Here is a 115,343-nt window from a genome sequence, read left to right as displayed (position 1 = left end):
AATTTTTTTGTAGCGCTTTTAGGGAATTCATTTTTACCGTGTGTCCTTTGAGCGAAGCACCTTATTGTATCAATGAAATCAGAAAGAATACTGGAACTGATAGCCCGGAAATTGGGACGAGCGGCAGGTCCGGATGAACTGCAGGAACTGGAAGCCTTGTTGGTGCAGCATCCGGAATACCGTTATGTAGAAGAGGTGATTCATGCTATTGGAGGTAATAGGCAACATATCGAAACACCTGTTGAAGAGCAGGATATCATGCTGACAGGATGGGAACAACTTTCGTCCAAACTGGAGGAGGGCGTACCGGAAGTAAAACGCCGGAAGTTTCCACTCAAAAGTGCATGGCTGGCAGCGGCAGCAGTACTGCTGGTTTTATTGGCAGGTGGTGGATGGCTATGGAAAAAACAGCACACCGGTGGCAGGGCTGCTGGTGAAGAGGTTGTAAAATATGAGATAGTAGCTGGCAATGGCACACTCAAAAAAGCAGTGTTGCCTGATGGCACACAGATCTGGTTGAATGCCGGCAGCAAGCTTACCTATACCAATGACTTCATGGGGCTGGCACGTGAAGTAAAACTGGAAGGAGAGGCGTTTTTCGATGTAACGAGGAATCACACCAAGCCTTTTATAGTATATACGGATCACCTTACCGTCCGGGTATTGGGGACCGCATTCAATGTAAAAGCGTACAAGGGCGATCGTAATGCAGAAACAACGGTTATTGATGGAAAAGTACAGGTGATTATGGGAAATAACCCGGATAGAAAAGTGATCCTGTCGAAACAGGAAAAGCTGATCATGCCATTGGAGGCTGTTCCCACCAATCATCAGCAGGAGATGAGACCTGTGAATGCTTTGAAATACCAGGTACAGGAATTACCCATAAATCGCCAGGACAGCAGCCTGGTAATGGAAACAGCCTGGCTCAACCAGAAGCTGGCATTTGTGAATGAAACTTTTGAAGAAGTAGCGCATAAAATGGAAAGACAGTTTGATGTGCATATCCATTTTGAAAATGAAGCGCTAAAATATGAGGTATTAGCCGGTGTGTTTGAAAAAGAAGGCGTTGACAAAGCTTTACGGCTATTACAAATGACCACCGGTTTTCGTTACCGGATAGAAAAAAAGGAAATATATCTTTTTAAATAAAGCACGGCGACGTCAGTTTAAAATACCATGAATCATGCAGCCAGGGGCTGCAGACAGTGAGCGATTACATTTTATCAACACAAAAAAGTCCAGTATGAAAAAACAACTTCACTACCTGATTACATAGTGGTCGGCCTTTAGCTATGCGATAATATAGGCTGAAGGCAATAAAAAAAGGGAAGAGGTGGCACTCTTCCCGGAAAAAAGGCTATGCATTTTCAATAGGAGTAAGCAGCTTATCAAACAATACTTGCTCCTGATTACAAACCTTTCTAAAACAAATCTATGAAAAAAAGAAGATTTGGGAGGAATTCCTGTGTATTCCACCTGGCAATCAAACTATTCCTCATTATGAAATTAAGTTTTGCCTTAGTGCTGTTGACTTTTTTGCATACTTCCGCTAATGTTTTTTCTCAGGAGAAATTTACACTCCGCTTTGAAAAAACAGAGGCAGACAAGATTTTTGCCAAAATCCAGAAAGAAAGCGATTACCGTTTTTTCTATAATTACGGCTATATCAAAAAACTGGGAAAAATCGATTTGCAGGTCAAAGATGCAGCCTTATCTGAAATTATGAAACAGGTATTGGATAGTACCCTGTCTTATAAAATAGTGGATGAGAAACTGGTGGTGATTTCTCCCAAAGGGGAAATAGACAGACAGGATAAAATCACGGGGAAGGTATCAGATGCCAATGGTAATCCGCTGATTGGCGTATCTGTTAAAGAAAAGAATGGCAAAGCCGGTACGGTAACGGATGTTAATGGCCAGTTTTCTTTAACGGCTGCCAACGGTACCATACTGGTATTTAGCTACATGGGATATGAAGCACAGGAAGTAATGGTGAATGGCAATGCACCATTGGCGGTTACATTGATCGAATCTACCAGCGGACTGAATGAAGTAGTAGTGGTGGGATATGGTACACAAAAGAAAAAGGATATTACGGGTGCGATTAGCTCTGTAAATGGAAAAGACCTGCGTAATATACCGGTGAGAAGTGCGGCGGAAGCATTACAGGGAAAAGCAGCCGGTGTAATGGTGACCCAGAGCAGCGGCAGCCCCGGATCACCTGCGATTGTACGTATCCGTGGTATCGGTTCCATTCATGGTAGCAATACACCATTGTATATAGTAGATGGTTTGCCACAAACAGATATTGCCTGGCTGAACCCAACAGATATTGAGGCTATGGACATCCTGAAAGATGCTTCTACAGCTGCTATCTATGGCGCCAGAGCCTCTAATGGTGTGGTGATTGTTACTACCAAAAAAGGAGACAAACGTGATGAGAAAATGCACGTTACTTTTGATACCTATACAGGTATACAGTCTGCCTGGAAACGCCCGCACATGCTGAATGCAGAAGAATTTATCCAGTATAAAATCAGGGCTGCCAGTGCAGTAGGTGCGGCGCCTCCTCAGGATTTTGCTACTCCTCAGAAAATTGCAGAGGCACTGAAATTTGTTGAATCCAATACCGGTAGCCGTAATGGTACTGACTGGTGGAAGGAAATCATTCAGGAAAATGCACCTATTCAAAGCTATAACCTGGGTATCACTGGTGCTGGTAAAAACCTTACCTATGCTACCAACCTGGGATATATGAACCAGAAAGGTATTGTAAAAGGATCAGACTATGAGCGTATCTCCTGGCGCACCAATGTAGGGGCAGATATCAGTCCAAGGGTGAAGTTCAGCAGCAATATCGGCCTGATCTATGAAAGTCGTCGTAATGTGGATGAAAACAATCCTTATACTGGTACCATTTTCAGCGCGATGACAGCGGATCCCATCACACCGGTATTCCGTAACAACCTGAAAGATGTGCCTGATTTTTATAATCGTATTATGGATGGATATGAGGGTAATAACCCTTTTTCACAATACGGAGGTATATTATATACAAACAAGCCTAACCCTGCTGCGCAGGTAGAACGGATGCGTCAGAGCAAATGGGAAGGTATTGCGATAAAAGGTGGTGCCAGCCTGGATGTAAAGATCATTGACCCACTTACTTTTAGAAGTAATTTCGGATTGGATTTATCCCGTGGCTTATCTAAAGGATTTACACCATCCTATCGCCTGAATGCTTTTGACTACCAGACCAACAATACCGTAAGCAATTCCTCTTCCTGGAATAATTACTTTGTATGGGAAAACACCCTTACCTACGATCAAACCTGGGGTAAACACCATGTTACCGCATTAGGTGGTATTTCGGCAGAGCTGACCAAAGGGTTGAACTATGGTGCTTCTAAATCCGGCATCGTTAATAACGATGAAGATATGCGCATCATTGATGCGGGGACCATCCTGCCCGGCGCTTCCGGTTATACATATGCTAATTCTCTCCAATCCTTTTTTGGACGTGTTAACTACGTATATGCCGACAGGTATATCCTGGCTGCCAATATCCGTCGTGATGCGAGCTCTTATTTTGACCAGGATTACCGTTGGGGAACTTTCCCTTCTGTATCAGCCGCATGGCGCTTTACAGAGGAGGACTTTATTAAGAATGCGGGTCTGAGCTGGCTCACCGATGGTAAATTAAGGGGAAGCTATGGTACAATAGGTAATCAGAATGTAGGTATTTCAGGTGCTTATCTGTCTACCTATGGCAACCTGCCTATTCCTAACCGTTATCTTTTTGGTGATAACAATACCGGGTACCTGGGAGCAGGCCGCAGTGGTATTGGCTTGCCTACCCTCCAATGGGAAACTTCCAAACAAACGGATATCGCATTGGACCTGTTGTTGTTTAATGGTAAACTGGATGTAACCATTGATTACTTTAACAAAAGGATTAATGATATGTTGCTGACTGTACCAATGCCAACTACCATGGGATACCCTGGTGATCCTTGGTCTAATGCAGGAAGCATGGAAAATAAAGGATGGGAATTATCCGTTGGCTACAACAATAAAGTGGGTGATTTCACCTACGGCATTAAAGGAAACATATCCACTTTCAAGAATAAGGTGCTGACTTTAGGTGGTGGTGAACCGGTGATCGGAACTGCTCACCTGAACGAAGCTATCACCAGAACAGAAATAGGTATGCCGGTAGGTTACTACTTTGGCTGGATTGCGGATGGCATTTTTCAGAACCAGGCAGAAGTAGATAAGAGCCCGCAAAAAGGCGTTTCTACACCGGGTGATATCCGTTTCAGAGATATAAATGGTACTGATGCCAATGGTAAAGTGATTGCTGGCCCTGATGGTAAACTGGATGCGGCGGATCGTACTATGATAGGTAATCCATGGCCCGACTTTACTTATGGCCTGAATATGAATTTCGGATACAAAAACTTTGACTTGAGCCTGTTCTGGCAAGGATCACAGGGTAATGATGTAATGAATATCCTGCGGTATGATACAGAGGCTGGTACTGGCTGGTACAACGCACCAAAAGGATTCCTGGAAAAAGCCTGGAATGGAGAAGGTTCTACCAATAAGTACTATAAAATTTCCAACAATGCAGGGCTGAATACCAACATATCCAGCTATTTCGTGGAAGATGGGTCTTACCTGCGGTTGAAAAACGTACAGCTGGGATATAACTTCCCGGAACAATGGTTGAAAAGTGCGCGCATCTCGAACATACGGTTATACGTAGGTGCACAGAACCTGTTCACTTTTACAAAGTATACCGGACTTGATCCTGAAATGGGAAATGCCAGCCCGCTGCTGATGGGGATAGATCAGGGGTATTTTCCACAGGCACGTACGTTCCTGATTGGCGTAAATGCCAGGTTCTAGTTTAATTGTTCAATCACCAAATCGATTAATCATGAAGAAACTCATATATATTATATCATTCGCAGCACTTTTGCTACCTGTATCCTGTTCAAAGGATTTCCTGAACCGGCCACCTGTGGGAAAACAAACGGATGAAAGTTTTTACAAATCTCCGGGTGCGGGTTTTAAAACCCTGATTAACTGTTATCTGGGATTTTACAATTTCTGGGGATACCAGGCAGCCTTGGCTGAGTTGGGGAATATGGCAACAGATGAAAGTGATAAAGGCGGATCAGATGCTGGTGACCGCCCGTTTGTAACCGATCTGGGTTTTGGCCGTACACAAAGCAGCAATGAAACACTACAGGGATTCTGGGCTGCCTGCTATAAAGCAATTGGAAATTGTAATGAAGCATTGGAAAAGTTGCCGGATGCTCCGCTGCTGGACGATAAAGGCAATCCGCTGGATGAGAATATCAAGAAACGTTACCTCGCAGAAATCCATTTTCTGAGGGCTTATTACTATCTGGACCTGGTGCGGATCTTTGGTGGTGTGCCGCTGGTTACTAAAACCATACCTGTAGACGACCGTAATAAAATCGTAAAAGCTACTACGCAGGAAGTATTCCAGTTTATCATTACCGAAATGGAAGCCGCAGCTGGAGATGCTGCATTGCCTTCCCGCAACCAGCTGCCAGCAGCTGAACTGGGTCGCGTAACCAAAGAGGCAATATGGGCGGCACAGGCAAGGGCTTACCTCTTTTTTGCAGAAGATGATAAAGCATTGTATGCAAAAGCAAGAGATGCCGCTAAGAAAGTAATCGACTCAAAAGCATTTTCACTGGAACCAGACTATCAGAAATTATTCCTGGCAGATGCTTACAAGAGTAAAGAAGTGGTATTCCCGATCATTTTTGGGGATAATCCTGGTGCCTTTATCTATGGTACTACTTTACCGGTATATTGCTCTCCGCGTAGTGCCGGTGGATGGGGTTTTGACTGTCCTACCAAATCATTGGTAGATGAGTTTGAGCCTAACGACCCGAGGGCATTATTCAGCATATTGGATCAGGGAGATGTATTCCCTAATCCAACCGGAAATGAGAAACTGGATTTTTCTACCTATCCTAACACCGGTCACCATAACCGCAAAATATTCCTGCCGGCCAATCGTCGCGGACAAGGCTGGGGAGATGATGCCTACACTATGCACCTGATCCGTTATGCAGATGTATTACTGATGTATGCAGAAGCGTTGCTAGAAAGTGGTGGTAGCAAGCAGGAAGTGGCAGATTATATCAATGATATCCGTCACCGTGCCAGCACCTCTTCACATACCGATGTGGAAGCTATAAGCCGTATCAGAACAGTAGCTAATACGCCTTTGCCAATCGTAAGTGCCGGTGCCGACCTGCGCAAAGCAGTACGGCATGAGCGCAGAACAGAACTGGCATTGGAATATGGCCGTGTGTTTGACCTGATCCGCTGGAACAACTATGTGACAACTATGAAAGATTATTCTACCAAACCATATTCTGGTGGTAAGGGAGGCAACTTCCGCCCACCGGCATCTGGTAACAAATATGTATTCCCTATTCCGCAAGTTGAGATCGACCGCTCCGGTGGGTCTATCAAGCAGAATGAAGGATATTAATAGCGGGGTGATAAACACACTCCGGGGACACTGGCTGTAGCTAAAAAGTAGCTGCAGTCAGTATCCTTTTATCTTTTTATAGAACAGTATATTAAAAAACACATGAAAAAACTTTGGCTGCTATTTTTACTACCACTGCTGGCAGCATGCAGTGCTAAACGATCTGCGACCCGTATACTTTGTTATACCAAAGACCCGGGAAGTGCCTGGGTGAAAAATTTGGACGATGTTGGGAAAAAGGAAGGTTGGCAAATAACACTGACGGATAACCGTATTTATTTCCAGGAAGATTCATTGAAGGAATTCAGCGCAGTATGTATGCCGGTATCCCTGGCCGACAGTCTGGATTACCGGAATGCACCGGCCCTGAAACGTTACCTGGAAGCTGGTGGTGGAGGTATAGTAGCAGTAAAAGATACAACTGTAAGCGTAAGAGACTGGCCATGGCTGAAAAATTGTTTTGATACGCCGGAAGGAACGGAAGGCACTCAGGACAAAGGCCGTGTGTTTGTTGCGCCGGCTGCTGCTGATGCAGCCCTGTTTCAGAAAGCCTTGTCTTATGTAGTAAATGGGAACCATTATCCCGACTATAAGCAGGCTACTACCATGGCGCCTCCTGATTCCAGCAGGTATACCTATATGGTGCTGGACCAGGGGATGGATGAACCCATGGAAATGTGCATTCTGCCGGAAGGTAATGTAATGTTCATTGAACGTAAGGGTGGGGTAAAATTATACGACGCCCGCGCCAGACAAACAAAAACGATCGGACACTTTGATGTATTCAGCGGGATAGAGGACGGCCTCCTGGGCGTGGCCCTGGACCCTAATTTCCAAAAAAATCATTGGGTGTACTTCTACTATGCTCCTGCTGGGGAGAGATGGTATAGCAAATTAGTACGCCTCGAAATGCATGGCGATACCCTGAACATGGCTTCCGAAAAAGTATTACTGGAAATACCTACACAACGGAAATACTGCTGCCACTCTGCCGGTTACCTGGCTTTTGGTCCTGGTGATCTTTTGTACCTCTCTATCGGTGATAATACCAATGCAGAAGAAACAGAAGGATATACGCCTGTGGATGAAAGGGTGGGGCATGAGCTGGCCGACAACCAGGCAGCAGCGGCTAACAGCCAGGATCTGAGGGGTAAAGTGATCCGTATAAAGCCAATGCCGGACGGTACTTATGAAATACCGGATGGTAACCTCTTCCCCAAGGATGGTTCTAAAGGAAGACCGGAGATTTATGTAATGGGTTGCCGCAACCCTTACCGTATTTCTATAGATATGAAAAACGCTTTCCTATATTGGGGAGATGTAGGGCCGGATACCAAAGTACCTTCCGTGGAAGGAGGTACACTGGGCAATGACGAAATTAACCAGGCCAGAAAACCAGGTTTCTTTGGATGGCCTTATTTTAATGGTAACAATGAAGCCTATCCGCTTTGGGATTTCGAGAAAAAAGTAGAACGTCCTAAACAGGATCCGCAGCATCCGGTTAATAACTCCCGCAATAACACGGGTATAAAGGAATTACCACCTGCTACTCCGCCATTGATCTGGTATGGAAAAGGTGCTTCTGCAAAATTTCCGCTGGTAGGCCGGGGCGGTGCTTCCGCAATGGCAGGGCCTGTTTATTACAGCGACCGGTTTAAGGATGCGCCTTATAAACTGTCTGAGTACTATGATGGCAAACTGTTTATCTATGAATGGATCCGTCACTGGATCATGGCGGTTACCCTGGATAAGGATGGCAACTATGTACGTATGGAACCTTTCCTGGAAAATATTCCATTCTCTGCACCTATCGATATGCAGTTTGCGCCGGATGGCAGCATTTACATGCTGGAATATGGTACCAACTGGTTTGCCAAGAACTCGGATGCTAAACTGATCCGCATTACTTATTCTGAAGGCAACCGCAAACCGGTAGCTAATATTACGGCAGATCACCAGTATGGGGCAGCTCCGTTGGCGGTAAAACTTTCTTCCAGTGGTTCTGTGGATTATGATAAAGAGGATAAGTTAAAGTATACCTGGGAAATAGAAGGTCAAAAGATGGAAGGAGAAGAAGTAACACATACGTTCTCCAAACCCGGTGTTTATTCCGTGAAATTAACGGCTACTGACAATCATAATGAAGCAGGTGTTTCTACACTCGATATCAAAGTAGGGAATGCACCACCGGAAGTAACCATAGAAACCAAGGCCAACAGAAGTTTCTATTGGGATAATACACCGCTGGATTATAAGGTGATTGTGAAAGACGCGGAAGATGGTACGATTGATACCAATCAGGTACATGTTGCGTTTGCTTATATGCCGATAGGGAAAGATCTGGCAGTGGTATTGGCGAATAACCGTACAGATGTCAACACAAAATTTGCCAAAGGTGCTGAAATGCTGAAATCACTGGATTGTAAAGCTTGTCATACTGCCAACAGTACTTCGGTAGGTCCGAGCCATCAGGATATTGCACATAAGTATCCTAATACGGAGGCCAATGTGAATAAACTGGCGCAGAAGATCATCGAAGGGGGTAGTGGCAACTGGGGCACACGTACCATGTCGGCACACCCGGATCTGTCTAAAGAAGATGCAAAAGAAATGGTGCGTTACATTCTGTCATTGGCGGATGGTAACAGCTCTTTGCCAAAACAGGGCACTATCCGTTTAGCCGAACACATCGGAAAAGGTAATATGGGAGCTTACCTGTTATCTGCCAGCTATACAGATAAGGGAGCCAATAACATTGAGCCATTAACAGCCCGTGCGCATATTATGCTGAATAGTCCGTTTATGCAGGTAGAGGATGCAGATGAGATCAAGGCAGGGTTAACTACCATTACTACAGCGGGATTGTGCTTTGCTTATGTGGTAGATGGGAATATGATGAAGTTTAAGCAGCTTTATCTGGATGGTATCAAAGGTGTAAAATATAATATTCAGCCTCAGGGTATTGGTGGTACGATTGAAATGCGCCTGGATAAACTGGATGGCCCGGTAGTGAGTACAATTGATATACCGGCAGGCAGCTCTCCTGATGCAGTTACAGGTTGGAAATCTGTTGCTGCAGCAATGAAGCCAACTGCAGGCTTACACGATGTATATTTTGTGTTCAAAAGTGCTGGCGGCAATGCTGGCAGACTGTTTAACATAGACTGGGTTTATTTTGATCGTGCAGAATAGTAAAACGGACAAAATAATCAGTATCTTATTCATGATTAAAGCTCAAACAACCTATGTTATTGTCCGTTAGATTACGTTTGTCAACGCTGATGCTGCTGGAATACTTTATCTGGGGCGCCTGGTATGTAACTATGGGCACCTACCTGCTAACATCCTTAAAGGCGGATGCGGTGCAGGTAGGTGTTGCCTACGCCAACCTTTCCATTGCAGCGATTATTTCTCCCTTTTTTGTTGGGCTGGTAGCCGATCGTTTTTTTTCAGCGCAGAAAGTACTTGCGGTGCTGCACCTGCTAGGAGCGGCTACTCTTTATTATATCAGTACCGTAGATAATTTTAATGACTTTTGGTGGCTGATCCTGCTGTATACACTTTTGTATATGCCTACTATGTCGCTGGCTAATTCCATTTCATTCCGCCAGATGGCAGATGCAGGAAAGGAATTTCCTTCTGTACGTGTATTTGGCACCGTAGGATGGATTGCTGCAGGATTACTGATCGGGTACATGGGAATTGAAAGCTCCGCGCTTACTTTCCAGATTGCGGCGGGTGCAGCTGCTCTACTCGGGATATTCAGTTTCTTTCTGCCTGATACCCCTCCGGGCAAGGGTAGTACGAAACTATCTGCCATCCTTGGGTTGGATGCATTGGTGTTATTTAAAGACCGTTCATACAGCATATTTTTCTTAACAGCAATTGCTATTTGTATTCCACTGGCATTTTACTACAGTTTTGCCAATCCTTTTTTAAATGATGTGGGCGTGCCTAATGCGGCTGGAAAAATGACACTGGGGCAGGCTTCCGAATTTTTATTTATGTTGCTGATGCCTTTACTGTTCAGACGGCTGGGAGTGAAGAAAATGTTGCTGCTGGGGATGTGTTGCTGGGTGGCCCGTTATGTATTATTTGCTTCTGGTGATAGTGATGCTGCCATGTGGATGCTGTACGGAGGCATTATTTTACACGGTATCTGTTATGATTTCTTCTTTGTAACCGGTCAGATCTACACGGATAATAAAGCGGGATTGGCTGCTAAAAATGCGGCACAGGGTATGATCACTTTTGCTACTTATGGCGTAGGCATGCTGATCGGATCCTATGTATCCGGTATGGTGGCCAGCAGGTTTTCTGCAGAAGTGAATGGAGTAATGGAGTATCAGTGGCAGTATATCTGGCTGGTACCTTCAGGTATTGCAGCCATTTGTTTTATCATGTTTGCACTGCTTTTTAAAGATGTGAAAAAGGAAACGCCGGCAGCTGTTCCTGAAGAGAAATCTTACGTATAGTGTTGGGAATGCTGGTAAACAAACAATTTTATCAAACAGGCAGTAAAAGACTGCATAAAAAAATACTATGACACAATATTCACAGGGCCGCCGCCAGTTTCTTAAAGCGGCAGCATTAACAGGAGTGGGTATAGGATTGGGTAGCCAGGTAAATTCCCTTTTTGCCAAAAGCAGGGGCGAAGCAGGTACCAGGGTAGGTATTATTGGGCTGGATACTTCACACAGTGTGGAGTTTACCAAAATGTTGAATGATGCCAATGCAGATCCTGCATATGGTGGATTTAAAGTCGTGGCTGCCTACCCACAGGGTAGTAAGGATATCCCTTCCAGTGTAAAGACAATTCCGGAATACACAGAAAAGGTAAAGGCATTGGGGGTGGAAATCACAGATTCTATTGCCTCCCTGCTGGAGAAGGTAGATGTGGTATTGCTGGAAACCAATGATGGCCGCCGTCACCTGGAACAGGCATTGCCGGTTTTTAAATCCGGAAAAAGAGTCTTTATAGATAAGCCTATTGCCGCGTCCCTGGCGGATACCAAGGCGATCTTTAAAGCGGCAAAACAATACAATGTACCTACATTTTCTTCTTCTGCCTTACGTTTTATCGATAGTATACAGCAAGTGCAAAAAGGGCAGATCGGAACGGTCAACGGGGTAGATATATTTACACCTGCTCCTACTGAAAAAACACATCCTGATCTTTTCTGGTATGGTATACATGGTGTGGAAATGTTGTTTGCATTACTGGGCACCGGTTGCCAGCAGGTGACAAGGGTATATACTGAAAGCACTGACCTGGTTACTGGCGTATGGGAAGGCGGACGTATAGGCAGCTTGAGAGGTACCCGGAATGGTACCTACGCTTTTGGTGGTAATGCATTCGGGGAAAAAGGAAATGCGGTGATCGGTAATTTTGAATCGTATAAGCCATTGGTATTACAGATCACCGAGTTCTTTAAAACAGGTGTGGTACCGGTAAGGCCGGAAGAAACGCTGGAAATGATCGCTTTTATGGAGGCTGCGGATGTGAGCAAACGTAAAGGCGGTGTTCCTGTAAAGCTGATCCGTCCTTATTAATTGAAGACTGCGTAGTTTTAGTTTAGTGTATATTTTACAGGCGTTTGTGCCAGCTTGCATCAGCTGTGTACAAGCGCCTTTTTAATAATTTTCCATACACATACGCAGGTATTGGCGATGTTTATCCGGACCAACAGGCATATTCCCAAATATCTCTTTCGCTACTTCATAAGAATAAAAGGAAGGCGAAATTTCTTCTCCATTCAGATAATAATGATTTTTATCCATGGCAAAGGCATTATATACCGGATGTACTTTAAAGGTCTTATAATCTACAGGTAAGGTCTCCAGCTTATATTTATAATAATATACCCTTTTGCCGTCAGTAATATACTTTGATTGCCCGTATACCTGCATACTGCCCGGTTTTACCTGGTAGATGGGAGAGAAAAGATAACACAGTAGCTGTCCCTTCAGATAATACCCGCCTCCCAGCAGTTTGAGATGCTTTTCCTTCAGGTCTGCATCCGCAGGTACTACATTGGCCCTGTCATACATGTCCCGTGTAATAAAATAAAGACTGTCATTATTTTTTACCAGGTAACAACCACTGATAGAATCCATCACGCTGATCATCCCAAATGTTTTCCGGTCCATTTTAGTAACGTGCTCTACATATCCGCCAATGCTGCCAAAGGTGGGCATGAAATAGAGCGCACGCTCATCAGCGCCTATAATTGATTTCATCCGGGGAAACAGGTTAAACTCCTGGTATAGGTTTTCCTGGCTGGCCAGGCAGAAAAAAGAGGCAGGGTCTGCTTCCTGCAATATATCAGTGTAATAATACACCTGGTACTTATCTTTTGAAAAAGGACCTCCCAGGTATTTGAAGGTGGCAATATCCCTGGGTCGGAGAATCTGGGTACGGGTGCCGCGTAATCCAAATGCACTGGTGCTGGTAAACCTGACATACTTATCGGTCACTTCTACAGAAAGGTTAGACTGGGCCTGGAGCAAAACGGGCAAACAACAAAGTAGAAAAGTAATGGAACGTATCATCATACTGTAATAAAGCGGGTATCTTGCAAAATACAGACTATTGCCTGAATACAAATACCGGAAAATAGTTATTTTAGCCCTATCCCGATAATTAAGCGGCAACCTGCTTCCTGCCCTTCCCCACATCCAAAATGAATTGTCAAAATTTTGTAAAAATGTTTTTTTGTGTTCCGAAGAAAGTATAGTGAATGGTGAATATTAAGGTATGTATTGGTTAAAATAGTATATACTTTAGCAGAGAATTAACAAATACACCACTTGTAGCAAGGAAAAAAGAAAAAATAAGTTGTCGCTTTTATCAACCAGTAGAGAATATTAAATAAACCATTATGTAGAAATTTCACCTGATCCCTTCACATATCAACTAAGGTATGATAAGGTTGTCATGCCTGTAATTACTTAGTCAGCCATCATATTTTAAAATGCCAAATAACCTGTTGCAATAGCGGGCAGGATATCTATTGCTTTCATGTAACCACATAATATGGACAAATTATACCAGTTCCCTGTATGGGGAGCAGTCTTATGTTTTGCCTTTTCAGGCGCGCTGAAGGCGCAATCAGTACAGCCACAGACTTCACGGAACAAGGATACGGCTACCGCCAATCTGAGCGACTTTAAAAAGTTTTCCGTAAAACCTGCTGCAGCTGCTACGTCAACGCTGGACCTGTCTACCGTTACCTCTTTACCTTTTACTGGTGTAGACCAGCTGATGAATGGCAGGGTAACGGGTATTGACGTACGTAATAATAGTGGTGAGCCCGGCTTACGCAGCTTGAACTTTATCCGGGGGATGGGTATTATTCCCCTGACAAATAAAGACCTGTACTATGCACAGCCACTGATTGTATTGGATGGTATTCCGTTATTACCGGATTATCCGGGTGCTTACGACCTGAAACGTTTTGATTATAATAAGCCGGGATCTGAGATCAGCCGGCTTGCAGGCATTGCTGCCCATGATATTGAATCACTGAAGATCCTGAAAGATGCCGGTGCCCTGGCTATTTACGGGCCGCAAGCGGTAAACGGGGTTATCCTGATCACTACCAAAAAGCCTGCGCCGGGTAAGCAGCAGGTAAATGTGAATGTATATGCAGGCATAGCTACGCCAGGTACACAGCCGGCCATGTCGAATGCCAAATTTGAACGTGATTTCCGTCTGCCCTTTTATCAGCAATATGCGGGTGCGGAAGAGTGGCGGAACTTTCCCACTTTCCTGGCTGATTCTACAGATGCCTATTACTTTGGAAAGGCCAACTGGCGGGATAATTATTATCGTAATGCTTTTCTCTATGGTATCAATGCGGATATCCGGGGAGGAGGATCAATGGCTAATTTCCGCTTTGGACTGGGTACACAATCAGAAGATGGTGTGGCGGATCAGACTGCTTTCAAAAGATACAATGTATCCTTTGGGTTGAATCTGTTACCCATGAATAACCTCAAGATCACTACCTGGATCAGTGCTTCGTTTATGAACAGGGACCGCAACAGGTATCTGCGCGACAGGTATGCGGAGATAGAATATATGCCTAACCTGGAGTTCCCACTGTCGCCAGACAAATCTTACCTGGCACAGTATGAAACCGATTTAAGCAAATCCTTTGATAAAAATAAGGCCAACTCGCTGCGTGGATATGTACAGGGGGAAATTGCCCTGGGGTCATCCTGGTTGTTCAGCACCAGGCTGGCAGCAGATTATCAGCAGGATTTCCGGGATGTATTTTATCCAAGGGCTTTATTTGATAATACAAACTTCATTTCTAACTATGCTGCGGTAGACCGCCGCCTGTTAATAGAAAACAGGTTGAAGTACCTGGGCGACTGGGGAGCGCATCAACTGGCCTTTACATTGGGAAACAACCTGCAATGGGATTCCTACCGTTTTGAATATGACAAAGGATACAAGGGCAGCACGGACGTGATCAAAATCTACAAACCTAATGGTGCGTCTCACATCACCGAGCTGTTGTTCAACTACCTGGATTATTCCAAACAAAACCTGATCAGTGTATTCGTGGATGCACAGTATACTTTCCGTAATAAATATCACCTGATGCTGCACCTGCGCAATGATGGTTCTTCCAATTTCAAGTATAATCCCTGGTTCCCGGGTTATACAGCAGGAGCTGCCTGGGATATGCAGCAGGAAGAATTTGCAAAGAGCAACAGGTGGTTAAACCAATGGACATGGCGTCTTAGTTATGGACGTATCGGCCGTTTGTATGTAACAGACAATTATGGCTATGGCCCTTATATGACGGTGGATGCCAACTGGGCAGGATCTCAGAATATGGCTACTGTAATGGGATACAGTTATATCAGCAGATCCTACAGCAATGGTTTTAATGCATATGATACCGACTGGCCTTACCAGAATATGCTGAATGCCGGATGGGATATTTCCATGCTGGACAATCGTATTGGTATTGCAGTAGATGCTTATCGTAAAGATGACAAAAACCAGTTGTTCAGAATACCTGTTTCACACGAATATGGTTTTGATGGTACCTATCAGAATGGGGTACATATCCGCAACAGCGGGGTAGAAGTGCAGTTGAGCGTGGCGCCGGTGCGTACAAAAGACCTGGAGTGGAACAGTATTTTCCGGATCAACCGTAATCATAATAAACTGGTTGCACTGCCGGGAGTACAGGACAGGTTGATGGCAGGGGGCAGGCAGATTCGTGTGGGTGGTCCGGTAGATGGTTACTGGCTGCTGGATAACCAGGGTATTTTCGAATCGGATGATGCCGTTCCTGAAAATCCGGTTACGGGTAAGAAGCTCTCTTATAAAGGTATCGCCTTGCAAAAAGGTGATCCGAAGTGGGCAGACACCAATGGCGATTATATCATTGATGATAACGACCGGGTATTGATGGGACAAGCTTCTGCCGGTTGGAACGGTGGTTGGGAAAACAATATCCGCTGGAAACAATTTAACCTGCAACTGTTATTTACCTGTGCCTGGGACAAAAAAGTGATCAATGAAGAACTGGCAGGACGCTTCGACTTTGTAAACAGGTCGGCTCCGGATGATATCCGTTCCATTAAGGAACAATCTTTCTGGACCTTGCCTGCCAGTTACGATCACATCCCCCGTTACAATCCCTGGAGGGCAATAGATCCTTATCAGGCTGGCCAAAGTCTTTTCCTGGAAAATGCGGCTTTCGTAAAACTGCGCAGCGCACGCTTATCTTATGATATGGCCGATCGCGGTTTTTTCCAAAAGCATAAGTTTAATATGGCACAGGTATATGTAGCTGCCACCAACTTATTTACACTTTCCGGATATAAAAGCGGAGATCCCGAGCTGACAGACTTCCGTGGATATAATACCGGCTACGGGTTGCCTATTCCCCGCTCATTCACCGTTGGTTGCAATTTTAATTTTTAAGTAAAAAGGAAAGCTATTATGATAATCAGGAAAGGAACGGTTATAGTGTACCTGCTGGGTATTTTTATTTTCAGTAGCTGCCAGAAAATGTTAGATGTAACACCTGAGCACCTGGTAGAAGATAAAAACTTCTTTCGCAATGTAAATGATGCCAGAGCCGCTACCATGGGTAATTATGCACTGTTGCGTGCAGCCCTGGCTCACGAAAAAACATATTGGACACATGGAGAAATACGGGGAGGTGATTTTGCGGTAGAACAACGCCCGGATCTGATGGCTGTATTGCAAAATAATCTGCTGGCCAGCTATCCGGCTATGGAGGAGTGGAGCGACTGGCGCCGGCTGTATGCGGTGATCAACCACGCTACTTTGTGCATTGAGCGTTTACCGGAAGTAAAGGCACAGGATATACGCTACAGCGAAAAACAATTACGTGTAGATATTGCCCAGGCAAGAGCAGTACGTGCATTCGCTTATTTTTATATGGTAAGGATCTGGGGAGATGTGCCTTTGATTACTACTACCAACAGCGAAAATTTTGAGCTGCGGAGCCGTACGCCTAAAGAAGCGGTACTGGACTTTGTGATCACCGAATCGCTGGAAGCTGCTGCACAATTACCCTGGCTGTTTGCTGCCAGCCAGCCGGAACAACCGGAAGATATTTACAATGGTAATGGCGTGAATTTCTGGCGGAGCGGACTGGCTACCAAAGGTGTAGCCTATGACGTGGTAGCACATGCTTATGCCTGGAGAGGGGATTACCTGAAAGCCTATGAATACTGCAGCATCATCCAGAATAATATGGGATTATCCCAATACAAGCCTACTACTACCGACCTGCTTACCAGTGTATCCAGTTCAGGTACTTTCAGCGGGCGCGATAACAATGTGATCTGGGCGCTGAGCTTCCGCTTTGACAACCAGGAATATTCCCGGGCAGGTTGTATAGAAGACTGGACTTTAAGACTGCCTTTAGTACCTAAATCCTATGCAGAGATCTATGTGCCGAAAGATACTATCCTCAGTGTTTTTGACGAAGAAAAGGACCAGCGGGCAGTGAGCTACTTTGCTAATATCAATGATGGACAACCCATTTTCAGCAAGATCAATAAAATAGATAACTCTGTAAAAGGACCTGTATTCCCGGTGTATGCTTCTGCTATTGTATTATTCCGGTTGGAAGAACTGTATCTGTTAACTGCTGAAGCTGCCATGCAGATAGGCTTACCGGATCAGGCGGTAGAGAACCTCAACAAGGTACGCAGCTCCAGAGGATTGCCTGATTTTGAGATCGCTGATGGTGACGTCATCGAAGCCGTTTTTAAAGAGCGGAGAAGAGAGCTGATGGGAGAAGGCTGGCATTGGTATGATCTGATACAGTTTAAGAAAGTACCTGACTATACTAAAATAACAGCCGACCAGGTGGCGGCCGGAGCAATATACTGGCCGGTGGCGTCAGGAGCTTTGCAGCAAAACCCACAACTGATACAAAATAATTACTGGAAGTAAACCTACGGGAATGAACAAACGGATCATACACATTTTTACCGCTGTAATAATATGGGGCTGTGTTTTGCAGGCTTGCAAAAAAGAAGCCAGCCCTTATGAACAGGATACACCTGTAGTAAATATCAACCAGAACAGCCTCGATTTTCTGAAAGCACAAACAGGTACGTACGACAGCCTGTTGTATATACTGCATAAACTTCCGCAACTGGAAGATAGTTTGATCAATCATTCAGTGACGTTTTTTGCGCCACAGGATATCAGCATCCTTACTGCTATCCAGAACATTAACGTAACACGCACCAGGAGCGGTAAGGCTGCCTGGATCATTGACAGCGTACCATTGCCGGTATGGGATACATTGATGCGCAGATATATGGTGGCCGGAATCGTTACGCCGGATTCCATCCGTTTTGCAGATGGGGTAGACCTGGTTACGATGAGCGGATACTGGCATACCAGTGAAGAAACAGGAGATGATGTTTTTTCGCCGTATAAAATGCATGCCGACCTGGTAAAACAAAGTACCTCCGGCAGTACCAGTACCAACAAACAAAGGATACAGTTCAGCGACAAAAACTTTTCCCGTTTCAGAACAGACTGGTCTTCGTCTTACGTTAAAACGTCCAGCCTGATCACAACGAATGGGGTGCTGCATCTGCTGGAACCTAATCACGTATTCGGATTCAGCTCCTTTGTTACATTCATTAACCGTTAATTGACCTATACAATATGTACCACAAGCAATCAATATCATGGAAAGGTGCAATGGCAGCTATGTTGCTCGTGAGCGGGTGGATGTCGTGTACCAAAGTGCCTGCTGAAATGGATTACCTCAGTGAAAAAGCCAACTTCAACCGCGACAATTTTGATCCGGTGATGGGGCGTACAATGATCTACCAGGGCATTTTCAATTCAGACCAGTCTACCCGCCCGCTGTTATTTACACTCACCAATTTCAGGCATGCTGCTGATAGCAGCGCTGCACCGGAATTAGGCACGCTCGTAAAAGTGAAAGAGTGGAAAGAAGCCTATACAGGCAAAGAAAACTCTTTGCAGGAAATATATGATAAGCAACAGGAAGCAGAACATCCTGTGCTGGATATCAGGAAAAACTCCGGTGAGATCATCTTCTGGCAATTCAGTGATACCAATCTGATCAAACCACAACCGGGTGCAGGATACCTGTTTGATATCAAAGTGGAAAACAATGGCAACAGCCGCGTTTTTAAAAATAATACCCTGAACCTGTTCCGCCCCAGGGCATATTCGCCGTCTGATAATATAGACGCGGTATCAGGCTGGCAAAAGTATAAAAGTGATGGATCCCCGGTGGTGATCAATCCAACAAATACCAGTGGGGTAACAATGGATAACAAGCTGATCACAGATACTTCTGTTGCAGTTTACTTTCATAAAAAAGGAAATGGGAATTCTCTTTCGTTCAAATTCTATGATAAAGATTCCACCGTCATTAATCCGCTCATGTTTAATAAGACCCGCTGGGACAGCCTTTATTTCTATAATAGCCGCGTACAGGGGGATTGTAAGATCGGATTTAATCTGCGTGTCACAGAAACCGGTGTGACGTATGATGTGCCTTATCCTTATCCGGCTGTGGGAGCTGCCCAGGGAGAACGGGTTAAACTGGTGTTCAATTATAACCGCCTGGCATTTGGAAACCGGCGGGTAACAGAAGGCTTCACATTCGAGTTCGCCATTTTTGAACCGGGAGATTGGGAGATCATCTTCAAATACCGTCACCAGACTCCGAAGTTCGAAAATGACTAATTAACCGGCACTTTAAAAAAAACTACATGAACAATATTTTAAAAGCTGCAAATATGTTGTGCTACAGGTTACTATGTTGTATGTGCCTGATGTTGCCACTGGCAGCGATGGCGCAAACAGATGGTGCTACTATCACTGTAACGGGAACGGTTACTGCCAAAGATACCCGGGAGGCAGTACCGGGTGTAACTATCAAATCAAGGCTGGCCAACAAAGGCCTGCTGCTTACAGATGCAAATGGTAAGTATAGTGTAAAGGTGGCATCAAATGATATTCTGATCTTCTCTGCTATCGGTTTTCAGGCGCAGGAAGTAAGTGTGAGAGGCCGCACTAAAATAGATATACAGATCAGCCCTTCCGTAAGTTCCTTAAAGGAAGCAGTGGTAATCGGTTATCAGCAAAAAACAAGGGAAACAGTAACGGGTGCGGTGACCAGCATTTCCAGCAAAGACATTCAGGATGTTCCTGTAACCAGTGTGATAGAATTGCTGCAGGGAAAGGTAGCGGGGCTGAATGTGCAGAATAATACCGGCGCTCCCGGCTTTCGTGGTAGCGTAGCCATCCGCGGTATTTCCCAGTTGAATGTGAGTGGTACCGGGAATAACCAGTTCCTGTCGCCCAGTTCTCCATTATATATTATTGATGGGGTGCCTGTTGATGAAAACGGAGCTTTTGATATGGCCTTCAATCAGGGAGGTCCTGGTACCAGCCCCCTGTCACTGATCCCACCAGAAGATGTAGAGTCTATCGATGTATTGAAAGATGCGGTAGCGACCTCCCTGTATGGGTCCCGTGCAGCAAATGGGGTGATTGTGATCAACACTAAACGGGGTAACTCTCCGAGGCCTGTGATTACCTTGCAGAGCCAGGTGTTTTATAACATGACCCCGCCATTGCGTGGTACTATCGGTGGGATGGGGGAGCGTAACTTCCGTATCAACGCTATTGAAAAATATGGCGGACTGGATGATTATTATAACATCTCCCGGACCCCGTTCCTGGCAGATAGTCTGAATCCGTTTTACAATAATGCTACCGACTGGCAAGGCATATTTTTCCGGAATACCTACAACCAATCGCATAACCTGAGTATTAAAGGTGGTTCTCCACAGCTGAACTATAAGGCGAACCTGGGATATACCCAGAATAAGGGGATCATGAAAAATACCGGCTTTAACAGGTATAACCTGAACATGCAAATGCATTATGAGCCTACGCGTAAGCTGCGGATGGATGCGAATGTATTTACCGGCTGGGGACAAAAACAAAGAGGAAATGGCGGTGGCCTTTCTGATAACGGGGCAGGAGATGCTTTTAAATCTTCTTTGCTGCCTGCACCTTCCTTCTTTGTGGCCATCCCGGAATACATAGGACTTGAAACAGCTAAAGATGATAATAATACCATGAACATGCGCTCCAATGTGAGCGTAGATTATGAACTGTTGAAAGGATTACGCGCCAGCAGTTCCCTGTCTTATGAGTATTATACCGATACCCGCGACCAGTTTAAACAGGCGCTGGCCAACAACAACAGCACAGCACTTATCTCTTTTACCGGACGCCGCGATCAGCTGATTAACCGTAACCAGCTGAACTATAGTATGACACTGAACAAAGTACATAACTTTTACTTCAGCGTATTTAATGAAATAATGCTGAAAAACCAGCAGAATATGTACCGGAAACTGTACAATGGGCCCAGCGATTTTTACCTCGGTCCATTAGGGTTTAAGGCAAATGACAGTACCGGTTTGTATGATGTGATCAAATACCGGGAAGCGTCTATTGCAGGTATGTTCTCCTATAACCTGAGCCAGAAATATGTATTGGATGTTTCTTACCGCCGCGATGGTAACTCTGCTTCCGGTATAGAAAACCAGTTTACCACTAATCCTTCTATCGGAGGCCGCTGGAACTTCTCCAAGGAGAAATTTCTGGAGCCGCTGAAATGGCTGTCCTATGGATCAATCCGTTTTACGTATGGTATCAACAGCCGCCCGTCAGCAGATATCTTTGCTTCCCTGGGCGAGTTCTACCAGTCTGGTACCTACAACAACTACCCACGTATTTCACCGGTGTTCAGCAATATGCCTAACCCAAGATTGGATGCAGAAAAATCCAAACAATGGAACTTCGGGGTAGACCTCAATTTGTTTAAAGACAGAATCGCAATTAACTACGACCGTTATGCCAAAACAACGATCAACCTGGTACGTTCCGTATTCCTGCCTACTAGCACAGGGTATGATAATGTAAAGATCAATGGTGCCAGCCTGCTGAACTATGGTCATGAGATAAACCTGACGGTAAGGCCGTTAAGCCCGAAAAGCAAGGTACAGTGGACCATGAATATCAATGGTGCGATCAATCAGAACCGCCTGCTGAAGATAGACGGAGATGCCAAACAATTCATCTATTACGATTATGACAACTACCAATGGCTGATCCTGAAAGTAGGACGTAATATTTTCAACAACTATATGTTCCAGAGTGAGGGGGTGTATGCATCCGATAAGAATGTACCGGTAGATCCTGTTTTAGGTACCCGTTACTCCACTATCTCTCCGGGCGGCCAGTTCAAGGGAGGTGACCCCATCTGGAAAGATGTGGATGGCGACTACCGGTTGACTGATGAAGACAGAACGATTGTGGGCGATCCATTACCATTAGTCAATGGAGGGGTATCCCAGAGTATCACCTGGGGAAGATGGAACTTCTCTATGTACGCTTCCTTTATCTACAAACGCAGTATTTACAATAATGCCTTCGCATCTATGCTGAGCAGAGCAGGAGATCCGTTTGATTCCAGGTATAGTATTCCTGACGTAGGGAAATACAATTTCTGGAGAAATCAGGGGGATGTCACCACGTATCCTACACTGGATGATTACACCAAGATCCGTGATGTAGCAGCTTATCGGTATGATCAGAGTTTGTTCCAGGAGGATGGCTCCTACTTTAAGATCAATCAGATCACCATCGGCTATACGATAGATCCGAAAGCACTCCGGGCGGTAAACCTGAGCAGGGTACGTTTTTATGGCACCCTGTACAATATGGCCATCTTCTCTCCATATTCAGGACCTAATCCGGAGAACGTCAGCGATCTGGGTAAAGACCGTGCAGATTCTTATCCAATTGCCAGAAGTATTACCCTGGGTTTAAATGTTGAGTTTTAAAAGTACAGTTGCTATGCGTAGAATAACTTATTTCATATTATCCGCAGTAATGGTCTGCAGTACCATCTCCTGCCAGAAATTCCTGTATGTGGAGCCGATAGACAGGCTGTCTTCTACTGCCTTCTGGAAATCGGAGTCGGACGTAAGGGCAGCGGTGGGCAACTGCTATGCTTTGTTGCTCGACAAGCTGGGAAAAGAAGGTACCATCTATATCACCGCAGGCGATGTACGTGCAGGTTGGGTAGCTTATGATAACCTGACCAAGAACAACCTGTACAAACTGGCGATAGCTCCAAATAAGCTGAAGGATATAGGAGCTTATCCGGACAACTGGAACCTGAAAGGTATCCTGAACTGGAAAGGTTTTTATAAAGTAATTGCCGCTTGTAATGTAGCTATTGCCAACATACCGGAAATACCGGATAATATCATGTCAAAAACTATCCGGGACCAGTATGTGGGAGAAGCCTTGTTTGTAAGGGCATTCACTTACTTCTACCTGGTAAAATTGTATGGAGATGTTATTTATACTACCGATCCGGTAGACCCTACACCTAAGCCGAGGGAAAATTTTATGGTAGTGCTGGATAAATGCATTGCAGATATGGAAGAAGCAGCAGCACACCTTCCCTGGGCCTATAATGATCCTACCGACCGTGCAGTGAGGGCTTCCAAAGGCGCTGCACTGACGGTAATGGCACACATGAACATGTGGAAGGCTGGATTTGATCCGGCTAATAAGGAATCCTACTGGAATAAAGCAGAAGCAGCTACCAGAGAAATTGTAGAGAAAGGAGTATATAAATTGCTGCCTATGGATAAGGATGAATTCCATGCCATTTTTAAAGGAAAATCTGAAGAAGGGGTATTTGAGTTTAACCTGGATAAAAACTATAATGAGTCATTACGGTTTGCTACGTTTGCCAACTGGATGCTGCATGACCCCTACTATTTCTATTCAACTTCTGACTGGTTCCATTCTGTAAAATTCTTTAAACAATTTTATGGAGAAGATATTTCCGGTAATCCTGATAAGCGGATGCGCAATTGGTTTTATAAACCTGAATTAGGAAATGTAGAAACCATGTTCCTGAAGTATTCAAATGTAATAGATAAGAACAACTTCATTTTTGATGATAACCTTATCATTTACAGATACCCTGATGTGTTGCTGTTGAGAGCGGAAGTGCTCAATAACCTGGGCAAGGCACCCGAGGCGATCCTGCTGTTGAATATGGTACGCGAAAGATCTAATGCAGTAGCATACCCCAATGATCCGAAAGATAATGAAAGACCTTTGGGAGATATCATTTTGAAGGAAAGGATCCGGGAGCTGGTAGGAGAAGGGCATATCTGGTTCGACCTGGTAAGAACCGGAAAGGTAATGGATGGTTATTTTACAGAGTACCCCATGAGCAAATCTGATTTTGACGCAGGAGCTTGGACCTGGCCCATCCCCGCTGAAAACGGGATCCAAAACCCTTATTTTAAATCAAATGAATTCTGGAATAACTAAATATAGCAGTATGTACCGTAATATGTCGTTTATACTTTGCAGTTGTATCATACTGGTTTTTGCTTCCTGCAAAAAAGAGTATTTCAGGGATACCGGTACCCACAAGGGTGTTTTTGCCGGTAATAGTGTACAATATCTGGGAACGAATCCCCTGTTGTTCGACACCATTGCTTATGTTGTTAATAAATCAGGACTGGAAGAAGTACTCACTAAAGACCAGGTTACTTTTTTTGTTCCTACAGACCGCGCTATAAAACAGGCGATGGATATGCTGAATGATTACCGGTTTACCATCGGGAAAGATAGTGCGCAGATGAGTAACATACCGGCGGTGGTATGGCGCAAATTCCTGAGCCGGTATATCATTCGTGGTAAATACATGGCACGTGATTTTGCCCGCCGGGATGAACTGAAACTGGAAGCATTTCCGGGACAGTTTTTTGAAACGCTGGATGGCTTTGTGATGAATATCGGACTTATTTACAGCAGTTATGGTGGCGTAGATGCAGTAGGGCCAAGAACTTTGCGGCTTACCTATATATATGACCTGGCAGAGCCAACCAGAGGCCGCGTGCTCTCTGATGTAGCTTCTTCTGATCTGCAAACGGATAATGGGGTAGTGCATGTATTAATGGATGGGCACTTTTTTGGTTTTGATACGAAAGATTTTATCGAAACGGCCGAACTCTATTTAAATTAAGATTTACGAACCTGACTGACCTGATTGAATTATGAAACGAATATATATTCCACTATTTGCCGCTGCTGGCTTTCTGTTTATGCCAGGTTGCACAAAAGATGATTTCAAACCTAAGAATCCGTACGAATCGGATAAGGTGCCTTTGGGGATCACCTTCAGCAAAGAACTGGTGACGCCTGAGGAAGGCGCTCCGCTGGGTGGAGAGGTGACCTTATCCGGTAGTGGTTTTCTGAAATATAAAGATTCCCTGACCGTAAAATTTAACGGGGAGAAAGCAGAGATCCTGAACCTCACTGATGTGGCGATCAAGGTAAAAGTACCTGCCTGGGCAAGTACAGGTATTATATCACTGGTGGTAAACGGGGAAGTACTGCTGGGACCTGATTATCAGATCCAGGGTCTGCTGCAGCAGGAAAGCAGCTTTAATGCCAAAATAGGCTCCAATGGTGTGATAGGTGATGTGTTGCAGCTGTCTGACGGGAAATTTATTTTTACCGGTTCCTTTTCTGACTATGGTAACTCCTTTTCCAAAGATGGGATTAATAATATCGTATGTGTAGAGCCTGATGGTAACCGCGACAGATCTTTCCGCAGTGGCCGCGGAGCTACAGGTGCTATTTACAGTATCAGGCAGCAGCAACAGGGAACCAACAGGGGCAAGTTGATCATAGCAGGCGATGTTACTTCCTATGCCAGGATTGGAACAGAAAAAAGAAATTCTCCGGTAAACCGTATTACCCGCCTGAATGAAAATGGGAGCCTCGATACCTTACGTATACAAACCTATACCAATAGGGATACCATATTACCTGCTTTTGCAGGCGGGGTAGATGGTGGTGTCGCAAAAATCAAGATACTGCCGGATGACAAGATCATCGTAGCAGGTACTTTCAGGTATTACCTGCGCAATATTTATGACCGTCCTTCCAGTACCCTGCAGGATACTGTTGTCACAGATTCTATCAGGATCCCTACTATCGTCAGGTTACTGCCGGATGGTAATATCGATTCTTCTTTCAATTACCTGCCCGGACAAAAGAAAGGAAAAGAAGGTGCCAACGGGCCAATATTTGATATGCATGTTCAGGCAGATGGCAAGATCATCCTCGTAGGAGAGTTCACTAAATTTAACGGAACAGGGGCCAACAGGATCGTAAGGCTTTTGCCGGATGGTACCGTGGATGGTTCTTTTAATGTTGGTGCCGGCGCAGATGGCACAATTGCTACTATTTGTGCCACTACATCCGGTAAGTTTATATTGGGTGGTTTTTTCAGCAACTTCAATGGTACTGCTGCTCCTCGTATCGCAGCAGTGGATGGCACGGGTAAAGTGGATGCAGGGTTTAAAATTGATGGCACAGGTCCGGAAAGTGTAGTAAGCAATATTACAGAGCTTGCTAATGGTGTGTTGGCGGTAAGTGGTTCCTATAGCCGTTTTAACGGATTGAACCGCAAAGGCCTGGTATTCCTGAAAAGTAATGGAAGCCTGCATGAACAACTTAATACCGTTAGTGGTACAAATGGTTCCATCATTGGATTTTTTCCTGTTGGCAACAGCTTTTTCGCAGCAGGTGGGTTCACCAAATTTGACCGGATCCCCTGCGGAGGGATTATCCGCCTCAAATACTAAGCGCTGTTTTGTTGAATTAAAATTAAAGAGATCTCCATATGCGTAATAACGTATCTAAAATAATAGGACAGGTTGCAATGGCAGGAGTACTGCTAACAGGATTGTTTTCCTGCTCCCGGGACATACCTGCATTAAAGGAATATGGTACCAGCAGTGATTCACTGAACTTTCAGCTGGCCCAGCGTAAAATAATGGTGATAGGGGTGGATGGCGCTGTGGGAGATGCCGTAAAAAAAGCGGATGCGCCTAATATGCATGCTTTTACCAAACATGCGGTATATAGTTATGATGTACTGGTGGATACACCTACTACCAGTGCCACTGCGTATACTTCTTTGTTTACCGGCGTGCGGGTAGAAAAACATCAGGTAAAAGACAATACCTTCAGTGGTAATAACCTGGCAGAATATCCATTGATATTTGATTACCTGAAGGCGGCCAACAGTAATATCAATATTGCAGGTTATACTACCTGGAATCCCTTATTTTCCCAATACTTACTAGCAGGTGCTACCAGGAATGTCAACTTACCGGGCAATGATGTTGCCATCAAAGACAGTGTGGTCAATTTCCTGAAAAATGGCACACCGGATATGGTATTCTGTAACTTCAGCAGCGTAAATAAAGCCGGATTGGATTTTGGATTTGGGGATGCTTCTTCAAAATACATGCAGGCAATTACCAGGGTGGATGAATATATTGGCAGCATTTACGCGGCTATCCGGGAGCGGGAAATAAAATACAAAGAGGATTGGGTAATCCTGATCGTGAGTGATCACGGTGGCAATGGTACCGAGGTAGGAGGAACTACGGAAGAAGAAAGAAATACTTTTTACATCTCTTACAACAAGAATTTTAATGCCCGCCAGCTGGCCAAATCATCTTTGAATACGGTCTTTGCCCGTTTCGATAACTACAACTCCGGGGCTAATAGCGGTGACCCTGTTTTTAATCCGGATCAGTATTCCCAGTTTACCATAGAGCTTAAAATACGCACCAACCGTATCCTTTGTGATGAAGCGATCGCTTCCAACAAGGACTGGGATAGTGGTGGTAACCCAGGTTGGCTGATTTGCCTGCAACCAGGAAGCCAGGGCTGGAGATGGCAAACCGGTAATGGTGCAGGAAGCAGAAAAGACCTTAATCCGTCGGTACCGCCATTGAGCGATAACCAATGGCATCATATCGCGGTAGTAATGGATAATGCGAACAGTAAAGTGTCGCTTTACCAGGATGGCAAGTTCTATCTTACCTCCGATACCCATAAAGGGCCTTTAAATTCAGGGAAAGCAAAAACCATTTCTATCGGAGAAGATATTACCGGCCAATACAGCACTTCCTGGTGCTCAGGAAGTAAGTCTGCCATGCAGCTGGGAGATGTCCGCTTCTGGAAAACAGGCCTGGATAGTGCCACCATCCGTAAATATTCCTGCGGTCCTATTGATGAAACACACCCCAACCTGGACGACCTCGTTGCCAGCTGGATGTGTAATGATGGCACAGGTACAGTAATCCGGGATCAGGGGACTGCACACAAAGACCTTGACTTTTTTGGAGCGCCCACCTGGGAAGATATTGAAGCGGGTTTTTGCGGTACTACTTTCCCTAAAAAGTTTCCGCTGCCATCTGACGGTACCATTTTGCTGATGAACTGGATGAAGGCGCCGGTAAAAGATAGCTGGAAGATGGATGGAATTATTACCTTGCCGGATTTTTATTAGTACTTTGCTTCCGGAAACAAACAGCCAGGTTTCCGGAAGATTGTAAAATCAGAAAAGCTGTTTACCGAATGGTGATCCAGGATAATCTTGCTGAAAGGCTTTTTTATAACGCTGTACATCATAGCGACCACCAGGCGTTTGGTCAGTTATATACATTGATCAAACCTGCTATGATGGATTTTGCTATTGCCCTGGTAAAGGAGAGATGGGTGGCGGATGAATTGGTCCAGGATACTTTTGTAAACTTTTGGAAACAAAGGGCAACGATTACAGAAGAGGTGTTGAACGCGAAATTATACTTCCTGTTGAAAGTGAAAGCAGCAGGTGTTAACTACCTGCAATCTGTACGGAAGCAGGAAGTGATAGATATGGAGTTGCTGGATACCAGCCACTTGCAGCTGATGCCGGACCCGGAACAACTGTTTATCAATGCGGAAATAGGCCGTATTATACAACAGGCAGTAGACGGTTTACCCGGGTTATGCAAGCTGATCTATACCATGGTAAGGGTAGATGGGCTGAAATATAAGGATATCGCTTTTTTACTCAATATGCCTGCAAAAACGGTTGAATCAAAAATGATGCAGGCAGTAAAGAGCATGGGTGAAGCAGTTAAGTTATCTTTGGGGGAGCGGATCACCTGATTGATGCAGGGATCCGGATTTTGTTTTAGGAATTTTTAAAGATGAGTGAATTACATTCAGAGCGTGTTTGGTTGCTGATGACCCGTAAACTGGGTGGTGAGGCAAGCCAGGAGGAGTTGAAGGAGCTGGACCAGCTGCTGGCCCGGTATCCGGATATGGCATTTACATATGAGTTGCTGACTGCTGTAGAAGTAAAGCGGGACTATAATCCCGTGTCAGATCCTGCGCAGGACAAGGTATTCCAGCTGGTAAATGAAGCCGAAGAGGGGGCAATAAAAGAAAAGATGGCGAAGGCTACCGGCGGCCTTACCCTAGCGGTACATCCTCCTGCTCCGGCAACAGTAACTCCTGTTCCGCCGGCCCGGTCAAAAGGTATCCGTTATTTAAGCTCCCGGGCACGTTGGGCTGCTGCTATGATTACACTGGTAATAGGTACCGCTGCTGCTGTTTATTTCCTGCAACGCCCTTTTCACCCTGCTTTGCATCAGAACCAGGTTACTACAAAAAATGCTTCCCGCACCAGCCTCACGCTACCGGATGGTACATTGGTATGGTTAAATGTAAATAGCCAGCTGCATTATGCAGACGGCTTCGCGGAAGGTAACAGGCTGGTGAAACTGGAGGGGGAAGCCTACTTTGAAGTAGCGGCAGATGCGGCACACCCATTCCGGGTACAAACAAATATGATGGATATACAGGTACTGGGTACGGCTTTCAATGTAAAAGCCTATCCCGGCGACCATCAGGCAGCAGCTACTTTGATTACCGGTGAAATTGTAGTATCATTGGAAGGACAAGGTGAAAAGAAAATATCCCTTTCTCCTAAAGAGAAACTTACCGTATGGGAATATCCATCCAAAACGGGCGACAGTACCGCTACGGTAAAATACCAGGTAGCTGCTTTGGGGGAAGAAGGGGCAACTGAAGTGCTGGAAACAGCCTGGATGCGCAACCGCCTGGCATTCCGTCAGGAGCCTTTTGGAAAGCTGGCCAATCAGCTGGAAAGATGGTATAATGTAAAAATAGTATTCGAGAATGATGCGCTTAAACAACAGCTGTTTAGCGGTAACTTTGAAAAAGAAACAGTCACAGAAGCAATGAAAGCATTGAGCATGGTTATCCCTTTCCAATACACACAGCGGGGGGATACACTCTTTATTAAACCGTAACAGCAATTAATCACCGGCCGGATAGGGCCGGCAACTGATAGTCAACCATACGTTTTGTAGGATGCAGTGGGGATCAACCAAAAGCTGCCCTTTAATTTCTCAGGATTGCTTGTGTATGCCAGCTTTATGAAACGGGCTTTTATACTTTTATCCCTTTTATTTTTGAACGCTTCCGCAATGGCGCAGCGGCTGGAGGTGCATTTTCAGGAAGTGCACATAGAAAAAGTGTTCGACTTCATCGAAAAAAAGACGGATTACCGGTTCCTGTATGATGCCCGTGCGATGAAAGCACATCCCCTGGTGAGCCTGGATGTACAACAGGCCGATATAGGGGCATGTATGGAGCGCATATTGGATAAAGCCTTTGTTTACAGGATCCTCAGTAACAACTTGGTCGTGGTCACTGCCAGTACAGAAAATGTACAGGAAATAACCGTCACCGGACAAGTGCTGAGTGCCGATGACCAGCCATTGGAAGGCAGCAGCATACGGGTAAAGGGACTGACAAAGGGATGTGTGACAGATGCACAGGGCCGGTTCAGTATCACAGTGCCCGACAATGTACAGCTCCTGGTGTCCCGCATTGGCTTCCAGCAAATGATAACACCGGTGAAAGGGAAGATGCCGCTCCAGATCAAACTGGCCTATAATGAACCTGGCCTGCAGGAGGTAGTCGTAACTTCAATGGGCATACGTAAGGAAGCAAAAAAGATCGGCTACGCAATCAAACAGGTAAAAGGGGAAGAACTTCAGGCAGTACGCACGGCCAATCCGGTGAATGCGCTGGCTGGTAAAGTGGCTGGCCTGCGGATCAATTATAAACCCGGCTTTTTCGAAAACCCGGATGTTTTACTCCGGGGTGAACGCCCCATGGTGGTAATAGATGGGGTGCCTGTATCTACTGATTTTTATGATGTAAATCCGGACGATATTGCTGATATCACGATTCTGAAAGGACCAGCAGCGAGTGTGCTATACGGCTCTTACGGCCGTAATGGTGCGGTGATGATCACTACCATCCGAGGCCCTGTAGCGGCAGAAGATAAGCTGGAGGTAGTGCTGCATCACCGCAGTACCTTCCAGGCAGGCTGGGTAGCTATACCTTCCGTACAAAATGAATATGGCAACGGCAATAATGGAAAATACCTTTTCAAAGACGGGAAAGGAGGAGGAATCAACGATGGGGATTATGTGTGGGGGCCAAAACTTGATCAGCGGGATCCCTCCACACCCAGTGGATATGTGGAAATCCCACAATGGAATAGTCCGGTAAATCAGAATGGAGAACTGGTACCCCTGCCCTGGATATCAAGGGGCAAAAACAACCTGAGCAACTTCCTGCAGCTGGGTATGCTGGAAAACCTGGGGGTAATGGTGGCTGCCAGAAATGACAGAAGTGTGCTGCGTTTTTCCCTGGATCATTTATATCAACGCGGACAATTACCTTATACACAATTACACAACTCTTTTGCTGCCATCTCTGTTAATTACAAACTCAGTTCCAAACTGAGTGTAGATGCAGTCATGAACTACAACCGGCAGTTTTCTCCTAATTATCCAAGAAGGGTATATAGTCCCGTGAACCAGATCTACACCATAATTTTATGGATGGGCGCAGATGTGGGGATCAATGATATGAAAAACTACTGGAAGCCCGGACAGGAAGGTATTCAGCAGCGCAACTGGAATTACTCCTGGTATAACAATCCCTGGTTCATGGCTAAGGAACATACACAATCCTGGGAGCAGGATAAAACGTACGGCAATGTTTCACTGAACCTGGATGTGCTGCCGGGGCTGCAATTGAAACTCCGGCAGGGACTTACCGTTACTGGTAAGCAACTGGAATTACACACGCCTAAAAGCCTGATTTATTATTCAGATGATACCCGCGGCAATTTTCAGCTTACACAGGAAAATATGCTGGATGCTACCACCGACCTCATGGCGGCATATACACGCCGGTGGGGAAAAATAGGGATGAGTGCTAATGCAGGGGTGAACATGTATTATTTTAAATACCGTCAGTTTTATGCAGAAACAGATGGCCTGAATGTACCCGGCCTCTATAACCTGGCCAATTCTACCCGCCCCGTTTATTCCAATAATATATTCTCCGAAAAAAGGACTTCCAGTGCTTATGCTACCACTGATATTGATTATGGCAACTACCTGTTCCTGAACCTTTCCGGCAGGATAGACCGGACCAGCACCCTGCCGCTGCAACACAACACCTACTTTTATCCGTCAGTAGGAATTAGTATAGTACCTACGGCTATGGCAAACTTCCCCGAAGGAATCAGTTTTATAAAATTAAGAGCGGCGCTAGCCAATGTATTTCATGATCTGCAGCCTTATCAGTTGTATGGTACTTACGATAAGGCGGAGCCCTATGGAAGTATCGGGATCTATGATTTTTCAGGTGATTTGCGTAATGCAGATATACGCCCTATGCAATCCATCGCTTTTGAAACAGGCATGGACCTGTTGTTCCTGAAAGGACGCCTGGGCTTAAATATGACCTATTATAATACCTGGGATAAAAATGATATTATCCCTATTAATGTATCTACCACATCAGGCTTTGACACTTACCTGGTAAATGGTAATGAATACCGGCGCAAAGGGCTGGAAATAGAATGGATGGCCCGACCGGTGGCAGGTAAGCACTGGCAATGGGAAAGTAACTTTAACTGGAGCATGTACCGCCGCTACCTCAAAGATGTATATCGCACGGCTGAAGAAATAGCAGCGGGTAATGAAACCACCCTGAATGGTATCAGGATAGGCGAACGCATGGATATTGTAAGGGGCACCCGCTGGATGCGCACCTCTTCCGGTGCATTGGTAATAGGCAAGGACGGTTTGCCGGAGAAAGACCCGGTACCGCATGTATTAGGATATATGAATCCTGACTGGGAGCTGGGCTGGAGTAATAAAGTAACCTGGCAACGCTTTACCCTTTCCTGGAACCTGAATGTCCGGATGGGAGGGTTGATTGCTTCTACTACTTTTTTTAAACTGTGGGAAAGTGGCCGGCATCCGGATGCAGTAGGGCCGTTACGGGATGCTGCTTACCGGGGCGAAACCTGGCTCGCTCCCGGAATGAACGTGGTAGGTGGTGAACTGGTAAGGGATGTGGCCGGCAATGTAATTAAAGATACCCGCATCTATACGGAAAATCAGTATGGTGTAAACTGGATCCTGTATCAGCAGGTATATAACAGGGATGTGGACGAACAATATACTTTTGATGCTTCCTTTTTAAAGCTGCGGGAACTGGCATTGGCCTATAAATTCACCGCACCCAAAAATAACCGTAAGTGGCTGAAAGGAATGACACTTACACTTACGGGAAGCAACCTGCTGTTATTATGCAAAGTACCTTTTGTAGATCCGGATGGTGTAACTGACAATTATTTGCAGGAGCCATCACAGAGAAACATAGGGATCAATGCACAATTTAATTTTTAGTAAAATGTAAAAGCTGTAATGAAAGCAAAACAACATAGAGAACGGGCGGTAAAGCGGGGTGCAAAAAAATCCTGGCTGGTGTATGGTTTGCGGCAGCTGACCTTTTCATTGCTTGTTGTTGGTTTATCGGGTGGATGTAAAAAGGCGACAGACTATTTACTGGATCCCAATAAGCCTATTCATATCAGCCCCTCCGGGATATTGCCAGCTATAAGCAGGAATGCTTTTTCCAATAGTGGCGGAATGGCAGATGTGGCCATGCGTTACCTGGTGAGAACAGATTTGCCGGAAAACTATGAAAACCTGGCATGGGACGTTGGTAGTTATAATGATTATGGGGTTTTGCGGTTGGTAAATAAACTGCAACAGGAAGCCCTGTACGAACATAAAGAACAATACCTGGGTATCGTGAAGTTTTTCCGCGCGTATTATTTTTTCAGGATTACCCGGATGTTTGGAGATGTACCATACCGGGAAGCGCTGAAAGGAGAAGACGGTAGTGCCGGCCCGGGACGTTTAATGCCGGTATACGACCGGCAGAAGGATATCGTATTAGGTATATTGCAGGAGCTGGAAGAAGCAAATGAATTAATGCGGAGCAAATCGGGCACTGCTGTGGAGGGGGATATTACCTATGGGGGAAATCTGGATAAATGGCGGAGGCTGGTCAATACCTTTGCACTGCGTGTACTGATGCAATTGTCGGTCAGGGAAAATGACCCTGCATTACAGATAAAGCAACGGTTTGCTAATATAGTGAATGATCCTGTCAAATATCCGTTGATGCGGAATATTGAGGACAATGCAGCATTCCGGTATCTCGATGAAATAGGCAACCGCAGCTCTTTTTATAATAACAGTGGCCTTATTTCAGGCTCCTACCGTATGAGTGCCAGCTTTGTCAACCAGTTAAAGGAGTGGCAGGATCCCCGTTTATTTCTGTATGCAGACATTACCACTAATGCTGCCCAGGCCGGGCTCCAGCCAGGTGATTTTAATGCCTATGGCGGTGCAGAGGCCAGTATGCCGCTTACAGAAGTAAAAGACAGTGTGGCGGCCGGGAATGTGTCTAAAATAAATGCACGTTATTACAGCCAGCCGGTCATTGAGCCCTATGTGATGCTGGGGTACTGGGAATTGATGTTCCTGCTGGCAGAAGCAGTGGAAAGAGAATGGATTAACGGGGACGCGGCGGAGTATTATGCTAAAGGTGTCCGCGCTAATTTTGAATATTATGCGTTACTGCCCTCAGCAGATAATTACCTGCAGCAGGAAAAGGTGCAATACAAAAAAGCGACAGGCATTCAGCAGATAAACATGCAGAAATATATTGCCTGCTTTTATCAGTCGGGTTGGGAACCCTTTTTTAATTACCATCGTACCGGCGTTCCGTTTATAAAGATAGGTAAGGGACAGGTAAGGGATAAAATGCCTTTCCGCTGGCTGTATCCCAGAAGTGAATCATTGCTGAACAAAACCAATCTGCAGGCAGCGATACATAATCAGGGATTTGTCCAGGATGATGTAGAAGGAAAGTTATGGATGTATAAACCTTACTGATTCCCTTAGTTGTTATCCGGGTGGTTAGCAATCCCTCCGGGCAGATAAATAGTGGTAGGGGCGGTTCTTAAAGTAAAATAAAAACGGCTGCCTTGTCCTACCTCACTTTCTATCCATATCCTACCGCCATTTTTTTCAATAAAGTCTTTACAGAGGATAAAGCCTAATCCTGTGCCTTGCTCATTTTCTGTACCTCTTGTGGTAAAAGAGGCCTGGTTCATCAATTTATCCAGGTTCTCCGGGGGAATACCAACGCCGGTATCCTGAATACAAACCGTGGTAAAATCCGGGGCCGTGGTGGCGGATAAAATGATGGTATCCCCATTGTTACAGAATTTAATGGCATTGGTAACCAGGTTGCGGATGGAGGAGTGGATCATCTCAGCATCTGCAAATACCTTTGTTTGTTCCGGGATCTCATTGAGCAGCTGAATCCCTTTCTTATGTGCTTTGGTTTCAAAAAAGAGATTGTTCTTTTCTGCTACGGTATGCAGGTCAAAAACTGTTTGCCGCATAATATCTCCTTTCAGCTGGCTCTTTGACCAATGCAGCAAATTTTCCAGCAGGTCATAAGTGTAACCGATATTGGTATGCAGCAGGGGAATAAAGGATTTAAATTCTTCTTCAGTAAGTATCTCCTCATCCATCAACCGCAGTATTTCCCACAGGTTACCCAGCGGGGTACGCATATCATGCGAGATAACAGAAAAGATTTTGTCTTTTACCTGGTTGAGTGCCAGCAGCTCTTCGGCCTGTTGCTTTAGTTTTAATCCGGCGGTTTTCTGATCGGTAATATCCTGGAACAATAATATGGCTCCGGTATAGATGACGCTCTTTTCAAAAAAGGGAGAGATCTTTACTTCATAATAGCGGTTTTCCGGTTCATCGGGAATGGTAATTTCCACAGCTCCGTTTACATGCTGTGCTACCAGTTCCTGCAGGGGATGGTGGCCGGGAAACAGGGCCTGTATCTTTTCACCAATGATCACGGCCGATTGCCTGGCACTGATATGCTCCATTTCTGCATTCATGTAAATGATACGCTTAAAGGCATCCAGTACCAGCACCCCTTCCTCCATTACTTCAATTACTTTTTCGCGTGCTATCGGGATAATATCAAACAACTTGAAGTGCAGTAGTCCTATACTGATGATAAATCCGGTAATGATAAATGCGTAAGGGGTAAGGTCAACATGCCCCAATGGTCTTATATCCATCAGGTACATGACGTTAATACCCCAGGGTACCAACGCGCTCAGTAAAATGGTTTTGTACTGTTTTTGGTAAATGGGATCTGCTTTTCGGAAGCGGATAAGCATCAGGTATATGCCCCACGCCAGCATCATATAAAAGTAACCGGTGAAAATGTAATACCAGGGCCCCGGCGTAATATCCAGTAGTGGAAAAGGTCCGCTATTATCTACTTTGGTAGCAGTATAATGGAAGTGGTGCCACTTATTGGTCCACACCAGGATGATCGTAAATAACGGAGGGGTAAAAAGAAGGTAGAGTAATTTATTATGCAGCCATTTTTCCTTTCCGGTAAACTTTATGATGAAGATCATCCATATGACCGGAATCAGCGCAATACCGATATATTCCACTTTAATGAGGAAAAGCATTTGCTCCAGGGTGGTGCTGGCCAGCTCTGCTCCGTAGCCAAGTACCCATACGGCTAATGCTAACATCAGGATACCAAACCACCTTACTGTCCAGCCCAATCGCTTTAATATCAGAGCAGACATATAGATAGTTGCCAGCCCGGCTAAAAGAAGCGCCAGCGAAAATGCATTCAGCTTAAAGGTCATTGGATAGAGATTGGTACTTGTGGCACCAAAGATAGTATTTAGCGGGATGTATTTTAGTGAGGATCAGGATAATTGTTCCAGGATAGAAAGATAGAGTGTAAAAGTAATACTCCCTTTCAGTTCCTTTTTCAGGAATTTAAGCGCTTTGTTCATATGTCCTTCTACTGTACTGGTGCTTATCTGCAGGTGTACGGCTATTTGTGACAGGCTCAGTCCCTGTTCTCTTTTAAGGGTATATACCAGCCGGTTTTGGGGCGGTAGTTTTGCTACTGCCTGCCGTAGCAGGGCCTGGTATTCTTTTACATATAGTTGTTCATCAGCATGGCAGCGTACCGGCGCTGCCTGTTGCATAGCTGCCTGGTATTTCTTTTGCCGCGCTGCTTTCCGGATGGCATCTATCAGCAGATGTTTGGCATAAGTACATAATAAAGGCAGTACGGCTTCATCAGATTGTACCTGTGGAAGATTTTCCCATAACTTCAGGTAAGCCTGCTGTAAAATATCTTCTGCCTGTGCCTGGTCGGGGGTAAACTTGCGGATATAAGAGAAAAGCCTGTCCTTGGTGGAAAAGAAGATTGTTTCAAACCGGGCATGCAAGCTTTGGGTGAGGAGCATAAATTTTATTCAAATTTAGACGCAGGAGGTTTTCTTCCTGACAAAGATTCATAATTAACCGCTTGCCTGCATCATATCTGTAATAATTAACAATTAATTTACCTGTTGCGTTTGTTGTTATTTGCCGTAATACAAACCTTTAGGGAAATATTCATTTTTGTGAAACACCCGCCCGCCCTCCTGCAATACAGCTTCCTGGCTGTTATGTTCACATTATTGATAGGTAGTACCGGATGCTCCAGAAAGGAGGCCCTGCCGGAGCCCGCGCCTGCTGATTCGCTGGGCCGCATTAATCAGTGGTTGCTGGATAGCATGCGTGCTTTTTATTATTGGAGTGAGGAGATCCCGGCAGCACCGGATTTTAAGCAGGCTACACCATTGTTTTTTAAAAGTTTACTGAGCACGAACGACCGCTTTTCATGGATTACCAACCAGCAGGATGTTATACCTGACGGAAATAGTTATACCAACTACGGTTTTCATTATGCATGGGTACAGGTGGCAGGATATGACGGGTATGTTGGGGTGGTTACTTTTGTAAGCAGGTTTAGTGCAGCCGGTGAAGCGGGCTGGACACGGGGAATGTATTTCACTGCGGTAAACGGAACACGGGTTACTGCGCAGAATATGGAACAGGCCAACACGGTGCTGCATACTTCGGGAAATGTGCGTGTTACCATGGCGGCCATCGTTGACAATACCGTACAGCCGGGGAATGAGGTAACATTATCTCATATCCTTTTCGGAGAAAACCCTTTCCAGCTTACCAGTACTTTTACCGCAGGAGGGATTGCTACGGGGTATCTTTTTTACAACCAGTTTAGTGAAATGCATGATGACGATATGCTGGCGGTGTTTGACAAGCTACGCCGTGCGCAGGTAACGGAGCTGATCCTGGACCTGCGTTATAACCCCGGTGGCAGTGTACCGCGCAGCGCAATGATGGCAGTTATGATCGCCACGCAGCTCAAAGAAAATGATGTGTATGCCATATATGAAGGGAATAAAAAACTGGGGCGCCGGGAACGTACTTTGAAGGAAGTATTGCAAACAGCCAACAGTACAGCTGGTAATGATTATGCACTGCTCAAAAAAAGATTGCTGCCCCTGCAGCGCATTTTTATCCTCACCACCGGGGGTACTGCTTCTGCCGCTGAAATGCTGATCAATAACCTCCGGCCTTATATCACCGTAGTGCAGATAGGCGCTACGACTACCGGTAAAGATGAAGCCAGTTTTGTGATCCGCGACGGACGTGTCCCCCGGCAGATTCCCTGGGAGATCCATCCTATTGTATACAAACTCTTTAATAAGAATAACCAGGGGGCCTATCATCATGGCCTGGTACCGGCATATCCGGTAAATGAATTGGCGGCGCTGCCATTGTATGCTATAGGGAGCAGTAAAGACCCGCTGATCAGGAAGGCGCTGGAAATGATTTATGGTATGGATATTCCGGAGGGAACACCATTACGTCAACTGCCGGAAATACCTGTCCGGGTAGTATATGCTTCTGCTGCCGGACAGGCAAAAAATGCAATGGTACAGGTAGCCCGGTAATGCCAATGTTAAGGGAACATTAATTGTAAAAAAAGGATAGAGGAAGGAAAGTAGTTGTTCGTGCTAACAATATGGAATACGAATTACTCATGCGTTTTTTTAACGGGGAATGTACCAGGGAGGAAGTAGTAGCAGTGGAAAACTGGCTGGCCACAGCGGAGGAAGAGTGGAGCGTTATGGACCGTTTGCTGGAGGATGCCTGGCAGGAACCGGCTTCCGCAACATTAGGAGATGCGGATAGCCACCGTATCCTGGAGGAGATGAAAAGCAAACTGGTAGTACCCCGGCAAAAGCGGGTAACCCCCATGCGTGGCCGTATTTTAAAAGCTATGGCCGCAGCTGCCAGTATAGCCGTGATGATAGCGATAGGAGCTGGATGGTGGTACCTTAAAAAACAGCCGGTGGGCAAAGCAACACAGCAGCTTGCGGCTACCTGGCAAACTATAAAAAACGAAACAGGAAATACCCGCAAGCTGGTAATGCCGGATGGTACAGCGATCTGGTTAACGCCCTACAGCACCTTGTCTTATAACATCCCCTACGGTACCATCAGCCGTAAGGTACAACTGGAAGGGGAGGCTTATTTTGAAGTAGCACCGGATGAGCAACATCCTTTTACAGTATATACAGGTAATATCACCACCAGAGTACTGGGTACCACTTTTAATATAGAAGCCTATGCCGCAGAACCTGCTATCCGGGTATCACTCACCAGTGGAAAAGTGATGGTGAGCAATACGGATAGCCTGCAACAGCAGCAATCGCAGGTGCTGGAACCCGGGCATATGCTGGCTTGCTATCGTGGAACCCGGAAGATGGAATTAATGCAGCTGGCAGTAAAAGACAATTCAGTATGGACCAAAGGATACCTGGTGTTTAATGATATCCCATTGGAACAGGCCATCCTGCGGGTAGCCAGAAGATATGGATGGACCGTAGGCTATGCAGGCAATAAAAACCAGCTGCCGGAGAAAAAAGTAACGGCCATATTCCGCCATGAAACAGGCCTGCAAATCATACAGAATCTATTATTTGTTCATGGATATCATTGTTCATTAAATGGTAGCAACCTGCTGATAACACCGTAACCACCTTTACTTATTTACTTCATCTACTCACTATAATCAGTTAATAATTATGGATAGGATTTTTATGCAAAAAAGTGTAGGCATTATAACGAATGGAAAGCAATGGTGGCTGCTGGTAATACTGCTGCTGCAATACCGTATAGGCTATACACAAGCTGCATTTTCATCTGTAACAGACAAAGTAACCTATGCAAGTGCAAAAACCGATGCGGCGGCTTTATTGCAGGCATTACAGTCCCAGACTACCTATACTTTTTCTTTTGATAACAGTACGCTGAAAACATATTATGTTTCATCCATTGATTTTAAAAATGCACCGTTAGGACAGGTATTGCAATACTTACAGCGGCATTATGGCTGGCAGTTTGCGATAGCCAATAAGAACATCTCTGTACAGCAGGGAACCATACCGCGCCGGGTAAATGGCCGTATCAGCGGGCAGGTGCTGGATGCCCGTACCAGCGATCCTGTACCGGGGGCTACCATTAAGGCTGGTCTTAAAGGAACCACTACGAATGTCACCGGGGAATATGACCTGGAACTGCCGGAAGGTAATCACCAGCTGCTGATCAGCTCCATCGGTTATACCACCAAAAAGATCACCGATGTGAAAGTAAAGGGTGGGGAAGTGGTTGTGCTCAACATGGCATTGCCTGTGCAGAAAGGTACGCTGAAAGGGGTGGAGGTAGTGGCGGCCGCAAAAAAGGAATCGGTAACGGCATTGTATTTAAAACAAAAGAATAATGCGGCCATGAGTGATGGCATCAGTGCCGAACAGATCAAAGTAACGCCGGATAATAATGCGGCACAGGTACTGAAAAGAGTGAGCGGGCTTACCATTCAGGACAACAAGTTTGTAACCGTACGTGGCCTCAGCGACCGTTATAACAATGTTATGCTCAATGGTGCTGCATTACCCAGTACAGAACCTAACCGGCGTAATTTTTCCTTTGATATTATTCCCAGTGCACTCATTGATAATATCGTAGTCAATAAAACTGCCACACCGGATATGCCCGCAGAATTTGCAGGTGGGCTGGTACAGGTTACCACAAAAGATATTCCTGATGAAAACTATGGGAGTGTCACTATCGGCAGCGGATATAATACCAACAGCATTGGCCGTAATATGTACAGTACGCCCCGGGGCAAAAATGATTACCTCGGCTTTGATGATGGTAAGCGGGGATGGTGGCTGAAAGACTGGGACCGATTTGCCTACAATAAATATCTCCGGGAAAATAATACGGCTCAGATGGGAGAGATGAACCGCCGTATTCCCAATAACTGGGGGCTGCGCAGGTATGCCTACCATCCGGTACAAAACTACCAGTTCAATGGCGGACGCAGGATCGCTTTTAAAAACGGCGGGCGTATAGGCATCACGTTAGGCGTTATGTACCGGCATGAAGAAAATGTGGAAGACGAAGAACGGAGAACATACACAGGAGATCAGAATGACTTTGCCGGTGCATCTTATCATTTCAGTAGTGCCCTGGGTGGGATCCTGAATATCGCCTATCAGCAAAAGGCGCATAAGATCGCGTTTAAGAATGTATACAACCGGCTTTTTACCAATGAAACAAATGATTATACCGGTATTGCCAAAGGATTCGGCCCGGAAAATGTGCATACCTATTCTAATGTTACACTGATCAATGATATTTGGCAGCGCCGGCTGGAAGGTACCCATGGGCTGGGCCGCAAAGGGATTAAACTGGAATGGAATGCAGACTGGGTCAGCGTGCTGCGTGATCAGCCGGATTCCAGGAACTCCCTGGGCTTTAAATTTCCGGGAGATCCGGAAGGTTTTTACAGCCACCTCGTATCAGATAAAACAGGTTTCCTGGGAAGAGGATTGTCCCTGTTTAATTCCAGACTAAAGGAAACCAGGTATAACTGGGGAGGCAGCCTCCATATTCCATTTCAGCTGGGAGGTACACAACAGAAAATAAAAGCAGGATACGCCGGCACTTACCGGGAAGCAGATTTTGTGAGCAATGGTTTGATCGCAGTAGGAGATCCTGCTTCCAATGGTGATGAGACCTTCCGCAAGCTGATCACCTTATTGCCGGACTATGAGCTGCTGTCGCCCCAATACCTCAAACCCGGCGGGTTGTATTATTATCCGGCCGGTACCCATGCGGTGAGTGGAGGTGGTGTAGGGGATGCCTATAACGGCCTGCAACAGCTGCATGCAGGCTACCTGATGCTGGACCTGCAACTGCTTCGCCGTATCCGTTTGATCGGAGGAGCACGCATGGAACATAACCGGTCGGAAGTGAGTACGGTTAGTTATAATCCTGCTACGGGAGCGCCGGTGGATTCCCTGGTATTATATAACAAGCAAGATTTTTTGCCTTCGGTAAACCTGGTATATAGTATTACATCCAGGATGAATATACGTGCGGCTTATGCGGAAACACTTTCCCGCCCCGACTTCAGGGAAAGAAGCCCGTTTATTTACTATGAGTTTAAGGAACGTGCGGAGTATAAGGGCGCCTATGGTCTCAAAGATGCGCGGATCAAAAATGCTGACCTCCGCTATGAGTTTTATCCTGCTTCCGGCGAGGTACTCTCAGCCTCCGTGTTTTACAAAAAATTTGAATCACCGGTAGAGCTGGTGGTTGGTGGCGTACCAGGCGGCGCACAGGTGTTCTATTATTTCAACCTGCGCAATTCTACCAGTGTAGGTGTGGAAGTGGATTTCAGAAAAACACTGGGATTTCTTCGTCCGGGATCGGAGTTATGGAAACATTTCGTGATCAGTGGAAATGCTTCCTGGATGAAAGCAAATGTACGCTACAATACTCAGGAGATGCTGAATGCAGCGAATGGAGTAAGCGGTGGAGCCTGGAAGGAGTTGCCACCGGATTCCAGGGACCGGCCTTTACAGGGACTTTCTCCTTATGTGTATAATGCAGGGCTGGGATATAATGGAAAACCAATAGGCGTTCAGGTGAGCTATAACCGGTATGGACCACGTATTGTAGCCGGTGGATTATTACCCTATATGGACCAGTATGAAAATGCCAGGGATGTACTGGACCTGCAATTGAACGCCCGCTTGCTGAAAGATCACCTGGAAGTAAGGTTAAATATCAGCGACCTGCTACAGCAAGCCTTCATTATTTATGATAACGTAACACTGAATGAGCAGGGGGGAATTCCCGGCAATTCTGCTGATGCCAGGGATAATGTAAATGATGATCCGAAGGGGACAAGGTATAATTCCGCGCTGGATTTTACCAGGTATAAAAGCCGGAGGGGTACTAATGTGAGCGTGAATGTAACCTGGCACTTTTAAGTATTTCATTGCACCATAGAATAAACCATTTCACTTCACTTCACATCCAAAAGTTTAACCATGAAAACAAAAGTTGTTTATGCCGTTGCTTTAGCTGTAATAGCTTTAGGAGCTTGTAAAAAAGACACACAGCCTGTTGCTGAGCGTCCACTGGATGCTGCCACCATTATATTACCCAATGGTGGTACATTGCCTAATGTAGTAAATGCAGGTGATATCCTTCAATTGAATGCAGGGGGCACCTATATTCTTGACGGAAAATGTTATATAGACAGCCTGGCCAAAATTGTAATTGGTAAGGGCGCTACTATTAAAGGAGTGAAAAAAGGTACGCCTCAGGCGGCTTCTGCACTGATCGTCTGCCGTGGTGGTATGATCGATGCAAAAGGAGATTCTATCAGCCCTATTGTATTTACCTCCAACGAACTGAGCAAGGCTTCAGGCGATTGGGGTGGTATTGTTGTCCTGGGCAAAAGTACCGTTAACAAAGTGAATCCCGCTATTGAAGGCGTTGATCTGCCTTCATTGCCTGTTGGGATTGACAATGTAAATTATGGTGGTAATACACCTGCCGATTCTTCCGGCCGCCTGGAATATATAAAGATCCTGTTTGCAGGCGCTTCCATTTCCCCTAACAATGAATTGAATGGTCTTACTCTGGGTGGGGTAGGCAGCCGTACTTCTGTTCATCACATCTATGTTTATGCAGGTGCGGATGATGCTTTTGAATTTTTTGGCGGTACCGTAAATGCCAGCTATCTCATTGCACATTCTCCTAATGATGACTGCTTTGATTTTGATTTCGGGTACACCGGAAAGATCCAGTATGCATTATCTATTCTGAAAACAAATGCTAATGTATTTAATGCAGATGCAAATGGGATCGAATCAGATAATGATAACCCGCCATCTTCCGATATTCCTTTTACCCGTCCGGTTATTTCCAACATGACGATTATCGGTGGCAGCACCGCTGCAGTAACCGGCAGCCTGCATGGCAACCGTTGGAGAAGGAATTCTACTTTACAAATGCGTAACAGCATCGTAATGGGATATGGTACTTCCAGTCTGGCAGGTGTTGTTTTCGAAACCGGTGCAGTAAATACCAATTTCCAGAAAAACCTGGTGCATTCTTTTGGTGCGATCTCCAACACAGTGCTGAATGCCAACAACAACCAGTACATCACTGGTGCTACTGCTAATGACAGCATGCGTTTGAGAGCGCCATTTGGTAACTGGGATGTAGATCCGGCTACTGGCCTTACTACTTCTTTCACCTTCGATGCCCGTCCGGTAAGAACCGGTATTCCTGCGGCACTGTCGCCGGCCAGACAAGGTGCAGACTTTACCGTAGTACCATTCACTACCGGATTTGACATCGTTACGTACAGAGGTGCATTTGATCCAACCTTGCCAACTGCTGCCGGCTGGACCAAATTTGCCTTGTAAGCGTACCTGCTTATTTGTTACTATCTGATTTATATGAAAAAGGTGCAATGATCTTATAACAGGCAGCCGGTATCATACCGGTTGCCTGTTTATAAAACCAAAAACGAACGTTACCATGAGGCGTATTGCTTTACACAGATTTACATGGACAGGATGGCTGTCTGTAGGGTGCATCATACTTGCGGGCCTGTTGGCCTGTAATAAGGAAGGAACGCTTGTGGCGGCTCCGGATGTTACCATTTTAGGGATCACCTTTAACTCGGCCAAAGCCAATATGCAATATTCGGCCTGGCTGGATGGGGTAAAAATTGCTGATAGTGTAAGCACCGGCAGGCGGATTGATAAAACAATCATCCGGAGTGCCGCTGCTCAGCATATTGCGGTAAAGGGCCTTGATGGCACTACTATCATCGATACCACACTCAACTTTGCAAAACCTGCTGCAGAATATATATACCTGGACCTGGATGCTTCGGCCACAGGAACAGGAAAATCACAGCTGATCGAAGCGGGTGGTGCCACCAGCACTATCCATCCCGATAGCTGCCGCCTGGCCGTGGTGATTAACCTGCCCAGGATTACCGAACCGGTAGATATTGTGCTGTACCAATACGATCTGGCAATGGATACCATTAGCCAGACGCCTGCTTTCACTTTCCATAAAGTAGTGCCCAACCAGTTAAGTGGGTTTGGGACCCTGTTGTATAACTCCGCCAGCGTGGGGTATGCCATGTTGGTGCGCTACAGCCGGAATGGAGAACTGGTACCGGGAATCTTAAACAATACCGGCTTATACAATGACCCCGACCGCTACCTGAATGCCTATATCACCCCCTGCGCCCAGCACAATACCGGCGTGAAAACCAATGTAACCTCGATTGTGAGGCTGCTGGAAGACAGCGATTACTTTTTTACCGGTTGTGTAACGGTCCTGTAGCCGTTCCCGCCACATATACAAAGGCGTTACCTGCTGGTTACCAGTAGGTAACGCCTTTGTTGCTTTTGGGGTGACAGTATCATAAACCCAGAATACTACCTTCTTAAAGGCCAGATAAAGCCAGGATAAAGCCTATCTTTTTAAGTAGGTCTTATCTGGGGTTTATATAGGCTTCATATAGGCTTTATATAGGCTTTATCTATAAGGAAAGGTAGTGCCAGCAAGGGGTTAATGGTATGTTTGAATGCAAGTTGCCCACTGGGAGAGGGTTAACGGTTACAAGGAGGGAGGTGTTTGGGGCATAAAAAAAGGGCCAGCCTGTCAGGCCAGCCCATTTATTATAAAAACGGTTGATCAGTTATCACAATATCCAGCTGAATTTATATTCCAGGGAAGGCACCGGCATCCTGGAAGCTATTCTGGTGAGGCGATCAGGCAGCCTCATCAGATAGTCCCGGGCCTTTTCGCCTGTTTCGTCCAGGTTGCCCATTGTTTCCAGTTGCCAGTCTTTGAGCAGGGTTTTTAAGATATCTACATAGTCGATAGCCGTATACACACCTAAACGCTGTGCCGCATTGGAGAAATGGTCAAAAGTGGAGCCTTTGGCTTCCCCTGTTTCCCGGAGGAAGTGGGCAGGCATTACGATCTTCTTTTTCATCATATCTTCAAAAGCGATCATAGCTTCGTTAGGATCCACTTCAAAGATGTGGGAAACGAAGTCCTTGTATGCCTTGGCATGACGGGCTTCATCCGATGCAATGGTAGCGCACATCCTGGAAAGCAGTAAATCCCCGCTTTTTTTGGCCATGGAGGCTACCCGGCGATGGGATATATTGGTGGCCAGCTCCTGGAAGCTGGTATAAATAAAGTTACGGTAAGGGTCCCGGTCGGTACCGATGTCAAATCCATCTGCGATCAGGTATTGGGTAGAAGTTTGCATAGCCCGCATATTAACGCGGCCGGATAAATATAAATAGGTATTTAATGCATCCCCGTGACGGTTTTCTTCAGCGGTCCAGAAGCGGATCCATTTCATCCATCCCCCTTCTTCATCTTTAGAAACACCTTCTACCATCGCCAACCAGGATTCATAGGTAGGTAAGGCTTCTTCTGTTATGGTGTCGCCGATCAGTACGGCATAAAGATCATAAGGCAGTTCCCGCGCATTCCCCTGTAATTCTCTTACTGCTTCAAAAAAGTTATCATGGCTGGCATCTGGTAACAGATCAGCTGGTTGCCAATTGGTTTCAATTGGTTTCAAATAAACATGCATTTTTTCAAGCATATATTTTTCTATATGCTTCATCACCTCCCTGCGGGCATTGTAGTTAATATTCATCAAAGTCCTGAATTTGGCAATACAAAGTTAAGATCATGTGTGGATACCGGTACTATTTTATTTAAGAATTGATAAAAGATTACTAATATTGATGTATATCTATTTGATTATTAAATTTTTAATAACTTTTTAGAAATTTATTCAAAACGCGGACCTGCTTAAAAACTGCCGGTTACCGGATAAGTAACAATATCTTCTTAACTTCACCCCTTAACGGGTAAAATTCAACCTATATCTCGTCACACATGATGGATGTTGCTGCAATTATACAAACAACGAATGACTTCCTGGTTGCCGAATTTGAGGCAAACCCGGCGGAGCTGACCCCTGATGCAGATATGAAGGCTACACTGGAGCTGGATAGCCTCGATTATATCGACCTGGTGGTAGCGGTGGAAGCGCATTTCGGTTTTAAGGTAAAACCGGAAGACTTTCAGCATATTATTACTTTCCAGCACTTTTATGACTATGTAGCTGCCCGTGCCAGGCAGTTGGTGTGATACCCTTCCCCCACTTAAAAAGGCGTTAGCAGGCCCCCGATTCCAAATATTCTTCTGTAAATTGATTAATGCGATTAGCGTGCTATATGAAAAAACTGGACTTAAAACCGTATTATGATGTTACCATTATAGGTGCCGGCGTGGGAGGATTAACGGCAGCAGCTTTACTAAGTAAAGCAGGATTTTCTGTTTGTGTACTGGAAAAAGAGCCTCATGTGGGCGGTTATCTGGCTGGTTTCAGAAGGAAGCATTTCCGTTTTGACACGGCTATCCACTGGCTTAATCAATGTGCACCCAAAGGACTGGTAGGTAAATTATTTGATATCCTGGGTACGGACCATCCGCAGGCCGTGCCTCAAAAACGAATCCGGCTATATAAAGGGAAGGATTTTGAGTACCTGCTTACCAATAATCCGGATGAATGGAAGGCGGAGCTGATCGCTGCATTCCCTCATGAGAAAAAGGGGCTGGAAAGATTTTTCAGGTCGGCCAAAAGATTGGGGAGATCATTTGATAACTTCAGCAGCGTATTCCGCTCGGAAGAAACGATGACCTTCCTGGAACGGTTGAAGAACAAGTTCCGGCTACTCGAATTTGCCCTCCCTTTTATTCCCTATATTACATATACCGGTGAAAAAGGATTGCACAAAGGGCTTAATAGTTTTTTTAAAGACGAAGGACTGCATAAAATATTTGAAGCAGAAACAGAATTGTTATCCTGTCTGGTACCCATTGGCTGGGCCTATTATGGCGATTTTCAGAGTCCGCCAAAAGGAGGGGGGCAGGTGATCCCCGAATGGTTGCAGCACGTGGTGGAGTACTATGATAATGCTGTTTATTTCAAATGTAATGTCACAGAAATTCTGATGGAGCGCAACACCTGTACAGGGGTAGCCTTTGAACGGCACGGTACGATCCATAATGTGAACAGCAAGTATGTGATCGCGGCCTGTGATGTAGAAACGCTCTATGAGAAAATGCTGCCGGAATATGCTGTACCGGCAAAGCTGAAAAAGAAATTAAAACATGCTGAGCTGTATAGCTCCTCCGTTACCATTTCGGTAGCGCTGGACTGTCCGGCGGAAGCATTGGGATTTAATGAGGAGCTGGTACATCTGGCCGGAGAAAATGTACATCATGGGGCTGTCAGTACCGGAGATCCGTTGCGCAGTGAAATCAGTATACTGGCCCCTTCGGTGAGGGATAAGTCGCTGGCACCGGAAGGGCATGGCACCCTTACCTTGTTTATGCCTGCTTTTATGGATTATAAAGATAACTGGCATACAGAAAAAGATGAGCAGGGAAATTATATCCGGGGAGAAAAATACAAGACACTTAAAAATGAGATTGCGGAGATCATGATCCGCAGGGTAGAAGAAAAGGTAGCACCGGGATTACGGTCGCACATCCTTTTTTATGATGTAGCTACACCGGTTACCCATTGGCGTTATACCGGCAACCGGGATGGTACCATGATGGGCGCCAAGCCGGGCAAAGCCAATATGCAGCATAAAGTAGCGCATTACCAGACACCGGTTAAAAACCTTATCCTGGGAGGGCATTGGGCAGAGCTGGGTGGTGGGGTACCTATTGCCGTGAAAGCTGGCTCTAATGCCTCGTTACTGATCTTTAAACAGGAAAATAAAAAAGCTTTTCGTACACTGGCAAAATATATGGATGGCAAAATAGATAAGGATACCTTGTTGCAGGCCGGGTGTTTCAAACCGTATGATAATTCCTGGGTGCAGGTGGCTACCCCGGCGCAGAGACATGCCGGCCGTATGGCTGAAAAAGAAGATTCTTAGTATGTTTTAACCTGTAAATGTTTTTGTTATGGCAAAAGCCGTTGTAAAAAAAACAGCAAAGAAGGCCGACATCAAGTACAGTGATAAGTCGGCCGGACAGGACGTGCTCCTCCCCATATTTGACCGCCTGAAACAGCTCCTGGGTGGTTTTGCCAAAGATGGGTTGGTGGTTACCGGTGACAGTGGCGGCCAATATCATATAGGCAGTACCCGGGAGATCATCATAGACGGTAAAAAAAGGGAGGGCATTTTTTTTGCTTCCGCAATGGTGCAGAAAGGCTATGTAGGATTTTATTATATGCCCGTATATACAGATCCCGCTATGAAACCACAACTACCGGAAAGTTTGCTAAAGCTGCTCAAGGGTAAATCCTGCTTTCATATCAAAAAGGCAGATGAAGCTATCTATCAGCAGATTGAAGCTGCGCTGGCTACAGGGGTGAGCCTGTATAAAAAGAAAGGCTGGCTGTAGCGCAATTGTCTTTTTTTTGTAAAGCTTATGGAGGAGGTAATCACTCCCGTATGTACCTATGTGAAAATGCTATGTGTTTATTGCAGCCCCGTCCCTTATTTTTGATCCGATGTAATTCAAATGATGCTATCGTCATGTATACCATGCGGAGAAAATATCTGATTTATTTTCTTATATTACTGATCAACCAGCACGTCTGATTTTTATGTTTCTTCATTTATAGTTTTACCTATGGACAATAACGGTCTAAAAAAGACACTTACGCCATTTGCATTGTGGGCGTTGGGGGTGGGATATGTTATTTCAGGAATGTATTTTGGATGGAATCTCGGATTGGAAAAAGGTGGTACACTAGGCATGGCCGTAGCTACTATCGTGATCATGGTGATGTATGTGATGTTTTCTTTCAGTTATGCAGAGCTGGCTTGCGCCATTCCCAAAGCAGGAGGGGTATTTGATTATGCCGGCAAGGCCCTGGGCAAAGAGCTGGCATTTATTTCCGGGATAGCACAAACAGTGGAATTTATTTTTGCTCCTCCGGCCATTGCCTTTGCTATCGGGGCTTATTTCAACGCATTTTATCCCGACATCCCTATCCTGGCCAGTGCTATGGTGGCCTATTTTATTTTTACGTTACTGAATGTATTAGGGGTGAAGCTGGCAGCTTCCTTCGAGATCATTGTAACCGTGCTGGCAGTGGGCGAACTGCTTTTATTTGCAGGGATTACGGCCCCGCATTTTCATGCACCCAACCTGACCCAGAATGCTCTGCCTAATGGCTGGCAGGGGATGTTTGCCGCCATTCCGTTTGCCATCTGGTTTTTCCTGGGTATTGAAGGGGTGGCCAACGTGGCCGAAGAAACGAAAAATCCCCAGCGCGATATCCTCAAAGGTTTTGGCTCCGCTATTTTTACCCTTGTGATCCTCTGTGTGCTGGTGTTTACCTTTTCGGTAGGCGTGGGAGGATGGGAAGCCATCGTATATAAAAATGGAGTAAGCGGAGAAACCTCTGATTCGCCCTTGCCTTTGGCATTGGCCAGGATCACAGGGGATAACCATGTGATGTATCACCTGCTGATCACAGTAGGATTATTTGGGCTGGTAGCTTCTTTCCACGGGTTGATCCTGGCGGCAGGCCGTTCTACCTATGAAATGGGTAAGGTAAAGAACCTGCCCGGCATCTTCGGAAAGATCTCTCCCCGGTTTCAGACCCCTGCCAACGCCCTGATCGGTAATATGGTCATCGGAGTATTGGCGTTGCTTTCCGGCCGCACTTCCGAAATTATTACGTTATCTGTTTTCGGCGCATTGACCCTGTATGTAATATCTATGATATCCCTGATCATATTACGGCGTAAACAACCGGATATGAACCGCCCTTTCCGGGTACCTTTTTATCCGTTATTTCCAATTGTAGTACTGGTGATCGCTACGGTATCCCTGCTGGCTATGTTTGTATATAACCTTAAATTAGGGCTCATTTACATTGGCATCCTGGCGCTTTCCTATTGCTTATTCAAAATCTTTAAAGCTAAAACCGTTGTATGACAACTGAGGAAATACTTAACTACGTTAAACAACATCCTTCCGGAAAAGTAAAAGTAGCCGTGACAGACCTGGATGGTGTGTTAAGAGGTAAATATATTGCGGTAGACAAATTCCTGTCTATCACCGAAGGTAAAATGGGTTTCTGTGATGTGGTATTTGGATGGGATATGAATGATGCCGCTTATGACAATGTAAAATTTACCGGCTGGCATTCGGGATACCCGGATGCAGGCGTGAAACTGGACCTGCGCACTTTCCGCAAAATACCCTGGGAAAATGACGTGCCATTTTTCCTGGGTGAATTTGTAGACCCGCAGGAAGCCCCCGCAGCAGTATGCCCGCGTCAGTTATTGCAAAAAGTATTGCGGGATAGTGAGCAGCTGGGGTATAAACCCTGCTTTGCGCAGGAGTTTGAGTGGTTCAACTTTGCAGAAACACCGGACAGCATTCACGCAAAAGATTTTAAGAACATGACCGCACTTACACCGGGCATGTTCGGATATTCCATTTTACGGTCCACCCTGAAGGGAGATTTTATGACGGACCTGTTTGACCTCTTAAAACGTTTTGATGTGCCGCTGGAAGGGCTGCACACTGAAACAGGCCCCGGCGTATATGAGGCCGCTATTGTACATACGGATATCCTGATGGCAGCCGACAGGGCGGTGCTGTTTAAAACCGCGGTTAAGGAAATTGCTTACCGGCATGGGGTGATGGCTACTTTTATGGCCAAGTGGAATGAGTCGCTCCCGGGTTGCGGGGGGCATGTACACCAGAGCCTGTGGGATAGTGCCGGTAATGAAAATGTATTTTATGATGCGAAACATCCGCAGTACATGAGTGAAGTGATGCAGCAGTATGTAGCCGGACAGCTGTATTGCCTGCCACATATCCTGCCCATGTATGCCCCGGTAATCAATAGTTATAAAAGACTGGTAGAAGGAGCCTGGGCACCTACTACCCTCACCTGGGGGATAGACAACCGTACGGTAGCCCTGCGGGTGCTGGCCGGTGGTAAAAAATCCACCCGCCTGGAAACCAGGGTGATCGGTGCTGATACCAACCCTTACCTGGCGATGGCTGCCTGCCTGGCATCGGGTCTGTATGGTATCCGTCATCAGCTGAAACTGGAGCAGCCGGCCACTACCGGCAACGGCTATAGGGATTATTCCTATGGCACCCTGCCCCGTAACCTGGATGAAGCTACCCGCCAGATGAAAAATTCTCCGGTGGCCAAAGAATTATTTGGTGATACTTTTGTAGAACATTTTGCCCTTACCCGGGAATGGGAATGGAAACAATACGCAAAAGCAGTCACCGACTGGGAACTGAAAAGATATTTTGAGATCATTTAGAACGACGTTAAAAACTACCATATGTTCGGAGATAAAATATACCAGTATAATTTCCCCACTACCATACGTTTTGGGGCTGGGGTGGTAAAGGAACTGCCTGCCTACCTGAAAGCCAATAACTTAAAACATCCTTTGCTGGTAACAGATCCTACCATTGCGGGACTGCCTTTCTTTAAAGCCATTGTGAACGACCTCAATCAACAGCAGATCCATGCGGAGGTGTTTTCAGATACACATAAAAACCCGGTGAAATCGGATGTATATAAAGGTACAGAAGTATGGGACCATACTAACCGGGATTGTATCATTGGCATTGGCGGCGGTGCTGCCATCGATATTGCCCGGGCAATTGTACTGCGGGTAAATCACCGGGAAGACCTTTTTAAATATGACGACCTGGTAGGAGGGGATGTATATGTGACCAATGATGTACCGCATTTTGTAGCGATACCTACTACCGCAGGAACCGGTAGTGAGGTAGGACGCAGTGCCATCATTGCAGACGATGACACCCATCAGAAGAAAATACTGTTCTCTCCCAAGCTGATGGTGAAGATCGTATTTGCAGATCCTCTGCTTACTATGGACCTGCCTGCTGCTATTACCGCAGCTACAGGCATGGATGCTTTAACGCATAACATGGAGGCATTCATTGCCAAAAATCCACATCCGCTTTGTGAAGGTATTGCACTGGAAGGTATCTATCTGATTAAGAACTCCCTGCAAAAAGCGGTATTGCAGCCCGACCTGGAATCGCGGAGCAATATGCTGATGGCTTCCATGATGGGAGCAATTGCTTTTCAGAAGGGGTTGGGGGTAGTGCATTCCCTGGCACATCCCTTGTCGTCCCTGCTGGATACCCATCACGGACTGGCCAATGCGGTCAACATTCCCTATGGAATGGAATTTAATATCGCAGGATTTGAAGACAAGTTCAGGCGTATTGCCCGCACACTGGAACTACGGGAAGAAACCGGCAGTGCTGTGGTACAATACCTGTTTGAGTTGAATGCCAGCATTCATATTCCTGCAAAACTGCGGGATATCGGCGTAAAAGAAACACATATTGACACCTTATCAGATCTGGCTATTGCCGACTTTGCACATCCTAATAATCCGAAACCGGTAAGCAGGGAAGATTTTAAACAGTTATACCTGAAAGCGCTGTAAAGCAAGTATCTTTCGTAATAAAATTTATTCCCGTGGCGGAACAATTAGTAATAGGTGTAACAGATTGCAGCAAATACCAGATCTACCATAACTGGGTGCAGTCTTTTGCTCCTTCCTGTAAGATCATAAAATTAGGCGCGGACGAAGGTAACAAAGATGCCGTAAAGCAGTGCAGTGGTATTGTATTTACCGGCGGAGAAGATGTACATCCGCGGTTTTATAACAAACCGGAATATCTTCCTTACTGCTACCCGGACGATATCAACGAAAAGCGGGATGAATTTGAGCTGGCGCTATTGCAATATACTCAGGACCAGCAGGTACCGGTATTAGGTATCTGCCGGGGTTTGCAACTGGCCAATGTTTTTTTCGGCGGTACCCTTATCCCGGACATTCCCACCTGGGGGCGCTTTAATCATGGCAAGCTGACAGATGGGGCAGACCGCTATCACCCCGTATCCATAGATCCTGACTCCTGGTTATGCAGCCTATTAGCAAATACTGTGGGGGGAGATATCAACAGCAATCATCACCAAAGTGCCGATAGCATAGGTAAGGGCCTGGTGGTAAATGCCTTATCGCCTGATGGGGTAGTAGAAGGCCTTGAACGGATACATGCTGCAGGAGCACCTTTTCTGGGATTGGTACAATGGCATCCGGAAAGGATCAACAAGCCGGAAAACCCGTTCCGGAAACACCTGGGTACCGCCTTCTTAAAAGCCTTAAAGCAATTATAACATAAAACATTGACGATGGAAATCATAAATCCTGCTACCGGGACAGTCATCCAAACGGTAGCTGAAGATGGAAAAGCAGGTCTGGATGCGAAGCTGGCAGTATTAAAAGCCGCGCAGCCAGCCTGGGCAGCATTACCCCTGACACAGCGGGTAGACATCCTCCGGCAGTTCAGTGAACTACTGGAAAGTGAAAAAAATACGCTGGCCGCCACCCTGACGGCAGAAATGGGCAAGCCCCTGCAACAGGCGGTGAATGAAATAAATGGAGCCCGTACCCGTATCAAGTGGTTGCTGGAAAATGCTGCAAAATACCTGGCGGAAGAGATGATGAGTGATGGTGCCGGTATGCAGGAGAAAATAACCTACGAGCCTTTAGGTGTGATCTGTAATATTTCTGCCTGGAACTATCCTTACCTGGTAGGAGTTAACGTATTTGTACCGGCATTGATGGCGGGGAATGCAGTAATGTACAAACCGTCTGAATATACTACGCTGACGGGCCTGCATATAGAAAAGCTGCTGAAGCAGGCAGGGGTGCCGGAAGGGGTATTCCAGGTAGCTGTTGGCAGGAAGGAAACCGGCGAAATACTGCTGGATCTGGGATTTGATGGGTATTTCTTTACCGGCTCGTATAAAACCGGCAAACATATCTATGAAAGGGTAGCTGCTAAAATGGTACCCTGCCAGCTGGAGCTGGGAGGTAAGGACCCTATATACATTGCAGATGATATTGCGGATGTAAAAGCGGTAGCCGCCGGAACGGCAGACGGTGCTTTTTACAACAATGGCCAGAGCTGTTGTGCGGTAGAAAGGATCTATGTACAGGAGGGGGTTTATTATGCGTATATCGCCGAGTTTGTGAAAGAGGTGCAGTCCTGGAAGATGGGTAGCCCATCCGAGGCGGGCGTATACCTGGGGCCTGTGACCCGGAAGGAACAGCTGGAAGAACTGGAAAAACAGGTGCAGGACGCACTGGACAAAGGTGCTACCTTGCTTACCGGTGGAAAAAGAGTACCGGGGGAAGGCTATTATTTTGAACCTACTGTTATTACAGGTGTAACACCTGATATGCGTTTGATGCGGGAAGAAAGTTTTGGGCCTGTTATTGGTATTATGAAAGTAAGCAGCGACGCAGAGGCTTTAAAACAAATGCAGGATACGGAGTATGGGCTTACCGCAGGTGTATTTTCCGCCAGCCGGGACAGGGCTACTGCGATGTTATCGCAGATAGATGCCGGCACTGGTTACTGGAACTGCTGCGATCGTGTAAGCGCCGCCGTTCCCTGGAGCGGCAGGAAACACTCCGGCATAGGCGCCACACTTTCCCACCAGGGTATCCGCGCTTTTACAAGACCGAAGGCATGGCATTTGAGGGGATAGCTTTTTTTAGCTATTAGCTGTTAGCACTTAGCCTTTAGCTTCCTGTGGTTTGTTGCAGACCATTTTAGCTAAAGGCTAATAGCTTTAACATAACATAAGCAGCTAATAGCTAAAAGCTAACAGCTAAAAGCTTACCTTTAGGTGGCACCCTACGTGCGTCATGTTATGTTGCGAGCAATCTTATGGATAAGCATTTTACTGTCACCATTCAGCCGGCTGCTGGCTCAACAGTATATACCGGTGGATGAAGGTTCCTCCGTTCAGTTTAGAATTGTCAATCACCTGGTATTTACCACCACCGTCAATGGTTATTTAAAAGGGCTTAAAGGGACGATCCGGTTTAACCCGGAAGAACCCAAAGCAGCATTGTTTGATGTATCCGTAGCCGTGAATACGATCAGTACCGGCATTAATATGCGGGATAAGGACCTGAAAAAAGAAAAATACTTTAACGCGGAGCAATACCCTGTCATCCATTTACGCAGCAATAGTGTTACTGCTACAGATAAAAAAGGTGTCTACCATTTATCTGCCGCTTTGACCATCAGGGGCATTACTAAAAATATTTCTTTCCCTTTTACAGCTACACCTGTCAATGGTGGTTATCTTTTTAAAGGTACCTTTCAGATAAAACGGCTTGACTTTAATGTAGGCACCGATAATGCGATAGAGGACCAGCTGACCGTTATGCTGGAAGTAACTGCCAGAAAGCAATAAGCAACCATTATGAGAGAAGGGCCGTATTGATACCACTATCTGCCTATGCCTGCCGTACTGTATAAGTGCCTGCAAGTGGACATGTATTTTTCAAATTAAATATTCCCGGTATTGTTAAAAGCATCCACCATACAACTGTTAAGGTTCCCTTTTTCCTGGCTGTTATTACCTGTTTATCTTTTTGCATTATCCATGGCCGGCCAGGTGAACTGGTGGTATGCTTTGGGGAGTTTTATTCTCATACACCTGTTGCTGTATCCTGCCAGTAATGGGTACAACAGCTATATGGACCGTGACGAAGGCAGTATTGGCGGCGTAAAAGACCCCATGGCGCCTACCAGGGAGCTATATGTGGTAAGTGGCCTTATGGATATCGCCGGAGCAGTACTGGCATTGACCATTAGCATGAACTTTGCCTTATGCTATGTTATTTATATTATTTTTTCCCGGCTTTACAGCTACCGGGGTGTACGGCTAAAGCAGTATCCCCTGACCGGTTACCTGACGGTGGTATTGAACCAGGGCGCACTTGTTTTTTATATGGTCTATGTGAATGTAAGCAAAACGGGGGAGGCTGTACCCTGGCAGGGATTGGTGATCAGCACCTTGCTGATAGGCGCTTTTTACCCCATCACACAGATCTACCAGCATGATCAGGACCGGAAAGATGGCGTTACCACGATCAGTTACCGGCTGGGGGTAAGAGGTACTTTTCTGTATTGTGGCAGTTTGTATCTGGCAGCATTTGCACTGCTGGCCATTTATCTTCATCATGCAGGGCACTTCGGGTATTTTATTATTTTGCAGGTATGGTATCTGCCGGTGATCGTGTTGTTTCTGAGATGGGCATGGCAGTGCTGGCAGGATAAAAGTGCCGCTGATTTTCAGCGTACCATGCGGATGAACTGGGTAGCAGCTACCTGTACCAATATGGCATTTATTTCAGTAATTATATACAAACATTTTGGCTAAAATCATATCTATAGCAACAGCAGTGCCTTCCCATAAACATGAGCAGCAACAGATCCTGCAGTTCATGGAACAGGCTTATGGTATCAATGAGGAAGAAAAACGGGTATTAAGGTACCTGTACCGGCATAGCGGCATAGATACCCGTTATTCCGTGATACCTGATTATACGCTTCCTATGGATAACTGGACATTCTATCCCAAAACGGATAACCTGGAACCCTTTCCCGGAATTGAGCAAAGAATGCAGCTCTTCCGGCAAGCGGCGCCTGTATTGTCTAAGGAGGCAGCCAATAAATGCCTGGAAGGTTATTTACCCAAAGAAGCGGTGACACACCTGATCACGGTAACCTGCACCGGTTTGAGTGCCCCCGGCCTGGAAATGCAGCTGATGGACCTGATGGACCTGAATCCTGCCATCGACCGGAGTGCAGTGAATTTTATGGGTTGTTATGCCGCCGTACATGGTTTAAAGCAGGCGGCCGCTATTGTAGCTGCACATCCCGATGCCAATGTGTTACTGGTCTGTACAGAACTGTGCACACTTCATTTTCAAAAGGATTATACACCGGATGCGGTGATGGCACCCTTGTTATTTGGAGATGGTGCTGCTGCCGTATTGATTACCGGAGATCATCATAACCTGCCGGGATTACAATTGCATAGCTTTTATGCAGAGGTGTTAAGAAGTGCCAGGCAGGCCATGAGCTGGGAACTAGGCACACATGGGTTTAATATGACGCTTTCCGGGTATGTACCTGAACTGATCCGGGAAGATTTTGGCCCCCTGCACCTACGGGCATTGCAGCAGGCGGGGTTGTCGAAAGCAGAAATATTGTTCTGGTGCATACATCCTGGTGGTACCCGCATACTGGAAGCACTCGGGCATTGCCTTTCACTTTCCAGGGAGGATATGGCCGCCTCTTACCAGGTACTGAAGCAGTATGGTAATATGTCTTCTGCCACCTTGCTGTTTGTGTTGCGGGAAATGTGGGATACCCTTTTATCTTACAAGGGCGCACCGGTTTTTGGGGCCGCTTTTGGCCCCGGGCTTACCATGGAAAGTATGATAATGAAAGTAGTATGAGCTTACGCCAACGGTCATATGAAAAAGAGCTGCTGGATGATCCGGATGTTCCTTTTAAGGATATCGTGGTGAATATGCAGGAACTGAACAAGGTGAATACTTTGTTGGGCGGGCATGCTGTTACCCGCAGGGGATTGTCGTACCTGCTGGAAAAAGCCGCTGTAAATGGTATCGTTACCATTGCTGAAATTGGTTGCGGGGGAGGAGATAACCTCTTTGCCATCCAGCGGTTTTTGCAGCAGAAAAAGATTCCCTTTCAGCTGATAGGGGTGGATATGAAACCCGCCTGTATCACCTTTGCCAGGCAGGCATATGGAGCTACAATGAAAGCTACCTGGATTTGCAGTGACTACCGGGAGGTGCAATGGGATATACCGCCGGATATTGTTTACTCCTCTTTGTTTTGTCACCATTTTACGGATGAAGAGCTGGTAGCACAACTGCAATGGTTATATCAAAACAGCCGGATCGGGTTTTTCATCAATGACCTGCACCGGCATCCCGTAGCTTATCAGGCAATCCGTCTGTTAACCCGCTGTTTTTCTAAGTCTTATCTGGTGAAGCATGACGCTCCTTTATCCGTAAAGCGTGGTTTTGTAAAGCGCGACTGGACCAGGTTATTAGCGCAGGCACAGGTTACTCCCGCTATGATCAGCTGGCAGTGGGCATTCCGTTATCTTATTTGTGTGAAAAAATGAATAGTGCAACTGATTATGATGTGATTATCATCGGTGGTGGCCTCGCAGGGCTGGCGCTGGCCATACAGTTGCATCAACTACCCTGCAGGGTGCTGGTGATAGAAAAGGACGCCTATCCCCGTCATAAGGTATGTGGGGAGTATGTCAGTATGGAAAGCAAGCCCTTCCTGGAACGGCTGGGATTGCCATTGGATGGTATGGCGCTGCCCCGGATTGCGCAGCTGGAGGTAACAGATATCAAAGGGCACACATTACATACTTCACTGTCACCGGGCGGCTTTGGTATCAGCCGGTATAAGCTGGATGCTGCCCTGGCAGGTATTGCTATGGATGCCGGTATACCGGTGCTGACCAAAACGAAGGCCGACCATGTACTGTTTATCAATGACCACTTCCGGGTGCAAACGCAGCAGGAGCAATATACCGCAAAAGTGGTATGTGGTGCCTGGGGAAAGCGCAGCAATATAGATATCAGGTCGGAAAGGGATTTTGTCCTGGCACAGAAAAAATCCCTTAACAACTATATGGGGATTAAGTATCACATTGAATATCCCTGGCCTTCCTCCCTGATAGCCCTGCATAACTTCCGGGATGGTTATTGTGGTATCTCCAATATTGAAGAGGGGAAATCGTGTTTATGTTATCTGACCCGCGCAGGTAATCTGCAGCAGTCCGGTAATGATATTAAAAGGATGGAGCACGATATCCTGATGCAGAACCCGCATCTGAAAAAGATTTTTACGGAAGCCACTTTTTTATGGCAGCAGCCATTAGCCATTTCACAGATCAGTTTTCAGCAGAAAGAGCAGGTATGGGATCATGTGTTGTTATTGGGAGATGCCGCAGGACTGATCACCCCGTTATGCGGTAATGGGATGAGTATGGCTTTTCATGCCTCAAAATTGGCTTTCCTGGCTATTCAGGACTTTTTATCACACCGCATTTCCCGGGACGCCCTGGAAAGCCGCTATACAACTGCCTGGAAAAAGCAGTTCGGTACCAGGTTGGCGGCAGGCCGTCTTCTCCAGGCCAATTTTGGCCAAAATCAGGTCACCTCTCTGTTGCTCCGTACCCTGAAAACCTTTTCTTTTCTGCAAAAACCCTTGATCAGGGCAACTTCCGGCCGGCCTTTCTGATACCTTTGGCCGGTGTGCAATGATATATTGACCACCTTTAGTGTTATTTTAACGATTTGACTGATTTGGCACTCCGCTCATAATTTAATTGGAAAAAAAATGAGGTAATTGTGTAGTTTTCAATGATGAATCCTCCCTGCAGGACGCATCAGTGAACAAAACGATAACCCGTTATGAACGCAACCAGAATTGTAATTGCTTTAGCATTAGCTGTGCCTGTTTTGTATGTGGCATTACCCGGATGCCAATCCGGACGTAAAGTAGATTACAGTGCAGATGTAAAGCCCATTTTAAATAAACATTGTATTTCCTGTCATGGTGGCGTTAAGCAAAGTGGCGGATTCAGCGTATTGTTCCGTGAAGAAGCCCTGGGCGTCACAAAATCAGGGAAGCCCGCCATTATTCCGGGGGATGCCGCCGGCAGTGAATTTATAAAACGCTTACACAGTAAGGATCCCGAAGAAAGGATGCCTTACAAACATGCCCCTTTGAGCAAGGAAGAAATTGATGTGCTGACGCGGTGGGTAGAGCAGGGGGCAGCATGGGGTAAACACTGGGCGTATGAACCACCCCGGGATGTACCTGTACCCGCAAAATCTTCTTCCTGGGCCGGTTTGTTCGGTGGCAGCGATGAAAAGCAATGGGCGAAAAATGATATTGATTATTTTATTCTGGATAAACTAAAGCAAGAAAGTCTGGAGCCTTCTGCAGAGGCAGACAAAATCACTTTATTGCGCCGGGTAAGCCTGGACCTGACAGGCCTGCCGCCTACTACGGAAATGGTGCAACGGTTTTTAGCAGACAACAGTGCCAACGCCTATGAGAAAATTGTGGATACCCTGCTGGCATCCCCCCGTTACGGAGAGCGCTGGGGTGCGATGTGGCTGGACCTGGCCCGCTATTCGGATACCAAAGGGTATGAAAAAGACCAGAGTCGCCGGATGTGGAGATACCGGGATTGGGTGATCAATGCCTTTAACAGGGATATGCCATTTGACCAGTTTACCATAGAGCAACTGGCGGGTGATTTGTTGCCCGACCCCACGGATGACCAACTGATAGCTACGGCCTTTCACCGCAATACGATGAACAATGATGAAGGTGGCACTGATGATGAAGAGTTCCGTACGGCTACCGTGATAGACCGGGTGGGTACTACCTGGGATGTATGGCAGAGCACCACTTTTGCCTGTGTGCAGTGCCATAGCCATCCATACGATCCGATTAAGTTTGAAGACTATTATAAATCTATCGCCTTTTTTAACAATACCCGGGATGAAGATGTACCGGGAGAGCATCCGGTGTTACGATTTTATAACGAAGTGCAAAAGAAAGAGGTAGATGAGATCGCTGCCTGGATGAAGCAGCAGGGAATAGACCAGCCTGCGCAGAAAGCAGCATTAGGCTTTTTGAAAACCCTGGAGCCTAAAATTCATCCTCATAGCTGTGACCAGTTCCAGAATGGAGAGCTGGCCGACGGGAAATGGCTGAGTGTTAACAATAATGGCAGCTGCCGGTTGAAACAAATCCGGCTGGACGGTGTAACGGATATGATCATCAACTACTGGACCGGCAATGCCGGCGGCAGTATAGAAATCCGGCTGGATAGTGTGAAAGGAAATGTCCTGGCCAGGCAGGCACTTCCTGTTACAAAAGGAACCCAGGCGATGGCCATTCCATTGCAGGCTACTGCAGGCAAACATGATCTGTTTTTCATTTTCCGGAATGCTTCGCTGGCGCCGGCACAAGGGGTATGTGGCATAGAATGGCTCACCTTCAGAGGCAGTCTCCCTGGTAAAGGCTTACCAGGTTATAAGGAAGTAGACGAAAAATATATGCAGCTGGTAAATACCTGGGTGGATGGAGTGCCGGTGATGGTAGAAAATACACCTGACCAGTTCCGTACCACGCAGATCTTCGAACGGGGTAACTGGCTGGTAAAAGGTGATACCGTAACGCCGGGTGTACCGGAAGCATTCAACCCCTTTCCTAAGAACGCACCTAAGAACCGCCTGGGGTTTGCACAATGGCTGGTGAGTAAGGATAATCCACTCACCGCCCGCGTAATGGTAAACCGTTTTTGGGAGCAGTTGTTCGGAATAGGCATCGTAGAAACCATTGAAGATTTTGGTTCTCAGGGATTTGCGCCTTCGCATCCGGAGCTGCTGGACTGGCTGGCTTACCGGTATATGAATACGCACCACTGGAGCAGCAAAAAACTGCTGAAAGATATGGTGATGAGTGCTACCTATCGCCAGGATGCACGGGCTACCAAAGCATTGACAGACAAGGATCCTGCCAACCGTTTGCTGGCACGGGGACCGCGTTTCCGCCTTACTGCCGAACAGGTACGGGATCAGGCATTGGCCGTATGCGGATTACTGAGCAGCAAAATGGGAGGCCCTGGGGTAATGCCCTGGCAGCCGGATGGGGTATGGCAAAGTGTATACAGCGGAGAAGAATGGAAAACCAGCGAAGGAGAAGACCGTTACCGCAGAGCTATTTATACTTTCCTGAAGCGTACCAGCCCGTATCCATCCTTCATCACCTTTGATGGTTCCAGCAGGGAAGTATGCCTGCAGCGCCGTATCCGGACCAACACGCCATTACAGGCATTATCTACACTCAATGACCCGGTATTTATGGAAGCAGCCAGGCATCTGGCAGATGTGATGGTAAAGAAAGGAGGCAAGGATGCAGCTGTGTGTATCAGGGAAGGGTATAAAGCAGCCTTGTTTACAGATATATCTGCCGCCAAGCTGCAGGTATTGGAAAAGCTTTACCAGGATGCCTACAAGCGTTATGGCGCACAACCGGAAGCCGCTAAGAAATTACTGCAGGGCGAAACAGCGCTGCCACACAATGCGGCACTGGTAATGGTGGCAAATGCTATTATGAACCTGGATGAATTTTTGTCGAAAAGCTGATCAAAACAGCTTTTAGCTATTAGCAGTTAGCTCTTAGCTAAGTAAAACAAATAACCAACAGCTCAAGAATATAACATAATAGACAACAGCAAAAAACAAAACACAATAGCTAATAGCCAACAGCTAACAGCTAAAAGCTCAAAAAAATGTCTCAAAAACTGATTAACGAAGCAAACCACCAGGCGCTGCAATTTTTAACCCGGCGGCACTTTTTGAAGGATTGTGTGACAGGCTTGGGAGCTGCCGCATTAGGCTCCTTGCTGGGAGGTTGTAATGTGTTTTCTAATAGTAAGGAAAGTGCATTGGCGGATAGTTTGAATCCTTTGGCCCCCAAGGTGCCGCATTTTCCGGGAAAGGCCAAAAGTGTGATTTACCTGCATATGGCAGGGTCGCCTTCCCAGCTGGAGCTGTTTGATTACAAGCCGGAGTTGCAGAAGTTGCATGATCAGTTATGCCCGCCATCTATATTGGCCGGAAAGCGGTTTGCCTTTATCCGGGGTATTCCCAAGATGTTGGGACCGCAGGCGGTGTTTAAACAACATGGAGAGTCCCGTGCCTGGATCTCAGACATGCTGCCCCATCTGACTACAGTAGCAGATGATATCAGTTTCCTGAAAGGGGTGCAGACAGACCAGTTTAATCACGGGCCCGCCCAGTTGTTTATGCATACGGGTAGTCCGAGGCTGGGCCGTCCGAGTATAGGTTCCTGGGTAACTTATGGCCTGGGTTCTGAAAACAGTAACCTGCCTGGTTTTGTGGTGCTTACCTCCGGAGGTAAAACACCGGATGCCGGGAAGAGTGTATGGGGAAGCGGATTTTTACCTTCCGTATACCAGGGCGTACAATGCCGGTCGAAAGGAGAACCGGTATTATACATCAGTGATCCTGAAGGAGTAGACCGGGATATGCGGAAAGAATCGCTGAAAGCCATCAATGAAATTAACCGGCAGGAATATGAAGCATTCCAGGATCCGGAAACCTTATCCCGTATTTCCCAGTATGAGCTGGCATATAAAATGCAGATATCCGTGCCCGATGTGATGAACATCAATAATGAGCCGGCATATATCCATGAGATGTATGGCACAGAGCCGGGAAAGGAATCCTTTGCCAATAATTGTTTGCTGGCACGTAAGCTGGTAGAGAAGGGGGTTCGTTTTGTACAGTTATTTGACTGGGGGTGGGATAGCCATGGTACGGATGAAAGTACAGCGGTAGATCTGGGGTTGCGTAACAAGTGCCGGGAAATAGACCGTCCGGTAGTAGCCTTGTTGCAGGACCTGAAACAAAGAGGACTGCTGGATGAAACCCTGGTAGTTTGGGGGGGAGAATTTGGCCGTACACCGATGCAGGAAAACCGGGAGGGCAAGCAGATGCCTTTCTTTGGCCGGGATCATCATACAGAAGCCTTTACTATCTGGATGGCAGGCGGAGGTATCAAGCAGGGGACTACGTGGGGAGAGACGGATGAAATTGGTTTTTCTGCGATCAATGGCAAAGTAGACATTCACGATGTACATGCCACCATCCTGCATCAGTTGGGTTTTGACCATGAAAAACTGATCTACCAGTTTCAGGGGCGGCCTTTCCGGCTGACAGATGTAGCTGGAAAAGTAATTCACGAAATTATTGCTTAAGCATAGCCATTAGCTGGCATACGTATAGACTACATGAACATTGACCGCAGAGATTTTTTACAGCGCAGCTCGCTTTTAGGAGCATCCTTCTTATTACCGGTATTATCAGCCACTGCATTACCCATTGACCGGCAACCCGCAGCTGCCGGTTTCCAATTGAAGTTTATGGCTACCAACTGGGGTTTTGAGGGCACTACTGATGCTTTTTGCGCCCGGGCCAAAGCTGCGGGATATGATGGGATTGAAGTATGGTGGACGTCCGATACAAAAGCACAGGAAGCGTTGTTTGCCGCTTTGCAGCAACATCAGCTGGAAGTAGGTTTTTTATGTGGCGGCAGCAGCAGTGATCCTGCCACCCATTTAAAACAATTCCGGGAAGCGTTGCTGGCGGCTACCTCGCAAAATAAACAGCGCCCGCTGTATATCAATTGTCATTCCGGTCGTGATTATTTCACCTTTGCACAGAACCGGGATTTCATTGACCTTACGGTAAAAGTCGCTGCCAGCACAGGTATTCCTGTGTATCATGAAACGCATCGTTCCCGTATCCTGTTTGCCGCCCATGTGGCCAGGGAGTACCTGGAGAAAATACCGGGATTACAGCTTACGCTGGACATCTCTCATTGGTGCAATGTACATGAAAGCCTGTTGCAGGACCAGGAAGCCACCGTAAAGCTGGCGCTGGCACGTACCGGGCATATCCATGCCCGTATTGGGCATCCGGAAGGACCGCAGGTAAATGACCCGCGTGCACCGGAATGGGAGGCCACCGTAAAAGCACACCTGAGCTGGTGGGACCAGGTGATGGCACGTAAAAAAGCCGATGGGCAGCTCATGACCGTTCTCACGGAATTTGGTCCGGCAGACTATATGCCTGCCTTGCCTTATACCCGCCAGCCGGTAGCTAATCAGTGGGAGGTGAATGTGTATATGATGAATTTATTAAAGCAACGATACAACCATTAATGACGGCGCATTTCTTTTTATTACAGGCCACTGCACCCGGCAACTGGGAATTGTTTATTGGCCGTTCACATCCTTTACTGGTACACTTACCTATTGGCATATTGCTGGTGGTGTTTATCCTTGAATGGCTGGGGAGGAAGCCCGCCTATGCCTATCTACAGGCGGCGATATCGCCGGTACTATTTGCCGGAATGCTCGCCGCCATAGCATCGTGTATAGCAGGGTATCTGTTGTCTTCTTCCGGAGGGTATGATGAATCCTTATTAAGCTGGCATAAATGGCTGGGCATCGGGGTAGCGGTGATTTCCCTTTTGTTGTGGATCAGCAGAAAACTCAGCGGTGCCACACAGTTTTATTTCCTGAAAAAATGGAACTTACCATTGGCGGGGGGAATGGTATTGTTATTATCTGCTGCCGGGCATTATGGAGGATCGCTTACACATGGCAGTGATTATCTTACACAGGCTATGCCGGAGTCGTTACGTAAGCTGACGGGCGCTGGAACAGCCACGGCTGCCACTGCTATGCCGGTAATTGCTCAGGTGTCGGAAGCACAGGTGTACCAGGATATTGTACAACCTATTTTATCTCAACGTTGCTATAGCTGCCATAATACTGAAAAACAAAAGGGAGGTTTAAGGCTGGACGACAGTACCTTGCTGGCAAAAGGAGGGGAGCATGGACCTGCATTAAAGCCTGGTGCCCCTATGCAGAGTGAATTATTTAAACGGATCATGCTGGCCGAAGAAGAGGAGAAGCATATGCCGCCAAAGGGGAAACCACAGTTAAGCCTGCACCAGGCCGCCTTGCTGGAATGGTGGATTGCATCCGGCGCACCATTTAACAAGCAGGTAAAGGAATTGGAGGTGCCCGTTAATATACAGCCTATGCTCGCTGCTCTGGAAGCATCCGGCAAAGAGGGGGTAGATATCCCCGAAACAGCCGTGGCAGCAGCTGCCGAGAAAGATATGCATGTGCTGGAACGTAAGGACGTAAAGGTAATGCCGGTGGGTGCCAGCAGCAATTATCTGCAATTGAACTTTGTGAACGCCGCTCAGTTCAACGATCAGGATGTGGCATTATTATTACCACTCAAAAAGCAGATCGCGTGGCTGAAAATGGGCAATACACAGATAACAGATGCAAGCCTTAAAACGATCGGACAACTTCCTAACCTCACCCGGTTACATCTGGAACATACTGCCATTACTGATACGGGCATACGTGAATTAGCCGGTAACCGTACCCTGCGTTATCTTAATTTATTCGGCACTAAAATTACAGACGATGGCATTGCCGCATTACAGCAGGTAAACTCTCTGCAACGCCTGTATGTATATAAAACCGCTATTTCAGACAAAGCCATACTGGCATTGAAGGCACATCTCCCCAAATTACAGGTGGATACAGGCGGGTATGTATTACAACGCCTGCCCACAGATACCATTATTTATCACAGAAAATAGCCAGTCATAAAAGGATGCAATAGGATGAATTTGAAAAAATAAATGCTTATATTACCGCGGACTGCTGTGAAATAACAATTCCTTTATAACAGGACCGCTGTATAGTCATTATATTTGGAGGTATTTTGTAAAATATACCTTAAATAAATCCTGAATTCCTATGACAGAAAAGTCTTTACAGTATAGTAATGACGTTGATCATTGGGCCAAGATGCTGGAAGGGGATCATGATGCTTTTAATATTTTATATGAGCGTTATTTCCCTATGTTATTTAGGTATGCACTGCGTTTTACCACTAACAGGAGCATTATAAAAGATCTGTTGCAGGATCTGTTTACCGCCCTTTTTTTAAAGGGCAGGGAATTACCTCCTGTGCATAATCCACGAAGTTATCTACTGGTAGCCACCCGCCGTAAAGTGATCAAAAAGATACAGCAGGAGGCGAAGATTTCAACTGAAGCAATCCGGGAACAGGAATATGATTTCCGGCTGGAATTATCCGCCGACAATGCCATCATCAATAAACAAAGCTGGGAGCAGCAGCGCTATCTGCTGGAGCAAACGCTGTCTTTATTGACCAGAAGGCAAAAGGAGGCTATTTACCTGCGTTTTTATGAAGAAATGAGCTATGATGAAATAGCCGAAGTAATGTCTTTAAAAGAAGTAAAATATGCCCGCACGCTTGTTTACCGTGCCCTTACCGAGATGCGGGAACAATTGCGAAAGAAAAACGGGCAACATGGTCTGATGATTTCCTGATCATATCCTGCGATTACCTGCTAATTTTCCTGAATTCCCTGATATACCTGCCATTTTTCCTTTACCATCTCCCCATTTTTCCAAATAATTTCAAGTAGTAGATATTGATATTGAATTAGTTATAATTTTTTTAAAAATTCTTTGATTTTTCTGAGGGTATTTTTGAGATATCGGACTCCTATTTATAAGGCCATTTACTTCCAGGCTGATTTGTGAGTATGCATTATAAAAATTTCAAAACACCCGATTTTATGGCAGACGCTTCTTTTCGGTCTTGGGTGAAGAACAACGATGCCACAGCTGCCGCCTTTTGGGAATCATGGATAGAACGCAATCCGGAGAAACTTCATATGGTGGAAGAAGCCCGGGGCTTACTGGAAATGATGGATTTTAACCCAGGTGGTCCTACAGAGGAGGAGATGAAGGAAGTTAAAGGTAACATTGACCGCATCTTATTACAGATAAAAACTGAATATATAGCACCGGAGCGTCCGGTACGCCGTATTAAGAAGGCTTATTACTGGGCTGCTGCTGCGAGCATCCTGATTTTGCTCACCGCAGGCTGGTTTCATTACATTTATAATGCACCGGTGAAAGTAAGTACCGGATATGCACAAACCAAGCAGGTTACACTGCCAGACAATTCTAAGCTGATATTGAATGCTAATTCCACGATAACTTATTCAAAAAACTGGAGTAATAGTTCCGCCAGGGAAGTATGGCTGGATGGAGAGGCTTTTTTCGAAGTGGCAAAAGCACCACATAGTGCTGCACCTAAATTCAGTGTACATGCCGGTACGATCAATGTAGATGTACTGGGTACCAGCTTTAACGTGTATCACCGTAAAGGAAATATCGCAGTAGTGCTGGAAGAAGGGAAGGTAGCCCTGGAAAATAACACCAATCATCAGCGGGAGATCATGCAGCCAGGGCAAATGATGACCTGGGATACACACACTTTTAACAGACAACCTGTAAATACAGCATTATATACCTCCTGGAAAGACAAACGGCTGGTATTTGAAAATAAGCCATTGTCTGAGATTGCCAGGATGCTGGAAGATAACTATGGCTACCGGGTAGCATTTAAGAAAAAAGAGCTGGAAACCCTGCGGTTTACGGGTGCCTGCTCTACAGAAGACATTAATATTTTATTGGCCAATATAAAAGAGGTATTTGAATTAGAGATTATCCGGAAGGACACTACTATCATTTTCCAGTAATTCAAAATAAGCAAAGCTACCAGACACGTTATTAAAACCTTACCTAAATTAACTACTATGCGGAAAAACTCTACTTACCGTAAAGCTATGCTATTGCCGATGGCGTTGCTGATGGTGCTACCGTATGCAGGGGCCCAGGAAGTAACAATGGCCAGTAAATCGGGCAATAAGCCAGCCTTTTCCACCAAGGGGAACCGGCTGGTTCCTCTGAAAGAAGCCCTGGCGGGAATAGAAGCCGGGTACAGTGTAAATATAAATTATGATGATCAGCTGGTTTCAGGTTTGGAAGTACCTGAAAAACTGGCGAGGATCTCACATACAGATATTGTTCGTCAATTATCCGCTGTACTGAACCCTGTAGGGCTGATGTATGTACGGATGAGCCAATCTGATTATGTGATCAAATCAGTTAAAGAAAACGGACAAAGTAATTCAGCAAATAAAGTAAGCTCCGTACTGGCGCAGGAAGTGATCGTAACCGGGGTAATTACCAATGATAAAGGAGAAGCATTACCAGGTGTAAGTGTGGTGGAAAAAGGTACCAAAAATGGTAGTACCTCCGATGTGGATGGTAAATACCGTTTACGTGTATCCAGCTCTAAAGCAACCCTGGTATTCCGCTTTATCGGTTATGTAGCTAAAGAAGTGCCTGCCGGTAGCGGCGGACAATTAAATATCAGGCTGGAGTCTGATACCCGTGAGCTGACAGGGGTAGTAGTAACCGCCCTTGGTATTAAAAGACAGGAAAGAGCATTGGGTTATTCCATTGCTACTCTGGACGGCTCTAAAGTGAACTCCGTGAAGGAAGTAAACGTAGCCAATGCATTATCCGGTAAAGTTGCCGGGGTAAACGTAAGAAGTGCGGGTTCTGATCCCGGATCTACTGCGTTTATCACCATTCGTGGAGAAAGCTCTTTTAGCTCTACCCCTAAGCAGCCATTGCTGGTGGTAGATGGTATTCCGGTAGACAATGGTATCCGTAACCCAACCCAGCCATTAGGAAGTGGGGTGGTAGATTATGGTAGCCCTATGTCTGATATCAACCCGGATGATGTGGAAACAGTAACCGTACTGAAAGGCGCCAGTGCTGCGGCCTTGTATGGTAGCCGTGCTGCATATGGTGTTATCCTGATTACTACTAAAACAGGTGCAAAAGCTAAAAAAGGGTTAGGCGTAAGTGTGAACTCTTCCATTATGGTAGACCAAGCCTGGATCTATCCTAATTTCCAGAATGAGTTTGGAGCGGGAGACCGTGCCGGTAGCGATGAAACAATTTCTGAATCCAGCTGGGGCCCAAGATTAAATATAGGTACCAAGCACATTCAATGGGATAGCCCGCTGGATGGCAATGGTAATCCAATCCCAACAGACTGGGTAGCTTACCCTAACCGTCACAAAGATTTCTTTAAGCCAGGTTTTACGCTTACCAATAACGTAGCGGTAACCGGTAATAATGATCAGGGTAATTTCCGCCTTTCCTATACCAATCTTACAAATGAAGGGATTGTGCCTAATACTGATCTGAAAAGAAATACCATCAATCTGGCAGCAGGGTATAAACTGAACAAAAATGTAAGAATCAGTACCAATGTATCCTATATCGGTAATGGCAGTGATAACCGCCCTGCTGTAAACCGTGGAAGTGCGGCCAATATTGTATATACCACTACCCCCAATATTGACATCAATAAACTGAAAAACTACTGGTTGCCTGGTCAGGTAGGTGTACAGCAATTTTCACATGTACCGGGTAAAGTAGACAATCCTTACTTAATTGCATACGAAGCTACGAATGGTTATAACCGTGACCGTATCATGGGAAATGTGCAGTTGAATATAGATATCACAGAAGCCCTTACCCTGATGTTGAGAACCGGTCTGGATCATTTCTCTGAACAAAGGGAAACCAAACGGCCTTTCAGCCTGAAGAGCAATCCTAAAGGAGGCTATGGTTTTGAAACCAGCTTCTTTAATGAAATGAACTCCGACTTCTTGCTGACCTATAAAAAGGCGGTATCTGAGGACTGGTTCTTCTCCATATCTGGTGGTGCAAGCCGGATGGACCGTAAAACCAGCGGTAACTCCAACTTTGCAGATGCGTTGGTAGTATCCGGGTTGTATAATATCAGTAATGCGCAGGCTGGTACTGTACGGAATTATTCCGGACGCTCTAAAAAGCGGATCAACAGTGTGTATGGCATGGGACAGGTATCTTATAAGAACTATATCTACCTGGATCTGACAGCCAGAAATGACTGGACCAGCTCATTACCAACTGGCAACAACTCTTATTTCTATCCTTCTGCTTCATTAAGTGCAGTATTAACGGATATGTTCCATGTTACCAGTGGTCCTTTATCATTTGCAAAATTACGCCTGAACTGGGCACAGGTAGGAGGAGATACCGATCCATATCAATTGTATAATACCTATAGATTTGGACAGGATTGGGGCGTAGTGAAGAAAGCTGAACTGGACTTTACTTTAAAGAATAATAATTTAAAACCAGAAATTGCTACTTCTTCTGAAATAGGTGCTGATCTGCGCTTTTTCTCTGGCAGACTGGGGATAGATGCCTCTTATTATATTAAAAACAGCCGTAACCAGATCATGAGAATTCAGACTACTATGGCTTCTGGTTATGGTGGCAGATGGATCAATGCTGGTGAAATTGAGAATAAGGGCTGGGAAGTTAACTTAACAGGTACACCGATCAAAGGTGCCTTTAACTGGGATGTATCTGCAGTATTCAGCAGAAACCGGAACAGGGTAGTAAAACTCACGGAAGGTATCAGCAGCCTGGAAATGAATTCTGCAGAAGGGGTGAAGTACCTGATCAGAGAAGGGGAAGTGATGGGTGATTTTTATGCTAATACCTGGGAGAAAGTGCCCGATGGACCTTATAAAGGAGAACCTTTACTGGATGAAAGCGGTGCTTACCAGAAAGTAAATGAAGTAGTAAAGATCGGAAACTACAATCCTGACTTTATGGTAGGTTTCACCAACACTTTTACCTACAAAGGATTTACTTTAAACGTATTGATCGACTGGCGTCAGGGTGGACAGTTCTATTCCTATATGGCTAAGAACCTGTTGTCTGATGGCCGTACCACTACCACTTCTGCAGGCCGTGATCCACAATCAGGCGGACTTGCCTGGAATGATGGTACCCGTGACCGCACAGATGGTATGATTCTGCATGGTTATATTGCTGATGGCAATGGTGGCTACAAATTGAATGATGTCATTACTGATCCGGAAAACTATTATGGAGAATACTACTGGAGCTTTAATGGCCGTTCTACTTTCGATGCTACTTACGTAAAACTGAGAGAAGCTTCACTGAGCTATGTTTTTCCAAACAAAATGTTAGGAAACGTACCAGTATCTAATTTAACAATTGGTTTAATTGGCAGAAACCTTTTCAACTGGACTGCAGCAGGCATGGGGTATGATCCTGAAACAGCCGTAGCCATACAAAATGGCAGCTTTGGACAGGGTGTAACCAGCTGGTCATTACCAGGTGTACGTTCTTTTGGATTTAAATTAGGTTTTAACTTTTAACTATTAATGCAGTTATTATGCGATATATACATAAATTAAGCTTATTGCTGCTTTGCTCGTTAATATTGGGAGCTTGTAGTAAAAACCTGGGAGATATTAACGTCAATCCCAATGACCCGGAAACAATAGATCCTCAATACCTGATGTCGAATGTGCTGCTTTCAGCTGCCTACGATTATCAGAAGGATAGTTATATGTCTGAACCTGCATCCGCCGGCCGTTATATTACCATGGTCCGGAACGAAGGGCCTGACAAATTTGGCTGGGGCCCTCAGGGCTGGGATGGTCATTATCAGAAATTGTCTACCATTTATAACATGGTGAGCATTGCTAAAAGCCGTTCACAGGACCAGTATGTTGCTATTGGCAAAATCTTGAATGCTTTCTCCGCTTCGTATTTAACAGATCTGTATGGAGATGTACCTTACAAAGAAGCTCTGCAGCTGAAAGATGGTATTGTACATCCCAAGTATGATACACAGGAGTCTATTTATATGGACTTGTTAAAGCAGCTGAAAGAAGCCAATGATGTACTGGCTACTACCACTTTGCCGATTGACAAAACAGCCGATATGATGTACGGTGGTAAGGCAATCATGTGGCAAAAGTTCGCCAATTCCTTACGGTTGCGGTTGTTACTGCGTTGTTCCAAAAACTATGCAAACGCTTTTACAGAAATGCAGGAAATACTGAGCAATAAAGCCAAGTACCCCATTTTTGAAAGCAATGCAGATAATGCACAGGTACCTTATCTGGGAACCAATAAAGACAACAGCTGGCCTGGTAGCACGATTGCCAGCTCTCCAGACGAGTTTGACAAGCGTAAACCCAGCAAGGAAATAGTTGACTTTCTGCTGAAAAGGAATGATCCAAGACTACCAGTACTGGTAGCTAAAGTGGAAGAAATTGGTACAATAGATAAGAATGAGTACGTAGGTGTACCCAATGCTATTCCCGCGCCTTATGACTATAATGGGGGCAATAAAAAGATGTCCCTGTTGAGCCCACTGTTCTCCAGCAGCAAAAATGATATGTTAAAAGCCAGCCTGGTTTCTTATCCTGAAATACTTTTCATTCTGGCAGAAGGTTTACAGAAGGGTAAGATCACAGTAGCCGGTGAAACTGCTGAGTCTATGTATTACAAAGCTATCGCAGCAGGTATGGCCCAATACGGTGTAACCGGTGATGCAGAGAATATGCATTATTATGATCAGGCACTGGTAAAATATGATGGCACTTTAAAGCAGTTGATCGGACAGAAATGGATGGCCGGATTCCTGAAAGGTGCAGAAGGCTGGTTTGACCACCGCCGTACCGGTTTCCCTGAATTTGTGCTGGGGCCAATGGCTGCACAGAGCACTATTCCCAAAAGGTATATCTACCCTGATAATGAGAATGGCTTGAACGAGGCTTCTTACCAGGAAGCGATTGCCCGGATAGGTGGTGATACCCGTAATGTGTTGATGTGGTACCTGAAATAAGGAGCTGTTAGCTATTAGCCTTTAGCTTTTAGCTATAAATGCAAGCGAATTATTATTAAATTAAATAAGGTGTAGCTGTCTGTAGCAAACGATGTCTTCAATTGCTACAGGCAGCTAACAGCTAAAGGCTAACAGCCAAAAGCTAAAAAAACATGCGTTCATACGTCTTATTTTCCCTTTTAATTTTCATAACAGCAAAGGTGGTGGCACAGCCACCTTTGCCTTATAGCAAACATACAACGGTGGTAATTGCGCACCGGGGCGATCATGTACTGGTACCGGAAAATACGGTAGCAGCCTGCAAAAAAGCAATTACACATGGCGTAGATTATGTGGAGGTAGATCTTCGCACAACAAAAGACGGGGAGCTGGTACTGATGCACAATGCTACCGTAGATCACATGACGAATGGCAAGGGAGCAGTGAAAGACCTGACCTTTGCAGCCATCAGGCAATTAGCAGTAAAGCCCAGACTGGAGGCTGATAAAAACGTGTACCGTGTGCCCACTTTTAAGGAAGTGCTGGCAGCCTGTAAAGGCAAGATTCATATCTACCTTGATTTTAAGGACGCAGATGTTGCCAAAACCTACGCTTTGATCAAAGCTGCAGGCATGGAACGATCTGTTATCGTATATATTAATGCGGAAGAGCAGTTGAAACAGTGGCAGCAAATAGCGCCGCAAATGCCCTTGATGTGCAGTTTGCCGGAAACGGTAAAAGATGCAGCCAGCTTACAGGCGTTTATCCGCACTGCAAAAGTGGCGGCATTGGATGGTGATCACCGGCAATATACACCGGAAATGCTGGCTGCTGCAAAAGCAGCCAAAGTAGCAGTGTGGCTGGATGTGCAGGAGAAAGAAGAAGGACCCGCGCAATGGGATCCTGCATTACAGCTGAAGGTGGATGGTATGCAAACAGATCATCCGGAAATCTTAGTAAAATATCTGCAGAAAAAAGGCAGGAGATAATATTTCAAACTGTACTTGAAAACCCTGTTTTTTTATACTCAGCAGCAGTGTGAAATGTCGGGAGCACTTTAATCAGTTTGGCAAGTATAAAAAAGTAGCTGTAAACCCACGATTATTAAGTTGTTTCATGAAAAGTTATCTACACTTGTTCATTACCTATGCCCGCTATGCAGCGTTACTGTTATTGTTGACAGGCGTATTTGCATTATTCACAGCGTCACCTGTTTATGGACAGCAGGTGACGCTTACTAAAGTGACGGTTGTTACAGGTAAGGGCCGTTTGCCGGAAAGCGAAGCGATGGCCGCAAAGATATTAATAGAAGAAGTAGCCAAAAGAACAGGACTGCGTTGGGAAATAGCGACCCAATTGCCGGCTGCTGGTGATGTGATTGTACTCCAACAGGCAGGTGCTAAAAATAAGGTGAATGTGCCCGGAGCCCCTCCCTTGTCATTGCAGGCGGAGGCCTACCGGATAGGGAGCATGCAGGAAAAAGGACGTACCGTAGTATGTATTGAAGGCCGGGATAGCAGAGGGGTACTCTTTGGTGCCGGACATTTGCTCCGGTTGTTACAATATCAAAAGAATAGTGTAGGTGTAGCTGCAAACCTGTCGCTCGCAGAGTGGCCGGAAGTACCGGTGCGCGGGCATCAGCTGGGGTACCGGAATACGGCCAACTCTTATGATGGCTGGACACCGGAACAATATGACCAGTATATCCGGGAGCTGGTGATCTTTGGCGCCAACAGCGTAGAAACGATCCCGTTTGCCGGCAAACCAAGTCCGCACTTTAAGGTGGCACCGGAAAAAATGAATATCCTGATCAGCGGGATCTGTAAGCGGTATGGCATCGATTACTGGGCCTGGACACCGGTGGAAACAGACCTGAGCGATGCGGCTAAACGTGCCGCATATATCGTGGAATGTGAAACACTGTATAAGCAGACCCCTAAAATAGATGATGTGTTTTTTCCAGGAGGAGATCCCGGAAAAAATCCTCCCGAACTCATGATGCCTTTGCTGGAAACATTGGCACCGATATTAAAGAAGTATCACCCACAGGCCAGGATCTGGCTGTCCCTACAAGGATTTACACCAGCACAGAGCCAGTTTGTATATCAGTATATGAACACCAAACTACCTGCCTGGATGGGTGGATTGGTATGTGGGCCCAGCAGCCCTCCGTTTGAGGAAACCAGGGCTGCCTTGCCTGCCAGATACGGATTACGCAATTACCCCGACATTACGCATACCGTGCGTTGTGATTACCCGGTAGCCTGGTGGGATCCTGCCTTTAATTTTACGCTGGGGCGTGAGCCGGTAAACCCACAGCCTTATTATTATGCCAATATTTACCGTCATACCGTAGGCTTTACCAATGGCTTTATCTCCTATTCAGATGGGGCGCACGATGATATTAATAAAGCCGTCTGGAGCCAGTTGGGATGGCATGCCGGAGCAGATGTGAGGAATATTGTATTGCAGTATGCTAATTTTTTCTTCGCCAGTGATATTGCCGCTACCGCAGCAGATGGCATTCTGGCATTGGAGAAAAACTGGGAAGGTCCTATTGTGGCCAATGGGAGTATCCCGGCTACCTTGCAGCTGTGGCAAAACATCGCACAGAAACACCTGGAACTGTCTGGCAACTGGCGCTGGCAGATGTGTTTATTACGCGCTTATTATGATGCATATGTACGTGAACGTTATATCTATGAATCAGCACTGGAGCAAAGGGCCAATGCAGTATTGTTAAAAGCAAAAGAAACAGGTGTTGTGCCAGCGATGGCTGCCGCAGAAAAGATATTGCAGGAAGCAGTGACAGCGCCGGTAAAACCGGAATGGCATCAGAAAATAATTGAACTGTGCGAAGCGCTTTATAATTCCGTGCAGCTGCAAACAAGTGTAGCCAAGTATAAAGCATCAGGATCAGAGCGGGGGGCTGTGCTCGACTTCCTGGACCGGCCACTGAACAACAGATGGTGGCTGGAGGATGAGTTTAAACGTATTGGCCAGCTTACAGATAAGGAACGCCAGCTGAAAGCACTGGATACTTTGGCAACATGGGAAAACCCCGGACCGGGAAGTTTCTATGATAATGTAGCCAATGTATCAAAGTCGCCACACGTGGTAAGGGGAGAAGGTATCAATACTGATCCGCTGATGCGCAAAAGTGATAATCCCGGATTTGACTGGTGGGACGGAGGGATGAGCAGGAAGCGGCTTTCGTGGATGATGAGTTTGCGCTGGCCTACTGGATTATTATATGAACAACTGGATAGCACCGCAACTTATACCGTGCAGGTAACCGGTTATGGAGAGTCCTTGCTAAAAGCCAATGGTCAGCGTCTCCAACCTACCATCTATGGAAAAGGTATTGGTGAAAGAAAAGTATTTCCCATACCGGCAGGATTAATCCGGGAAGGTAAGCTACTGCTCACCTGGGATACGATTGATGAAGAACATATTAACTGGCGGCAGCACTCCCGGGTATCGGAAGTGTGGCTGATCAAAGAAAAATAATAGTTAAAGCTTATGATCACACGTTTATTTGTTGCAGGGGGATGTTTGCTGTTCACCCTGGCAACCGGGAAAGTCTGGGCAAATGATCCGGATACGCCTTTCAAACAGGCTATTTCAGTGAAATATCCTTTGCCTGATGAGTTAAAGGGAAGTACACTGAAAAAGGTAGTTACAGACTATAATGATATTGCCTATGTGCTTAGCAATAAAGGATTATACCGGGTTAGTGACAATAAGCTGATAAGAGATGTACGTTTCCGGCCTTTGGCACAAAAAATACCAGTGGATATTACTGCACAGGAAGGTGCCGGACATTTGTATTATCTGTATGAAGATAAATTTCTGACCAACGGATATGCAGGTGTACCCTATGGTTTGCTGCCCAAAGGAAAGTTTAACATGCTGGCGGTAGCAGAAGATGGAACCGTATTGCTGGCAGGAAAGAATGCAACGGGACTATACCGTCAGGGAAAACTGATCAACATCCCCGCACCGGGAGATGCATTGCTTTCTATTCAGGCAAAAGATGGTGCATTTTACGGATTTAGTACCAGAGGAGTATACCAGCTGGCGGGAGAGCGCTGGGAAGCGATTCATAAAGGTAATAATCTGCAGTCAGTAGCTTTTCGCGGGAATGAAATCATCCTGGGAACCGCCAATGGCTATTTTGGGATTGATAAAGCTACCGGCGACAGCACCTTTGGCATGCAGACGAAAGTGCCGGTTCAGAATATCAGCCAGCTGGCGGTAGTAAACGGGCACGTATGGGCAGGTACTCCAATAGGGGCTTTTATGAAAGAAAACTCCGGTAAGTTCCGGTATTATGCATCCAAACGCTGGCTGGACAATGACCAGATAACAGGTATAACAGCTGATAGTGAAGGAAACATTTTTTTGCTCACCAACAGCGGATTAAATAAAATAGAATTCAGTACACAAACCCTGGAGAAAAAAGCTGTTTATTTCCAGAATAAAATCCGGGACAGGCATATCCGTTACGGGTTTATTTCAAATATACATCTGAAATCACCTGGTGATCTGGCTTCTGCGGAAATGGCAGATACTGATAATGATGGTTTGTGGAGTGCATTTTATCTGGGTAGTCAGGCTTTCCGTTATCAGGTAACCGGCGACAAAAAAGCAAAACGGTATGCCTGGGAAGCATTTGAGGCCTTTGAACGTTTGTTGTCTATTAACCAGTTAAAAGGATTCCCTTCCCGCACCTTTGAAAGGAAAGGATATAAGAACTCTGACCCGGAACATTGGCGCGATTCTCCGGATCCGGAATGGGAATGGAAAGGACATACCAGCAGTGATGAATTTGTAGCCTATATTTTCATTGCCGCCGTGCTGGATGAAATGGTAGCAGAAACAGAAGGAGAGAAGAAAAGAGTGGCTGCATTTATGGATAAGATCTTAATGCATCTCCTTGATAACAACTATTACTTTATAGATGTGGATGGCAAACCTACTTTATGGGGGCGCTGGAATCCGGAATACATCAATATGTACCCTGAAACCATTGGCGACCGTAAGTTAGGCAGTACGACCATCATTGCAGGATTACAACTGGGTTATGCCCTTACCGGTAAAGAGATTTACAAAACAGAAGCCTACCGCCTGATGAAGGAACATGGCTATCTTAAAAATATCCTGGTTGATTACAATACGATCAAAGCTACGCCAGGGTTCAAACATATGGGCATTGACCTGGGGATGGGTGGATGGAATCATTCGGATGATGAAATGGCTTTCCTGACTTATTGGGTATTGGAACGTTATGCCTTTACACCGGAGCTGCAACAACAGTTTAAAGGGGTGATCCTGAATCACTGGCAGCTGGAACGACCAGAAAAGAATCCATTATGGAACCTGATTACTTTAGCTACAGCAGGTACTTATGATGAAGCTGCTACATTCTGGTATTTACGGGAGTATCCATTGGATCAGGTGCGTTGGGGCATAAAGAATTCCCACCGGAAAGACCTGGTATTTTTACCGGATAATTTCCGCGGACAAACTACTACAGAATTAATTCCTCCGGGAGAGCAGCCTATGCACCGGCATAATGCCAATGCATTTAATCTGGATTCTAAAGAGCAAGGCACGAGTGAGCTGGCAGGAGATGAGTACCTGTTGCCTTACTGGCTGGGGAGATACCTGAAAGTGATAGAGTAATCTTTCTTTGCATAAATGACAACCAGTAGATCCCGGGAAGTAGTGCACCGGGGTTTGCTGGTTTTATTTTTTTCCACTTACATATGGGTTGCCTTTCAGTATAAACCGGTAGGGGAGCAATGCATCTGCACCTGCATAGTCTACCCCAATACGTGGAGTAGCCACAATTTCCCGCGGTTTTATGGGGAAGTTGTCTGTTGCGATGTATATGACATCGCCCAGCAGGCTTTGCCCGGTGTGGCCTGTTACGATACCTAATGCTTTGGAAACATTGCCCGGACCTCTGGTAAGGGTGTAATCTGCTTTCTTTTTACCGGTTCGCTCCAGCATAACCGGAATACCTGCCAGCGGCGCTACTGCTCTTACCAACACCGCATGCGGTGTATCCTGCTCGTTGGTAACGATATTAAAAAGATGGTGAATACCATAGCATAAGTAAACATAAGCAAGCCCCGCCTGTTGGTACATCACTTCAGTCCTGTTGGTACGCCTGCCCCCATAGGCGTGGGAGGCTTTATCAATGATACCGTTATAGGCTTCTGTTTCCACAATGCGCCCTGCCGTATACTGTCCGTCAAAGTGGGTAACGATAATCTTTCCTATCAGTGCTTTGGCGATGGTGAGTACATTGGTACGGTTGTAAAACTCATATCCCAGTTTCTGGAGATGGGGCAAGGCCACGCCGTTGTTCATATCTGGTTGCATGTAAGTATTCTTATAGGGTGGAGGCGCCGGTTCAGTAAGTGAATATTTACGGTGAACCGGCACTGTTATGTTATCTGATCCTGGAGGATCAGGGATTAGTAGACCATAACCCTGCAGATTTTACCAGCACCCGGCGGTTCAGTTTCAGTTGTGATACCACAAACTCGGCCAGGTCATCCGGTTGCAATACCTTGTCGGGATTACCATCAGTCAGTTTCAGTTCCTTTGCCATGTCTGTAGCAATTGTACTGGGGGTTAAGGCGCTGACGCGGATATTATGCTTCCTTACTTCCAGCATCAGGGATTCAGTAAGGCCCAGTAAACCAAATTTAGAGGCACTGTATGCACTGGTAAGTGGTGCACCTCGTTGTCCCGCTGTAGAAGAGATATTGATAATATCTCCGGTCTGGCGTTCGATCATACCCGGCAGTATGGCACGTGTAACATAATATACACCCAGGAGGTTTACGCGGATGATGTTTTCCCATTGTTCGGGCGCTAATTCCATAAAATTGCCAAAGGCAGCAATCCCTGCATTATTGATGAGAATATCGATAGTGTCAAATGCTTCGGAAATCTTTTGTACCGCAGTATTTACGGCATTTATATCTCCTACATCTGCAATCGCAAAAGCTACTTTTACACGGTGAGCAGCTACCTCTGCAGCTACTTCTTCCAGTGGGCCGGTAGACCGTCCCAGCAGCGCGATGTTGACTCCTTCTTTTGCCAGCGCAATGGCGATGGCGCGGCCTATGCCTTTACCTCCGCCTGTAATGAGCGCTGTTTTTCCTTTTAATGACTCCATGATCTTTCCGCTTTATTGTGAGTAAATTCAAATTATTATGGTTGCCGCAAAGATAGGTAATAATCAGGCGCTGGATAAACGGGCATCCACCGGAATTGCCAAAGTAGTACTATTTTTGCAGCACATGTAAAATCAGGAATATATAAAACCTCATCACATATGCTGCAATTATCCAATGAAAAATTAAGTGTTACGATTGCTGAAAAAGGCGCAGAGCTGCAAAGTGTGATCCGTAAGGATCTGCAACTGGAATACATGTGGAGTGGAGATCCTGCTTTCTGGGGGAAAAAAAGTCCGGTATTATTTCCGGTGGTAGGCGGGTTAAACAATAACAGCTATACGTATGAAGGGAAGTCGTATTCCCTGGGCAGGCATGGTTTTGCCAGGGATATGGTGTTTGAGGTAACTGCTCAAACGGATAGCCGGATTACGCTCACACTTACCGATAATGAAGCTACCTGGAAAGTGTATCCGTTTCATTTCCGCTTTCACATCCACTATGCCATTGCAGAAGAACAGCTGACAGTGATCTATGAGATTGAAAATACGGGAAAGTCTGATCTGTTGTTTTCCGTAGGAGGGCATCCCGCATTTAAAGTACCCCTGGTGGCAGGTACTACTTTTGAGGACTATTATCTTTATTTCAATGAGGAGGAGCATGCGGGCAAATGGCCATTGTCTGCTGCAGGGTTGATTGAAAATACACCGGTACCATCATTGGAACATACCCACACATTACCGGTTAACAAACCCTTGTTTTATAATGATGCCCTCGTATTTAAGGAGCTGGCTTCCACCAAAGTAACGTTGAAGAGTGATGCTACGCCGCATGGATTGGAGATGGATACGGAAGGCTTTCCTTATTTAGGGATCTGGTCGGCCAAGGATGCCGATTTTATATGTATTGAACCCTGGTGTGGTATTGCAGATCATGAGGGCACTAATGGCAAGCTGGAAGATAAAGAAGGAATAGAGCGATTATTCCCCGATGGTAAATTCAAACGGGATTGGAAAGTTGTTTTCTTTTAGAGATATTGCATGCTTTAACCAGTGCAGGATATTATGACACATTTATTCAGTCCGTTACAGCTCAGGGAGATTACTTTCAGGAACAGGGTGGCCGTTTCACCCATGTGTGAGTATTCATCAGTGGATGGATTTGCAAACGACTGGCACCTGGTACATCTGGGTAGCCGGGCGGTGGGAGGTGCCGGGTTGGTGCTCACGGAAGCTACTGCTGTTTCTCCGGAGGGACGTATTTCCCCGGATGATCTGGGTATCTGGAAAGATGAACATATTCCTGTATTGCAAAGAGTCACTTCGTTTATACATGCGCAGGGTAGTATTGCAGGGATGCAGCTGGCACATGCAGGGCGTAAAGCGAGTATGACTTCCCCCTGGAAGGGCAATAAGCTGGTGCCGGCAGCTGCCGGAGGCTGGCAGGTAGTGGCCCCCAGTGCGATTCCTTTTAGTGAGGATTATGGTATGCCCCTGGCTTTGACAACGGAGGGCATACAGCAGGTGATAACAGACTTTAGTAAAGCAGCAGTGAGAGCATTGCAGGCAGGATTTAAAGTGTTGGAAATACATGCTGCACATGGCTACCTCATCCATGAATTTTTATCTCCACTGAGTAATCAGCGTACAGATGAATATGGAGGCAGTTTTGAAAACAGGATCCGGTTGTTATTGGAGATAACAGCAGCAATAAGAGCTGTTTGGCCGGCACAGTATCCACTATTTGTACGTATTTCTGCCACGGATTGGGCAGCTGGGGGATGGTCGCTGGAAGAATCCATACAACTGGCAGCGGTACTGAAAGATAAAGAAGTGGACCTGATAGATTGTTCTTCAGGAGGCCTGGTGGCGCATGCGAAGATAACAGTAGGTCCCTTGTACCAGGTACCTTTTGCAGAAAAAATACATCAGGAAACGGGAATGCGGACAGGTGCCGTAGGTATGATCACTACTGCCAAAGAAGCAGAGGAAATTATAGCCACCGGTAAGGCAGATCTTGTTATTATGGCGAGGGAACTGTTACGGGATCCTTATTTTCCGTTACATGCTGCGCATGAATTGGGATTTGAAGGGATGCCATGGCCGGATCAATATTTACGGGCCAAAAAAAGATGAACCTGAAACGGATTGCCAAAAACATGGGGCCCCATGTTAAACACAACTCCTATTCACTAACACTAATTTAGCCCTACTGCCGGTGTAGGGGTGACTGCCGGTTTTTGCCAGTTAGGATCATAAGGTACAAAGAAGTAGATCCAGATGGACCTGGCCAGTCGCATAAATATCGGTTGTAAAAGTAACAACAATCCTGCATTGAAGCCCAGCCACCAGAACAGGCGGTTGTCGTAAATAGAGATACCTACAAATACTACCCAGGCAATAAAGCTGGCTACACAGGTAGCAATTGACAAGGCATAACTTACATAACCAGTACCGAAATAAAAGCCCGCTTCCACTTCTGTTACCTGCCCGCAAACAGGGCAATGCTCATTCATTTCCAGGCATTTTTTCAGGTGGTACGGATTCTTATCTGTAAAGAGCTGGCCCCTGCGGCAACGAGGGCATTTATTTTGTAAAACACTGCCCAGCAGGTTTGGTTTTTGTATTTCATCAGGAACTTTCATATCTGCAATCTTTATTTGTTATAGGTGTGGTCAAATTGTTTCCTAAAGTCTTCCGGCGTAGCACCAGCATATTTCTTAAAGAATTTTGAAAAGTAAGAGTTGTCTGCGAAGTTCAGCTGGTAAGCAATATCCATGATGCTCATATCGGCATTGGTAAGCAGTCTTTTCGCTTCCAGCAGTATCCTGTCGCGTATGATTTCTCCGGCAGACTTGTCCAGCACATCTTTGCACAACGCATTCAGGTGATTAGGCGTGATGTACAGCAGTGCGGCATATTCTTTGGGCAGTTTCAGCTGTGTATAGTTTTTTTCTATCAGCTGCTGAAAATTGCGCAACAAAAGATAATTATGTTGTGGCACCTGTTTTTGCCGGATAGTGGTCACCTGAACACGGTTTACCAATATAAAGATCTGGAGGAGCAGGGTCCTGATCATATCCATCATATGATCATTATTCTGCTGCACTTCTGCCAGTATTTTTTCAAACAGGGCAGTTATTTCAGTTTGTATGTTTACCGGCAGCTGTAGCACTGATTCTGCAGCCTGTCCGTTAAAAAAATAGAACTGGTCAATATACTGTGTGTTTTGCAGCAGGGTATGGAAGAAGGTGTCGGAAAAATTGATGATATAACCATCCATTTCGCCATCAAAATCCCATCCATGTACCTGTCCGGGTACCATAAAATAAATCTGTCCGGGCTGCACCGGAAAGCTCACAAAATCAATAGATTGTTTGCCTGCACCTTTGGTAAAAAACACCAGGTGGTAAAAAGAATGCCGGTGTGGGAAATGCAGGTGCTGATGCGTATCCAGATAATGGGGGAACCGCTCGGCAATCAGTTCCTTTTGAACAGCTTCATCTGCAGCAAGTCTGCAAATTGTGTATGTTGGAATCTGATGCTTTGCCATGGTACTAATGGTATTACATCACAAAAGTACAGCTTGTTATTGACGGGGATTTGTGTTTTATACGTTTTAAATGGTGTTTTTTACTGATTGTGTAGTTTGGTGTTTATAATACATAGACCTCATCACAGCAAAGGGCTGGTTTTTTGCCGGCAGCATTGCGCCATGCAGGCATTGCAGGGAGGCATCTGGCAGTAACACGGACATACCGGGCATTTACAGCCGGGAGTTTGAATGCGAAAGTATTGATACGGGCGGTATTATCTTCTTCGGAAAGGGGGGAGATGGTTTGTGTACCAGCCGGTTGATAGGTGATGCCGTCGGCAGATGTTTCAACAGTAAGTGCTACCGGGTTAAAAATATTATGCCTGGGGTCTTGCAGGAAGTTCATGCGTATCTGGTTAATGGATTTGTTTTTCCCCATATCGATAGTAGCAATCATATCCTGGCCATAGGTAAATAACCAGTTATAGCTGAAATCGGTATCCCCTGTCAGCCCATCCACCAGTGTACCTTCTTTTTTGGGAGTATATTCAGGTGTAAACGGGTGTGCCAGTGTTACTGCTGCGTGGAAAGCTAGGTTGCTGATCCACTTCCTGGTAAAAAGCGCATCCCAGGAGGCAGCATAGGCATCAGGAGTCATCCCTTCTTCTGCCAGTTCGGTAACCCCTGCTTTTTTACATTGCTCCACAAATCGTTTTACCCTTGCCGGCCAGTTAGGTTTTACGATAAAGCTGCCTGTTTCCTGGTTGTTTGCTGTGAGGTAGCCATATTGCTCATTGCCAAAGAACTTCGACTGCTGCAACACGGTATATTCAAGCGGGAGCCTGGCATTATATACCCGGTTAAGGAAGGCGGTATCTGTTTCCGCTGCGGCTTCTGCTTTGTCCAGCAATTGCGCATATTTATCAATAAGGGCAGGAGAGAGGTAACCTTTGATATTATGCACCGGATTACCATAGATATCCAGCTTACTGTGCGTGGTTTTTACGGCTGTGATCAGCTCCTGGAGATAAGCATCCAGGAACGTGCCGGCTTTGCCATAGAAGCCATTTAAAAAGCCGGTAATAACGGCTTTGCTATCTGCTTTGACATCCCAGAGTAAACCGGCCAGCAAATAGCTGTTTAATTCTGCCATATCACTATAGGTGGCCCCGCTACCTTGAGAGAACACCCCCTTTACCTGGTTGTCTGCGAAGTACTGCAGGTTGTCCTGCAGGTGGTTATAGTCGGGAAAAGGGGCCAGGTAGTTGGTAAACTGGGTAGTATAATCCCAAATAAAAATACGGGGTGTGATAGCCGCCCATCCTTCCAGGTCTTTTCTGAACCCTGCCGCAGAAGCAGCGGAGCGTAATGGTTCATGACGGTAAGCATCAATGCTGCTGAGCATGATAAAAACATTGTCTGCCGGTTTCAGGTTTTTAGGTGGGTGGGAAGTATATGTATAGGCCAGGGTGGTGAATTGCTGTTGTGGAAACTGGCTGGCTACCCGGTTTACAAATTTCAGGAGAGAGCCCTGAGGTCCTCCTTCCGCAGCATCTGTTTTCTGGCAGTTGTCGCAAGTGCAGAAACCGCCACCATCATTGGGGGCTATAGACCAGTAAATGGCATCCGGATTATTACTGATCGCTTTTTTCAGATAGTCTACTGTAAGCTGGTAAACAGATTCATTGCTAAGGCAGAGTTGCATAGGCTGCCGTTTGCCGTTTACCAGTGAAAAGTATTCAGGATGTGTGGTAAAATATGTGTTGGGTGGAATGATCTTGAAAAAGGAGTGGCCCCAAATCCCCCAGAGGTCGTCCAGCTGCTGTAGTTTATGCCATACCATATATTCCGGATCGTTCGCAGCCGGGTAATATACCTGCCGGTAAATGAATTGTGGATTTTGCAGGTCAAAAATGCGGGCAGGTACCCGGATGTTTTTATTGGCCGGGGTATATGCCGGAATGTTGGCATACTTCCGGCAACCCAGGTACTTCTCAAGAAAGGTATATACGCCGTATATCACCCCTTGTCCACTGCCTCCGTGTATGAATACGTGGGTATCATCTGATGCGATATAGAAACCTTCTCCTTTTATTTTACGGGTATTGTATTGTTCTCCATGTGAGGTGTTGCCTATAAAAATGGCTTGCTGATCCTGGTAGTTTGATTCTGTAATGATATCAGGCTGTGCACCACTGATACGCCTGATATAGTCCTGTAGCAGGTGTGCCGCTTTGGTTTCATTTTTAGTGGCCTCTGCCGGCAATACGATCACATGTTGCACCTTGCCTTGTGCTACGAGCGTAATATCAGCCTTACCGGTATTACAGGCACTGTTGATCAATAAAGCAGATAAGACAATTAAAGTATGCATCAGCCTGAACATCAATGGTGAAATTAAAATTTTCTCAGAAAGGTGAGATAAAGATCGTACTGATTCTGGTAAGACTGGCTGGTTATTTTCTGGGTGATCCAGGTACCATTGATCCCGATGGTAGTACGATATTTAAACACATGCTGGTAACCGGCCCCTATGCTGCGGGTAAGCAGTCCCGCCAGTTTAGGAAATTGTATCAGCCGGCTTTTATCGTCCGGAGAAGTACCTAATCCGGCTACGAAGGAAATATAATCCTGCCGCCTGTTCATGTAATAACGGGTAGTCAGGTTAAAGGAAGTATAAAATTCCGGATCGTCGCTGATAAAATAAGCCCGCAGATTGATCCAGAAGTCATCAAACGTTTTTGCGATGGAAGTTACTCCGGATATACTGCTCGTTTCTTCTGCTTTCAGGTATCTTATCCCCAGCTCTGCTTCAATATCATATTTGAATGACCTGAAGATGGAGTAGCCTGCCCGTAGCTGTGGAAACACCAGCTCATTGGAATAGGCTGCCACTGCGTAGGAATACCATTTGGGATGATGGGTATAGTATAATTCTCCTTCAGCCTGTAATCCGGTACCTTCTTTTCTTCCGGCATAATTGACGCGTGCAGCATAGGATCCCCGTTTCATAAACCGTCTGTATTCTATTGTAGCAATACTATAGGGGTCGTCGTTATAATCAAAAGAGGAGTGCAGGAAGAACAACCCAAACTGGTTCTTGAGTGTTTTGCTTTTCAGGTAGTCGGCATAGTCTGTATTGACTGGACTGGCGTTCAGTTTTACGAGAGAATCGGCCGCCAGAGAAGCCGCAGCAAATGCCTGTTGGTTTTCCAGTATGGTGGCACGCTTCATTAAGAAGGTGGTATTGTCCGGATAATATTTAATGCCTTCATTCACATATACGAGTGCGCTGTCATATTGTTTGGTGCCCATCAGGATATTGGTAGTGTATTGCAACGCCAGAGAGTCTTTAGGGTTGAGTGTTAACACCTGGGTAAAAACGGACAATGCGCTATCCGGCATATTGTTTTGTTGATACCGGTTGCCGCTGGCCAGCAAACTGGAAAGGTAAGCCGTCTTATATTTAGCGGTGTACGGATACCTGCGTATAAGTTGCTGCATGATATCGGCTGCTTCCGGATATCTTTTAAGCTGGTCCAGTACACCTGCTTTTTTGAGAAGCAGGTCTTTATTGCCGGGATTGTATAACAGCGCCTGGTTGGCATAGTACAGGGCTTGTTCAGATTGTCCGGTACCGCTTTCCAGGTTAATCATATAGTTGAGGGCATCTTCATTTTTGGGATCTTGTTCCAATACCTGGGTAAACTGTTCTTTAGCCAGATCATATTCTTCCGCCTGCATCAGTGTCCTTCCGGCAGCCAGGCGCTGTGCTGTAAAAGCAGCTGCAAAGCGGGTGTCACCAGGGGATTTTTTTGATAAGGCTGCAGCGATCTGTGCAGCTTCTTCAAATCTGCCGGCATCCGCCAGGATACTGGACTTTTTCAGCAGGAGCAGGTCATCTGCCGGGTAATAGCTGATGGCCTTATCTAGTGTAAGCAAGGCATTTTTAACATCTTTGCGGGCGATATAGGTATTCACAATATTCTCCAGTGCTTCCTTATTGTTGGGTTCCAGTGTCAATACCCTTTCAAATGCAGTGATAGCCTCATCATATTGCAGTTGGCTGAGATAGTAGCGTCCACTGGCTATTTGTAATGTCACCAGCCTTGCTTTCAGGTCGGCCGACGGGTTGCGCTGCCATAGCCTTTCTGCCAGGAGTGCGGCCTCTGTATATTTACGATCGCCCTCCAGCATATCTATCTTCTGGGAAAGCAGTTTGAGGTTATTGGGATTGCTTTTCAGGCCCCGGTTAATCCATTCCAGTGCTTCTTTATAGGCACCGCGGCTCATGCTGAAACCGATCAGTTTATTTAATGCTTCCTGGTTACCTGGATTTTTTTCCAGGATAGCGCGATAGAGCAGATAAGGATCTGTGTTAGCATAGTAGGCAGCTGCTTCCATGCGAAGTTCGGTTTCCATACCTCTTACCTTGGCATCATTGGGGTGATAGCGTAGTATGGTTTGAAATACGATCAGGGCATCTGCATAGGCGTGTTTGTTCCGTAAAATATCCAGCTTTCGTAGCAGTAACTCATAGGAGGAGGGATTGGTACTCAACGCAGCATTAATTTGTTCCAGCGCACTTTCATAGTCCTGCCCTTGGATATAGCCCCTTAGTAAGGCGTCTTTTGCTTCGGTATTGGCAGGAGATAGTGCCAGTACTTTTTCAAAACTGATACCTGCCTGTTGCGGATTACCATTTTTCATATAATACCTGCCGGTAAACAGATAATGTTCTATATAGGCATTACGGACAGTGGTATCTTCCGAAAACCTGGAGAGTAAATTTTCTGCCAGCTGATTTCCCTTATTGATCCTGTTGAGCAGGTGCTGGATTTCCATTTTCTTCAACATAAAATCCCTGTCATTGGGAAAATAGCCTAAGGCCTCATCGGTATAACAATCCGCTTCTTCATATTTCCCGGTAATGATTTCGATATTGATCGCGTACTGGTAGGCATCGCGATAGCGTGGTGCTTTGGTCAGTACTTTTTTTACCTGTTTCCTGGCCGCTTCATTGTTGCCGGTAAGCATATACAGGCGTCCCAGCAACAGTTGCATATCTATATCATCCGGTTGTTTTTTCAGGCCCTGGTTTACTAATGTCAGTGCCTTATCATAATGCCCCAGCCTGGTTTCCTTTACGGCTTCATTGTACAATTCTTCCGCATTGGCCTTTTGCCTGAAAACCTGAGCTTGTATCTGCAGAGAAGCGCACACACAAAAAGCCAGTAAGATTGATTTGAATACAGATAGCATGAATAGAATATATTGATGAAATACTGATTTATTATTGAACAGGTAATGCTTTCTTTTTTTGACCAAAACCTTGTCGTTGCATATTGCCCCAACTATGTTTTTTGCCGGTCAGGAAGTGGAAATATCCACGGAGGGCAAAGAACACAATCAGCGGATGATAGATAAGCGGTTCCAGGAATGCCATCAGGCTCAGGCCTACTACCTCGCGCCAGGTATTGTAATACCGGTAAGTAAGCTGATCCCATAATACTGCCAGGGTAGTGATCATGATCGCATAGAGGTATACAAACACCAGAAGAATAGTGGCATAGTGCCAGTTGACCTGGTCTGTAACAATCAGGTATATATAATAAAGAATACCTGTGAATTCGATGATAGGTGCCAGGAATTCAAACAAGAGGCTGTAGGGCAGTACTACCAGTCCCAGTTTGCGGTAATGGGGGTTAAAGATCACCTTCTTATGGATGGTGATGATCTCTGCCAGTCCGCGTCCCCAGCGGGTACGCTGCCGGCTGAATACTTTCATATTAGGAGGCCCTTCTGTCCAGCACTGTGTAGTAGGAATATAACGGATCGCATACTTTAATTTGTTATCGATCATATAAGTACACATACGGGTTACCAGGTCCATATCCTCTGCAAAGGATTTGGAATCATATCCTCCTGCCTTAATAGCAATTTCCTTGTCAAACAGTCCCAGCCCCCCGGAAACATTGGGTACGCAATTGATCAGGCTCCAGCCCATTTTTCCCAGTACATATGCCCGTATATATTCCATTTCCTGAAAGCGTGGCAGCCATTTTCTGGGAGGTCTTACCCGGGTAATCACCCCTTCATCAATTTCGCAGGAGTTGGCAATACGAAGCGTAGCACCGGATGCGATTACGCGGATACTATCTTCTATCACATGTATATAGCCGCATTCGGGACAGGGTTCTCCTACTTCCTTTATCTTCTTATGCTCTTCATCCATGAATGGTTTGATCATTTTGAGCAGGGTATCCCGCTCAATGATACAATCCACGTCTGTACATAAGAAGTAATCGAAAGCGGCCGCATTGATACCTGCATTGGAGGCATCCGCTTTACTTTTACCGTTTACTTTATCGATTACCAGCAATTTATCGTAGGCAATGTTGGTAGACTTGAACAGTCTTTTTACTGGTTGGGATTTTATCCTTTCATTATAGGCGAAGTCAACCGGCACCAGCTGGAATTCATTGACCAGTTTTTCCAGGGTGTCATCTGTACTGCCATCATTTACTATGATGACTTCAAATTTGGAGTAGTTGAGCGTTAAAAGTGATCTTACATTGGAAATGATGGTAACCCCTTCATTAAAGGCTGGTGCAATAACAGATATGCCGGGCGCGAGGGGTGACTGCAGGATATTGTTATAGTCTACATAGCTGTTTTTTTTCTGGAAGCGGAGGATACCCCTGAAAGACAGTATCGCCAGCATAGCATATAGCAGCAGCATGGTGCAGCCATAGATAAACACAAAACCTTCATAAAAATCCTTAAACAATTCCACTACCTATAATTTAAGTTTCGTCAATGATCAGGCAGGTACACTTTTACGTGCAGTGTTGCTGAAACCTTGCCGCTGCATATTTCCCCAGGTACCTTTTTTGCCGGTCAGGAAAAAATAATAACCTCTGATGGAAAAGAATACGATCAGCGGGTGATAAAATAAAAACTCCATAAATGGTGTCATGCACAGGAATGCCACTTCCTTCCAGGTCCGGTAATACCTGAACGTTAGTTGATCCCACAGGATAGCTAATGTGGTAATCATGACAGCATATGTATATACAAATAAGAGCAGCAGCAGGGCAAAAGGCCAGTTAATCAGCCCCAGGCATGCCAGTATGATATAGTAAACAATCCCGGTGATTTCAATTATTGGCGCCAGCAGCTCAAAGAAGAAATTAAAGGGAAAAACGACCAGCCCCAGTTTCTTATACCTGGGGTTGAGGAATACCTTGAAATGCGCAAGTGTAAGTTGGGCTAATCCCCGTGCCCAACGGGTACGTTGCCGCATAAATATCTTTATACTCGAAGGCGCTTCTGTCCAGCACAATGTTTTAGGGATATATCTTACCGCGTAGTTAATGTTGTTATCATGGGCGTAACGGCACATGCGGGTCATCAGTTCCATATCTTCCCCAAAGGAGCTGGGATCATAGCCACCGCTTCTGATAGCTACTTCTTTATCAAAAAGGCCCAATCCTCCGGACACATTAGGCACACAGTTAAGAAAGCTCCATCCCATTTTTCCCAGTACAAAGGAACGGATATACTCTACTTCCTGAAAGCGGGGCAGGAGTTGCCGTGGCGGCCTCATGCGGGTCATTACACCATCTTCAAATTCGCAGGAATTGGCAATACGGAGGGTGGCACCGATGGCGATCACCCTTTTTTTGTCTTCCTGCATAACAGGCTTGATCAGCTCTATCAGGGTGTTTTTATCTAAGATGCAATCTACGTCCGTGCATAGGAAATAATCAAATCTGGCAGCATTGATGGCTGCATTCACCGCATCTGCTTTACTTTTTCCATTCACCTTATCAATTACCATTAATTTGGCATAAGCAGGGTTGGTGGATTTATAGATTTTTTTAACAGGCTGGGTCCTTATTTTGGCATTATAGGCAAAATCAACCGGTATCAGCTCAAATTCGTGGATCAGTTGTTCCAGGGTATCGTCGGTGCTGCCATCATTGGTAATAATGATCTCATACCGGGGATAGTTTAATGTCAGGAGGGAACGTACATTGAATATGATGGTCAGCCCTTCGTTAAATGCGGGAGCAAGTACAGAGATACCCGGCGCCAGGGGAGAGCTGATCAGCGTATTTTCATCATGAAAAACATCTTTTTTGGCATACCTGCGTACGGCCAGCATCGAGAGCAGTGCCAGCAGGGCATAAATTACCAATAACGTAGTTCCATAAATGAAAACCGTTTGCTCATAACCTTTTGCAACTGTTTCCCAGAAGCCAGTATTCATTAAAATTTAATTAAAGGGTTCATACAATGCTTTAATATCAACAGGTTTTCGGCGGTAGCAGTAGCTATCAGCTCCTGGATCAGCTCTTTGGCTCTCCATTCATTTCTTACCAGTGATTTAGCAGCGTGTTTACGGAGGTCAAAATCAGTAGAGTGCAGGAATTCCTGTCTTAAAAAACTAACATATTCCCCACTGTTGATACGGCCTACCGCTTTGAGTATTTCTATCTGGCAAATCAGTGGCTGGCTGCCATACATAGTAACCAGCTTACTTTCCACTTCCTCCACTTTCAATTTGCCTAGGCAGTTAATAGTGTCTGCCCTCAGGTAATGGTCTTTGGTTTCCAGTAATTTGATCACTGCGGGTACAGCGGCCAGCTGGTTATAGTGTACAATCAGTTTCAGGCAAAAGGCAACAATACTTTTATTGGAAGAGTAGGTGACCCATTGTGCAAAATTGGGAATAGCAATATGTTCGGTAGACGTGATGATCTTGAATAATTCTACCTGATCCCATAGCAATAAAGGTTCTGTGGTAACATCAAAGAATTTGAAAGGTTCGTTTTTACTCAGTTTGATATAGGCGTGCCGGGCAGCAGCTCTTAATTCCCGGTTGCTGCTATTGGTGAGTGGCAGGATACTTACATCAGAGATAGACATATCCATATTGGTAAACTCTGTCAGCGCCTGCACTTTTATATCCCAGCGGGAGGATTTCATTTTGCGATAGGATTCCTTATCCAGCTCCAGTTGTACATACAGTGCCCTTAGTAACTGACCCATATTGCCCCGCACATTTTTACGGTAATTGATGATCCTGTCTACCAGGGCCTGGCGGGCCCACCGTTTCCGGAAAATAGGGAGATGGAAATCTTCTATTGGCAGCTGGACCTGACTGGCAGGGGTATCAGGATCGATGCTGTCATTCATAATAATACGTTCAAAGATGAGATTATCTATGACCGGATTAATAGCAGCCAGTTTCTTATCCCGGCGGTAGCCACGGTAGCGGCTTAATAAAATGGAAAGGTAGGCACCTGCTGTAAAAGAGACTGCAATGATGATAAATACAAAAGCAATCTGTATGATCAGCGGAGCGTATCTGAACTCATAATAGAGTGATGCAAAAAAATCCGCAGGTATAACGGTTTCTATCATGATACGCTATTTATTTTGTAAAAGCAGTCTTTTTACGCGTATAATCAGTTCTCCGGGTATGATGGGTTTTTTCAGGAAGTCGTCCGCACCGAGTTTGAATCCCTCCAGTACAATATCTTCATTACCTGCATTGGAAACGATGATCACCGGAATGGTCTTTTCTTTACCTAATGTTTTTACTTTACTCAGAATCTCAAAGCCATTTGCATAGGGCATCATAATATCTGTAATAATCAGATCGTAGTCATAATCGGTGGCTTCCAGCTTTTGGAATGCCTCTTTCCCGTTTTTAACTATTTCCAACTCAAATCCTTCTTTACGTAGAATTTTATCTACAATCTTTTGCATTAGTTCATCATCTTCTACTAACAATATTTTACTCATAAGGTTGTTTTTTACAGATAAATTCAATTCAGCGCCACAGTTAACTGTGGGCAGATGGTTTTTTCCTCGTGTATAAGAATAAAAAGGCTTTAATAAGGGTAATTGCGCATCTCAGAATAACAAGGTGTTGAGCTCCGGTCGTTTGTTTTGCAAATGTGTTTTCATAAAATATGTTGAATTACCATGCATGGCATGTTGAATATGGTTTATGTATTAGTCCCGGTAATATATGGTGTTTATTTCATAGTTATCATGCATCGAAAATTATTCAGCTAAAATTGCTTCATCTTGTCCACTAAGTTATTAAATTAATTGGTACATAGGCTGTCTGGCGTTGGATGGAAATGGTTAAACTGGGAAATGTGCGCATACGGTGTCTCAACTATTTAATTAAACGGTTCACTGTTTTTCATAAGGACGTAGTAACAATAGCAACTGTAGCAATAAGGGCCGCAAGGTACGATTATTCTGCAAGCTAATGAAACCGAAAACCGGGAATGGTTGTATTGAAATATAATTATATGTATTCATGCCTCCTTCTGAAGTCGCTGTAGCAGAATTAAAACATTATCTTTGTCTGCCGGTTATACCTAACCAGGCAAACCGGAACACTTTATTTTCTTATACCACATCTCTATGAAGATTGCATTAACAACGCGATTGTATATCGGTTTCTCGGTAACAGTTATTCTTGTGCTATTAGGTGGTTTTCTCACTTTCAGGGCTTTCCGTCAACAAACGGAAATGGATGATCTGGTGGAACATACTTATCGTGCGCTCAATCAGGTGGAGCGTATTCAGCGATTGGTATTTGATATGGAGGCTGGTCGCCGGGGTTTCAGAGGTACTAATGAAGAACGGTTTCTGCAGCCTTACCGGATTGCCTTACCTAAAATTTTGCCTGCAATTGAGGAGTTAAGAAAAACAGTGGCGGATAATCCCGTACAGGTGCAGCATATCAGTAACTTAGGAAGGGAAGTGGATGTTTTGCTTGCTTTTTGGGTAAGACTGGGAGATGTGCATGTGGAACGGTTTACTATTGCGGAAAAGATAAAGGTAAGTGATGAAGAGGATGTTTTGATGAAGGCGGTGAATGATGCTATCGAAGTATTGCGTGTAGAAGAGCGGGAATTACTGGCATTAAGGGAGAAAGAGAATAAGGACTTTATAGCGCATTCTATTACTACCCTGGTAATAAATACCACATTTATATTGTTGGTAGCCCTTATCCTGATTGTTATTACGTTTAAGGAACTACGTCACCGGATGAGGATGCAGGGGCTGTTAAAAGAAAAATTAAATGAGGTAGGTGATCTGAATACGGTAGCTAATGAGAAGAACTGGTTACTGACGGGAATATCCGTTATTAATGAAAGTATGCGGGCGCACAGTGTGATGGGAGAACTGGCCAACAAAACCCTGCATGCTATTACCGGTTATCTCCAATTTCCTGCTGGCAGTTTTTATTTTTATGATGAAGGGAAGAAAGTACTCAGGTTGACAGGAGGGGTTGGGATACCTGCAACTATCAAAAAAGAGTATGAATTGGAGGAGGGCATAACCGGGGCCGCCGCTACGAAGCAGGAGATCACTATTGTGAATCATGTACCCCCTGGTTTCTGGAAGATCACTTCCGGCAGTGGGGAGGCTTTGCCGGGTAATATTATATGTGTACCCATATGGCTGGATAATGAATTAAAAGGTGTAATGGAGTTTGCCGCCTTCCGGCAGCCAAAGCCCAATGAACTGGCATTGCTGAAGAAAATAGCGGAAGACCTGGGAGTAGTGGTGAATGCGGTAAGTGCCAGGGAGCGGGTGATGGAATTACTGGAACAGCTGCAGGAACAGAAGGAAATACTGGAAACGCAGCAGGAAGAACTGCGGCAAACCAACGAAGAGCTTACCCGCCAGTCGGAAATACTACAGGCTTCTGAAGAAGAGCTCAGGGTACAGGAAGAAGAACTTCGCCAGATCAATGCAGAGATCGGAGAAAAGAATAAAGATCTTGAAACTGCGCGTGCGGAGCTGAGTGTCAAAGCTGAAGAGCTGGAGTTAAGCAGTAAGTACAAATCGGAATTCCTGGCCAATATGTCACATGAGCTGCGTACTCCTTTGAACAGTGTATTGATATTGGCCAAGCTGCTGGAAGAAAATAAGCAGCAGAACCTGACCAGCAAACAGGTGGAATACGTAGGAATAATTCATAAATCAGGCTCCGACCTGTTGAAACTGATCAATGATATTCTGGATCTTTCCAAAATAGAAGCCGGCAAGATTGAATTGCATATAGAGCAGGTAGCAGTGAAAGAGGTAGTATACGATCTGGAGCAGTTGTTTGATGTGGTGGCTACTGAAAAACAGATACAGCTGGTTACCCGCATCGCTACCGGTGTTCCGGAATATATACAAACAGACCGGCAGCGGCTGGAGCAGATCATGAAAAACCTGCTCTCCAATGCTTTTAAGTTTACCCCAGGTGGGGGAACGGTTACTTTATCATTATTTACCCGGGAAAATAGCCCTAATGCGCTGTATCTGTCAGTTACGGATACGGGGGTAGGTATTGCTGCCGAAAAACAGCAACTCATTTTTGAAGCGTTTCAACAGGCAGACGGATCTACCAGCCGCAGGTATGGAGGTACCGGATTAGGGCTTTCCATCAGCAAGGAACTGGTTAAATGGCTGGGGGGGAATATTAAGCTGGAAAGCACGGAAGGAGTAGGCAGTACTTTTACCTTGCGGATTCCATTGGAAGCAGACATTGTCCTGGAAAAAGAGCATGAGGTGCCACCGGTAGTTCCCCAGACCACTGCTGTTAAGATCAATAATAAAGTGGTAGCGCAGCAGGAAGTGGCAGACGACCGGGAAGATGTGAAAAAAACGGATAAGCTGGTCCTGATCATTGAGGATGACCCCAATTTTGCTTCTATTGTAAGAGATTTTGCGCGGGAAAAGGGCTTTAAAACCATTGTAGCGCTTAATGGGGATGATGGGCTGTATTATGCCCGTAAATGTTTACCTGCCGCTATCATTCTGGATATGAACCTTCCGGTGATAGATGGCAGCAGCATTTTGAAAATATTGAAAAGCAGTGATGCACTCAAACATATCCTGGTACATGTTATTTCGGCCAGTGAAATATCCGGACAGGTAATCAAGAATATTAATGGATATACACAGAAACCATTACAGGTACAGGATCTGGAAGCAGTATTCTCCAACATCGCCCAGCATTTGCAGGCACGCCTGAAAAAGGTACTGGTGGTTTCCAATGGATTGCTGGAAAATGATCCGCAGCTGAAATCACTCAGCGATGAAAGGCATATGGAAACAGCTTATGATCATGTGTCTGTATTGCCGGATGCTTACCGTTATCTGAGTGAGAAGAAGTACGATTGTGTGGTGCTGGATATTGGTACTAACGTGGAAGCAGGTGTGGAAAAGCTGAAAGCACTGCGGCAATATATAGGAGAGAAGGCTATTCCTATTATTGTTTATCTGGATAAGGATATCTCCGGTTCAGATGAAGTGATGTTGAAAAAGTATGCTGCCGCGATTATCCGGAATTCGATATTTTCTACCGACCGGTTAATGGATGAGCTGGAGTTGTTTTTATATAAGCTGAAGGAAATAGAAACCAAGCCTGCGCCGGTAGCACAGGGACCTTCCACAGAACAATCACTGAAAGGAAAGAAAGTATTACTGGCAGATGATGATATGCGGAATGTGTTTTCACTGAGTGCCCTGCTGGAAGAGCATGGGCTGGAGGTGATTACAGCGGGAGATGGTAAAGAAGCGCTGCAGTTACTGGACAAGCATGCAGATATAGATATTGTGCTAATGGATATTATGATGCCCGAAATGGATGGATATGATGCCATGCGTCATATCAGGCGGGAAGGACGCTTTGCCCAATTGCCGGTGATCGCATTAACTGCCAAGGCGATGGCAGGCGACCGGGAAAAGTGTATTGAGGCAGGTGCCTCTGATTACATAGCAAAACCTGTTGATAATAATAAGTTGCTATCCTTAATGAGGGTGTGGCTATCATAAGCGGCAAATGAAAGAGGAAATCAGTACGGAAGACTTTCAGCATATTGTAAGTATAATCAGGCAGCAATATGGATATGATTTTACCGGTTATTCGCAGGCTTCCCTGAAGCGGCGTATTGTGCGGTTTATGGGACATATGAACTTATCCACCATCTTCGACCTGAAGTATCTTATATTGAATGACAAGGCGTTTTTTGAACGCATGGTACAGTTTATTACAGTGAATGTAACGGAGATGTTCCGGGACCCGCAATTTTATAAAGCACTTCGTGAACAGGTATTACCCAAACTGGCTTCTTATCCGATCATTAAAATATGGCATGCCGGCTGCTCCAGCGGGGAAGAAGTGTTTTCCATGGCTATCTTACTGCATGAAGCAGGCCTGCTGGAACGTTCCATGATCTATGCTACAGATCTTAACCCGGCTAACCTGGAAAAAGCGAGGGAAGGAATAATTCCGTTAAAGGTGATGAAAGAATACACCTATAACTATATTCAGTCGGGTGGCACTTCAGATTTTTCGAATTATTATACTGCCCGTTATGATAATGTTATCATTCATAAGGAGCTGCGCAAAAACATTATTTATTTTCAGCACAATCTGGTAACCGACCAGGTATTCAATGAATTTCACCTGATCTGTTGCCGGAATGTGTTTATATACTTTAACAGGGAATTGCAAAACCGGGTACTGCAATTATTTTACGAAAGCTTATCTTCGTTAGGATATCTGGCATTAGGTATTAAAGAGTCATTACTTTTTACAGAAACCGGAAAGCGGTTTGAGGCCGTGAGTGCTTCGAATAAAATATTCAGACGTAAAATGTAACCAGACTATGATTAACCAATTTTACGACATCATAACGATAGGTGGGTCTGCTGGGAGCATACCCATATTGATTGACCTGCTCGATGGTATGCCGGATTATTTTTCCCAGTCTGTTATTATTGTACTGCACCGTTTGAAAAACGTGCAAAGTGAAATGGACAGGTTATTGTCAGTGAAACAACGTATTACGGAACCGGAAGATAAAGAAATGATTGTACAGGGTGGTATCTACCTGGCACCGCAAAATTATCATTTGCAGGTGGAAGACGACCACAGCTTTTCCCTTGATTATTCAGAATTAGTGAACTATAGCCGTCCCTCTATTGATGTTGCATTCAGCAGCATTGCAGCTGTATATCGTTCCCGCGTATTAGGTATACTGCTGAGCGGGGCCAATAAAGATGGAGCAGCGGGGCTGAGTTGTATTATATCTGCCGGCGGTACGGGGATTGTACAGGACCCGCAAACAGCATTGTATGGAGAGATGCCACAGTCGGCCATAGAAATAAATAATAATGTGAAGGTGATGGATGTGGGGGAAATAATAAGTTTTATTGATACTGTAAGCAAATAAATCAGCAAGCATCAGATGAGTACTATGACTACTAAAAACAGCGCCTTTACCATATTGTTGGTGGATGACAGAGAAGAAAACCTGGTTTCACTGGAACAGATACTGGAGGCAGAGAACAGGATCTTTATTAAGGCTACTTCAGGCAATGAGGCACTCCGGCTGATCCTGAGAAATGAAAATATCGGCCTGATCATGCTGGATGTCCAGATGCCGGATATGGATGGTTTTGAAGTAGCTCATTTACTGAAGGCTAATCCTAAAACAAAAGATATTTCCATCATATTTGTTACTGCTATCAATAAAGATGAGCAGAATGTGCTTAAAGGATTTGAAGAAGGGGCGGTAGACTACCTGCCTAAGCCACTTGATATTAATGTTACCAGGGCAAAGGTGAATGTTTTTGAGAAGCTTTATTTTTATCAGCATGAACTGCGGAAAGCCGTAACAGATAAAGAAAAAATAAATGCCCAGCTGGAGCGTTTTATGTATGTGGTGGCCCATGATCTCAGGTCGCCTTTATCAGGTGCGATGGGCTTGTTGTACCTGATGGCGGAGGATGAACGGGTAAAGGAATCATCTGATTTGACGGAATATATGAACCTTGCTACCGGCGCCATGTCGCACTTATCAGATATGATTACTTCCATCCTGGACTATACCCGTCAGACAGAGATGCAGCAAACGATAGAGGCCGTAGACGTGCACGAGCTGGTAAAACTCACTATACATTCCTTATTTGCTCCTCCGCATATCCGGATTGAGATTGACGGGAAGCTACCTGTCATTGTTTGCAATAAACTGAAATTGCAGCAGGTATTTCAGAACCTGCTAACCAATGCTATCAAATACAATGATAAGCCAGAAGGGAGGATCCAGGTGGGCGGAACAGATAAAGGAGAATTTTATGAATTCTATGTTAAGGACAATGGCCCGGGAATAGCCAAAAGAGACACAGACCGTATCTTTAAATTATTTGAGGTAGTGGAAACGGCGGTAGTCAATGGCAAAAGCTCTGGCATTGGCCTTAATATCCTGAAACTACTGGTGGAAGAGCAAGGCGGAAAAGTATGGGTAGATTCTGTTTTGGGAGAGGGGAGTTGTTTCTTTTTTGAGTGGCGCCAATAGAGCATTACCCGTGTAAACAGTGGCTGATGGGCAACAGGGGTTTCAGATTTGCAAAAAAAATAATACCTTTACCGTGTGAATTTATTTTCCGCTATATGCAGTTTATGCTTATTTATATTTTCCAACAGTACCACCCATAGCGTTCCTCAAAGGAATGAGCGGATGGTACCTATAAGCGTATCCGTTACCCAGCCGGCAGAGATTAATTCCACCACAGTTACCTTTAATACAGCAAAACGTAATGCGGCATTTAAAAGTAAAGCCCCTGTCCGCGTTTACACCTCTTCCATACTACATCTTTTTTCTTCTTTCCTGAATGCAGGACAGCCAGAGTATCGCTCATTTACCGTTAAGCAAAAAAGAGCGGGCAGTGCGCTGCAATTACAAAGCGATTTTGGGTGGACCTATTGGGCCACTTACAGCCCAGGAAAGCGTTATGCTATATCCAGGGGATTTACTACCCTTCACTTTTTACACCTTTTCCCGGATCACAATTTTTGGTGATAATAGAAATTGACAGCAGGCATACTGGTATTTTCCAGGCCATGATGCCGTGTTGTTGTGGCATGAAATACTTTCCGATAGCAGGTATACTGTTGACTGCTGATGCACAGCAGCCCTGGAAAGGTTTATGTTAACTGCTTTTACTGCCTGCATGAGGCTAAAGCAGGAATTTCTATTATTATTTAAAAAAAAATGAGATGTCTACTTTATTTATTGCTGGTTTATTTTTATTATTAATAGCGGTAGTGGTGGGGCTTTTTGTTATTTCAGCCAAAGCAGAAGCCAGAAAGATCCGGGAGAAACTGGCGGCCAGATTTGACAATTTGGTAAAACAGCATGAGTTTACGGTTAGTGAAAAAGAGGTATTTATGTATAAGATTCTGGCCTTTGACGTAGCAGCTAAACAATTTTTATTTGTGGGCCGTTATCATAATGCTGAGCAGGAGCATCTGCTTGCCTTAGCGGATATCAGCAGTTGCCAGGTAGTAAAACATAAAAGCGGGTTTAGCGGAGGAAAGGGTGATAAGCATATCGATAGCAATTATGTCAATAGCATTGCTTTGCAGGTGCGATATAAAGACAAAAGCCGTGATGCGGTAGGTATTACCTTTTATGAGCATACGCATGACAGTGTATATGATATGAAAGATTTGGAGCAACAGGCAGATTACTGGCAGCAAAAGATTGTGGGCCATCTTTGATAGAAACGGTGCAGGACTGCACTATTTTGATAAACGCTAAAAAATTTGAATGGGTCATTTACCGAAATTAATTGAGGATTTAGCACTTATCCTGGTTGCAGGAGCCATCACTACCTTAATATTCAAGCGGATTAAGCAACCCTTGGTATTAGGTTATATTATAGCGGGTTTCCTGGTAGGTCCTTTTTTCTCCCTTACACCAACTGTAGCAGATACTGCCAATGTAAAAACACTGGCCGAAATTGGGGTTATCTTTCTTTTATTTAGCCTGGGGCTGGAATTTAGTTTCAAAAAGCTGATGCGGGTAGGGGGCTCAGCTTCCATTACGGCCTTCGTAGAGATCATATTTATTACCACCACGGGCTATTTTGTAGGCCAGTGGATGGGGTGGTCTACGATGGACAGCCTGTTCCTGGGAGGGATGCTGGCCAGTTCCTCCACCACGATTATTATACGTGCATTTGATGAGCTGGGGGTGAAAACAAAACAGTATGCCCGTATTGTATTTGGGGTACTGGTAGTGGAGGATATTGTAGTGATTCTCCTAATGGTATTGCTTTCTACGGTAGCAGTAACCAAACAGTTTGAGGGCAGCGAAATGCTGTTTACAGTGGTAAAGCTGCTGTTCTTCCTGATTTTATGGTTCATAGCCGGTATTTTCCTGTTGCCCACTTTCCTGAAAAGGGCTAAGGCATTGATAGATGAAGAAACCCTGCTTATTATCTCTATAGGACTTTGTCTGGGTATGGTGGTCGTAGCCACACAGGTAGGTTTTTCTGCTGAACTGGGGGCTTTTATTATGGGCTCTATTATGGCTGAAACTACTTCTGCCGAAAAAGTGGAGCATTTGATAAAACCGGTAAAAGACCTCTTTGGCGCTGTATTCTTTGTATCGGTAGGGATGTTAATTGATCCGCAAACGATTATGGAGTATAAGTGGCCGGTACTGCTGGTAACGGTTTTAACGTTGTTCGGAAAGTTTTTCAGTACCACTTTGGGGGCATTACTTTCGGGGCAGCCTTTAAAACAATCGGTACAGGTGGGGATGAGTATGGCGCAGATTGGGGAATTTGCTTTCATTATCGCTACGCTGGGGCTTACCCTTGGGGTAACAAGCGATTTTTTATTCCCGGTGGCAGTGGGTGCTTCGGCTATCACCACTTTTACCACCCCTTATATGATTAAATTCTCCGGACCTTTTCATGATTTTATAGTGAAGATGCTTCCGGCAAAATGGGTGAGAGCACTTAACAACTATTCTTCCAGTACACAAAACATTCAGGCGGAGAGCAATTGGAAGGTGGTTATGAAATCTTATCTGAACATTGCCATTACCAATGGTATTGTGCTACTGGCGCTTATGTTGCTGTCCCTGAAATTCCTGGTACCTTTTCTGAATGAAAATGTTGAGGGAAGCATACTCGCCAGTATTATCGGGTTGGTAATTTCCCTGGGATTGGGAGCGCCGTTCTTATGGGCCCTGATGGCCAAAAGGCCAGCTAATCTGGCTTATAAAGAGTTGTGGCTGGATAAGCAATACAGCCGTGGCCCCTTGCTGGCCTTGGAAATCTTCAGGAATGTAATTGGGGTATTACTGATCGGCTTTTGGGTAGACAGACTGTTTTCTACCAAAGTGGCTATATTGGTGGCGGTGCCGGTGACGATTGTGGTGCTGATCCTGTTTTCCAAACGGATACAGAAGTTTTATCAGCGGCTGGAAGGCCGTTTTATCAGTAACCTGAATGCAAGAGAAGCGGCAGCCGAAGAAGAAACGGCGAGCAAGCGCTTCAACCCCCAATCAGACCTGTCGCCCTGGGATGCACATATGGTAGACCTGGAAGTGAAACAACAGGCAGAATACGCAGGCAAAACCCTGGTAGAGCTGGCCTGGCGTGAAAAATACGGGATTAATATTGCCTATATCAAGCGGGGCGACAAATTGATTTATGCACCGGGTAGAAACAATAAGCTGTTACCTTTTGACCATGTAGGTATTCTTTCTACGGATGATCAGATGCAGGTGTTTAAGCCCATATTCGATGCTACAGAAGATATACAGCTGGAAGAAAATAATATTGAAGATGTGATCCTGCAAAGAATTGTTGTGGATGAACATAACAAACTAAAAGGACTCACTATCCGGGATTCCGGCATCAGAGAGCGTACCAATGGTTTGATAGTAGGGATAGAAAGGAAGGAAGACAGGATATTGAATCCCAACTCCACAACTGTTTTTGAATGGGGAGATATTGTATGGATAGTAGGAGAGCGGAAGAAGATCCAGAAACTGAATGAAGCATAAGGTAAAATAATCAGCAGTTATTCCTGCTTGCAGGTATAAAGTAAAGGTTGACCAATTGTGAGGTGCCCCCAAAAAGTTAGACACTTTTGGGGGCACTGCATTGTGTCAACCTTTATTTTTTATATTATTTTGCACCTTTAAAATAAATAATAGGATATGAAGCTGGGAAAAAAAGCATTTCTCTTTGATTTGAATGGTACTATGATCAATGATATGGAATATCATCTGGATGCCTGGTATCATATGCTCAATAATGATCTGGGAGCAGGGCTGAGCCGGGAAGTAGTGAAAAGCCATATGTATGGCAAAAACGATGAATTACTGGTGCGGGTGTTTGGGGAAGGCCATTTTACAGCAGCACAGATGGCGGAAATATCAAGAGAAAAGGAATTGCGCTACCAGGAGGTATACAAGCCTCATCTGGAGCTTATAAGCGGGTTAAAGGCATTTATGGACAAAGCGGTGAACCAGGGTGTGCTGATGGCAATAGGCTCTGCCGCTATTCCTTTTAATATTGATTTTGTATTGGATAACCTGCAGCTCCGGCATTATTTCAAAACGATTGTGAGTGCAGATGATGTTGTACTTAGTAAGCCACATCCGGAAACATACCTGAAGGCTGCTGCTATTTTGGAGGTTGCTCCTGAGGATTGTGTGGTATTTGAAGATGCTCCCAAAGGAGTGGAAGCAGCATGGAATGCCGGAATGGATAGCGTAGTGCTGACAACGATGCATACACAGGAGGAGTTTGCGCAGTATCCCAACGCCGTGGCCTTTGTGTCAGACTATACCAATCCCGTACTGAACAATTTATTTTAAGATGGTAAAGGATAGTTATCCCGTCCTGACCAGGTATATTAGTGTTTTATTCTAAATTGGCCTTTATGACACGTAGTTCCAGGCAAGCCAAAATGATGGTAGCTGTTGATTGTATAATTTTTGGATTTGACGGACAGGACTTGAAATTGCTGGTAATAAAAAGAGCATTACAACCGGAAAAGGGGAAATGGAGCCTGATGGGAGGGCTGGTAAATGAAAATGAAGGTTTTGAAGATGCTGCTATACGGGTACTGCATAAACTTACCGGTCTTGACGGCGTATATATGGAGCAGTTATTTGCTTTTGGGCATCCCGACCGGGATCCTGCCGGCCGTACTGCTTCCATTGCCTATTTCACCCTTATTGATATCAGTAAATATGAGCAACAGCTGAGCCATGAATATGAAGCCGACTGGAAGTCATTAAAGGATATGCCTAAGCTGATATTTGATCATATGGATATGGTAAAGATGGCCTGGGAAAAATTACAGTACAAGGCTGCCATTCACCCTATTCTTTTTGAATTATTACCGCTTAAGTTTACCATTCCTCAATTGCAGATTCTATATGAAGCCGTATATGATACGGTGTTTGACAAACGTAACTTCAGCCGTAAAATCTTATCTACCGGATTATTGATAAAGCAAAAAGATAAAGAGAAGGCCAGCTCCAAAAGAGGTGCGTTTTATTATAAACTGGATAAGCGGAAATACAACGCGAAATTCCATGCATTCCTCAACTTTGTACCTGATCCGGATAATCTGAAATAAGGTTACTTATTCCAGGTTTGCAGGGTTTCATACAGCCCACCGGGCTGATCCGTACCTATATAGTTTACACCTAATTCCAACAGCCGCTGGTAGTTGTAAGCATCAGAACCCGTGCCCCAGAACCGGAACGGTTTCCCTGCTTTATGCGCCTGGTTTACTACCTCCTGCAACTTTATCCAGTTGGCAGGAGAGACGGAATCCTTCGCATTATTCAATGGGGCATAATCCCGGAAATTGGCACTTATCAGGGCAACCCTTTTCATTGCAGTACTATCATACATAATATTGGGCCTGCCATCAAAGAAGAAAATGGGATCGTAATGGTGCCATTCACTGGCAGGCGGGACATTACCACTAAGTACAATTGTGACTGCATATGGGTTCTTGCTTTTATCAAAATAGTTACGATAAGGCATGAGCATTCGCTGTAAGGCCTGTAAGGTAGTAGTGGCGTCTGTTTTTATATCTACCAGTAATTGCAGCGGGCTGCCATCTGCATAAACTTTTCCATGGTTTCTGGCCATTTGTTTTAGTACAGGCCGCAGGTACAGTTGTTCAAAAGTACGTTGAGGCTGAATATCTTCCTCATCATGTGCTACATATAAAGTGCCCGCTTTCAGATGTATATCTGCTTCAATAGAACCGCATTTCAAAGCTGCTGCTTCATAAAATGGTTTACTGCGTTCGTAATCATTATGCGAATGTGCCATGGACATGCTGTATACGTGCGGGGATAATGCACCGCCTCCTTTGTTGGACAACCCGATAGAGGAAGTGCTGGTATCGAATTGTTGTACAACCCGTTTAAGCTCATCCATGGTAACCGGGAAAACGGTACCATGCCGCATGCCTTGCGGAAAGCTGAGCTGTTCAGAAATGTCAGTCCATTGCTGCAGGTCAGGTGAGCTCACACCCCCCATTTTCCCGGAAGTATATTTGTCGAAATAAACAATCCACTTCCCGTCTATTTGCAGGGTAGTAGGGCCTTCTGCCCAGTAGGCACCGGTAATGGGAACACCCGGTTTACTGTAAGGGCCTTTCAGGTGTTTACTGACGGCTATACGGATATTCTTCTGAGGCGGAGTGCGTGTTTCATCTTTTAAAAACATGACATACTGGTCGCGGTAGCGGACTATACTGGCATCAATTACATTAAAGCCATGATCGTATAACAGCCTGGTTTTGCTGAAGTGTTTAAAATCACGGGTAGTGGTATAATAGATGCGGTGATTATATTTATCGTCTCCGCTGTTGGCCCCTGCTTTAAACCGGCCCGGAATAGTGGTTGCCCAGTAGATCATATATTCCTGGTGCACTGCATCATAGGTGATTTCGGGTGCCCAGCAGTTGAGGGCATCTTTCTCCTGGGCCATCACAGGGATATATTGTTGTTCCGACCAGTTAAGTAAATCCGGGGAGCTGGCATAGCCAATCCCTTTTTCATTCCAGCTAACGGTCCATACCATATGAAACTTACCATCCGATCCTTTAATAATACATGGGTCACGCATTAGCTTATCATGGCCGGCGGTAGGGGCTAATACAGCTTTATCCTGGTTCATTGCTTTCCACGTATACCCATTATGGCTATATGCCAGATGCAGGCCATCGGCACCATTATCTTTAAAATAAGCAAACAGCCAGGCATTTTGTGCGTGAGGCTGGGCATGCAGGCCGGTAACCGTCAGTAACAAAAAAAGGAAGCGCAGTTTTTTGAGCATGATTAGCTGGATTGCGGATTGGACAATAGTATTGTTAGGGTATTTTGCCTGGCGCTACAAACACTCTCCATGGAGGATATCAAAGCGTTTGCCAGTTCTGTAAAAGTTCTTTCAGGAGTTTTTTCCCTTTGGGCCAGTCTCCCAGGTTAGAGGCGGCATTAATATGGCCTTGGGGACCGGTATTTACAAACCGGCTTCCCCAGCATTGTGCCAGGAAGGCGGCTCTTTCCAGGGTAATATATTCATCATTGGTACTGCTGACTACAATGCTGTTGAAAGGGAGCTGTTGTAGCGGGATGGGCTGAAAGCCTGTTGCCTCCGGTGGAAAAGCGGGGCGTTCTGTATCTGCTGGTGCCACCAGTAAGGCTCCCCTGATAATAAGCTTTGTTTGTTGTGCCCAGTAGGCGAGCGCAATACAAGCCAGGCTATGTGCAGCTATCACCACCTGCGGGCCTGCCAGGGCAACTGCCTGCTCTATACTGTTTACCCATTGGCTGCAAACCGGGGCCTGCCAGTTGTCCTGGTTAATACGCACAAATCCTGGTTCAGCTTCTTCCCAGAGGCTTTGCCAGTGCAAAGGACCTGAGCCGCCTAAGCCAGGAGCTGTCAAAACTTGTATGTCCATGGTAAATGATAAATGATAAATTAAGTTAGTACCAGTTGGTGATTGCCCGTTACATTCTAATAATAAAGATTGGAAAAAATAAATTGAATATCCAGTATTTCTGGAAAGAGGCTTAAAATAGGAGCTGGCTTTTAGCTGAATGCAGCGGAGGTTATACGAGGGGAGTATCTCTACTTAAGAATGGGTAATACAACAGCTAACAGCTAAAAAAAAGAAAGGTCGAAAGAATTCGACCCTTAATGCTTAATTCCACGTTATGGTACTCAGGTCCATAAAAAGTTAAAAAAAATTATGTTGGTACATTAGGTATAAATAGAATGCGCTATTATTAATGAATGGTCATTATTTGGGTGAATGCTGCTGATGTATTATTATCAGTCTGTTATGCTATAAATGTCCATCTTTCGTTCTTAGAATCCGATCTTCCGACACTGCAAATGTATGCTATGCTAAAATGAATATCAAAGTTTTAGCAGTAAATTTTCAATATCTGGTGGCATTATTCCTAAAATCCGGGATATAAAGGCAGGAGGAAGGGGTAGAAATTTACAGCGGGATCTTGATAATTATGGGTTGCCGGAGGAGGGACTTCCTTTTTTTTCAAGGAATTGGAGATTTCTGCGGATACCGGCAAATTTGGAACGCTTCATCGGCGAGTTTTTGAAAAGTTGTCTGAAAGCTGCCTCTGTCATTTCTTCCCAGTCTTTGGTACTGAAGTTAAGTATGGCCGGAATGGGGGTAAACTGTATTTCTGTATGAGGTTTGGCAAAGCGGTTCCATGGACATACATCCTGACAGATATCGCAGCCAAACATCCAGTTTTCAAACTTACCCTGCATATGATCCGGAATGACCAGCTCTTTTAACTCAATTGTAAAATAGGAGATACAACGGCTGCCATCTACCACACCCGGAGATACCAGGGCGCCTGTGGGGCAGGCATCGAGGCAACGGGTACACGAACCGCAGTAGTCGGCCACAGGGCCATCATAACACAAGGGTAAATCGATAATGAGGGTAGCGATAAAGAAGTAGGACCCCGCCTGCTTATGGATCAGATTACCATTTTTGCCTATCCAGCCCAACCCGCTGCGGGTAGCCCAGCTACGTTCCAGTACAGGTGCCGAATCCACAAATCCCCGGCCATGGACTGCACCTATCTGCTCTTCCATGCGCAGGAGCATGGTCTTTAGCTTGTCGCGGATTACTTCGTGATAATCAGCACCATAGGCATATTTGGCAACCTGTGGTGCATCCGGGCGTTGTTGCTGAGCAGGGAAATAATTCATGAGCAGGGTGATAACTGACTGGGCATTGTCTACCAGCTTACGTGGATCTATTCTTTTGTCAAAGTAATTCTCCATGTACTTCATCGTACCATGCATGCCTTTATTCAACCAGTTTTCCAGACGGTAAGCGTCTTCATCGAGCTGCGTAGCTGCGGCTATACCGCAATGATCAAATCCCAGTTCGGCAGCCAGCTGCTTTATAAAGGCCGTATTTTTTTCGGTCTGTAACATCTTTATGCTATGCAAGGTACATAAAAGCGGCTGGTTAACAGCTATTATAGCACCTATGTGCCGTTTGTCTATTTACTAAATTGTGATACCTTAGCGCCCGATTTATCTTCCCTATATCAATATGTACTTATGCTTAATAAATTTGTTGTACCCGTTATCGTTTGCTGTTTGTTAGCTTTTACTGCTACAGCCCAGGATAAACTTAAAATTAAATACGGGAAAGTAGACCCTGAAGAGTTTAAAAAAGACCGTTTTGACCAGGATACGGGAGCACATGCTATTGTACTGGCAGATATAGGCTCCTCTGAATTCGAGGCAGATGGGGGTGGCTTTCAGCTGATCTTTAAAGTACACCGCAGGATCCGGATACTGGATAAAAATGGTTATGATGCCGCTACAGTGGAAATTCCCTTGTATAAAGGCGTTACCGATGAGGAAAAGGTGTCTAACCTGAAAGCTGCTGCCTATAACCTGGAAAATGGTAAAGTGGTGGAAACACGATTGGAAAGCAAAAGTGTATTTACTGACAAACAAACCAAAAACCTGATCCTGAAAAAGTTTACACTCCCGGCGGTAAAGGAAGGGACGATTATTGAGTATAGTTATACTGTTACATCTGACTTCTATTTTAACCTGCGTTCATGGGCATTCCAGGGACAATATCCCATCATCTGGAGCGAATATGCCGTAACAATACCAGAATACTTTGATTATATCTTCCTGGCGCAGGGCTACCATGCTTTCCAGGATAGAACTAAAAAGGATTTCCAGAAATTATTTTCCTTCCGGGTAAATCAGGCAGGTGCTTATGGAGGAGGTACCGGCCGCAGTGAAACTTTTTCCCTGATTGCCGGGGTGACCACCCATCGTTGGGTAGCCGTAGACGTGCCTGCCCTGAAAGATGAGAGCTTTACGACTTCCCTGCGGAATCATATCACTAAAATAGAGTTTCAGCTGTCTGCCATCAAATATCCGAATACACCCGTAAAACCTATCATGAGTACCTGGCCTAAGCTTACGGAAGAAATGCTGAAGGATGAAGACTATGGCGCTGCGCTGGATAAAAATAATGGTTTCCTGGGAGATGTGGTAGACAAGCTGGTTGCAGATGCCAACACACCAAGGGAAAAAGCGGAAAAAATCTATGCCTATGTGCGGGATAACTTTACCTGTACCGAGCATTCTGCTTTATGGATGGAAAAGTCGTTTAAAAACATATTGTCAGCTAAAAGCGGCAATGTGACAGAGATAAATCTGTTGTTACTGGCTATGCTACGGCGGGCAAAGCTGGAGGCGCAGCCGGTCATACTAAGCACGCGTGATCATGGCATGGTTTACTCATTGTATCCTATCCGCAACCGGTTCAATTATACCATTGTAGCCTTTACTTCAGCAGAAGGAACAGTTTACCTGGATGCCTCTCACCCTTTCCTGGGATTTGGCAAGCTGGATCAGTCATGCTACAACGGTGATGCCCGTATGGTCACCCAGGAGGCGCTCGCGTTAAGGTTTGATGCAGATTCCCTGCTGGAACAGAAGTTTACCAGCGTAATCCTGGCAAAAGGAGAAAATGGAACTATTAAAGGTAGTTTCCAGCAAAGGCCCACCTATTTTGAATCTTATAACATCCGTAGCAAAATAAAGGAAAAAGGAAAAGAAGAATATTTTAAGCCATTGGTCAAGTCATATTTTAATACGGAAGTGACGCTGGGGAATAAAGAGATTGAAGATCTGACCAGGCTGGAGACTCCCATAATGGTGAAATATGATTTTGAACTGGATCCCGGAGGTCAGGACGTATTTTACCTCAATCCTTTATTTGGAGAAGCTACGAAGACCAATCCATTTAAGGCATTGGAAAGAAAATACCCGGTAGAGATGCCTTGTGTTTTTGATGAAGTATATTCTTTCAATATGGAAGTGCCTGATGGATATGTGGTGGATGAACTGCCTCAATCGGCAGCTGCCCGGTATAATGAAGACGAGGGGTTGTTTCAGTATATGATACAGCAGTCGGATAATACGATCCAGTTCCGCTGCCGGACCAAACTGAATAAGGCTAATTTTCCTCCGGAAGAATATGCCTCCCTGAGAGAATTCTTTGATCTGGTGGTTAAAAAGCAGGCAGAGCAAATTGTTTTAAAGAAGAAAAAGTAGTTTATGGGTATCATAAAAATAGGTGGTTTGTTATTAGCAATATGGATGACCCATCCGGTTTTTGCTAAAGATCCGGAATATCCCGTAGCTGCCATCCCGGCCGCATTAAAGGAAAATGCCCATGCTGTGAAACGATGGGAAGAGGTTACTTTAAAAGTAATCAGTCCGGGAGAAACACGGTATACCAATCACTATGTGATCACTATCCTGGACGAACAGGGGGCAGAACATGCCACCTTTGCAGAGGGATATGATATGCTGAAAGAGGTGCGCAGCATCAGGGGGGCGCTGTATGATGCCGCTGGCAGACAGATCAAGAAGTTAAAAAATAGTGATATACAGGATGTGAGTGGTGTGGGCGGCGGAACATTTATGTCTGACGACAGAATAAAGTATCATCAGTTTAATCATAACGTATATCCATATACTGTAGAGTACGAAGTAGAGCTGAAGTTTAATCATACCTTCTATTTCCGGGAATGGGCGCCTCAATCAGATGAGCATTTGTCCGTAGCGTACAGTACGCTTAAAGTAATTACCCCTTCGGGGTACAACCTGCGTTTCCGGAATTTTAATTATCCGGATCAGCCACAGACCAGTACGGATAAAGGCCAGGCTACCTATACATGGGAAGTAAAGCAGTTGCCTGCGCTTTTAAATGAGTTTGCCGCACCGGAAATTTATCAGCGGACAACCGTGGTGAAACTGGCACCGGGAGAATTTGAAGTGCAGCGATATAAAGGGAATATGACTACGTGGCAGGAGTTTGGCAAGTTCATTTATACATTGAATGCCCAGCGGGATCAGCTGCCGGATGCAATTAAACAGCAGGTGCATCAGCTCACCGATGGGATACCGGATACCCGTGAGAAGATTAAAGTGCTGTATCAGTATATGCAAAAGAATACCCGCTATATTGGTATACAGCTGGGTATCGGGGGATGGCAGACTTTTGACGCCAATTATGTAGCTACAAAAGGTTATGGTGATTGTAAGGCCTTGTCTAATTATATGTATTCCCTGCTAAAGGAAGCAGGGATCCGGTCGCATTATACCCTGGTAAAAGCAGGGCGCAATGAACAGACGCTGATTGAAGATTTTTCGTCCAATCAGTTTAATCATGTTATTGTATGCGTCCCCCTGGGGAAAGATACTACCTGGCTGGAATGTACCAGCCAGACATTACCGGCGGGGTATCTGAGCGGTTTTACCGCTGGCAGGCCGGTATTGCTGACCAGTGAGACCGGTGGAACATTGGCACGTACGCCGGACTATGGAATGGAAAACAATGAGCAGATCAGACAGATGACCGTTGCTTTGGATGAGAAAGGAGATATCCTGCTAAAAGCGCATACCAACTACAGTGGGTTACAACAGGACGACCTGCACGAAAACCTGCAACGGCTTTCTCAGGAGAAGTTGCTGGAAGCGCTGAAAAAGGAATTGAATCTGCCCAGTTATGATGTCACGGCATATGCCTGTAAGGAGATCACGAAAGATATCCCGATGGTACTGGAAGATCTGGAGATCAGGGGAACGAGCTATGCTTCCGTAAGTGGTAAACGTATTTTTCTGGCCCCCAATATTTTAAACCGGAGTATCAGTAGTATTAGTGTGGAAGAACAACGTAAATCAGCTATCAGCCTTCATTTCCCTTATCGGGATATTGACTCGGTTACTATTACGGTACCTGCTGGCTATAAAGCGGAGGCCATACCTAAAGCAGTTATCTTAAAATGTAAATTTGGAAGTTACACGGCAACAACAAATGTAAATGGTACTACCGTTACATATCTGCGTAAAATCGAACGTAAAGCAGGGTTATTCCCGGCTTCAGATTTCGGAGAACTGGTGAAATTCTATGATGCTATCAGCAAGGCAGATAATAGTAAAGTTGTATTAGTAAAGGAATAAAGCAACGCAGCTGTTAAACAAAAAGGTCCAGGGAGTTACTCCATGGACCTTTTTTATGAAAGGGGTACTTACTTTTCTCTTACTCCTACAGAAATATGCCTGTCGGCTTTCCGT

The 115,343-nt window shown here is 45.4% G+C and carries 79 protein-coding genes (1 of these 79 cut by a window edge); 61 read left to right on the top strand and 18 right to left on the bottom strand.

Annotated elements, in window-relative coordinates; genetic code table 11:
• Window positions 1-72 precede the first annotated feature (72 nt).
• The 6 genes from ABR189_RS11780 to ABR189_RS11755 all read left to right on the top strand — a co-directional run bounded on the left by ABR189_RS11780 (window position 73) and on the right by ABR189_RS11755 (window position 12,100).
• Complete coding sequence (locus tag ABR189_RS11780) at window positions 73-1,152, top strand: FecR family protein (RefSeq protein WP_354660692.1); 1,080 nt, start codon at window positions 73-75, stop codon at window positions 1,150-1,152.
• A gap of 285 nt (window positions 1,153-1,437) precedes the next feature.
• A complete protein-coding gene (locus ABR189_RS11775) occupies window positions 1,438-4,914 on the top strand; it encodes a SusC/RagA family TonB-linked outer membrane protein (protein ID WP_354660691.1) in 3,477 nt (1,158 codons plus the stop codon).
• 31 nt (window positions 4,915-4,945) lie between these two features.
• Window positions 4,946-6,547, top strand: a complete 1,602-nt coding sequence (locus ABR189_RS11770; RefSeq protein ID WP_354660690.1) for a RagB/SusD family nutrient uptake outer membrane protein — start codon at window positions 4,946-4,948, stop codon at window positions 6,545-6,547.
• 102 nt (window positions 6,548-6,649) lie between these two features.
• Window positions 6,650-9,739: a PQQ-dependent sugar dehydrogenase gene (locus tag ABR189_RS11765; RefSeq protein WP_354660689.1), complete on the top strand. Its 3,090-nt coding sequence runs from the start codon at window positions 6,650-6,652 to the stop codon at window positions 9,737-9,739.
• Window positions 9,740-9,792: 53 nt separating this feature from the next.
• Window positions 9,793-11,022, top strand: coding sequence for a nucleoside permease (locus ABR189_RS11760; protein WP_354660688.1), 1,230 nt, complete (start codon window positions 9,793-9,795; stop codon window positions 11,020-11,022).
• Window positions 11,023-11,089: 67 nt separating this feature from the next.
• Entirely contained in the window at window positions 11,090-12,100 is a 1,011-nt protein-coding gene (locus ABR189_RS11755) for a Gfo/Idh/MocA family protein (protein ID WP_354660687.1), read from the top strand.
• An 81-nt stretch (window positions 12,101-12,181) separates the two neighbouring features.
• Here the strand turns inward: ABR189_RS11755 and ABR189_RS11750 are convergent, their stop codons facing one another.
• Complete coding sequence (locus tag ABR189_RS11750) at window positions 12,182-13,102, bottom strand: DKNYY domain-containing protein (protein WP_354660686.1); 921 nt, start codon at window positions 13,100-13,102, stop codon at window positions 12,182-12,184.
• Between the two features lie 481 nt (window positions 13,103-13,583).
• Between ABR189_RS11750 and ABR189_RS11745 the strand changes: the two genes are divergently transcribed.
• From ABR189_RS11745 to ABR189_RS11685, 13 genes are all read left to right on the top strand, one after another.
• On the top strand, window positions 13,584-16,499 hold the full coding sequence (locus tag ABR189_RS11745; RefSeq protein ID WP_354660685.1) for a SusC/RagA family TonB-linked outer membrane protein: 2,916 nt from the start codon (window positions 13,584-13,586) through the stop codon (window positions 16,497-16,499).
• 18 nt (window positions 16,500-16,517) lie between these two features.
• On the top strand, window positions 16,518-18,008 hold the full coding sequence (locus ABR189_RS11740; RefSeq protein ID WP_354660684.1) for a RagB/SusD family nutrient uptake outer membrane protein: 1,491 nt from the start codon (window positions 16,518-16,520) through the stop codon (window positions 18,006-18,008).
• Window positions 18,009-18,018: 10 nt separating this feature from the next.
• Window positions 18,019-18,723 (top strand): hypothetical protein, encoded by a 705-nt coding sequence (locus ABR189_RS11735; protein WP_354660683.1) that lies wholly within the window; start codon window positions 18,019-18,021, stop codon window positions 18,721-18,723.
• Between the two features lie 14 nt (window positions 18,724-18,737).
• On the top strand, window positions 18,738-19,796 hold the full coding sequence (locus ABR189_RS11730) for a DUF5007 domain-containing protein (protein WP_354660682.1): 1,059 nt from the start codon (window positions 18,738-18,740) through the stop codon (window positions 19,794-19,796).
• 26 nt (window positions 19,797-19,822) lie between these two features.
• Window positions 19,823-22,975, top strand: a complete 3,153-nt coding sequence (locus ABR189_RS11725; protein ID WP_354660681.1) for a SusC/RagA family TonB-linked outer membrane protein — start codon at window positions 19,823-19,825, stop codon at window positions 22,973-22,975.
• Between the two features lie 13 nt (window positions 22,976-22,988).
• On the top strand, window positions 22,989-24,491 hold the full coding sequence (locus tag ABR189_RS11720; RefSeq protein ID WP_354660680.1) for a RagB/SusD family nutrient uptake outer membrane protein: 1,503 nt from the start codon (window positions 22,989-22,991) through the stop codon (window positions 24,489-24,491).
• 10 nt (window positions 24,492-24,501) lie between these two features.
• A complete protein-coding gene (locus ABR189_RS11715; protein ID WP_354660679.1) occupies window positions 24,502-25,191 on the top strand; it encodes a fasciclin domain-containing protein in 690 nt (229 codons plus the stop codon).
• Between the two features lie 31 nt (window positions 25,192-25,222).
• Window positions 25,223-26,821, top strand: coding sequence for an IPT/TIG domain-containing protein (locus ABR189_RS11710; RefSeq protein ID WP_354660678.1), 1,599 nt, complete (start codon window positions 25,223-25,225; stop codon window positions 26,819-26,821).
• Between the two features lie 38 nt (window positions 26,822-26,859).
• Window positions 26,860-28,542 (top strand): alkaline phosphatase family protein, encoded by a 1,683-nt coding sequence (locus ABR189_RS11705; RefSeq protein WP_354660677.1) that lies wholly within the window; start codon window positions 26,860-26,862, stop codon window positions 28,540-28,542.
• A 68-nt stretch (window positions 28,543-28,610) separates the two neighbouring features.
• Window positions 28,611-29,186 carry a sigma-70 family RNA polymerase sigma factor gene (locus ABR189_RS11700; protein WP_354660676.1) on the top strand — a complete coding sequence of 192 codons (576 nt, stop codon included), beginning with the start codon at window positions 28,611-28,613 and terminating at the stop codon, window positions 29,184-29,186.
• A 41-nt stretch (window positions 29,187-29,227) separates the two neighbouring features.
• Window positions 29,228-30,355, top strand: a complete 1,128-nt coding sequence (locus ABR189_RS11695; RefSeq protein ID WP_354660675.1) for a FecR family protein — start codon at window positions 29,228-29,230, stop codon at window positions 30,353-30,355.
• 162 nt (window positions 30,356-30,517) lie between these two features.
• Window positions 30,518-33,829, top strand: a complete 3,312-nt coding sequence (locus tag ABR189_RS11690) for a SusC/RagA family TonB-linked outer membrane protein (RefSeq protein WP_354660674.1) — start codon at window positions 30,518-30,520, stop codon at window positions 33,827-33,829.
• Window positions 33,830-33,847: 18 nt separating this feature from the next.
• Complete coding sequence (locus ABR189_RS11685) at window positions 33,848-35,389, top strand: SusD/RagB family nutrient-binding outer membrane lipoprotein (RefSeq protein WP_354660673.1); 1,542 nt, start codon at window positions 33,848-33,850, stop codon at window positions 35,387-35,389.
• A 5-nt stretch (window positions 35,390-35,394) separates the two neighbouring features.
• Here ABR189_RS11685 and ABR189_RS11680 read toward each other — a convergent pair whose 3' ends face one another.
• Both ABR189_RS11680 and ABR189_RS11675 read right to left on the bottom strand, forming a co-directional pair.
• Complete coding sequence (locus ABR189_RS11680; protein ID WP_354660672.1) at window positions 35,395-37,197, bottom strand: sensor histidine kinase; 1,803 nt, start codon at window positions 37,195-37,197, stop codon at window positions 35,395-35,397.
• A 63-nt stretch (window positions 37,198-37,260) separates the two neighbouring features.
• The gene (locus ABR189_RS11675; protein ID WP_354660671.1) at window positions 37,261-37,812 is read right to left on the bottom strand and encodes an RNA polymerase sigma-70 factor; all 552 of its coding nucleotides are present in this window, start codon (window positions 37,810-37,812) and stop codon (window positions 37,261-37,263) included.
• 159 nt (window positions 37,813-37,971) lie between these two features.
• On the opposite strand from ABR189_RS11675, the gene ABR189_RS11670 reads away from it, so the two are divergent.
• The 5 genes from ABR189_RS11670 to ABR189_RS11650 all read left to right on the top strand — a co-directional run bounded on the left by ABR189_RS11670 (window position 37,972) and on the right by ABR189_RS11650 (window position 46,153).
• Window positions 37,972-39,372, top strand: a complete 1,401-nt coding sequence (locus ABR189_RS11670; RefSeq protein WP_354660670.1) for a S41 family peptidase — start codon at window positions 37,972-37,974, stop codon at window positions 39,370-39,372.
• A gap of 71 nt (window positions 39,373-39,443) precedes the next feature.
• A complete protein-coding gene (locus ABR189_RS11665) occupies window positions 39,444-40,460 on the top strand; it encodes a FecR family protein (RefSeq protein ID WP_354660669.1) in 1,017 nt (338 codons plus the stop codon).
• A 64-nt stretch (window positions 40,461-40,524) separates the two neighbouring features.
• Window positions 40,525-43,767 carry a TonB-dependent receptor gene (locus tag ABR189_RS11660; protein WP_354660668.1) on the top strand — a complete coding sequence of 1,081 codons (3,243 nt, stop codon included), beginning with the start codon at window positions 40,525-40,527 and terminating at the stop codon, window positions 43,765-43,767.
• 60 nt (window positions 43,768-43,827) lie between these two features.
• Window positions 43,828-45,216 carry a beta-helix domain-containing protein gene (locus tag ABR189_RS11655; protein WP_354660667.1) on the top strand — a complete coding sequence of 463 codons (1,389 nt, stop codon included), beginning with the start codon at window positions 43,828-43,830 and terminating at the stop codon, window positions 45,214-45,216.
• 115 nt (window positions 45,217-45,331) lie between these two features.
• Window positions 45,332-46,153, top strand: coding sequence for a hypothetical protein (locus ABR189_RS11650; RefSeq protein ID WP_354660666.1), 822 nt, complete (start codon window positions 45,332-45,334; stop codon window positions 46,151-46,153).
• Window positions 46,154-46,514: 361 nt separating this feature from the next.
• Here the strand turns inward: ABR189_RS11650 and ABR189_RS11645 are convergent, their stop codons facing one another.
• Window positions 46,515-47,492, bottom strand: coding sequence for an acyl-ACP desaturase (locus tag ABR189_RS11645; RefSeq protein WP_354660665.1), 978 nt, complete (start codon window positions 47,490-47,492; stop codon window positions 46,515-46,517).
• Between the two features lie 245 nt (window positions 47,493-47,737).
• On the opposite strand from ABR189_RS11645, the gene ABR189_RS11640 reads away from it, so the two are divergent.
• From ABR189_RS11640 to ABR189_RS11525, 24 genes are all read left to right on the top strand, one after another.
• On the top strand, window positions 47,738-47,992 hold the full coding sequence (locus ABR189_RS11640) for a phosphopantetheine-binding protein (protein WP_354660664.1): 255 nt from the start codon (window positions 47,738-47,740) through the stop codon (window positions 47,990-47,992).
• A gap of 86 nt (window positions 47,993-48,078) precedes the next feature.
• Entirely contained in the window at window positions 48,079-49,797 is a 1,719-nt protein-coding gene (locus ABR189_RS11635) for a phytoene desaturase family protein (RefSeq protein WP_354660663.1), read from the top strand.
• Window positions 49,798-49,825: 28 nt separating this feature from the next.
• On the top strand, window positions 49,826-50,269 hold the full coding sequence (locus ABR189_RS11630) for a hypothetical protein (RefSeq protein WP_354660662.1): 444 nt from the start codon (window positions 49,826-49,828) through the stop codon (window positions 50,267-50,269).
• Between the two features lie 231 nt (window positions 50,270-50,500).
• Window positions 50,501-51,817, top strand: a complete 1,317-nt coding sequence (gene eat, locus ABR189_RS11625) for an ethanolamine permease (RefSeq protein WP_354660661.1) — start codon at window positions 50,501-50,503, stop codon at window positions 51,815-51,817.
• Complete coding sequence (locus tag ABR189_RS11620) at window positions 51,814-53,172, top strand: glutamine synthetase family protein (RefSeq protein ID WP_354660660.1); 1,359 nt, start codon at window positions 51,814-51,816, stop codon at window positions 53,170-53,172. Before eat ends, ABR189_RS11620 begins: the two co-directional genes overlap by 4 nt.
• A 21-nt stretch (window positions 53,173-53,193) precedes the next feature.
• Window positions 53,194-54,342, top strand: coding sequence for an iron-containing alcohol dehydrogenase (locus ABR189_RS11615; RefSeq protein WP_354660659.1), 1,149 nt, complete (start codon window positions 53,194-53,196; stop codon window positions 54,340-54,342).
• A 32-nt stretch (window positions 54,343-54,374) separates the two neighbouring features.
• On the top strand, window positions 54,375-55,079 hold the full coding sequence (locus ABR189_RS11610; protein ID WP_354660658.1) for a gamma-glutamyl-gamma-aminobutyrate hydrolase family protein: 705 nt from the start codon (window positions 54,375-54,377) through the stop codon (window positions 55,077-55,079).
• A 15-nt stretch (window positions 55,080-55,094) separates the two neighbouring features.
• Window positions 55,095-56,459, top strand: coding sequence for an aldehyde dehydrogenase family protein (locus tag ABR189_RS11605; protein WP_354660657.1), 1,365 nt, complete (start codon window positions 55,095-55,097; stop codon window positions 56,457-56,459).
• Between the two features lie 165 nt (window positions 56,460-56,624).
• Window positions 56,625-57,176: a YceI family protein gene (locus ABR189_RS11600; RefSeq protein ID WP_354660656.1), complete on the top strand. Its 552-nt coding sequence runs from the start codon at window positions 56,625-56,627 to the stop codon at window positions 57,174-57,176.
• A gap of 111 nt (window positions 57,177-57,287) precedes the next feature.
• Complete coding sequence (locus ABR189_RS11595; RefSeq protein ID WP_354660655.1) at window positions 57,288-58,148, top strand: UbiA family prenyltransferase; 861 nt, start codon at window positions 57,288-57,290, stop codon at window positions 58,146-58,148.
• The gene (locus tag ABR189_RS11590; protein ID WP_354660654.1) at window positions 58,141-59,232 is read left to right on the top strand and encodes a type III polyketide synthase; all 1,092 of its coding nucleotides are present in this window, start codon (window positions 58,141-58,143) and stop codon (window positions 59,230-59,232) included. The genes ABR189_RS11595 and ABR189_RS11590 overlap by 8 nt, the downstream gene beginning before the upstream one ends.
• A complete protein-coding gene (locus ABR189_RS11585; RefSeq protein WP_354660653.1) occupies window positions 59,229-59,930 on the top strand; it encodes a methyltransferase domain-containing protein in 702 nt (233 codons plus the stop codon). The genes ABR189_RS11590 and ABR189_RS11585 overlap by 4 nt, the downstream gene beginning before the upstream one ends.
• Entirely contained in the window at window positions 59,927-61,066 is a 1,140-nt protein-coding gene (locus ABR189_RS11580; RefSeq protein WP_354660652.1) for an NAD(P)/FAD-dependent oxidoreductase, read from the top strand. Before ABR189_RS11585 ends, ABR189_RS11580 begins: the two co-directional genes overlap by 4 nt.
• A 173-nt stretch (window positions 61,067-61,239) precedes the next feature.
• Entirely contained in the window at window positions 61,240-63,993 is a 2,754-nt protein-coding gene (locus tag ABR189_RS11575) for a DUF1553 domain-containing protein (protein ID WP_354660651.1), read from the top strand.
• A gap of 146 nt (window positions 63,994-64,139) precedes the next feature.
• Window positions 64,140-65,630 carry a DUF1501 domain-containing protein gene (locus ABR189_RS11570; protein ID WP_354660650.1) on the top strand — a complete coding sequence of 497 codons (1,491 nt, stop codon included), beginning with the start codon at window positions 64,140-64,142 and terminating at the stop codon, window positions 65,628-65,630.
• 33 nt (window positions 65,631-65,663) lie between these two features.
• Window positions 65,664-66,596 carry a sugar phosphate isomerase/epimerase family protein gene (locus ABR189_RS11565; protein ID WP_354660649.1) on the top strand — a complete coding sequence of 311 codons (933 nt, stop codon included), beginning with the start codon at window positions 65,664-65,666 and terminating at the stop codon, window positions 66,594-66,596.
• Entirely contained in the window at window positions 66,542-68,062 is a 1,521-nt protein-coding gene (locus ABR189_RS11560) for a c-type cytochrome domain-containing protein (RefSeq protein WP_354660648.1), read from the top strand. The genes ABR189_RS11565 and ABR189_RS11560 overlap by 55 nt, the downstream gene beginning before the upstream one ends.
• A 160-nt stretch (window positions 68,063-68,222) precedes the next feature.
• Window positions 68,223-68,822 (top strand): RNA polymerase sigma factor, encoded by a 600-nt coding sequence (locus ABR189_RS11555; RefSeq protein ID WP_354660647.1) that lies wholly within the window; start codon window positions 68,223-68,225, stop codon window positions 68,820-68,822.
• Window positions 68,823-69,073: 251 nt separating this feature from the next.
• Window positions 69,074-70,045 carry a FecR family protein gene (locus ABR189_RS11550; RefSeq protein WP_354660646.1) on the top strand — a complete coding sequence of 324 codons (972 nt, stop codon included), beginning with the start codon at window positions 69,074-69,076 and terminating at the stop codon, window positions 70,043-70,045.
• A gap of 57 nt (window positions 70,046-70,102) precedes the next feature.
• On the top strand, window positions 70,103-73,609 hold the full coding sequence (locus tag ABR189_RS11545; RefSeq protein ID WP_354660645.1) for a SusC/RagA family TonB-linked outer membrane protein: 3,507 nt from the start codon (window positions 70,103-70,105) through the stop codon (window positions 73,607-73,609).
• A 17-nt stretch (window positions 73,610-73,626) separates the two neighbouring features.
• Window positions 73,627-75,090, top strand: coding sequence for a SusD/RagB family nutrient-binding outer membrane lipoprotein (locus ABR189_RS11540; protein WP_354660644.1), 1,464 nt, complete (start codon window positions 73,627-73,629; stop codon window positions 75,088-75,090).
• A gap of 152 nt (window positions 75,091-75,242) precedes the next feature.
• Complete coding sequence (locus tag ABR189_RS11535) at window positions 75,243-76,058, top strand: glycerophosphodiester phosphodiesterase family protein (RefSeq protein ID WP_354660643.1); 816 nt, start codon at window positions 75,243-75,245, stop codon at window positions 76,056-76,058.
• 127 nt (window positions 76,059-76,185) lie between these two features.
• A complete protein-coding gene (locus tag ABR189_RS11530; protein WP_354660642.1) occupies window positions 76,186-78,579 on the top strand; it encodes a glycoside hydrolase family 20 zincin-like fold domain-containing protein in 2,394 nt (797 codons plus the stop codon).
• Between the two features lie 12 nt (window positions 78,580-78,591).
• The gene (locus ABR189_RS11525; RefSeq protein WP_354660641.1) at window positions 78,592-80,757 is read left to right on the top strand and encodes a ligand-binding sensor domain-containing protein; all 2,166 of its coding nucleotides are present in this window, start codon (window positions 78,592-78,594) and stop codon (window positions 80,755-80,757) included.
• A gap of 63 nt (window positions 80,758-80,820) precedes the next feature.
• On the opposite strand, the gene ABR189_RS11520 is transcribed toward ABR189_RS11525, so the two are convergent.
• Window positions 80,821-81,462: a DNA-3-methyladenine glycosylase gene (locus ABR189_RS11520; protein WP_354660640.1), complete on the bottom strand. Its 642-nt coding sequence runs from the start codon at window positions 81,460-81,462 to the stop codon at window positions 80,821-80,823.
• Window positions 81,463-81,550: 88 nt separating this feature from the next.
• The gene (locus ABR189_RS11515; protein ID WP_354660639.1) at window positions 81,551-82,267 is read right to left on the bottom strand and encodes a 3-ketoacyl-ACP reductase; all 717 of its coding nucleotides are present in this window, start codon (window positions 82,265-82,267) and stop codon (window positions 81,551-81,553) included.
• A 159-nt stretch (window positions 82,268-82,426) separates the two neighbouring features.
• On the opposite strand from ABR189_RS11515, the gene ABR189_RS11510 reads away from it, so the two are divergent.
• A complete protein-coding gene (locus ABR189_RS11510; RefSeq protein WP_354660638.1) occupies window positions 82,427-83,296 on the top strand; it encodes an aldose 1-epimerase family protein in 870 nt (289 codons plus the stop codon).
• 33 nt (window positions 83,297-83,329) lie between these two features.
• Window positions 83,330-84,400, top strand: coding sequence for an NADPH dehydrogenase NamA (gene namA, locus ABR189_RS11505; protein WP_354660637.1), 1,071 nt, complete (start codon window positions 83,330-83,332; stop codon window positions 84,398-84,400).
• A gap of 62 nt (window positions 84,401-84,462) precedes the next feature.
• Here namA and ABR189_RS11500 read toward each other — a convergent pair whose 3' ends face one another.
• The 8 genes from ABR189_RS11500 to ABR189_RS11465 form a co-directional block, all read right to left on the bottom strand.
• On the bottom strand, window positions 84,463-84,909 hold the full coding sequence (locus ABR189_RS11500) for a DUF983 domain-containing protein (RefSeq protein ID WP_354660636.1): 447 nt from the start codon (window positions 84,907-84,909) through the stop codon (window positions 84,463-84,465).
• Window positions 84,910-84,920: 11 nt separating this feature from the next.
• A complete protein-coding gene (locus tag ABR189_RS11495; RefSeq protein ID WP_354660635.1) occupies window positions 84,921-85,817 on the bottom strand; it encodes an AraC family transcriptional regulator in 897 nt (298 codons plus the stop codon).
• A gap of 103 nt (window positions 85,818-85,920) precedes the next feature.
• Complete coding sequence (locus tag ABR189_RS11490; protein ID WP_354660634.1) at window positions 85,921-88,185, bottom strand: glycoside hydrolase family 20 protein; 2,265 nt, start codon at window positions 88,183-88,185, stop codon at window positions 85,921-85,923.
• An 11-nt stretch (window positions 88,186-88,196) separates the two neighbouring features.
• Window positions 88,197-91,061, bottom strand: a complete 2,865-nt coding sequence (locus ABR189_RS11485) for a tetratricopeptide repeat protein (protein WP_354660633.1) — start codon at window positions 91,059-91,061, stop codon at window positions 88,197-88,199.
• Window positions 91,062-91,092: 31 nt separating this feature from the next.
• Window positions 91,093-92,595: a glycosyltransferase family 2 protein gene (locus ABR189_RS11480; protein ID WP_354660632.1), complete on the bottom strand. Its 1,503-nt coding sequence runs from the start codon at window positions 92,593-92,595 to the stop codon at window positions 91,093-91,095.
• 27 nt (window positions 92,596-92,622) lie between these two features.
• Window positions 92,623-94,074, bottom strand: a complete 1,452-nt coding sequence (locus tag ABR189_RS11475; RefSeq protein ID WP_354660631.1) for a glycosyltransferase family 2 protein — start codon at window positions 94,072-94,074, stop codon at window positions 92,623-92,625.
• Window positions 94,074-95,231, bottom strand: a complete 1,158-nt coding sequence (locus tag ABR189_RS11470; RefSeq protein WP_354660630.1) for a HEAT repeat domain-containing protein — start codon at window positions 95,229-95,231, stop codon at window positions 94,074-94,076. Before ABR189_RS11470 ends, ABR189_RS11475 begins: the two co-directional genes overlap by 1 nt.
• A gap of 6 nt (window positions 95,232-95,237) precedes the next feature.
• A complete protein-coding gene (locus ABR189_RS11465) occupies window positions 95,238-95,615 on the bottom strand; it encodes a response regulator (protein WP_354660629.1) in 378 nt (125 codons plus the stop codon).
• A 636-nt stretch (window positions 95,616-96,251) separates the two neighbouring features.
• On the opposite strand from ABR189_RS11465, the gene ABR189_RS11460 reads away from it, so the two are divergent.
• The 9 genes from ABR189_RS11460 to ABR189_RS11420 all read left to right on the top strand — a co-directional run bounded on the left by ABR189_RS11460 (window position 96,252) and on the right by ABR189_RS11420 (window position 107,292).
• Window positions 96,252-99,668, top strand: coding sequence for a response regulator (locus tag ABR189_RS11460; protein WP_354660628.1), 3,417 nt, complete (start codon window positions 96,252-96,254; stop codon window positions 99,666-99,668).
• Window positions 99,669-99,675: 7 nt separating this feature from the next.
• The gene (locus ABR189_RS11455) at window positions 99,676-100,497 is read left to right on the top strand and encodes a CheR family methyltransferase (protein ID WP_354660627.1); all 822 of its coding nucleotides are present in this window, start codon (window positions 99,676-99,678) and stop codon (window positions 100,495-100,497) included.
• Between the two features lie 7 nt (window positions 100,498-100,504).
• Complete coding sequence (locus tag ABR189_RS11450) at window positions 100,505-101,071, top strand: chemotaxis protein CheB (protein ID WP_354660626.1); 567 nt, start codon at window positions 100,505-100,507, stop codon at window positions 101,069-101,071.
• A 15-nt stretch (window positions 101,072-101,086) separates the two neighbouring features.
• Window positions 101,087-102,196, top strand: a complete 1,110-nt coding sequence (locus tag ABR189_RS11445) for a sensor histidine kinase (protein ID WP_354660625.1) — start codon at window positions 101,087-101,089, stop codon at window positions 102,194-102,196.
• Between the two features lie 162 nt (window positions 102,197-102,358).
• The gene (locus ABR189_RS11440; RefSeq protein ID WP_354660624.1) at window positions 102,359-102,700 is read left to right on the top strand and encodes a hypothetical protein; all 342 of its coding nucleotides are present in this window, start codon (window positions 102,359-102,361) and stop codon (window positions 102,698-102,700) included.
• A gap of 197 nt (window positions 102,701-102,897) precedes the next feature.
• The gene (locus ABR189_RS11435) at window positions 102,898-103,401 is read left to right on the top strand and encodes a hypothetical protein (RefSeq protein ID WP_354660623.1); all 504 of its coding nucleotides are present in this window, start codon (window positions 102,898-102,900) and stop codon (window positions 103,399-103,401) included.
• A gap of 49 nt (window positions 103,402-103,450) precedes the next feature.
• Window positions 103,451-105,703 (top strand): monovalent cation:proton antiporter family protein, encoded by a 2,253-nt coding sequence (locus tag ABR189_RS11430; RefSeq protein ID WP_354660622.1) that lies wholly within the window; start codon window positions 103,451-103,453, stop codon window positions 105,701-105,703.
• Between the two features lie 156 nt (window positions 105,704-105,859).
• Entirely contained in the window at window positions 105,860-106,522 is a 663-nt protein-coding gene (locus ABR189_RS11425) for an HAD family hydrolase (protein ID WP_354660621.1), read from the top strand.
• A gap of 65 nt (window positions 106,523-106,587) precedes the next feature.
• Window positions 106,588-107,292, top strand: a complete 705-nt coding sequence (locus ABR189_RS11420; protein WP_354660620.1) for an NUDIX hydrolase — start codon at window positions 106,588-106,590, stop codon at window positions 107,290-107,292.
• Window positions 107,293-107,294: 2 nt separating this feature from the next.
• On the opposite strand, the gene ABR189_RS11415 is transcribed toward ABR189_RS11420, so the two are convergent.
• The 3 genes from ABR189_RS11415 to queG form a co-directional block, all read right to left on the bottom strand.
• Complete coding sequence (locus ABR189_RS11415; protein WP_354660619.1) at window positions 107,295-109,013, bottom strand: family 43 glycosylhydrolase; 1,719 nt, start codon at window positions 109,011-109,013, stop codon at window positions 107,295-107,297.
• A 79-nt stretch (window positions 109,014-109,092) separates the two neighbouring features.
• Window positions 109,093-109,638 (bottom strand): RBBP9/YdeN family alpha/beta hydrolase, encoded by a 546-nt coding sequence (locus tag ABR189_RS11410; protein ID WP_354660618.1) that lies wholly within the window; start codon window positions 109,636-109,638, stop codon window positions 109,093-109,095.
• Between the two features lie 566 nt (window positions 109,639-110,204).
• Window positions 110,205-111,158, bottom strand: a complete 954-nt coding sequence (gene queG / locus ABR189_RS11405) for a tRNA epoxyqueuosine(34) reductase QueG (RefSeq protein ID WP_354660617.1) — start codon at window positions 111,156-111,158, stop codon at window positions 110,205-110,207.
• A gap of 129 nt (window positions 111,159-111,287) precedes the next feature.
• Here queG and ABR189_RS11400 point away from each other — a divergent pair, with 129 nt between their 5' ends.
• On the top strand, window positions 111,288-113,315 hold the full coding sequence (locus tag ABR189_RS11400) for a DUF3858 domain-containing protein (RefSeq protein ID WP_354660616.1): 2,028 nt from the start codon (window positions 111,288-111,290) through the stop codon (window positions 113,313-113,315).
• A 3-nt stretch (window positions 113,316-113,318) separates the two neighbouring features.
• Window positions 113,319-115,229, top strand: a complete 1,911-nt coding sequence (locus tag ABR189_RS11395) for a DUF3857 domain-containing transglutaminase family protein (protein ID WP_354660615.1) — start codon at window positions 113,319-113,321, stop codon at window positions 115,227-115,229.
• Window positions 115,230-115,297: 68 nt separating this feature from the next.
• Here ABR189_RS11395 and ABR189_RS11390 read toward each other — a convergent pair whose 3' ends face one another.
• Window positions 115,298-115,343: the 3' end of a DUF937 domain-containing protein gene (locus tag ABR189_RS11390; protein ID WP_354660614.1), read on the bottom strand. The gene runs 1,217 nt beyond the window's last position; 46 of the gene's 1,263 nt are visible here — the last part of the coding sequence; the start codon falls outside the window, past its right edge — the gene reads right to left on this strand; its stop codon occupies window positions 115,298-115,300.

The organism is Chitinophaga sp. H8 (assembly GCF_040567655.1).
GTDB lineage: Bacteria > Bacteroidota > Bacteroidia > Chitinophagales > Chitinophagaceae > Chitinophaga > Chitinophaga defluvii.
This window is presented reverse-complemented; position numbering and strand designations above follow the sequence as displayed.

What these genes read in the sequence shown, in the direction of transcription:
- ABR189_RS11715 (WP_354660679.1), top strand. Translation starts at nt 24,502, where the DNA reads ATGTACCGTAATATGTCGTTTATACTTTGCAGTTGTATCATACTGGTT.
- ABR189_RS11555 (WP_354660647.1), top strand. Translation starts at nt 68,223, where the DNA reads ATGACAGAAAAGTCTTTACAGTATAGTAATGACGTTGATCATTGGGCC.
- ABR189_RS11720 (WP_354660680.1), top strand. Translation starts at nt 22,989, where the DNA reads ATGCGTAGAATAACTTATTTCATATTATCCGCAGTAATGGTCTGCAGT.
- ABR189_RS11780 (WP_354660692.1), top strand. Translation starts at nt 73, where the DNA reads ATGAAATCAGAAAGAATACTGGAACTGATAGCCCGGAAATTGGGACGA.
- ABR189_RS11575 (WP_354660651.1), top strand. Translation starts at nt 61,240, where the DNA reads ATGAACGCAACCAGAATTGTAATTGCTTTAGCATTAGCTGTGCCTGTT.
- ABR189_RS11650 (WP_354660666.1), top strand. Translation starts at nt 45,332, where the DNA reads ATGAGGCGTATTGCTTTACACAGATTTACATGGACAGGATGGCTGTCT.
- ABR189_RS11770 (WP_354660690.1), top strand. Translation starts at nt 4,946, where the DNA reads ATGAAGAAACTCATATATATTATATCATTCGCAGCACTTTTGCTACCT.
- ABR189_RS11475 (WP_354660631.1), bottom strand. Translation starts at nt 94,074, where the DNA reads ATGAATACTGGCTTCTGGGAAACAGTTGCAAAAGGTTATGAGCAAACG.
- ABR189_RS11745 (WP_354660685.1), top strand. Translation starts at nt 13,584, where the DNA reads ATGGACAAATTATACCAGTTCCCTGTATGGGGAGCAGTCTTATGTTTT.
- ABR189_RS11665 (WP_354660669.1), top strand. Translation starts at nt 39,444, where the DNA reads ATGGAATACGAATTACTCATGCGTTTTTTTAACGGGGAATGTACCAGG.
- ABR189_RS11740 (WP_354660684.1), top strand. Translation starts at nt 16,518, where the DNA reads ATGATAATCAGGAAAGGAACGGTTATAGTGTACCTGCTGGGTATTTTT.
- ABR189_RS11570 (WP_354660650.1), top strand. Translation starts at nt 64,140, where the DNA reads ATGTCTCAAAAACTGATTAACGAAGCAAACCACCAGGCGCTGCAATTT.
- ABR189_RS11695 (WP_354660675.1), top strand. Translation starts at nt 29,228, where the DNA reads ATGAGTGAATTACATTCAGAGCGTGTTTGGTTGCTGATGACCCGTAAA.
- queG (WP_354660617.1), bottom strand. Translation starts at nt 111,158, where the DNA reads ATGTTACAGACCGAAAAAAATACGGCCTTTATAAAGCAGCTGGCTGCC.
- ABR189_RS11510 (WP_354660638.1), top strand. Translation starts at nt 82,427, where the DNA reads ATGCTGCAATTATCCAATGAAAAATTAAGTGTTACGATTGCTGAAAAA.
- ABR189_RS11600 (WP_354660656.1), top strand. Translation starts at nt 56,625, where the DNA reads ATGTTGCGAGCAATCTTATGGATAAGCATTTTACTGTCACCATTCAGC.
- ABR189_RS11395 (WP_354660615.1), top strand. Translation starts at nt 113,319, where the DNA reads ATGGGTATCATAAAAATAGGTGGTTTGTTATTAGCAATATGGATGACC.
- ABR189_RS11565 (WP_354660649.1), top strand. Translation starts at nt 65,664, where the DNA reads ATGAACATTGACCGCAGAGATTTTTTACAGCGCAGCTCGCTTTTAGGA.
- ABR189_RS11730 (WP_354660682.1), top strand. Translation starts at nt 18,738, where the DNA reads ATGTACCACAAGCAATCAATATCATGGAAAGGTGCAATGGCAGCTATG.
- ABR189_RS11735 (WP_354660683.1), top strand. Translation starts at nt 18,019, where the DNA reads ATGAACAAACGGATCATACACATTTTTACCGCTGTAATAATATGGGGC.
- ABR189_RS11550 (WP_354660646.1), top strand. Translation starts at nt 69,074, where the DNA reads ATGGCAGACGCTTCTTTTCGGTCTTGGGTGAAGAACAACGATGCCACA.
- ABR189_RS11765 (WP_354660689.1), top strand. Translation starts at nt 6,650, where the DNA reads ATGAAAAAACTTTGGCTGCTATTTTTACTACCACTGCTGGCAGCATGC.
- ABR189_RS11605 (WP_354660657.1), top strand. Translation starts at nt 55,095, where the DNA reads ATGGAAATCATAAATCCTGCTACCGGGACAGTCATCCAAACGGTAGCT.
- ABR189_RS11655 (WP_354660667.1), top strand. Translation starts at nt 43,828, where the DNA reads ATGAAAACAAAAGTTGTTTATGCCGTTGCTTTAGCTGTAATAGCTTTA.
- ABR189_RS11760 (WP_354660688.1), top strand. Translation starts at nt 9,793, where the DNA reads ATGTTATTGTCCGTTAGATTACGTTTGTCAACGCTGATGCTGCTGGAA.
- ABR189_RS11420 (WP_354660620.1), top strand. Translation starts at nt 106,588, where the DNA reads ATGACACGTAGTTCCAGGCAAGCCAAAATGATGGTAGCTGTTGATTGT.
- ABR189_RS11580 (WP_354660652.1), top strand. Translation starts at nt 59,927, where the DNA reads ATGAATAGTGCAACTGATTATGATGTGATTATCATCGGTGGTGGCCTC.
- ABR189_RS11750 (WP_354660686.1), bottom strand. Translation starts at nt 13,102, where the DNA reads ATGATGATACGTTCCATTACTTTTCTACTTTGTTGTTTGCCCGTTTTG.
- ABR189_RS11525 (WP_354660641.1), top strand. Translation starts at nt 78,592, where the DNA reads ATGATCACACGTTTATTTGTTGCAGGGGGATGTTTGCTGTTCACCCTG.
- ABR189_RS11700 (WP_354660676.1), top strand. Translation starts at nt 28,611, where the DNA reads ATGGTGATCCAGGATAATCTTGCTGAAAGGCTTTTTTATAACGCTGTA.
- ABR189_RS11680 (WP_354660672.1), bottom strand. Translation starts at nt 37,197, where the DNA reads ATGACCTTTAAGCTGAATGCATTTTCGCTGGCGCTTCTTTTAGCCGGG.
- ABR189_RS11430 (WP_354660622.1), top strand. Translation starts at nt 103,451, where the DNA reads ATGGGTCATTTACCGAAATTAATTGAGGATTTAGCACTTATCCTGGTT.
- ABR189_RS11535 (WP_354660643.1), top strand. Translation starts at nt 75,243, where the DNA reads ATGCGTTCATACGTCTTATTTTCCCTTTTAATTTTCATAACAGCAAAG.
- ABR189_RS11645 (WP_354660665.1), bottom strand. Translation starts at nt 47,492, where the DNA reads ATGAATATTAACTACAATGCCCGCAGGGAGGTGATGAAGCATATAGAA.
- ABR189_RS11620 (WP_354660660.1), top strand. Translation starts at nt 51,814, where the DNA reads ATGACAACTGAGGAAATACTTAACTACGTTAAACAACATCCTTCCGGA.
- ABR189_RS11660 (WP_354660668.1), top strand. Translation starts at nt 40,525, where the DNA reads ATGCAAAAAAGTGTAGGCATTATAACGAATGGAAAGCAATGGTGGCTG.
- ABR189_RS11495 (WP_354660635.1), bottom strand. Translation starts at nt 85,817, where the DNA reads ATGGCAAAGCATCAGATTCCAACATACACAATTTGCAGACTTGCTGCA.
- ABR189_RS11530 (WP_354660642.1), top strand. Translation starts at nt 76,186, where the DNA reads ATGAAAAGTTATCTACACTTGTTCATTACCTATGCCCGCTATGCAGCG.
- ABR189_RS11585 (WP_354660653.1), top strand. Translation starts at nt 59,229, where the DNA reads ATGAGCTTACGCCAACGGTCATATGAAAAAGAGCTGCTGGATGATCCG.
- ABR189_RS11640 (WP_354660664.1), top strand. Translation starts at nt 47,738, where the DNA reads ATGATGGATGTTGCTGCAATTATACAAACAACGAATGACTTCCTGGTT.
- ABR189_RS11675 (WP_354660671.1), bottom strand. Translation starts at nt 37,812, where the DNA reads ATGCTCCTCACCCAAAGCTTGCATGCCCGGTTTGAAACAATCTTCTTT.
- ABR189_RS11450 (WP_354660626.1), top strand. Translation starts at nt 100,505, where the DNA reads ATGATTAACCAATTTTACGACATCATAACGATAGGTGGGTCTGCTGGG.
- ABR189_RS11540 (WP_354660644.1), top strand. Translation starts at nt 73,627, where the DNA reads ATGCGATATATACATAAATTAAGCTTATTGCTGCTTTGCTCGTTAATA.
- ABR189_RS11435 (WP_354660623.1), top strand. Translation starts at nt 102,898, where the DNA reads ATGTCTACTTTATTTATTGCTGGTTTATTTTTATTATTAATAGCGGTA.
- ABR189_RS11470 (WP_354660630.1), bottom strand. Translation starts at nt 95,231, where the DNA reads ATGATAGAAACCGTTATACCTGCGGATTTTTTTGCATCACTCTATTAT.
- ABR189_RS11400 (WP_354660616.1), top strand. Translation starts at nt 111,288, where the DNA reads ATGCTTAATAAATTTGTTGTACCCGTTATCGTTTGCTGTTTGTTAGCT.
- ABR189_RS11460 (WP_354660628.1), top strand. Translation starts at nt 96,252, where the DNA reads ATGAAGATTGCATTAACAACGCGATTGTATATCGGTTTCTCGGTAACA.
- ABR189_RS11725 (WP_354660681.1), top strand. Translation starts at nt 19,823, where the DNA reads ATGAACAATATTTTAAAAGCTGCAAATATGTTGTGCTACAGGTTACTA.
- ABR189_RS11500 (WP_354660636.1), bottom strand. Translation starts at nt 84,909, where the DNA reads ATGAAAGTTCCTGATGAAATACAAAAACCAAACCTGCTGGGCAGTGTT.
- ABR189_RS11465 (WP_354660629.1), bottom strand. Translation starts at nt 95,615, where the DNA reads ATGAGTAAAATATTGTTAGTAGAAGATGATGAACTAATGCAAAAGATT.
- ABR189_RS11685 (WP_354660673.1), top strand. Translation starts at nt 33,848, where the DNA reads ATGAAAGCAAAACAACATAGAGAACGGGCGGTAAAGCGGGGTGCAAAA.
- ABR189_RS11440 (WP_354660624.1), top strand. Translation starts at nt 102,359, where the DNA reads ATGGTACCTATAAGCGTATCCGTTACCCAGCCGGCAGAGATTAATTCC.
- ABR189_RS11485 (WP_354660633.1), bottom strand. Translation starts at nt 91,061, where the DNA reads ATGCTATCTGTATTCAAATCAATCTTACTGGCTTTTTGTGTGTGCGCT.
- ABR189_RS11545 (WP_354660645.1), top strand. Translation starts at nt 70,103, where the DNA reads ATGCGGAAAAACTCTACTTACCGTAAAGCTATGCTATTGCCGATGGCG.
- ABR189_RS11455 (WP_354660627.1), top strand. Translation starts at nt 99,676, where the DNA reads ATGAAAGAGGAAATCAGTACGGAAGACTTTCAGCATATTGTAAGTATA.
- eat (WP_354660661.1), top strand. Translation starts at nt 50,501, where the DNA reads ATGGACAATAACGGTCTAAAAAAGACACTTACGCCATTTGCATTGTGG.
- ABR189_RS11615 (WP_354660659.1), top strand. Translation starts at nt 53,194, where the DNA reads ATGTTCGGAGATAAAATATACCAGTATAATTTCCCCACTACCATACGT.
- ABR189_RS11630 (WP_354660662.1), top strand. Translation starts at nt 49,826, where the DNA reads ATGGCAAAAGCCGTTGTAAAAAAAACAGCAAAGAAGGCCGACATCAAG.
- ABR189_RS11520 (WP_354660640.1), bottom strand. Translation starts at nt 81,462, where the DNA reads ATGCAACCAGATATGAACAACGGCGTGGCCTTGCCCCATCTCCAGAAA.
- ABR189_RS11445 (WP_354660625.1), top strand. Translation starts at nt 101,087, where the DNA reads ATGAGTACTATGACTACTAAAAACAGCGCCTTTACCATATTGTTGGTG.
- ABR189_RS11415 (WP_354660619.1), bottom strand. Translation starts at nt 109,013, where the DNA reads ATGCTCAAAAAACTGCGCTTCCTTTTTTTGTTACTGACGGTTACCGGC.
- namA (WP_354660637.1), top strand. Translation starts at nt 83,330, where the DNA reads ATGACACATTTATTCAGTCCGTTACAGCTCAGGGAGATTACTTTCAGG.
- ABR189_RS11755 (WP_354660687.1), top strand. Translation starts at nt 11,090, where the DNA reads ATGACACAATATTCACAGGGCCGCCGCCAGTTTCTTAAAGCGGCAGCA.
- ABR189_RS11490 (WP_354660634.1), bottom strand. Translation starts at nt 88,185, where the DNA reads ATGTTCAGGCTGATGCATACTTTAATTGTCTTATCTGCTTTATTGATC.
- ABR189_RS11425 (WP_354660621.1), top strand. Translation starts at nt 105,860, where the DNA reads ATGAAGCTGGGAAAAAAAGCATTTCTCTTTGATTTGAATGGTACTATG.
- ABR189_RS11705 (WP_354660677.1), top strand. Translation starts at nt 26,860, where the DNA reads ATGCGTAATAACGTATCTAAAATAATAGGACAGGTTGCAATGGCAGGA.
- ABR189_RS11635 (WP_354660663.1), top strand. Translation starts at nt 48,079, where the DNA reads ATGAAAAAACTGGACTTAAAACCGTATTATGATGTTACCATTATAGGT.
- ABR189_RS11775 (WP_354660691.1), top strand. Translation starts at nt 1,438, where the DNA reads ATGAAAAAAAGAAGATTTGGGAGGAATTCCTGTGTATTCCACCTGGCA.
- ABR189_RS11710 (WP_354660678.1), top strand. Translation starts at nt 25,223, where the DNA reads ATGAAACGAATATATATTCCACTATTTGCCGCTGCTGGCTTTCTGTTT.
- ABR189_RS11410 (WP_354660618.1), bottom strand. Translation starts at nt 109,638, where the DNA reads ATGGACATACAAGTTTTGACAGCTCCTGGCTTAGGCGGCTCAGGTCCT.
- ABR189_RS11515 (WP_354660639.1), bottom strand. Translation starts at nt 82,267, where the DNA reads ATGGAGTCATTAAAAGGAAAAACAGCGCTCATTACAGGCGGAGGTAAA.